Annotated in this window: 119 protein-coding genes (2 of these 119 only partly in view); 25 read left to right on the top strand and 94 right to left on the bottom strand. The window is 70.3% G+C overall.

Annotation, left to right across the window (positions count from 1 at the left end):
• Both groL and groES read right to left on the bottom strand, forming a co-directional pair.
• On the bottom strand, positions 1–837 hold the 5' portion of the coding sequence (gene groL / locus ACWEVP_RS11095) for a chaperonin GroEL (protein ID WP_452062387.1). The gene continues 777 nt to the left of window position 1, outside the view; only the first 837 of its 1,614 coding nucleotides appear in the window; its start codon is at positions 835–837; the stop codon falls past the left edge of the window.
• 89 nt (positions 838–926) lie between these two features.
• Positions 927–1,220: a co-chaperone GroES gene (groES, locus tag ACWEVP_RS11090; RefSeq protein WP_007031106.1), complete on the bottom strand. Its 294-nt coding sequence runs from the start codon at positions 1,218–1,220 to the stop codon at positions 927–929.
• Between the two features lie 281 nt (positions 1,221–1,501).
• Between groES and ACWEVP_RS11085 the strand changes: the two genes are divergently transcribed.
• Genes ACWEVP_RS11085 through ACWEVP_RS11075 form a run of 3 tightly spaced genes read left to right on the top strand, consistent with a single transcriptional unit; the run spans position 1,502 to position 4,362 of the window.
• Positions 1,502–1,642 (top strand): hypothetical protein, encoded by a 141-nt coding sequence (locus tag ACWEVP_RS11085; protein ID WP_452062386.1) that lies wholly within the window; start codon positions 1,502–1,504, stop codon positions 1,640–1,642.
• A 9-nt stretch (positions 1,643–1,651) separates the two neighbouring features.
• Complete coding sequence (locus ACWEVP_RS11080) at positions 1,652–2,440, top strand: DUF6338 family protein (RefSeq protein WP_452062385.1); 789 nt, start codon at positions 1,652–1,654, stop codon at positions 2,438–2,440.
• Positions 2,441–2,487: 47 nt separating this feature from the next.
• Positions 2,488–4,362: an N-acetylmuramoyl-L-alanine amidase gene (locus ACWEVP_RS11075; protein WP_452062384.1), complete on the top strand. Its 1,875-nt coding sequence runs from the start codon at positions 2,488–2,490 to the stop codon at positions 4,360–4,362.
• Positions 4,363–4,384: 22 nt separating this feature from the next.
• Here ACWEVP_RS11075 and ACWEVP_RS11070 read toward each other — a convergent pair whose 3' ends face one another.
• Complete coding sequence (locus ACWEVP_RS11070) at positions 4,385–5,761, bottom strand: glycosyltransferase (protein ID WP_452062383.1); 1,377 nt, start codon at positions 5,759–5,761, stop codon at positions 4,385–4,387.
• Entirely contained in the window at positions 5,758–6,267 is a 510-nt protein-coding gene (xrtP, locus tag ACWEVP_RS11065) for an exosortase P (RefSeq protein WP_452062382.1), read from the bottom strand. The genes ACWEVP_RS11070 and xrtP overlap by 4 nt, the downstream gene beginning before the upstream one ends.
• Positions 6,268–6,629: 362 nt before the next feature.
• On the opposite strand from xrtP, the gene ACWEVP_RS11060 reads away from it, so the two are divergent.
• From ACWEVP_RS11060 to wecB, 3 genes are all read left to right on the top strand, one after another.
• Complete coding sequence (locus ACWEVP_RS11060) at positions 6,630–7,397, top strand: choice-of-anchor P family protein (RefSeq protein ID WP_452062381.1); 768 nt, start codon at positions 6,630–6,632, stop codon at positions 7,395–7,397.
• Between the two features lie 12 nt (positions 7,398–7,409).
• A complete protein-coding gene (locus tag ACWEVP_RS11055) occupies positions 7,410–7,589 on the top strand; it encodes an LPXTG cell wall anchor domain-containing protein (protein ID WP_247015003.1) in 180 nt (59 codons plus the stop codon).
• Between the two features lie 96 nt (positions 7,590–7,685).
• The gene (gene wecB / locus ACWEVP_RS11050) at positions 7,686–8,837 is read left to right on the top strand and encodes a non-hydrolyzing UDP-N-acetylglucosamine 2-epimerase (RefSeq protein ID WP_452062480.1); all 1,152 of its coding nucleotides are present in this window, start codon (positions 7,686–7,688) and stop codon (positions 8,835–8,837) included.
• Between the two features lie 185 nt (positions 8,838–9,022).
• Here wecB and tsaD read toward each other — a convergent pair whose 3' ends face one another.
• Genes tsaD through tsaB form a run of 3 tightly spaced genes read right to left on the bottom strand, consistent with a single transcriptional unit; the run spans position 9,023 to position 11,210 of the window.
• Positions 9,023–10,069, bottom strand: a complete 1,047-nt coding sequence (tsaD, locus tag ACWEVP_RS11045; protein WP_452062380.1) for a tRNA (adenosine(37)-N6)-threonylcarbamoyltransferase complex transferase subunit TsaD — start codon at positions 10,067–10,069, stop codon at positions 9,023–9,025.
• Positions 10,069–10,548, bottom strand: a complete 480-nt coding sequence (gene rimI, locus ACWEVP_RS11040; RefSeq protein WP_452062379.1) for a ribosomal protein S18-alanine N-acetyltransferase — start codon at positions 10,546–10,548, stop codon at positions 10,069–10,071. The genes tsaD and rimI overlap by 1 nt, the downstream gene beginning before the upstream one ends.
• Positions 10,545–11,210 (bottom strand): tRNA (adenosine(37)-N6)-threonylcarbamoyltransferase complex dimerization subunit type 1 TsaB, encoded by a 666-nt coding sequence (gene tsaB / locus ACWEVP_RS11035; protein ID WP_452062378.1) that lies wholly within the window; start codon positions 11,208–11,210, stop codon positions 10,545–10,547. The genes rimI and tsaB overlap by 4 nt, the downstream gene beginning before the upstream one ends.
• A 99-nt stretch (positions 11,211–11,309) precedes the next feature.
• Between tsaB and ACWEVP_RS11030 the strand changes: the two genes are divergently transcribed.
• The 3 genes from ACWEVP_RS11030 to ACWEVP_RS11020 all read left to right on the top strand — a co-directional run bounded on the left by ACWEVP_RS11030 (position 11,310) and on the right by ACWEVP_RS11020 (position 15,088).
• Positions 11,310–12,734, top strand: a complete 1,425-nt coding sequence (locus ACWEVP_RS11030; protein WP_452062377.1) for an acyl-CoA synthetase — start codon at positions 11,310–11,312, stop codon at positions 12,732–12,734.
• A complete protein-coding gene (locus ACWEVP_RS11025) occupies positions 12,727–14,058 on the top strand; it encodes a carboxyl transferase domain-containing protein (RefSeq protein WP_452062376.1) in 1,332 nt (443 codons plus the stop codon). Before ACWEVP_RS11030 ends, ACWEVP_RS11025 begins: the two co-directional genes overlap by 8 nt.
• A gap of 67 nt (positions 14,059–14,125) precedes the next feature.
• The gene (locus ACWEVP_RS11020) at positions 14,126–15,088 is read left to right on the top strand and encodes a serine hydrolase (protein ID WP_452062375.1); all 963 of its coding nucleotides are present in this window, start codon (positions 14,126–14,128) and stop codon (positions 15,086–15,088) included.
• 31 nt (positions 15,089–15,119) lie between these two features.
• Here the strand turns inward: ACWEVP_RS11020 and tsaE are convergent, their stop codons facing one another.
• Genes tsaE through glmS form a run of 8 tightly spaced genes read right to left on the bottom strand, consistent with a single transcriptional unit; the run spans position 15,120 to position 24,533 of the window.
• Positions 15,120–15,581 (bottom strand): tRNA (adenosine(37)-N6)-threonylcarbamoyltransferase complex ATPase subunit type 1 TsaE, encoded by a 462-nt coding sequence (gene tsaE / locus ACWEVP_RS11015; protein WP_452062374.1) that lies wholly within the window; start codon positions 15,579–15,581, stop codon positions 15,120–15,122.
• A complete protein-coding gene (locus tag ACWEVP_RS11010) occupies positions 15,578–16,675 on the bottom strand; it encodes an alpha/beta fold hydrolase (RefSeq protein ID WP_452062373.1) in 1,098 nt (365 codons plus the stop codon). The genes tsaE and ACWEVP_RS11010 overlap by 4 nt, the downstream gene beginning before the upstream one ends.
• Entirely contained in the window at positions 16,672–17,787 is a 1,116-nt protein-coding gene (gene alr / locus ACWEVP_RS11005; protein WP_452062372.1) for an alanine racemase, read from the bottom strand. The genes ACWEVP_RS11010 and alr overlap by 4 nt, the downstream gene beginning before the upstream one ends.
• A 29-nt stretch (positions 17,788–17,816) precedes the next feature.
• A complete protein-coding gene (locus tag ACWEVP_RS11000; RefSeq protein WP_452062371.1) occupies positions 17,817–18,905 on the bottom strand; it encodes an ABC transporter ATP-binding protein in 1,089 nt (362 codons plus the stop codon).
• A gap of 3 nt (positions 18,906–18,908) precedes the next feature.
• Positions 18,909–20,339, bottom strand: coding sequence for a xylulokinase (gene xylB / locus ACWEVP_RS10995; protein ID WP_452062370.1), 1,431 nt, complete (start codon positions 20,337–20,339; stop codon positions 18,909–18,911).
• Entirely contained in the window at positions 20,329–21,162 is an 834-nt protein-coding gene (locus tag ACWEVP_RS10990; protein ID WP_452062369.1) for a DeoR/GlpR family DNA-binding transcription regulator, read from the bottom strand. The genes xylB and ACWEVP_RS10990 overlap by 11 nt, the downstream gene beginning before the upstream one ends.
• Positions 21,163–21,218: 56 nt before the next feature.
• Positions 21,219–22,658 (bottom strand): NAD(P)H-hydrate dehydratase, encoded by a 1,440-nt coding sequence (locus tag ACWEVP_RS10985; RefSeq protein WP_452062368.1) that lies wholly within the window; start codon positions 22,656–22,658, stop codon positions 21,219–21,221.
• A 15-nt stretch (positions 22,659–22,673) separates the two neighbouring features.
• Positions 22,674–24,533: a glutamine--fructose-6-phosphate transaminase (isomerizing) gene (gene glmS / locus ACWEVP_RS10980; protein ID WP_452062367.1), complete on the bottom strand. Its 1,860-nt coding sequence runs from the start codon at positions 24,531–24,533 to the stop codon at positions 22,674–22,676.
• Positions 24,534–25,022: 489 nt separating this feature from the next.
• Here glmS and ACWEVP_RS10975 point away from each other — a divergent pair, with 489 nt between their 5' ends.
• Positions 25,023–25,847, top strand: coding sequence for a dienelactone hydrolase family protein (locus tag ACWEVP_RS10975; RefSeq protein WP_452062366.1), 825 nt, complete (start codon positions 25,023–25,025; stop codon positions 25,845–25,847).
• Positions 25,848–25,857: 10 nt separating this feature from the next.
• Here ACWEVP_RS10975 and ACWEVP_RS10970 read toward each other — a convergent pair whose 3' ends face one another.
• The 5 genes from ACWEVP_RS10970 to ACWEVP_RS10950 all read right to left on the bottom strand — a co-directional run bounded on the left by ACWEVP_RS10970 (position 25,858) and on the right by ACWEVP_RS10950 (position 31,141).
• Positions 25,858–26,319 carry a hypothetical protein gene (locus tag ACWEVP_RS10970; RefSeq protein ID WP_452062365.1) on the bottom strand — a complete coding sequence of 154 codons (462 nt, stop codon included), beginning with the start codon at positions 26,317–26,319 and terminating at the stop codon, positions 25,858–25,860.
• Positions 26,320–26,338: 19 nt separating this feature from the next.
• Positions 26,339–28,888, bottom strand: coding sequence for a WXG100 family type VII secretion target (locus ACWEVP_RS10965; protein ID WP_452062364.1), 2,550 nt, complete (start codon positions 28,886–28,888; stop codon positions 26,339–26,341).
• Complete coding sequence (locus ACWEVP_RS10960; RefSeq protein ID WP_452062363.1) at positions 28,888–29,199, bottom strand: hypothetical protein; 312 nt, start codon at positions 29,197–29,199, stop codon at positions 28,888–28,890. Before ACWEVP_RS10960 ends, ACWEVP_RS10965 begins: the two co-directional genes overlap by 1 nt.
• Positions 29,200–29,340: 141 nt before the next feature.
• Positions 29,341–29,601, bottom strand: a complete 261-nt coding sequence (locus ACWEVP_RS10955) for an acyl carrier protein (protein ID WP_452062362.1) — start codon at positions 29,599–29,601, stop codon at positions 29,341–29,343.
• Positions 29,594–31,141, bottom strand: coding sequence for a fatty acyl-AMP ligase (locus tag ACWEVP_RS10950; RefSeq protein ID WP_452062361.1), 1,548 nt, complete (start codon positions 31,139–31,141; stop codon positions 29,594–29,596). Before ACWEVP_RS10950 ends, ACWEVP_RS10955 begins: the two co-directional genes overlap by 8 nt.
• A gap of 30 nt (positions 31,142–31,171) precedes the next feature.
• Here ACWEVP_RS10950 and ACWEVP_RS10945 point away from each other — a divergent pair, with 30 nt between their 5' ends.
• Positions 31,172–32,053, top strand: a complete 882-nt coding sequence (locus tag ACWEVP_RS10945) for a cytochrome P450 (RefSeq protein WP_452062360.1) — start codon at positions 31,172–31,174, stop codon at positions 32,051–32,053.
• Here the strand turns inward: ACWEVP_RS10945 and glmM are convergent.
• The 3 genes from glmM to rplM form a co-directional block, all read right to left on the bottom strand.
• Positions 32,039–33,373: a phosphoglucosamine mutase gene (gene glmM / locus ACWEVP_RS10940; protein WP_452062359.1), complete on the bottom strand. Its 1,335-nt coding sequence runs from the start codon at positions 33,371–33,373 to the stop codon at positions 32,039–32,041. The two genes, ACWEVP_RS10945 and glmM, sit on opposite strands and share 15 nt — an antisense overlap.
• Before the next feature lie 182 nt (positions 33,374–33,555).
• On the bottom strand, positions 33,556–34,056 hold the full coding sequence (rpsI, locus tag ACWEVP_RS10935) for a 30S ribosomal protein S9 (protein ID WP_004560139.1): 501 nt from the start codon (positions 34,054–34,056) through the stop codon (positions 33,556–33,558).
• Positions 34,057–34,070: 14 nt separating this feature from the next.
• Positions 34,071–34,523: a 50S ribosomal protein L13 gene (gene rplM / locus ACWEVP_RS10930; protein WP_400864327.1), complete on the bottom strand. Its 453-nt coding sequence runs from the start codon at positions 34,521–34,523 to the stop codon at positions 34,071–34,073.
• Positions 34,524–34,785: 262 nt separating this feature from the next.
• Here rplM and ACWEVP_RS10925 point away from each other — a divergent pair, with 262 nt between their 5' ends.
• Complete coding sequence (locus ACWEVP_RS10925; RefSeq protein WP_452062358.1) at positions 34,786–35,679, top strand: hypothetical protein; 894 nt, start codon at positions 34,786–34,788, stop codon at positions 35,677–35,679.
• A 29-nt stretch (positions 35,680–35,708) separates the two neighbouring features.
• Positions 35,709–36,431 carry a DUF4333 domain-containing protein gene (locus tag ACWEVP_RS10920; RefSeq protein WP_452062357.1) on the top strand — a complete coding sequence of 241 codons (723 nt, stop codon included), beginning with the start codon at positions 35,709–35,711 and terminating at the stop codon, positions 36,429–36,431.
• A gap of 78 nt (positions 36,432–36,509) precedes the next feature.
• Here ACWEVP_RS10920 and ACWEVP_RS10915 read toward each other — a convergent pair whose 3' ends face one another.
• The 5 genes from ACWEVP_RS10915 to eccCa form a co-directional block, all read right to left on the bottom strand.
• Complete coding sequence (locus ACWEVP_RS10915) at positions 36,510–36,803, bottom strand: WXG100 family type VII secretion target (RefSeq protein ID WP_452062356.1); 294 nt, start codon at positions 36,801–36,803, stop codon at positions 36,510–36,512.
• Positions 36,804–36,864: 61 nt separating this feature from the next.
• Entirely contained in the window at positions 36,865–37,188 is a 324-nt protein-coding gene (locus ACWEVP_RS10910; RefSeq protein ID WP_452062355.1) for a WXG100 family type VII secretion target, read from the bottom strand.
• A gap of 250 nt (positions 37,189–37,438) precedes the next feature.
• A complete protein-coding gene (locus ACWEVP_RS10905) occupies positions 37,439–37,795 on the bottom strand; it encodes a hypothetical protein (protein ID WP_452062354.1) in 357 nt (118 codons plus the stop codon).
• 19 nt (positions 37,796–37,814) lie between these two features.
• Entirely contained in the window at positions 37,815–39,839 is a 2,025-nt protein-coding gene (locus ACWEVP_RS10900; protein ID WP_452062353.1) for a type VII secretion-associated protein, read from the bottom strand.
• Between the two features lie 106 nt (positions 39,840–39,945).
• Positions 39,946–43,959, bottom strand: a complete 4,014-nt coding sequence (gene eccCa, locus ACWEVP_RS10895; RefSeq protein WP_452062352.1) for a type VII secretion protein EccCa — start codon at positions 43,957–43,959, stop codon at positions 39,946–39,948.
• A 306-nt stretch (positions 43,960–44,265) separates the two neighbouring features.
• Between eccCa and eccD the strand changes: the two genes are divergently transcribed.
• Entirely contained in the window at positions 44,266–45,630 is a 1,365-nt protein-coding gene (eccD, locus tag ACWEVP_RS10890; protein ID WP_452062351.1) for a type VII secretion integral membrane protein EccD, read from the top strand.
• Positions 45,631–45,650: 20 nt separating this feature from the next.
• Positions 45,651–47,282 carry a S8 family serine peptidase gene (locus ACWEVP_RS10885; RefSeq protein WP_452062350.1) on the top strand — a complete coding sequence of 544 codons (1,632 nt, stop codon included), beginning with the start codon at positions 45,651–45,653 and terminating at the stop codon, positions 47,280–47,282.
• A 42-nt stretch (positions 47,283–47,324) separates the two neighbouring features.
• Here the strand turns inward: ACWEVP_RS10885 and ACWEVP_RS10880 are convergent, their stop codons facing one another.
• From ACWEVP_RS10880 to eccB, 3 genes are all read right to left on the bottom strand, one after another.
• Entirely contained in the window at positions 47,325–48,446 is a 1,122-nt protein-coding gene (locus ACWEVP_RS10880) for a WXG100 family type VII secretion target (RefSeq protein ID WP_452062479.1), read from the bottom strand.
• On the bottom strand, positions 48,446–48,763 hold the full coding sequence (locus ACWEVP_RS10875) for a hypothetical protein (RefSeq protein WP_452062349.1): 318 nt from the start codon (positions 48,761–48,763) through the stop codon (positions 48,446–48,448). Before ACWEVP_RS10875 ends, ACWEVP_RS10880 begins: the two co-directional genes overlap by 1 nt.
• A gap of 65 nt (positions 48,764–48,828) precedes the next feature.
• Complete coding sequence (eccB, locus tag ACWEVP_RS10870; RefSeq protein WP_452062348.1) at positions 48,829–50,475, bottom strand: type VII secretion protein EccB; 1,647 nt, start codon at positions 50,473–50,475, stop codon at positions 48,829–48,831.
• A 250-nt stretch (positions 50,476–50,725) separates the two neighbouring features.
• Between eccB and ACWEVP_RS10865 the strand changes: the two genes are divergently transcribed.
• The 3 genes from ACWEVP_RS10865 to ACWEVP_RS10855 are packed head-to-tail and all read left to right on the top strand — an operon-like array spanning position 50,726 to position 53,033.
• Positions 50,726–51,118 (top strand): hypothetical protein, encoded by a 393-nt coding sequence (locus ACWEVP_RS10865; protein WP_452062347.1) that lies wholly within the window; start codon positions 50,726–50,728, stop codon positions 51,116–51,118.
• The gene (gene eccE / locus ACWEVP_RS10860; protein WP_452062346.1) at positions 51,082–52,317 is read left to right on the top strand and encodes a type VII secretion protein EccE; all 1,236 of its coding nucleotides are present in this window, start codon (positions 51,082–51,084) and stop codon (positions 52,315–52,317) included. Before ACWEVP_RS10865 ends, eccE begins: the two co-directional genes overlap by 37 nt.
• Complete coding sequence (locus ACWEVP_RS10855; RefSeq protein WP_364462209.1) at positions 52,314–53,033, top strand: hypothetical protein; 720 nt, start codon at positions 52,314–52,316, stop codon at positions 53,031–53,033. The genes eccE and ACWEVP_RS10855 overlap by 4 nt, the downstream gene beginning before the upstream one ends.
• Positions 53,034–53,089: 56 nt before the next feature.
• Here ACWEVP_RS10855 and ACWEVP_RS10850 read toward each other — a convergent pair whose 3' ends face one another.
• From ACWEVP_RS10850 to ACWEVP_RS10645, 42 genes are all read right to left on the bottom strand, one after another.
• On the bottom strand, positions 53,090–53,434 hold the full coding sequence (locus ACWEVP_RS10850; RefSeq protein ID WP_452062345.1) for a DUF6355 family natural product biosynthesis protein: 345 nt from the start codon (positions 53,432–53,434) through the stop codon (positions 53,090–53,092).
• Between the two features lie 71 nt (positions 53,435–53,505).
• Complete coding sequence (truA, locus tag ACWEVP_RS10845; protein WP_452062478.1) at positions 53,506–54,339, bottom strand: tRNA pseudouridine(38-40) synthase TruA; 834 nt, start codon at positions 54,337–54,339, stop codon at positions 53,506–53,508.
• Positions 54,340–54,412: 73 nt separating this feature from the next.
• A complete protein-coding gene (gene rplQ / locus ACWEVP_RS10840) occupies positions 54,413–54,961 on the bottom strand; it encodes a 50S ribosomal protein L17 (RefSeq protein WP_452062344.1) in 549 nt (182 codons plus the stop codon).
• Between the two features lie 41 nt (positions 54,962–55,002).
• Positions 55,003–56,073: a DNA-directed RNA polymerase subunit alpha gene (locus ACWEVP_RS10835; RefSeq protein ID WP_004558887.1), complete on the bottom strand. Its 1,071-nt coding sequence runs from the start codon at positions 56,071–56,073 to the stop codon at positions 55,003–55,005.
• A 103-nt stretch (positions 56,074–56,176) separates the two neighbouring features.
• A complete protein-coding gene (rpsD, locus tag ACWEVP_RS10830; RefSeq protein ID WP_043781959.1) occupies positions 56,177–56,782 on the bottom strand; it encodes a 30S ribosomal protein S4 in 606 nt (201 codons plus the stop codon).
• 23 nt (positions 56,783–56,805) lie between these two features.
• Positions 56,806–57,213, bottom strand: a complete 408-nt coding sequence (rpsK, locus tag ACWEVP_RS10825) for a 30S ribosomal protein S11 (protein WP_004558885.1) — start codon at positions 57,211–57,213, stop codon at positions 56,806–56,808.
• An 18-nt stretch (positions 57,214–57,231) separates the two neighbouring features.
• Positions 57,232–57,417, bottom strand: a complete 186-nt coding sequence (locus ACWEVP_RS10820) for a hypothetical protein (protein ID WP_004558884.1) — start codon at positions 57,415–57,417, stop codon at positions 57,232–57,234.
• Positions 57,414–57,794 carry a 30S ribosomal protein S13 gene (rpsM, locus tag ACWEVP_RS10815; RefSeq protein WP_004558883.1) on the bottom strand — a complete coding sequence of 127 codons (381 nt, stop codon included), beginning with the start codon at positions 57,792–57,794 and terminating at the stop codon, positions 57,414–57,416. Before rpsM ends, ACWEVP_RS10820 begins: the two co-directional genes overlap by 4 nt.
• A gap of 206 nt (positions 57,795–58,000) precedes the next feature.
• On the bottom strand, positions 58,001–58,114 hold the full coding sequence (rpmJ, locus tag ACWEVP_RS10810) for a 50S ribosomal protein L36 (RefSeq protein WP_004558882.1): 114 nt from the start codon (positions 58,112–58,114) through the stop codon (positions 58,001–58,003).
• A 33-nt stretch (positions 58,115–58,147) separates the two neighbouring features.
• Entirely contained in the window at positions 58,148–58,369 is a 222-nt protein-coding gene (gene infA / locus ACWEVP_RS10805; protein ID WP_004558881.1) for a translation initiation factor IF-1, read from the bottom strand.
• A 264-nt stretch (positions 58,370–58,633) separates the two neighbouring features.
• On the bottom strand, positions 58,634–59,410 hold the full coding sequence (map, locus tag ACWEVP_RS10800; RefSeq protein ID WP_452062343.1) for a type I methionyl aminopeptidase: 777 nt from the start codon (positions 59,408–59,410) through the stop codon (positions 58,634–58,636).
• Positions 59,411–59,454: 44 nt separating this feature from the next.
• Positions 59,455–60,009 (bottom strand): adenylate kinase, encoded by a 555-nt coding sequence (locus ACWEVP_RS10795; protein ID WP_086681357.1) that lies wholly within the window; start codon positions 60,007–60,009, stop codon positions 59,455–59,457.
• A complete protein-coding gene (secY, locus tag ACWEVP_RS10790) occupies positions 60,006–61,313 on the bottom strand; it encodes a preprotein translocase subunit SecY (RefSeq protein WP_364462560.1) in 1,308 nt (435 codons plus the stop codon). The genes ACWEVP_RS10795 and secY overlap by 4 nt, the downstream gene beginning before the upstream one ends.
• Before the next feature lie 256 nt (positions 61,314–61,569).
• Positions 61,570–62,193 (bottom strand): LysE family translocator, encoded by a 624-nt coding sequence (locus ACWEVP_RS10785; protein WP_452062342.1) that lies wholly within the window; start codon positions 62,191–62,193, stop codon positions 61,570–61,572.
• Positions 62,194–62,215: 22 nt separating this feature from the next.
• Complete coding sequence (locus tag ACWEVP_RS10780) at positions 62,216–63,241, bottom strand: hypothetical protein (RefSeq protein WP_452062341.1); 1,026 nt, start codon at positions 63,239–63,241, stop codon at positions 62,216–62,218.
• 49 nt (positions 63,242–63,290) lie between these two features.
• Positions 63,291–63,845, bottom strand: a complete 555-nt coding sequence (locus ACWEVP_RS10775; RefSeq protein WP_452062340.1) for a hypothetical protein — start codon at positions 63,843–63,845, stop codon at positions 63,291–63,293.
• Positions 63,846–63,912: 67 nt separating this feature from the next.
• The gene (rplO, locus tag ACWEVP_RS10770) at positions 63,913–64,359 is read right to left on the bottom strand and encodes a 50S ribosomal protein L15 (RefSeq protein ID WP_452062339.1); all 447 of its coding nucleotides are present in this window, start codon (positions 64,357–64,359) and stop codon (positions 63,913–63,915) included.
• Entirely contained in the window at positions 64,356–64,541 is a 186-nt protein-coding gene (gene rpmD, locus ACWEVP_RS10765; RefSeq protein ID WP_004558875.1) for a 50S ribosomal protein L30, read from the bottom strand. The genes rplO and rpmD overlap by 4 nt, the downstream gene beginning before the upstream one ends.
• A 1-nt stretch (position 64,542) precedes the next feature.
• Complete coding sequence (gene rpsE, locus ACWEVP_RS10760; protein ID WP_004558874.1) at positions 64,543–65,187, bottom strand: 30S ribosomal protein S5; 645 nt, start codon at positions 65,185–65,187, stop codon at positions 64,543–64,545.
• Between the two features lie 34 nt (positions 65,188–65,221).
• Positions 65,222–65,620 (bottom strand): 50S ribosomal protein L18, encoded by a 399-nt coding sequence (gene rplR / locus ACWEVP_RS10755; RefSeq protein WP_348954110.1) that lies wholly within the window; start codon positions 65,618–65,620, stop codon positions 65,222–65,224.
• A 2-nt stretch (positions 65,621–65,622) separates the two neighbouring features.
• Positions 65,623–66,162, bottom strand: a complete 540-nt coding sequence (gene rplF / locus ACWEVP_RS10750) for a 50S ribosomal protein L6 (protein ID WP_364462188.1) — start codon at positions 66,160–66,162, stop codon at positions 65,623–65,625.
• 16 nt (positions 66,163–66,178) lie between these two features.
• Positions 66,179–66,577, bottom strand: a complete 399-nt coding sequence (gene rpsH / locus ACWEVP_RS10745) for a 30S ribosomal protein S8 (RefSeq protein ID WP_004558871.1) — start codon at positions 66,575–66,577, stop codon at positions 66,179–66,181.
• Positions 66,578–66,665: 88 nt separating this feature from the next.
• Entirely contained in the window at positions 66,666–66,851 is a 186-nt protein-coding gene (locus ACWEVP_RS10740) for a type Z 30S ribosomal protein S14 (protein ID WP_004558870.1), read from the bottom strand.
• Between the two features lie 4 nt (positions 66,852–66,855).
• Positions 66,856–67,419: a 50S ribosomal protein L5 gene (rplE, locus tag ACWEVP_RS10735; RefSeq protein WP_125306115.1), complete on the bottom strand. Its 564-nt coding sequence runs from the start codon at positions 67,417–67,419 to the stop codon at positions 66,856–66,858.
• On the bottom strand, positions 67,419–67,733 hold the full coding sequence (gene rplX / locus ACWEVP_RS10730) for a 50S ribosomal protein L24 (RefSeq protein WP_086675498.1): 315 nt from the start codon (positions 67,731–67,733) through the stop codon (positions 67,419–67,421). The genes rplE and rplX overlap by 1 nt, the downstream gene beginning before the upstream one ends.
• On the bottom strand, positions 67,733–68,101 hold the full coding sequence (rplN, locus tag ACWEVP_RS10725) for a 50S ribosomal protein L14 (RefSeq protein ID WP_004558867.1): 369 nt from the start codon (positions 68,099–68,101) through the stop codon (positions 67,733–67,735). The genes rplX and rplN overlap by 1 nt, the downstream gene beginning before the upstream one ends.
• Positions 68,102–68,192: 91 nt before the next feature.
• On the bottom strand, positions 68,193–68,471 hold the full coding sequence (gene rpsQ / locus ACWEVP_RS10720) for a 30S ribosomal protein S17 (RefSeq protein WP_285456195.1): 279 nt from the start codon (positions 68,469–68,471) through the stop codon (positions 68,193–68,195).
• Positions 68,468–68,713, bottom strand: coding sequence for a 50S ribosomal protein L29 (gene rpmC / locus ACWEVP_RS10715; RefSeq protein WP_125306113.1), 246 nt, complete (start codon positions 68,711–68,713; stop codon positions 68,468–68,470). The genes rpsQ and rpmC overlap by 4 nt, the downstream gene beginning before the upstream one ends.
• A complete protein-coding gene (rplP, locus tag ACWEVP_RS10710) occupies positions 68,713–69,132 on the bottom strand; it encodes a 50S ribosomal protein L16 (protein WP_004558864.1) in 420 nt (139 codons plus the stop codon). Before rplP ends, rpmC begins: the two co-directional genes overlap by 1 nt.
• A gap of 3 nt (positions 69,133–69,135) precedes the next feature.
• Positions 69,136–69,969: a 30S ribosomal protein S3 gene (gene rpsC, locus ACWEVP_RS10705; protein WP_452062338.1), complete on the bottom strand. Its 834-nt coding sequence runs from the start codon at positions 69,967–69,969 to the stop codon at positions 69,136–69,138.
• Positions 69,969–70,385 (bottom strand): 50S ribosomal protein L22, encoded by a 417-nt coding sequence (rplV, locus tag ACWEVP_RS10700; RefSeq protein ID WP_125306112.1) that lies wholly within the window; start codon positions 70,383–70,385, stop codon positions 69,969–69,971. The genes rpsC and rplV overlap by 1 nt, the downstream gene beginning before the upstream one ends.
• A gap of 31 nt (positions 70,386–70,416) precedes the next feature.
• Positions 70,417–70,698: a 30S ribosomal protein S19 gene (gene rpsS / locus ACWEVP_RS10695; protein WP_003102083.1), complete on the bottom strand. Its 282-nt coding sequence runs from the start codon at positions 70,696–70,698 to the stop codon at positions 70,417–70,419.
• Positions 70,699–70,716: 18 nt separating this feature from the next.
• On the bottom strand, positions 70,717–71,550 hold the full coding sequence (rplB, locus tag ACWEVP_RS10690; protein ID WP_257921854.1) for a 50S ribosomal protein L2: 834 nt from the start codon (positions 71,548–71,550) through the stop codon (positions 70,717–70,719).
• Between the two features lie 15 nt (positions 71,551–71,565).
• Positions 71,566–71,877 (bottom strand): 50S ribosomal protein L23, encoded by a 312-nt coding sequence (gene rplW / locus ACWEVP_RS10685; protein ID WP_003102087.1) that lies wholly within the window; start codon positions 71,875–71,877, stop codon positions 71,566–71,568.
• Positions 71,874–72,560, bottom strand: coding sequence for a 50S ribosomal protein L4 (gene rplD / locus ACWEVP_RS10680; protein WP_452062337.1), 687 nt, complete (start codon positions 72,558–72,560; stop codon positions 71,874–71,876). The genes rplW and rplD overlap by 4 nt, the downstream gene beginning before the upstream one ends.
• Entirely contained in the window at positions 72,557–73,213 is a 657-nt protein-coding gene (rplC, locus tag ACWEVP_RS10675) for a 50S ribosomal protein L3 (protein WP_452062336.1), read from the bottom strand. The genes rplD and rplC overlap by 4 nt, the downstream gene beginning before the upstream one ends.
• Positions 73,214–73,244: 31 nt before the next feature.
• Positions 73,245–73,550, bottom strand: coding sequence for a 30S ribosomal protein S10 (gene rpsJ / locus ACWEVP_RS10670; RefSeq protein ID WP_003102098.1), 306 nt, complete (start codon positions 73,548–73,550; stop codon positions 73,245–73,247).
• A 393-nt stretch (positions 73,551–73,943) separates the two neighbouring features.
• Positions 73,944–75,137 carry an elongation factor Tu gene (tuf, locus tag ACWEVP_RS10665; RefSeq protein ID WP_364462174.1) on the bottom strand — a complete coding sequence of 398 codons (1,194 nt, stop codon included), beginning with the start codon at positions 75,135–75,137 and terminating at the stop codon, positions 73,944–73,946.
• A 131-nt stretch (positions 75,138–75,268) separates the two neighbouring features.
• Positions 75,269–77,368 carry an elongation factor G gene (gene fusA, locus ACWEVP_RS10660; protein ID WP_452062335.1) on the bottom strand — a complete coding sequence of 700 codons (2,100 nt, stop codon included), beginning with the start codon at positions 77,366–77,368 and terminating at the stop codon, positions 75,269–75,271.
• Positions 77,369–77,431: 63 nt separating this feature from the next.
• Positions 77,432–77,902: a 30S ribosomal protein S7 gene (gene rpsG / locus ACWEVP_RS10655; protein WP_003102106.1), complete on the bottom strand. Its 471-nt coding sequence runs from the start codon at positions 77,900–77,902 to the stop codon at positions 77,432–77,434.
• Positions 77,902–78,276, bottom strand: coding sequence for a 30S ribosomal protein S12 (gene rpsL, locus ACWEVP_RS10650; RefSeq protein WP_003102113.1), 375 nt, complete (start codon positions 78,274–78,276; stop codon positions 77,902–77,904). The genes rpsG and rpsL overlap by 1 nt, the downstream gene beginning before the upstream one ends.
• A gap of 560 nt (positions 78,277–78,836) precedes the next feature.
• On the bottom strand, positions 78,837–78,992 hold the full coding sequence (locus ACWEVP_RS10645) for a hypothetical protein (RefSeq protein WP_452062334.1): 156 nt from the start codon (positions 78,990–78,992) through the stop codon (positions 78,837–78,839).
• Between the two features lie 165 nt (positions 78,993–79,157).
• Between ACWEVP_RS10645 and ACWEVP_RS10640 the strand changes: the two genes are divergently transcribed.
• Genes ACWEVP_RS10640 through ACWEVP_RS10625 form a run of 4 tightly spaced genes read left to right on the top strand, consistent with a single transcriptional unit; the run spans position 79,158 to position 81,845 of the window.
• Entirely contained in the window at positions 79,158–79,703 is a 546-nt protein-coding gene (locus ACWEVP_RS10640; protein ID WP_452062333.1) for a YbaB/EbfC family nucleoid-associated protein, read from the top strand.
• The gene (locus ACWEVP_RS10635; RefSeq protein ID WP_452062332.1) at positions 79,703–80,035 is read left to right on the top strand and encodes an ESX-1 secretion-associated protein; all 333 of its coding nucleotides are present in this window, start codon (positions 79,703–79,705) and stop codon (positions 80,033–80,035) included. The genes ACWEVP_RS10640 and ACWEVP_RS10635 overlap by 1 nt, the downstream gene beginning before the upstream one ends.
• Before the next feature lie 11 nt (positions 80,036–80,046).
• Positions 80,047–81,237 carry a hypothetical protein gene (locus ACWEVP_RS10630; RefSeq protein WP_452062331.1) on the top strand — a complete coding sequence of 397 codons (1,191 nt, stop codon included), beginning with the start codon at positions 80,047–80,049 and terminating at the stop codon, positions 81,235–81,237.
• Entirely contained in the window at positions 81,237–81,845 is a 609-nt protein-coding gene (locus ACWEVP_RS10625; protein WP_452062330.1) for a hypothetical protein, read from the top strand. The genes ACWEVP_RS10630 and ACWEVP_RS10625 overlap by 1 nt, the downstream gene beginning before the upstream one ends.
• Here ACWEVP_RS10625 and ACWEVP_RS10620 read toward each other — a convergent pair.
• On the bottom strand, positions 81,829–82,050 hold the full coding sequence (locus ACWEVP_RS10620) for a hypothetical protein (protein WP_452062329.1): 222 nt from the start codon (positions 82,048–82,050) through the stop codon (positions 81,829–81,831). The two genes, ACWEVP_RS10625 and ACWEVP_RS10620, sit on opposite strands and share 17 nt — an antisense overlap.
• A 58-nt stretch (positions 82,051–82,108) precedes the next feature.
• Here ACWEVP_RS10620 and ACWEVP_RS10615 point away from each other — a divergent pair, with 58 nt between their 5' ends.
• Entirely contained in the window at positions 82,109–82,588 is a 480-nt protein-coding gene (locus tag ACWEVP_RS10615) for a GNAT family N-acetyltransferase (protein WP_452062328.1), read from the top strand.
• A gap of 85 nt (positions 82,589–82,673) precedes the next feature.
• On the opposite strand, the gene ACWEVP_RS10610 is transcribed toward ACWEVP_RS10615, so the two are convergent.
• From ACWEVP_RS10610 to ACWEVP_RS10585, 6 genes are all read right to left on the bottom strand, one after another.
• On the bottom strand, positions 82,674–82,892 hold the full coding sequence (locus ACWEVP_RS10610; protein ID WP_452062327.1) for a hypothetical protein: 219 nt from the start codon (positions 82,890–82,892) through the stop codon (positions 82,674–82,676).
• A gap of 14 nt (positions 82,893–82,906) precedes the next feature.
• Complete coding sequence (locus ACWEVP_RS10605) at positions 82,907–83,113, bottom strand: hypothetical protein (protein ID WP_452062326.1); 207 nt, start codon at positions 83,111–83,113, stop codon at positions 82,907–82,909.
• Positions 83,114–83,139: 26 nt separating this feature from the next.
• Complete coding sequence (locus ACWEVP_RS10600; RefSeq protein WP_452062325.1) at positions 83,140–84,819, bottom strand: hypothetical protein; 1,680 nt, start codon at positions 84,817–84,819, stop codon at positions 83,140–83,142.
• Positions 84,820–84,845: 26 nt separating this feature from the next.
• Positions 84,846–86,693: a hypothetical protein gene (locus ACWEVP_RS10595; RefSeq protein WP_452062324.1), complete on the bottom strand. Its 1,848-nt coding sequence runs from the start codon at positions 86,691–86,693 to the stop codon at positions 84,846–84,848.
• A gap of 338 nt (positions 86,694–87,031) precedes the next feature.
• Positions 87,032–87,673, bottom strand: coding sequence for a zinc ribbon domain-containing protein (locus ACWEVP_RS10590; protein WP_372671256.1), 642 nt, complete (start codon positions 87,671–87,673; stop codon positions 87,032–87,034).
• A gap of 61 nt (positions 87,674–87,734) precedes the next feature.
• Positions 87,735–88,907: an MFS transporter gene (locus tag ACWEVP_RS10585; RefSeq protein WP_452062323.1), complete on the bottom strand. Its 1,173-nt coding sequence runs from the start codon at positions 88,905–88,907 to the stop codon at positions 87,735–87,737.
• A 95-nt stretch (positions 88,908–89,002) separates the two neighbouring features.
• Here ACWEVP_RS10585 and ACWEVP_RS10580 point away from each other — a divergent pair, with 95 nt between their 5' ends.
• Positions 89,003–89,503 carry an Lrp/AsnC family transcriptional regulator gene (locus ACWEVP_RS10580; protein WP_452062322.1) on the top strand — a complete coding sequence of 167 codons (501 nt, stop codon included), beginning with the start codon at positions 89,003–89,005 and terminating at the stop codon, positions 89,501–89,503.
• Between the two features lie 58 nt (positions 89,504–89,561).
• Positions 89,562–90,335, top strand: coding sequence for a M15 family metallopeptidase (locus ACWEVP_RS10575; protein ID WP_452062321.1), 774 nt, complete (start codon positions 89,562–89,564; stop codon positions 90,333–90,335).
• A gap of 51 nt (positions 90,336–90,386) precedes the next feature.
• Here the strand turns inward: ACWEVP_RS10575 and ACWEVP_RS10570 are convergent, their stop codons facing one another.
• From ACWEVP_RS10570 to ACWEVP_RS10505, 14 genes are all read right to left on the bottom strand, one after another.
• Positions 90,387–92,132: a hypothetical protein gene (locus tag ACWEVP_RS10570; RefSeq protein WP_452062320.1), complete on the bottom strand. Its 1,746-nt coding sequence runs from the start codon at positions 92,130–92,132 to the stop codon at positions 90,387–90,389.
• A gap of 159 nt (positions 92,133–92,291) precedes the next feature.
• On the bottom strand, positions 92,292–96,203 hold the full coding sequence (locus ACWEVP_RS10565) for a DNA-directed RNA polymerase subunit beta' (protein WP_452062319.1): 3,912 nt from the start codon (positions 96,201–96,203) through the stop codon (positions 92,292–92,294).
• 93 nt (positions 96,204–96,296) lie between these two features.
• Positions 96,297–99,797: a DNA-directed RNA polymerase subunit beta gene (gene rpoB / locus ACWEVP_RS10560; RefSeq protein WP_452062318.1), complete on the bottom strand. Its 3,501-nt coding sequence runs from the start codon at positions 99,795–99,797 to the stop codon at positions 96,297–96,299.
• 667 nt (positions 99,798–100,464) lie between these two features.
• Entirely contained in the window at positions 100,465–101,433 is a 969-nt protein-coding gene (locus tag ACWEVP_RS10555; RefSeq protein ID WP_452062477.1) for a hypothetical protein, read from the bottom strand.
• 86 nt (positions 101,434–101,519) lie between these two features.
• Positions 101,520–102,101 (bottom strand): hypothetical protein, encoded by a 582-nt coding sequence (locus tag ACWEVP_RS10550; protein WP_452062317.1) that lies wholly within the window; start codon positions 102,099–102,101, stop codon positions 101,520–101,522.
• A gap of 36 nt (positions 102,102–102,137) precedes the next feature.
• Entirely contained in the window at positions 102,138–103,403 is a 1,266-nt protein-coding gene (locus ACWEVP_RS10545; RefSeq protein WP_452062316.1) for an MCE family protein, read from the bottom strand.
• Positions 103,403–104,581 (bottom strand): MCE family protein, encoded by a 1,179-nt coding sequence (locus tag ACWEVP_RS10540; RefSeq protein ID WP_452062315.1) that lies wholly within the window; start codon positions 104,579–104,581, stop codon positions 103,403–103,405. Before ACWEVP_RS10540 ends, ACWEVP_RS10545 begins: the two co-directional genes overlap by 1 nt.
• Positions 104,578–105,762 (bottom strand): MCE family protein, encoded by a 1,185-nt coding sequence (locus ACWEVP_RS10535; protein WP_452062314.1) that lies wholly within the window; start codon positions 105,760–105,762, stop codon positions 104,578–104,580. The genes ACWEVP_RS10540 and ACWEVP_RS10535 overlap by 4 nt, the downstream gene beginning before the upstream one ends.
• The gene (locus tag ACWEVP_RS10530; RefSeq protein ID WP_452062313.1) at positions 105,759–106,745 is read right to left on the bottom strand and encodes an MCE family protein; all 987 of its coding nucleotides are present in this window, start codon (positions 106,743–106,745) and stop codon (positions 105,759–105,761) included. Before ACWEVP_RS10530 ends, ACWEVP_RS10535 begins: the two co-directional genes overlap by 4 nt.
• Positions 106,742–107,770: an MCE family protein gene (locus tag ACWEVP_RS10525; protein ID WP_452062312.1), complete on the bottom strand. Its 1,029-nt coding sequence runs from the start codon at positions 107,768–107,770 to the stop codon at positions 106,742–106,744. Before ACWEVP_RS10525 ends, ACWEVP_RS10530 begins: the two co-directional genes overlap by 4 nt.
• Positions 107,767–109,092, bottom strand: a complete 1,326-nt coding sequence (locus ACWEVP_RS10520) for an MCE family protein (protein WP_452062311.1) — start codon at positions 109,090–109,092, stop codon at positions 107,767–107,769. Before ACWEVP_RS10520 ends, ACWEVP_RS10525 begins: the two co-directional genes overlap by 4 nt.
• Positions 109,089–109,925, bottom strand: a complete 837-nt coding sequence (locus ACWEVP_RS10515) for an MlaE family ABC transporter permease (protein WP_003060266.1) — start codon at positions 109,923–109,925, stop codon at positions 109,089–109,091. The genes ACWEVP_RS10520 and ACWEVP_RS10515 overlap by 4 nt, the downstream gene beginning before the upstream one ends.
• 4 nt (positions 109,926–109,929) lie before the next feature.
• Positions 109,930–110,682 carry an MlaE family ABC transporter permease gene (locus tag ACWEVP_RS10510; RefSeq protein WP_086675527.1) on the bottom strand — a complete coding sequence of 251 codons (753 nt, stop codon included), beginning with the start codon at positions 110,680–110,682 and terminating at the stop codon, positions 109,930–109,932.
• Between the two features lie 38 nt (positions 110,683–110,720).
• Positions 110,721–110,743 carry the 3' end of an ABC transporter ATP-binding protein gene (locus tag ACWEVP_RS10505; RefSeq protein ID WP_452062310.1) on the bottom strand. It continues 1,171 nt past the right edge of the window, so 23 of the gene's 1,194 nt are visible here — the last part of the coding sequence; its start codon lies off the right edge, out of view — the gene reads right to left on this strand; it ends in the stop codon at positions 110,721–110,723.

Raw genomic sequence — 110,743 nt, 5'->3', positions numbered from 1 at the left:
GAAGAACGGCGCCTTGACCGCGACGGCGGTGATCGTCTTGCGCAGCGAGTTCACCACGAGGGTGGACAGCGCTTCGCCGTCGACGTCCTCGGCGATGATCAGCAGCGGCTTCTTGGCCTCGACGACCTTCTCCAGCACCGGGAGCAGGTCGGCCAGCGCCGAGATCTTCTCGCGGTGCAGCAGGACGTAGGCGTCCTCGAGGATCGCCTTCTGCTCCTCCGGGTTGGTCGCGAAGTGCGCCGAGAGGAAGCCCTTGTCGAACTGGACGCCCTCGGTGATCACCAGCTCGGTCGCCAGGGTCGACGACTCCTCGATGGTGATGACGCCGTCCTCGCCGACCTTCTCGACGGCTTCGCCGAGCAGGGCGCCGATGTTGGCGTCACGGGAGGTCACGGTGCCGACCTGGGCGATGTTCTCGCGGCCCTTGACCGGGGTGGCCTTGGCCTTGAGGACCTCGATGACCTTCTCCGCGGCGGCCTCGATGCCACGGCCGATCGAGGTCGGGTTGGCGCCGGCCGCGACGTTGCGCAGGCCGACCTTCACCAGCGACTGCGCGAGCACGGTCGCGGTGGTGGTGCCGTCCCCGGCGACGTCGTTGGTCTTGGTGGCGACGCTCTTGGCGAGCTGCGCGCCGAGGTTCTCGAACGGGTCGTCGAGGTCGACCTCACGGGCGACGGTCACGCCGTCGAGGGTGATGGTCGGGCCGCCGAACTTCTTGTCGAGCACGACGTGGCGACCACGCGGGCCGAGGGTGACCTTGACGGCGTCGGCGAGCTTGTTCACCCCGCGCTCCAGCGCGCGACGAGCGTCCTCGTCGAAACTGATCTGCTTGGGCATAGCGTGTTCCGCTTACCTTTCTCTGAACGCAAGAACGCCCCGCTCCCCGGTGTTGCGGGGCCCGGGGCGTCATGCGCTGCGAGCGGACGTCAGTTGATGACGGCCAGCACGTCGCGGGCGGACAGGATGAGGTAGTCCTCACCGTTGTACTTGACCTCGGTGCCGCCGTACTTCGAGTAGATGACGACGTCGCCGACGCTCACGTCCAGCGGGACGCGGTTGCCCTTGTCGTCGATCCGGCCCGGGCCCACGGCCAGAACCTTGCCCTCCTGGGGCTTCTCCTTGGCGGTGTCGGGGATGACGAGGCCGGAAGCGGTCGTCTCCTCGGCCTCGCTCGTCTGGACAACGATCTTGTCCTCGAGCGGCTTGATGTTCACGCTCACCGGGTTGACCTCCACGGTCGTCGAAAGCGTTGGCAGGATGTGGTTACGGCTCTACCACCCCCGCCGTCGCGGGTGCCGGGGCTGTCGGGCCGTGCGATTAGCACTCTAGCCACGTGAGTGCCAGTCGTGCAAGGAGGGTGGTCACGGGCGTGGAGAATGCACCCGGAAGCGCTCTGACCGGCGGCTTCACGGCGGATGCCGTAACGCCCGCTCCCCCTGCGACGTCTTCGACGGCAGACCGGGCCGCTGGGCCCGGTCTGCCCTCCCGTGAGGAGCCGGAGATGACAGACCCGAATGCGGCCGCCGGGGCGGCCCAGCAGTCCGACCGCCAGACCCAGCAAGACCAGACTGGGGACGGGACCCGCAACCAAGGGGACAAGAACAGCAACTCGCCTTCGACCAAGCAAGGGCCGACCGACTGACCCGGCGGAGTGTTTCCGCAAACGCTCGGCGCGGTCATCGCCTTCCTCGGTCTAGTCGCGCCGGGCCTGACCTTCGAGCTGAGCCGGGAGCGCAAACGCGCACCGCGCCAGGAGTCGGCCTTCCGGGAGGCCGCGCGAGTCGGGTTGGCGAGCTTCGGCCTGACCGCCGTCTCATGCGTCGCGATCTATCTCGGCTGGCGGACCGCACCGTCGGCTGCGATCGACTTCCCCGCGTGGCTCCAGAGCGGTAATCCGTTCTTCCAGCGACACCTGTTGCTGATACTCGCCACCGGCTTGGCAGAAGTCGCACTCGCCTGCGCCCTCGGTGTCCTGGTCGCGCTGGCCATGGCGGTGTTCGGCAGGAACAGATCTTCGATCACACACCTGACCGGGTGGCAGGAAGCCTTTCGCCAAGACCTCCCCAGGAAGACCAACGCGTGGCTCCACGTCCAGCTCAAGGACAAGCAAGCGTTCCTCGGCTACCTCGAGTGGTACACGGTAGGCGAGAAACCCGAGGACCGGGAACTCGTGCTCGAAGGCAGGGCCTTGACCCAGGCGACTCTGGACGACCGGGGCTCGTTGACGAACGTCCGGCGGATCGGCGACAACTGGGAGAAGGTCGTCATCGCCGCGACGGAGATCTCCTACATCCGGGTCGTCTACAACGACCCGCAGGGCAACCGGCGCGAGTCGGCGAGACGCCGCCGAGAGGTGGTGCCCGCGGACGAGCCGCAACAAGAGACGCTCCCTCTGGCGATCGGCGAACCCGCCGACGGAGAGCTCTTACCCCCAGCCTGAGTTTCTGGTTAGGTTCTCACCGTCTGGCACCTGAACCCTGGGGGTTTATGCCCATGCCCACCCGTCCCCTCCCGAGAACGGCGGCGCTGGTCGCCGCCGCGACCCTCCTCACCGGCCTGGCCACCGCGCCGGCCCACGCCGCCGCTCAAGACCAGCGGCAACGGGACTTCGCCGCCGCCGCGAAGGAGTTCGGCGTTCCCGAGAACGTCCTTCTCGGCGTCTCCTACCTCGAGTCCCGGTGGGACACCAACGGCGGCACGCCCAGCACCTCCGCCGGCTACGGGCCGATGCACCTCACCGACCTGCGCGAGGCCGGGGTGGCCACCAGCCACCACGACGAAGGCACCGAAGACCCGCGCGGTGACGACGCCCGCCCCGCCCTGCGCCCGCAGGCCGGGCCCGCCACCCCGCCGCAGGGGCTCCAGACCGTCGACGAAGCCGCGCAGCTCACCGGCCAGAAAGCGGAGACCCTCCGCACCGACGCCACCCAGAACATCCGCGGCGGCGCCGCCCTGCTCGCGAAGTACCACGCCGGCCGGAACGACTGGTACGACGCCGTCGCGAAGTACAGCGGGTCCACCGGAGACGCCGCCCAGGCCTTCGCCGACGAGGTCTTCGACACCATCAAGACCGGCGTCGCCCGGATCACCGACGACGGCCAGCAGGTCACCCTCGCCGCGGCTCCGGACACGACGGCACCGCGGCACGCCGGGAACCCCTCGGACGTCGAATGCCCGCGGACCGTCGCGTGCGAGTCCGTCCCGGCGCCCTACCAGGAGCTGCCGAACGACGACTACGGCAACCACGACCTCGCCGACCGGCCGAGCAGCCAGAAGATCGACCACATCGTCATCCACGACACCGAGGGCTACTGGGACAGCGTCCTGAAGCTCGCCCAGGACCCGACGTACGTCAGCTGGCACTACACGATCCGCTCCACCGACGGCCTGATCGCGCAGCACGTGCCGACCAAGGACGTCGCGTGGCACGCCGGCAACTGGTACGTCAACGCCAAGTCCATCGGCATCGAGCACGAGGGCTTCGCCGCGAAGGGCACCTGGTACACCGAGGCGATGTACCGCTCGAGCGCGAAGCTCGTCGGCTACCTCGCGCGCAAGTACGGCATCCCGCTCGACCGGGCGCACATCATCGGCCACGACAACGTGCCGGGCACGGTCCCGTCGACCATCAAGGGCATGCACTGGGACCCGGGCCCGTACTGGGACTGGTCGCACTACTTCGACCTGCTGGGCGCGCCGCTCGGCGGGTTCGGGCTGCCCGGGTCGTCGCTGGTCACCATCGACCCGGACTTCGCGAAGAACCAGCCCGCGTTCACCGGCTGCGACAGCCCCGGGACGCCGTGCGCGCCGCGCGGCTCGGAGGCCGTGGTGCTGCACTCGGAGCCGAGTGAATCCTCGCCGCTGCTGAAGGACATCGGCCTGCACACCGACGGCTCGGCGTCCACAATGGACGTTTCGGACGTCGGCAGCCGGGTCGCGACCGGGCAGCAGTACGCCGTCGCCGGGGTCAGCGGCGACTGGACGGCGATCTGGTACCTCGGGCAGAAGGGCTGGTTCCACAACCCGCGCGGCGCCAAGGTCGCGAAGCCGGCGATCGGCTGGGTCGTGACGCCGAAGCCGGGGCTCGCGACGGTGCCGGTCTACGGCCGCGCGTACCCCGAACCGGAGGCCTACCCGGCGAACGTGCCGGTGCAGACCATCACGCCGCTGCCGTACACGCTGTCGGCGGGCCAGAAGTACTCGTCCGCGGGCACGGTCGGGTCGGAGTACTACTACGCGGTGACGTTCGACCTCGCCGACCACGTCGTGGTCAAGGGCAAGCTCAAGTACGTGCAGATCCAGTTCGGGCACCGGATCGCGTTCGTCAAGGCGGACGACGTCCGGATCCTCCCGGCGTTCTAGCGCGGATCGGCGGAGGTCGCGCTCACGCGTCGAGCGCGACCTTCGCCCCCGCCGCCTGCTCGGTGTTGCGGCGCGTCTTCGCCCAGCCGTTGCGGCCGCGGACCAGCCGGAACAGCGCGCGCCACGAAGTCACGTAGAACGTGTAGATGTACGCCGCGTACGCGAAGCCCAGGCCGATGCCGCGCAGGATGTTCCCGCTGCGCAGGCACTTCAGCTGGTAGATCGGGCCCCACACGAGGAACGGCAGCAGCCCGAACGAGCCGTAGATGGCGAACAGGATCCACGCGCCGCCGGTGAACCACGTCCACATCTGCGCCGGGTCGCCCGCGGTGCTCACCACCAGCAGGACGAACGGGATCGGGTACAGCAGCGAGCCGAGCAGCTGCAGCCACGGCTGAGCGAGGTAGTACATCATCTCCGCCGCGCCGAGCGTGCTGACGTGCGGTGAGTCCCAGATCCGGCGCAGGTAGCGGGCGCACTGCATGGTGCCCTGGCCCCACCGCGTGCGCTGCACCAGGAACCGGCGCAGGCTGTACAGGCCTTCCTGCGCCACGTGGGAGTCCGGGGTGAAGCCGGTGCGCCAGCCGGCCGTCAGCAGGTGGACGCCCAGTTCGAAGTCCTCCAGCAGCGAGCCGCGCCACGGCTCTTCGCTGTCACCCGCGATCGAATCGAGCGCGGTGAGCCGGGTGAACTGGCCGTTGCCGCCCATGGAGATCGTGCCGGTGAAGCCGCGGGACGTCTGGATCGCCGCGATCGCCGTGCGGAACTCCAGGTCCTGCAGCTGGGCGAGCTTCAGCCCGAACCAGCGGCCGACCGGGTTGCGCGACGGCGGCGGCGTCCCGACGTTGCTCATCCACACGTCCAGCTGGACCGCGCCGATCTCCGGGTCGCCGAAGAGGTGGTCCGCCGCGCAGACCTCCAGGCAGTTCGGGGCGGGGCGGCCGTCGGCGTCGACGACCACCACGACGACGTCGTCTCGCGAGGCGTCCGGGCCCATCCAGTCGTTCAGGGCCCGGTAGGCGGCGTTGAGCGCGTCACCCTTGCCCGTCCGGGCTTCCGGCCGCACGCGCGGCACCAGGTGCAGGTACGGGTCGTAGCCGCCGTGGCGGCGCCAGAGCATCCGGACGACGCGGGCGGTGCGGTCCTCGGAGTCGTCGTCGACGACCCAGACGTGCGCCTTGCGGAACGTCGTGCGCAGGTAGCGGATCGTCTCGCGGATCACCGTCTGCTCGTCGCGGCACGGCACGAAGAAGTGCCACGTGAAGTCGGCCGGGTCACCGACCGGGGCCGGCTTGCGGCGCAGGTAGGGCACCACGATGACCACGACGTACACCAGGAACGCCACGCTCATCGTGAGCGCGAACGCCTGCGTGATCGCCAGCAGGACCTTGACGCTCATGCCTTCTTCTTCCGGGTGGCCAGCCAGACGAACAGGACGATCGAGACGGCACCGCCGAACACGCTCACCATCGAGCCCAGCAGCGTGTGACCCCAGTAGTAGCCCTCGTCGGTGCCGAACCCGTGGACCAGCCCGACGATCGTGAGAATGCGCAGCTGGTTCACCAGCACTACGACGAGCGCGGAAATGCCCAGAGAAAAGAAGAGCCGCTTCGCATTCGACGGCCGGAAATACAACATGACCATGGTCACAACGAGCAGCGGCAGCAAAAGAAACGCCGAAGAGCATTCCGGAGTCATTCTCAACCCGAATGGAGCAGCACTGCTCAACCCAAAGTAAACGGACTCACGATCGGGGGCGACATAAACACCCGATGTAGTGATGACGTCGAGGATCGCGCCCGCCAGCCGCACTTCCAGTTCGCGGTAGAACCGCTCGGCCAGCACGACCGCGACTCCCGCGGCCGCCAGCGCACCCAGCGCGATGACCAGCGGGAACCTTGCCATGCCAGAGTTCGGAGCGCTCGCTACGGCCACGACGGTCCTCTCGAAGTCGGTTTTTCGTTCCAGCTGCGGACCCCGGGCGAGCGTAGAACACAAGTGCCGCACCGCTCCACTCGGAGGTGTGGTTTGGGATCGCCATTCGGCAGTTTTCGCCGCGAACTTGCTAGGCCGACCGGGTGATCCCACGACGACCAGCACAAACGGCGCCGCGGAATACCCGATCCGGTGATTCGGGAAATTTTGTGTGCTATTCGAGCCGGTCTTCGCGATAGTCGATTCGCGTGCCGAGTCGAGGCAAGCCGGTTCGATCCGCGCCGCCGTCACGCGAACTTCAGGGAAACCCAGCGAATTCGGAGGACCAGTTGATGAAGAGCTCCCTCGCGCGCCGCGGTGGCCTGCTCGCCGCGGTCGTGGCGAGCTTCGTGCTCGCCGGCGCGGCGCCCGCTTCGGCCGCGCCCGGTGACGGGTCGGCGTACGGCGTGAAGGTCGACGTGACGCTGCTCGGCCAGCCCGCGGTGCACGTCGGGCCGCTCGCGGCCGCGAACACCGCCGGCCCGACGACGAGCACGCTGGCGAGCGCCGCCGTGCCCGGCGTCCTGACCGCCGGCGTGATCGCGACCGAGGCCAAGCGCGACGACAACTCCGGCGCGGTGACCGCGAAGGCGACCACCGCCAACGTCGGCCTGCCGCTGCTCAAGGCCGCGCTCGGCGACGTCGGCATCAAGACCGTCGAGGCCGTGTGCACCGCGACCCAGGCGGGCGTCAAGGGCAGCAGCACGCTGGCCGACGCGAAGCTCGGGAGCATCGGCACCGTCGACGCCAGCCCCGCGCCGAACACCCAGGTCAAGGTCGGGATCGCCGGTATCAACATCGCGACGATCATCCTCAACGAGCAGATCAAGAACCCCGACGGCAGCCTCACGGTCAACGCCATCCACGTGAAGCTGCTCGGCGGGGTGGTCGGTTCGCTCGGCTCGGGCGACGTGATCGTGTCGTCGGCGACCTGCGGCCCGGCCGCGCCGCCGATGCCGCTGGCGTCCGGCGCCGGTCTGTGGATCGGGCTCGGCCTGCTCGGCGCCGTGGCGGTGCCGGTCGGCACGCGCATCTACCGCCGGCGCTCCGCGCAGGCCTGAGCGAGGCCCGCGATGTACAAGATGCCGGGCGCGGGCGTCGGCGTGGCCGGGGGTGGCGTGGGCACCCTCGCCGCCACCGGCGCCGACATCGGGTGGTGGCTGGCCGTCGGCGTGCTCCTGGTCCTGCTCGGGACCGTCGCGCTGATCGCCGTCCACCGCCGCAACCGCCGTCTCTCCCAGGCGCGGGATTGAGAAAGGGGGCCGTCGGCGTGCGCCCCTCGCACGCCGGCGGCCCCGCGGTGGAAGTTTTGCTGGACACTGGACTATGTGGAGAAGGGGCACCGCGGGGTGGACGTGATGTTGCTGGCCGGGACGCGGCCGGAAGCGCTCAAGCTCGCACCGCTGGCGCTCGCGCTGGACGAGCACCCGGCCCTGCGGCCGGTCCTGGTCCACAGCGGGCAGCACGCGGGCATGGTCGAGCAGGCGCTGACGCCGTTCGGCCTGGTCGTCGACGCCTGGCTGGACGTGCCGCCGCGCGTGACCGGCGGCCAGGCGGAGCTCGTCGCGGGCCTGCTGCCCGCACTCGACGACGTCCTGCGCCGGCACGCGCCGGCCGCGCTCGTCGTCCAGGGCGACACGACGACGACGCTCGCGGGCGCGCTCGCCGCGTTCTGGCTGGGCATCCCGGTGGTGCACCTGGAGGCCGGGCTGCGCACGCACGACCTCACCGCGCCGTTCCCGGAGGAGGGCGCGCGGCAGATGGTGTCCCGGCTCGCGGCGCTGCACCTGGCGCCGACCCTCGGCGCGGCGGCCGAGCTGCGGGCGGAAGGCGTTGCGCGGCAACGGATCGCGGTCACGGGCAACACGGTCGTCGACGCGGTGCTGGAGATCGCGGCGCGCGACCTCCCGGCGCGCGACACGGCGCTGGCGTTGCTGGAGATGGAGATCGCGGAGGCGGCCGAGCGGCTGGTGCTCGTGACGTCCCACCGGCGCGAGTCGTGGGGCGAGCCGCTGGAGCGGACCCTGGCGGCGGTGCAGCTGATCGTGGCCGAGCACCCGGACGTGCAGGTGCTGTTCCCGGCCCACCCGAACCCGCAGGTCCGCGCCCAGGTGGAGGCGGCTCTGGGTGGCCTGCCGCGGGTGACGGTCACGGACCCGCTGGAGTACCCGGACCTGGTCCGCGCGCTGCGGCTGGCATCGCTGGTGCTGACGGACTCCGGCGGAATCCAGGAGGAGGCCCCGACGTTCGGGACGCCGGTGCTGGTCCTGCGGGACGTCACCGAGCGGACGGAAGTGGTGGACGCGGGCTGCGCCTGGCTGGTCGGCACGGAAACGTCACGCATAGCGGACACGGCGGCCCGACTGCTGAGCGGGGAACTGCGGCCGGCGCAGGTCGGAAACCCCTACGGCGAAGGCAATGCGGCGGCACTGGCGGTCGCGGCGATCGAGGAACTCCTGGGCGTAGGTGCCCCGGCGCACAAGCACGCAGCGGCTTCCTGACGGACGAGACGCGACGCGCCGGGACACGCACCCCCCACCACCACGGAACCCAGACCCCCCGCAACCCCGATCCGAAGCCAGAACACGGCCGGCGGCGCCGGGTCAAGGCACGCTTTCCCGCCTTGACGCGGTGCTGCCGGCCGTAGTCACAATGGGCGAGCGGGGTGGCGGCAGCCTCCGAACGCCTAGAGCGACACCACATTCACCGGCAAGGCCGGATTCGCACTGAAGTCCAGCGGAGCAGTCGGCCGCTTGGCCGCAACAACATGCGCCCCCAAGGCGGCGATCATCGCCCCGTTGTCGGTGCACAGCCGCGGCCGCGGGACCCGCAGCTCGATCCCCGCCGCGGCACAGCGCTCGGCCGCCAACGAAGACAACCGAGAGTTCGCCGCCACACCACCGGAAATCACGATGGTGCCGATCCCCTGCTCCTTCGCCGCACGAACCGCCTTCATCGTCAGCACGTCCGCGACCGCCTCCTGGAACGACGCAGCGACGTCGTCCACCGGAATCTCCTCACCCCGGCGAGAAGCGCCTTCGACCCAGCGGGCGACCGAAGTCTTCAACCCTGAGAAGGAAAAGTCGTTCTTGGCGTCCCGCGGACCAGTCATGCCGCGCGGGAACGCGATCGCCGCCGGATCGCCGTTCTTCGCCGCCTTGTCGATCGGCGGGCCGCCCGGGTACGGCAGGCCGAGCACGCGCGCCACCTTGTCGTACGCCTCGCCCGCCGCGTCGTCCACAGTGGACCCCAGCTCGACGATCTCCGACGCGATGTCGTCGACGCGCAGCAGCTGCGTGTGCCCACCGGAAACCAGCAGCGCCAGGCAAGGCGTCGGCAACGGCCCGTGCTGCAACGTGTCCACCGCGATGTGCCCGGCCAGGTGGTTGACGCCGTAGAGCGGCACGTCCAGCGCCGTCGCGTACGCCTTCGCCGCCGAGACGCCGACGAGCAGCGCGCCCGCCAGGCCCGGCCCGGCCGTCACCGCGATCGCGTCCACATCGGACAGTGCGAGCCCGGCCTTCTCGAAGGCACGGGTGGTCGTGGGCACCATCGCTTCCAGGTGCGCGCGGCTCGCGACCTCGGGCACCACGCCGCCGAAGCGGGCGTGCTGCTCGACGCTGGAGGCGACCTCGTCGGCGAGCAGCTCCACCGTGCCGTCGTCGTGCAGGCGGACCAGGCCGACGCCGGTCTCGTCGCACGAGCTCTCGATGCCCATGATGATGCGTGACATCAGCCCGCTACCTCGTCTCGGGTCCGCGCCGGGCGGACCATCGTGTACGCGTCGGCGCCGGAGGGCTGGTAGTAGCGCTTCCGGATGCCGAGCCGTTCGAAGCCGTGGCTCTCGTACAGCCCGAGAGCCGTCTCGTTGTCCGTGCGGACCTCGAGGAACACCGGCGCCTCGAACTCGTCGGCCCGCTCCAGCAGCGCCCGCAGCAGCGCCTTGCCGATGCCCTGGCCTTGGTACTCGGGCGCGACACCGATGGTGTGCACGGTCGCCTCGTACTCGCCGCGGCGCCGCCCGACGACGGCCAGGCCGGCGTAGCCGAGCAGCTCGTCGCCCTCGTCCGGGCGCGCGGCCAGGTAGAAGTTGCCCGCGTCCAGCTCGGAGTGGAACGCGCGCGAGCTCCACGGGTCGTCGCCGGGGAAGAGGATCTGCTCGATCTCGACGCACCGGGCGATGTCCCGGCGGCGCAGCGGCTCGAGTCTCACGGCGCGGTCACCCGTTTCGGCGCCGCGGGCTCGGCGGCGTCGGGACGGCGCAGGTACAGGGGCGTCAGCGGCGCCGGCGTTTCCTTCGCGAGCAACGCGGCGCGGGCGGCCTTCACCAGCCCGGCGGGCGACGGGAAGCGCGGCTCGACCGGCCGGACGTCGAGCGCGTCGGCGTACAGCACGGCGCCGTCACCCGCCGCGACCTTGACGTCGGTCCCGAGGTCGGCCGGGCGCTGGACGTGCGGGCCGTCGGTGCGGGTCCCGGCGGCGTCGTAGGCCGCCCAGTAGACCTCGCGGCGGCGCGCGTCGGTGAGCACGAGGAAAGCGCTGTCGCCCGGGGCGACGTCGGCGGCGAGCGCGTCGAGGCTGCAGACCGGGTACACCGGCAGGCCGAGCGCGTGTCCGAGGGCGGCGGCGGTGGCCATCCCGGCGCGCAGGCCGGTGAAGGGCCCGGGGCCGACGCCGACGACGATCGCGTCGAGGTCCTTGAGGGTCACCCCGGCCGCTTCGGCGGCCGCCAGGGCGTGCGGCATGATCAGTTCGCCGTGGGCGCGGGGATCGACCGTGACGCGGTCTCCGCGCGTCTCGACCCCGCTGTCGTCCACCGCGACGACGCCCGCGGTCACCGCCGGGGTCGAGGTATCGATCGCCAGTACCAACACGGTGAGCAAGCGTACGACCAGGGTCTTCGACACCTCGCTGCAGGGGATCGAACCGCACGGTAACGTGCGGATGGAGTCCGACTCTGGGAGGTCCCCGCGGTGCCCGCCCCGTTGTTCCCCACCCTCGCCGACGGTTCCGCCAAAGAGGCCCTGCGCTTCGGCGACCACGTGCTCACCTACGACAACCTCGCCGCCGTCGCCGGGGGACTCGCCGCCGAGCTGCCGCGCGGCCGCGTCGCCGTCTGGGCGACCCCGACCGTCCACACCAGCGTCGCGGTCGTCGCCGCGCTGCTGGCCGGCGTCCCGGCCGTGCCGCTGAACCCGAAGATCGGGGAGCGCGAGCTCGCGCACATCCTCGCCGACAGCGAGCCCCAGCTGGTGCTCGCGGAACCCGGCGTCGAGCTGCCCGCGGGCCTGGCCGGCCTGCCGCGGCGAGACATCCCGCTGACCGGCGAGAAGACACCCATCGCGGACGAGCCGGACCCCGAGACACCCGCGCTGGTCGTCTACACGTCGGGGACGACCGGGCCGCCGAAGGGCGTCGTCCTCCCCCGCCGCGCGCTCGCGACCACGCTCGACGCCCTCGAAGACGCCTGGGGCTGGACCGACGGCGACGTCCTCGTGCACGCGCTTCCCCTGTTCCACGTGCACGGCCTGATCCTCGGCATCCTCGGCCCGCTGCGCCGCGGCGGTTCGGTTCGCCACCTCGGCCGGTTTTCGACCGAAGGCGTCGCCCGCGAACTGGCGAACGGCGCGACCATGCTGTTCGGCGTCCCGACCATGTACCACCGGATCGCCGGCGAGGTCGGTTCCGACGCCGCGCTGGCCGACGCGCTCAAGAGCGCGCGGCTCCTGGTGTCCGGGTCCGCGGCGCTGCCGGTGCACGACCACCAGCGGATCACCGCGGCGACCGGCCAGCAGGTCGTCGAGCGCTACGGCATGACCGAGACGTTGATGAACACCAGCGTCCGCGCCGACGGCGAGCGCAAGCCCGGCACGGTCGGCGTCCCGCTGCGAGGTGTCGAGCTGCGGCTGGTCGGCGAAGCCGGTGAAGTGGTCGAGGACGTCGAGACCGTCGGCGAGATCCAGGTGCGCGGCCCGAACCTGTTCACCGAGTACCTGAACCGGCCGGACGCGACCGAAGCCGCGTTCGACGGCGGCTGGTTCCGCACCGGCGACATGGCCACCCTCGACACCGATGGGTACGTGAAGATCGTCGGGCGCAAGGCGACCGACCTGATCAAGAGCGGCGGCTACAAGATCGGCGCGGGCGAAATCGAAAACGCGCTGCTCGAACACCCCGGCGTCGCCGAGGCCGCCGTCACCGGCGAGCCGGACGACGACCTCGGCGAGCGGATCGTCGCGTGGATCGTGCCCTCCGGCGAGCCGCCGGCCGCCGACGAGCTGGCCGACCACGTCGCGAAGCTGCTCGCGCCGCACAAGCGCCCGCGGGTCGTCCGGTACCTGGAGGCGTTGCCGCGCAACGACATGTGCAAGGTCATGAAGCGGGCGCTCGGTGTCTAGGCAGCCGGCGCGCGAGGTCGTCGGCGCGATCGCGAACGGGTTCACGGAGTTCCCGACGCCGCTGCGGGACGAGCCGGCTGACGGGCCGATCCACTGGCCGGGCTACCGCGCCGCGCGCGCGGCCGCGGAGGAGCGCACCGGCGAAAAGGAGTCGGTCGTCTGCGGGACGGCGAAGATCGGCGACGTCGAAGCCGTGCTGATCGCGTTCGAGTTCGGCTTCCTCGGCGGCTCGCTCGGGCAGCGCACCGGCGACCGGATCGAGGCGGCCTTCGCGCACGCGCGTGACGCGCGGCTCCCGGTGGTGTCGCTGATTTCGACCGGCGGCAGCCGCATGCAGCAGGGCATGCGCGCGTTGCTGCAGCTCCAGCGGGTGGCGCGGGCGGCGGCGTTGACGCGGTCGATGGGCATCCCGCAGATCTCGGTGCTGCGCGACCCGACGACCGGCGGCGGCTGGGCGACGCTCGGCGCGGGCGCCGACGTCATCCTCGCGCTGCCGGACGCGCAGGTCGGCTTCGCGGGCTCGCGGGTGCGTCCGGCCGGTTCGCCGGAGGCCTACACGGCCGAAGCGAAGTACGAGTGGGGCCAGGTCGACGCCCTGGTGGCGCCGGAGCAGCTCGGCGAGGTGCTGGAGCGGTGGCTGCGGCTGCTGACGGCCCGCTCGTCGGCGGCGGCTCCCCCGCCCACCGCGCTGCGGCCGGCCGCCGTGCCGTCGACGGGCTGGGAAGCGGTTCAGGCGGCGCGTTCCCCTCGGCGGGCCCGGGCGGCCGAGTACCTCGACGCGTACTTCGACTGGCGCGAAGACGTCAGCGGCGATCGGGCCGGCGGCGTCGACCCCGGGGTGGCGTGCGGCTTCGGCTGGCGCGACGGCCGGACGATCGCGTACGCGGCGCAGTGCGGCACACCGACGTCACCGGCGGGTTTCCGCACGGCGGCGCGGGTGGTGCAACTGGCCTCCCGGCTGGGAATCCCGGTGCTGACCCTGGTCGACACCCCGGGCGCGGCGAACGACGCGGCGGCCGAGCAGGCGGGTGCGGGCGGCGCGATCGCGGCGATGTTCGAAGCGGTCGCGACGGCGTCGACCCCGGTGACGACGCTGGTGATCGGCGAAGGCGGCTCGGGCGGGGCGCTGGCGTTCGCGGCGCTGGGCTCGACGTGGGTGGCCCCGGACGCGTACTTCTCGGTGACGTCCCCCGAGGCCGCGGCGGCGATCCTCAAGCGGCCGGCTTCGGAGGTCCCGGACATCGCGAACCAGCTCCACCTGCGTCCCCAGGACCTCGTGGACCTGGGCGTCGCGCGGGCGATCGTGAGTGTCGAAGGGGGTTAGCACCCGCGTCCATCCGTGGTTGGATCTTGCGATGGGGAATCAACTCAACAGACGAGCGGCGTTCGGTGTGGGGACCGCTGTCGTCGCTGGAAGCGTTCTGACCGGCTCTCCCGCGTTCGCGCAGGAAGCGGACATCGAGGCCAGCCCGGCCACACCGGACCGGGCCACGCAGAAGGTGAAGCGCGTCTACGACGCCGCCGCCGCTGAGGCCGGCGGCATCTGGAACTCCTACATCAGCGTGGCCGACCAGGTGGCCGTCGATGTGGCATCCGACGAGGTCGTCGAGGCGTACAGCGTCAACAAGGTGGCCGTCGCGGTCACCTTGCTGGACAAGATCGACCGTGGCCTGCTCACGCTGGACCAGCAGGTCCAGGTGCCGGAGAGCATCGTCGTGCCGGGCGGCGACGGCATCATCATCCTGGACAAGGCGTACCCGAGCGCGTTCACGCTGGGCCACGTCCTGTCGCTGTTCCTCACGGTTTCGGACGACACGTGCGTCCGGCTGGTGGGGCTCGTGGTTCCGGCGGCCGAGATCAACCAGATCCTGGTCAGCAAGGGCTTTCCCAAGACCCAGGTCACGCCGGTGGCCAACCCGAACCGCTACTTCCTCGGCCAGACCACTCCGCGCGAGACCCACGACCTGCTGAAGGCGCTGGTCGCGGGCACGTTGCTGAGCCCGGCGTCGACGGAGTACCTGCTGTCCATCCTGCGGTCGCCGGTGGCGTTCACCGACGGGATCCGCCGGGAGATGTCGTCCGTCGACCGGGCGCGGATCGCCACGAAGGCGGGCTGGCTGAACGACGGCCGCAACGAGGCCGGGATCATGTTCGACGGCGCGGGCAAGCCGGTGGTGATCTACTCGATGTTCGCGCACGGCCAGGCGAACCCGGAGGACTTCGGAGCCACGCACCCGGTCCGGCAGGCCGCCGCGAAGATGGGGCCGAAGTTCCTGCGCGCGGTCGACAAGATCGCGGGCGCCGGCACCAGGGCCTTCCGGGCGCCGGCCTACCAGCAGTACAACGGCGGCTGAGCGGCCAGGGAGTCTCGGAGCTGGTGCGGACTCAGGCCCGCACCAGCTCCGGCACCCGGTCCGCCCAGGAGCCGTGCGGTTCGAGCGTCACTTCGCGGACGTCGTCCTCACGGCGGTCCAGCCGCACGACGAGGTAGTCCTCCGACAGCCGTTCCGCGGACCCCTCGCCCCACTCGACCACGATCGCCGAGCGCTCCAGGTCCGTGTCCAGGTCCAGGTCGTCCAGCTGGGACAGGTCTCCGCCCAGCCGGTAGGCGTCCACGTGCACCAGCGGCACCCCGGAAGCGCCCGCCGGGTGGACGCGGGCCAGGACGAACGTCGGGGAACTGACGCGGCCGCCGACGCCGAGGCCGTCCGCGATGCCGCGGGTCAGCGTCGTCTTGCCCGCGCCGAGCGGCCCGGCCAGCAGCACCAGGTCACCCGCGCGCAGCGCGCGGCCGAGCACGCGCCCGAAGTCCATGGTCTCTTCGGGCGTGGGAAAAACGAAACTCAACGCTGCCACCACCAGGTTCGCCGGGACGAGGATTCGCCGTCCGCACCGGAACAGCGTTGCAGGAGATCGATCAGATGGCTGTTGACCAGCTCGGGCTGCTCGAGCTGGACCATGTGGCCGGCGCCGCGGACGCGGACCAGCTCCGCGTCGGGCAGCTCGGCCGCGATCCGCTCGGCGTGCGAGAACGGCGTGAACCGGTCCGAATCACCGCCGATGACCAGCACTTCCGCGTGCTTCAAGCCGGCCAGCGCGGCGTAGCGGTTGTGGCTGCCGAGCGTGTCGACGAAGTTCACGAGCCCGCGCACCGGCGTCACTTCCAGCATTTCGAGCATGAAGTCGACGAGGCGCGGCGCGACGTCGCGGCTGCCGAACGCCAGCCGTCGCACCGCTTGGCGCGTCAGCTGCCCGCCCGCGGCGCGGACGAACTCGACCAGCCCCGGCTGCCAGCCCGCCAGACCGCCGGCCGCGCGCGTCAGCGGGTTGTACTTCGAGAGCAGCGAACGCGGCAGCCCGCGTGCACCGACTTCGCCCGCCGCCGTCGCGATGAACGCGACCCCGCAGACGCGGTCTTCGAACAGCTCGGGGAACTCCGCGGCCAGCTCCATGATGACCATGCCGCCCATCGAATGCCCCATCAGCACGATGGGCCCCTCCGGCACCACCGACCGCAGCACGCAGTCGAGGTCCCGGGCGAGCTGTTCGATCGTCGACGTCTCCGCGGACGCCGCGCCGGACAGGCCGTGGCCGCGGTGGTCGTAGTACACCTGGCGCACGCGCGGCAGGCTGAGCTTCGCGAGGTCGCGACGCTGGAAGTGCCAGCAGCGCCGCGAAAGCGCGAAGCCGTGCACGCCCACGACAGTCAGTTCCGGTTCGCCGCCGTCCTCCGGGTCGATCTCCTCGACCGAAAGCGGCGTGCCGTCCTCGGCCGCGACCGTGGAGGCACGGTCCGGCTTCAGCTCCCCCAGCGGCTCGTCCACGTACGGATCCTCACTGTGCCGCCGCTGCTGCGCGGCGACGATTGCGGCGGCGGCGGTCCCCGTGGCGAGGGCCCCGACCCCGCCGGCGATGGCCAGCAGTCGTCGTGAAGGTGTCACGAGCGGTCCCCCAGATACCGGCGCCGCACCCGCGGGCGGTACATCGAAGTCACGATCTCGTAGTCGATGGTGCCCAGCTTGTCGGCCCATTCCCGGGCCGTCGGCTCGCCGTGCGCGCCGGCACCGAACAGGACGACCTCATCGCCGACGGCGGGTTCGAAGTCCCCGCAGTCGACCACCAGCTGGTCCATGCAGACCCGCCCGGCGACCGGCCGGCGCCGTCCGCCGAGCCACACGTCCATCCGGCCGGACAGCGACCGCGGGACGCCGTCGGCGTACCCGGCCGGGACGAGCGCCAGGTTCGTGTCGCGCGGAGCCGTCCAGGTGTGCCCGTAGGACACCGATTCGCCGGCTTCGACCCGCTTGACCAGCGCGACCGCGGACCGGAACGTCATGGCCGGGCGCAGGTTTTCGGCCTGCGGCACGGGGTTCAGCCCGTACATCGCGATCCCCGGGCGCACGATGTCGAACTGCAGGTCGGGCCGGGTGAGCAGGGCCGCGGAGTTCGCCAGGTGCCGCTTCGGGTCGAGTCCGGCGGCGCGGGCGACGTCGTAAGCCTCGGCGAAGCGCTTGGCCTGCAGGTCGGTCGCCGGGTGGTCCGGCTCGTCCGCGCACGCGAGGTGGGACCAGATGGCGACGACCTCGACGCGCGGTTCGGCGGCCGCCGCTTCGACCAGCTCGGCCCAGGCGGACGGCGGGCAGCCGTTGCGCGAGAGCCCGGTGTCGATTTTGAGGTGCACACGCGCCCGGGTACCCGGCTTCGCGGCTTCGGCGATGCGGCGTAGCTCACCCAGCGAGCTGGCCGCCAGGTCGACACCGGCTTCGATGCCCGGCGCGAAGTCGACGTCCGGGGTGTCCAGCCAGCTGAACAGCCGGGTCGTGATGCCGGCTTCGCGCAGGGCGAGGGCTTCGCCGAGCGAGCAGGTGCCGAGCCAGCTCGCCCCGGCCTCGACCGCGGCGCGCGCCACCGGCAGCGCGCCGTGGCCGTAGGCGTCGGCCTTCACCACGGCCATCACCTCGGCGCCGGGCGCGCGAGCGCCCAGCAGGGTGAGGTTGTGGCGGATCGCGTCGAGGTCGATGTCGACCTGGGCACGCGGGAAACTGGGAGTCATGGCGACTCCCAGTTTCCCATGACCCGAGGTCAGGGCAGGCGCAGCCCGGACGTGGCCGAGAACACGTGCAGCTCGTCGGGGCGGATCCGCAGGTTGAGCGTGTCGCCCATGGCGGGCGGCGTGCGCGGGTCGACCCGGGCGACGACGTTGGACTTGTTGTCGGCCGCGTCGGTCTCGGCGAGCTTGCCGTAGACGTAGGCGTCCGAGCCGAGCTCCTCGACCAGCTCCACCTTGATCGGCAGGGTGCCTTCGCCGGTGGCGACCTCGAGGGCCTCCGGCCGGAAGCCGAGGGTCACGGTGTCGCCGTCGGCCGCCGCGATGATCTCGCGGGTCAGCGGCACGCGCGCGCCACCGACCTCGGCGCCGTCGGCCGTCAGCTTCGCGGTGACCAGGTTCATGGCGGGCGAGCCGATGAACCCGGCGACGAAAGCGTTTGCGGGCTTGTCGTACAGCGCGCGCGGGGTGTCGCACTGCATGAGCAGGCCGTCCGAGAGCACCGCGACGCGGTCACCCATCGTCATGGCCTCGACCTGGTCGTGCGTGACGTACACGGTCGTGACGCCGAGGCGGCGCTGCAGCGCGGCGATCTGCGTACGCGTCGAGACACGCAGCTTCGCGTCGAGGTTCGACAGCGGCTCGTCCATCAGGAAGACCTGCGGCTCGCGGACGATCGCGCGGCCCATCGCGACGCGCTGGCGCTGACCACCGGAGAGCGCCTTCGGCTTGCGGTCGAGGTACTGCTCGATGTCGAGCAGCTTCGCGGCCTCGAGGACCTTCTGCTTGATCTCGGACGCGGGGCGGCCGGCGATCTTCAGCGCGAAGCCCATGTTCTGGGCGACCGTCATGTGCGGGTACAGCGCGTAGTTCTGGAACACCATCGCGATGTCGCGCGAGCGCGGCGGCAGCTGGGTGACGTCGCGGTCGCCGATCCAGACGGCGCCGTCGTCGATGTCCTCGAGGCCGGCGAGCATGCGCAGGCTGGTCGACTTGCCGCAGCCGGACGGGCCGACCAGCACCAGGAACTCGCCGTCGGCGATCTCCAGGTCCAGCGCGTCGACCGCGGGGCGCTCGGCGCCGGGGTAGCGCCGGGTCGCCTTGTCGTAGGTGATGGAAGCCATCGGTCAGTCCTCTCCGAGATTCCGCCGGACCCCGTAAGCCGCTTCGCGGGCTTCGAGGTGGCGCTGCTGGATCCGGTGGCCCTCGGCGCGCTGCGCCTCGGTCGGCTCGTCCAGCTCGAGCCGGAGCTTCTGGTTCTTCTGCCAGGACGGGGGTTCCGCGCTGGACGCCAACGCCCACGCCGCCTGGCGCGCCGCCCCGATGGCGACGTACTCGGCGACTTCGGGCAGCTGCACGGGCACCCCGAACACCAGCGGCGCGACCGCGCGGACGGCGGCCGACTGCGCGCCCCCGCCGATCAGCAGCACGCGCTCGACGTCGAGGCCGTGCGCGCGCACCGCGTCGAGCCCGGCGGCGAGGCCGCAGAGCATGCCTTCGACGGCACTGCGCGCGAGGTTCTGCGGGGTCATGTTGTCCCTGGTCAACCCGCTCAGCGAGCCGGTCGCGCCGGGGAGGTTCGGGGTGCGCTCGCCGTCCAGGTAGGGCAGGAAGGTCAGGCCGCCGGAACCCGGCTCCGCGGTCAGCGCGAGACGGTCGAACTCGCTCAGCGTCGCGCCGATCATCGACGCCGTCGCGGTGAGGACGCGGGCGGCGTTGAGCGTGCAGGCCAGCGGGAGGAAGCGGCCGGTGGCGTCGGCGAACCCGGCGACCTCGCCGGACGCGTCGGCCGCGCCCTTCTCGGCGACGCCGAACACGGTGCCGCTGGTGCCGAGCGAGACGACGACGTCGCCGGGCTTGAGTTCCAGCCCGAGCGCGGCGGCCATGTTGTCGCCGGTGCCCGCCGAGACGAGCACTCCGTCCGCGGTGTGGCCGGCGGCGTCGGCCGGGCCGAGCACGGTGGGCAGCTCCGGCGTCCGGCCGCCGAAGGCGTGGCTCAGGACGTCGAGGCGGTAGGCGTTGTCGGACGGCGAGAAGTAGCCGGTGCCGGAGGCGTCACCGCGGTCGGTGACCGGGTCGCCGCCGGTGAGCTTCCAGGTCAGCCAGTCGTGCGGGAGCAGGACGCGCGCGACGCGGTCGGCGAGCTCGGGCTCGTTGTCGGCCAGCCAGCGCAGCTTCGTGACGGTGAAGCTGGCGACCGGCACCGAGCCGACGGACTTGGCCCAGACCGACGGCCCGCCGAGCTCGTCGACGAGGTCGAGGGCCGCGCGCGCGGAGCGGGTGTCGTTCCACAGCAGCGCGGGCCGGACGACCTCGCCGTCCTCGTCGAGGGTGACCATGCCGTGCTGCTGCCCGCCGACGCCGATGGCCTTGACGTCGTCGAGCAGGCCCTTCGTCGCCTCACCGAAGGCGTCCCACCAGGCGGCGGGGTCGACCTCGGTGCCCTCGGGGTGCGGCGCGCGGCCGGTGCGGACGATTTCGCCGGTTTCGGCGTCGCACACGACGACCTTGGTCGACTGTGTGGACGAGTCGATGCCGGCGACCAGTTCAGCTGTCATAGGGCTGCCCCTCTGCGACGTGTTCGACGATCTCGATCGCGGTGCCCGCGTTGAGCGCGGCCTCGATCTCCTCGGTGGGCGTGGCTTCGCCGGTGATCAGCAGGTCGTAGTCGCCGACGTCGCCGTGCGCGTAGGTGGCGGTCCGGCCGAACTTCGAGTGGTCGACGACCAGGACGTTCTGGTTCGCGACCTTGAGCGCGGCCTTCTTGAGCTCGGCGTAGTCGCGGTCGGGGTGGAAGAGCCGCCCGACGGCGACGGCGGTGACCGAGACGAACGAGACGTCGGCGCGGATGGAGTCCAGCAGGTTGAGGACCTCGGGGCCGGCGCAGGAGTCGTACTCGGGCGAGTACCGGCCGCCGGCCAGCACGACGTCGTTCTTCGGGCCCAGCAGGCGCGCGGCGTGCAGCGAGTTGGTGACGACGGTGAGAGCGTCGATCTCGGCCAGGCGCTTGACCAGCGGGAGGAGGGTCGTCGAGTCGTCGACGAAGACGGTTTGCCCTGGCTGGACGTGCTTCGCGGCGGCCTCGCCGAGAGCGTCCTTCTCGTCGTGGTGGAGGGTGTCGCGGAAGCGGGCGGCGGTCTCGATGGTCAGCGCCGGGTACGCCTCGACCTTGCCGCGCAGCTTGCGCAGGAGGCGGCGCTCGGCGAGGTCGTCGAGGTCGCGGTGCATGGTCATCAGGCTGACCTTGAACCGGCTGGTCAGGTCGTCGATGCGAGCTTCGCCGTGCTCGATGACGTGGTCGAGGATGTCCTGCCGCCGCTGTTCGACGACGGCGTCGGACGGCCGGGTCTTCCGGTCTCCGGGTGCTGTGCCGCCGCTCACACGGCATTCTTACCAGATTTATCGTCCGGAGTTAACAGAGAACTCGATAACTCTTCTCAGGAGGTTAGCGAGCGGATCAACCGGATGGCCTCCGGGATCGCGTGGACCAGGCCCGATGCCGACGTCGGGGCGTTCTGGGCCGCGATCGCCCCCGCCAGCGAGTGGACGTGAGCCGCGGCGGCCGCCGCCAGCCACGGGTCCAGGCCTGCTGCCAGCAGTGACCCGACCAGCCCGGAGAGGACGTCGCCCGAGCCCGCCGTCGCCAGCCAGGCGCCGCGGGGCGTGTTCACCGCGACCCGGCCGTCCGGGGCCGCGATCACCGTGACATGCCCCTTCAGCAGCACCACCGCGTCGTACTTCTTCGCCGCGTCGCGCGCCGCCGTCACGCGGTCCGCGCCCGGCTTCCGGCCCATCAGGCGCTCGTACTCGCCCGCGTGCGGGGTCAGGACCAGCGGGGTGTCCGGGTCACGTGCGTCCAGGACCTCCGGGGACTTCGCGATGATCGTCGTCGCGTCGGCGTCCGCGCAGACCGGGACGCCCTGGCCCAGGACGTGCCGCAGCACGTCACGGACTTCCGAGCCGGTGCCGATGCCCGGCCCGACCGCCCACGCCTGGACGCGGCCCGCGTCCGCGACCGTGCCCGTCGCGATGATCTCCGGCCACTGCGCCCGGACGACGTCGGCCGCGTGGCCGGCGTAGCGGACCATGCCCGCCGTCGCGCGGACCGCCGAGCCCGCCGCCAGCACCGCCGCGCCCGGGTACGTCGCCGAGCCCGCCGCGATCCCGACCACGCCCTGGCTGTACTTGTCGTCCTCCGGGCCGGGGATCGGCCAGGCCGCGGCGACGTCGACGATGTCGAGGCGCCGCAGGTCCGGGTCGGTGAGTTCGAGACCGATGTCGACCAGCACGACTTCGCCGCAGTGGGCGGGCGCGAGCGCGTGCACCGGCTTGAGCGCGCCGAACGTGACGGTCTTGGCCGCCTTGACCGCCGGGCCGTCGACCGCGCCGGTGTCCGGGTCGACGCCGCTGGGCAGGTCGACCGCGACGATCGGCGCCTCGACCAGCTCGACGAGCCGCGCGGCGTCCGGCCGCAGCGAGCCCTGGGCGGAGATGCCGACGATGCCATCGACCACGACATCCGCCCGTTCGATCCACTGTGGACCCTCTTCGGCGGGCACCGCACGGCCTCCGGCCCGCTTCAGCGCGTTGAGTCCCTTGGCGTGGGCTTTCCCGGGCTTCAGCAGGATCGCCGTGACGGCCACGCCGCGACGGCGCAGGAACGCACCGGCCCAGAGCGCGTCGCCGCCGTTGTCGCCCGAGCCGACGAGCAGCACGACCCGGCGGCCGGACACGCCACCGGTGTGGTCGTCGAGGAAGTCCGCGATGTGCACCGCGAGCCCGAAGGACGCCCGCCGCATCAGCTCGCCTTCCGGCGTGACGGCGAACGCCCGCCCCTCCGCCTCGCGAATCCGTTCCGTGGTCCAGATTCCCTGCACGGCGGGGCCTCCCGCTTACTCGACGGTGACGGACTTCGCCAGGTTACGCGGCTTGTCGACGTCGTACCCGCGGGCGCGGGCGATCTCCGCGGCCAGCACCTGCAGCGGCACCGTGGAGACGAGCGGCTGCAGCAGCGTCGGCACCGCGGGGACCTCGATGAGCTCGTCGGCGAACGGCCGGACGGTCTCGTCGCCCTCTTCGGCGATCACGATCGTGCGGGCGCCGCGCGCCTGGATCTCGCTGATGTTCGACACGAGCTTCGAGTGCAGCACCGCGCGGCCCTTGGGCGACGGCATCACGACGACGACCGGCAGGCCCTCTTCGATCAGCGCGATCGGGCCGTGCTTGAGCTCGCCGGCCGCGAAGCCCTCGGCGTGCATGTACGCGAGTTCCTTGAGCTTCAGCGCGCCTTCGAGGGCGACCGGGAAGCCGACGTGGCGGCCGAGGAACAACACCGCGCGCGAGTCCGCGATGCGGCGGCCGAGGTCACGGGTCTGCTCCACAGTGGACAGTACCTTTTGGACGGCCGCGGGCATGGCCTCCAGCTCGGCGAACTCGCGGGCGACCTCGTCCGGGTACTTCGTGCCGCGCGCCTGCGCCAGCGCCAGGCCGACCAGGTAGTTGGCCGCGATCTGGGCGAGGAACGCCTTGGTCGAGGCGACGCCGATCTCGGGGCCGGCGTGGGTGTAGAGGACGGCGTCGGACTCACGCGGGATCTGCGCGCCGTTGGTGTTGCAGACAGCCAGGACGCGCGCCTTCTGCTCGCGCGCGTGCCGGACGGCTTCGAGCGTGTCCGCCGTCTCGCCGGACTGGCTCACCGCGACGACCAGCGTGTCGCGGTCCAGCACCGGGTCCCGGTAGCGGAACTCGGACGCCAGCTCGACCTCGACCGGCAGCCGCGTCCAGTGCTCGATGGCGTACTTCGCGACCAGGCCGGAGTGGTACGCCGACCCGCAGGCGACGACGAAGACCTTGTCCACGTCGCGCAGGTCCTGGTCGGAGATGCGCTGCTCGTCGAGGATGATCCGGCCGGACTCGAAGTGGCCGCGCAGCGTGTTGGCCAGCGCCTCCGGCTGCTCCTCGATCTCCTTAAGCATGAAGTACTCGTGACCGCCCTTTTCGGCGGCGGAGAGGTCCCAGTCGACGGTGAACGGCTTGGCCTGGGCGGCGTCGCCGTGGAAGTCGGTGACCTCGTAGCCCTCGCGCGTGATGACGACGAGCTGGTCCTGGCCCAGTTCGACGGCCTCGCGGGTGTGCTCGATGAAGGCGGCGACGTCCGAGGCGACGAAGTGCTCCCCCTCGCCGACGCCGACGACCAGCGGCGACGACCGGCGCGCGGCCACGATGGTGTCCGGCTGGTCGGCGTGCGTCACGACGAGGGTGAAGGCGCCTTCGAGCCGCCGGCAGACGGCGGCGACGCTGGCGGCGAGGTCACCCTTGGTGTCGCCTTCGGCGTAGGCGCGGGCGACGAGGTGCGCGGCGGTCTCGCTGTCGGTGTCGCTGGCCATCTCGACGCCGTCGGCCTCCAGCTCGGCGCGGAGGGTGGCGAAGTTCTCGATGATGCCGTTGTGCACGACGGCGACGCGCTGGGTGGTGTCGCGGTGCGGGTGCGAGTTGCGGTCGATCGGCGCGCCGTGGGTGGCCCAGCGGGTGTGGCCCATCCCGGCGGTGCCGCTCATGGTCTCCCGGCCGACCTTGTCGAGCTCGGCTTCCAGGTTGGCGAGGCGGCCGGCCTTGCGTTCGACGGTCAGTTTGCCGCCGTCCAGCACGGCGATGCCGGCCGAGTCGTAACCGCGGTACTCCATGCGCCGGAGCCCGCCGAGGACGACGTCCAGAGCCGGGCGGTGCCCGACATATCCCACGATTCCACACACGCGCACCAGCCTAACGAGGGATATTCGGCGGGTTGACGGGGTCTGGAAAGGGGCTTTCACCTGGGGGTATCGCTGTCGCGGTGGTCCGGACCAATGCTTTGTAACCCACACGTGTGGGTCTTGGGCCCGCCACCCCGCTCGCCCATTGTGACTACGGACGGCAACGCCGCGTCAAGGCGGGAAAGCGTGCCTTGACCCGGCGCTGCCGTCCGTGTTCTGGCTTCGGATCGGGGTTGCGGGAGGCCTGGGTGGCTGGGGGGTGCTGTCTGCTCTCCGGCCGCCGGTCTTCTGGTTCCTGGCTCCGTGCCCGCCGGAGCGGGCGATGGCGACCAATCCGGGAACCCGTGACGCGGCCGGCGCCGCAGCCGGGCGCGGCGGTGCTGGCGGCAGGCGCGGCCCACCAGCCGGCGGGCGCCCGTCTCCGGTGCGCCGGCCGGCCGTCGGTGCGGCGGGCGCGCCCCATCAGCGGTCGGGCGCTAGGGTTCCGCCATGGCCAGCAAGCCCAAGCAGCTGCTCGCGGAGTTGACGCACCCGGGTCCGCACGAGGTCCTGCGGGGCAATCTCGCGCTGGTCGGGCTGCCCGGTGTCGTCTACACACCCCGCTCCGGGCTCGGGTTGCCCGCCCTTGCCTTCGGGCACGGGTGGCTGCAGCCGCCCGATCGGTACCGGCAGCTGCTGCACCACCTCGCCAGCTGGGGCATCGTCGCCGCCGCGCCGGCCACGCAAAAAGGGCCGCTGCCCTCGCACCGGTTGCTCGCCGCCGACCTGCTGACCACCCTCGACGTCGTCACCACCGTGCGGCTCGGACCCGACGGCATCAGCGTCGACCCCGCCAAGCTCGGCCTCGCCGGGCACTCCACCGGTGGTGGCTCCGCCGTCCTCGCCGCGGCTCAGGACGCCCAGGCCGAAAACCCGCGGATCAAAGCCGTCGCGACCATCACCGCCGCCCAGACGATGCCGCCCGCCACCGAGGCCGCCAAGGCCATCACCGTTCCCGGCCTGCACCTCGCCGCCGAAGAAGACCTCGTCGCCCCCAAGGTCGGGCACGCCGAGGCCATCACCGACGCCTGGGGCGGCGAAGACGTCCAGCTGCGCACCCTCGGCAAGGCGACCCACCTGGGCGTCACCGAGGGCAAGCACTGGTCGCAGCTGATCATGCACGGCAAGCCGCACCGCAAGACCCAGCAGCTCACGCGCGCCCTGTTCACGGCGTTCTTCCTCACGCACCTGACCGGCACCGACAAGTACCGGCCCCTCCTCGAAGCGGACGTCAAGCGCGCCCCCATCGAGCGCGAGGAAGAACCCGCGCACTGACCCTCGCGGGTCAGACCAGCCAGCTGGTGCTGGAGAAGTCGTCCTCGTCGTCGGGCTGACGCGCGTGGCGACCCCGCTTCGGCGGCTCCGGCGCCGGCGGCGCGGGAGGCTCCGGTGCGGGCGGCGCCGCCGCGGCCGGGACCGGAGTCCCGTAGCTCGGCGTCGGGTAGGCCGTGTAGCCGGTGTCGGCTTCCTCGTCCTGGACGCCGAACTCCATCAGGGACTCGCGGCCCTTGTCGGCCAGCGTCTTCTCCGTCGCCCAGCCGCCCGCGCTCTGCTTGCGCTTGTTGAGCTCGTCCATGTGCTCGGCGTACTTCTGCGCGGCGGCCAGCTCGTTCTTCAGCCCCTCTCGGGCCTGCGTCTCGGCTTCGGCGACACGGCGTTCGCGCAGCCCACGCTGCTCGTCCTGCTCGCGCGCCGCGGCGTCCATCGTCGAGATCGCCGCGCGGTACCGGTCTTCGGCGCTGGTCATCGGCCCTCCCTGGCCCTCATCACCGGTCGTACCGGATCGAACGGTCACCCTCGTCGTCGAGCGAGCCGCTGATCCGGCCCTTGGCGCCGCTCGTCTCGAAGACGCCGCCCTCGATGCGGTACTGGCTGGGCCCGCGCTGCTGGTCGCCACCGCCACCACCCGGCGCGCCGCCCATGCCGCCCATCATGCCCATGCCCCCCATGCCGGACATCCCGCTCATGCTGCCCGACGAGCTCGCGGCCGCGGCGTGCGCGCCCGGGTCGACCGGGGTCGCGCCGAGCCCGCCGCCGTCGGACATCGGGAGCGACGCGTCGCTGCCGGACTGCGCGCCCGGGTCGAGCGACACCGCGCCGGCGAAGTCCGCGGACCCGCCACCGGTAACGGCCGACCCGAAATCGCTCGCCCCCGCCGTGGTCGTCGCGTCGCCGCCACCGCCTGCCATCGCGGTGTCCCCGCCGCCGGCACCCGCGTCGGCCGTGGCCATCGCCGGCTCCGCGCCGACGCTGCCGCCGAAGTCACCGGAGAAGTCCTGCCCGCCCGGCGCGACGAACCCGCCTTCGCTGGACGCGCCCCGCGTGAAGCCCGGGTCGGGGTTGTCCGGCGAAGGGTCCTTCGTCAGCGCCGACTCCGCGCCCGGGTCGTGCTTGATGTCCGCGCCGACGGGCTTGCCGGTGTCGGACGCCGCGTCCTTCGCCGGGTCGGTCTTGAGGTCGCCCGCCTTGGGGTCGTCCTTCTCGTCGAGCGTGTACGTCGTCGGCTCGCCCTTGCCGTCGTCGACGGTCACGATCGTCGGGCCGTCCGGCCCCTCCGGCCGCTCGGCCGTGATCTTGAGGTTGCCGTCCTGGATGTGGATCTTGCCGTCCGGGCCCGGCTTGTAGCTGCCGTCGGCCGAGGGCTGCCCCTCCTTGACCGCCTGCGACCCCTGCGGGCCGAAGCTGCCGTCCTTGGCGCCGTCCTTGCCATCCTTGGCGTCGTCCTTGCCCGCTTCGGCCTTGTCGTCGTCACCCCAGTCGAGGTGGTAGTCCTTCTTGTGGCCGTGGCCGTCGTCCACGGAGATGTCCTGCTTGCCCTCCTTGTCGGGCTCGGACATCTCGATCGTGTTGTCGCCCTTCTTGACCGACACCGTGTCGGTGTCGTCCATGTCCTTGATGGCTTCGCCGGTCGTCGGGTCGATCGGGTACGGCTTGCCGGTCTCCGGGTCCATCTCGAGCGGCTTGCCCGTGATCGGGTTCTTGCCGTCCTCGGGCTTGGCCGGGTCGTCGGTCTTGGGCGGCTCGGTCGCCGACGGCGTCGTGCTGCCCCCGCCGCCCGTGCTGCCGCCGCCACCCGTGGACCCGCCACCGCCGGTGGAGCCGCCGCCCCCGGTGTCGCCGCCGCCGGTGTTGCCGCGGTGCGTGTCACCGCCGCCGGTGTCGTCACCGCCCTTGCCGGGGTCGCCCTTGGCCTCGGTGAGCTGGTTTCGGTAGCCGTCCAGGTACCTGGCCAGCGCGCCCCACTGCTGGTCGATCGTGTCCTTGGCCGACTTGCACGAGCCGTTGAACGCGGTGATCAGGCTCTGGTACTCGGTCGTGAACGCGCCGTCGCGCCAGTAGCGGCAGACGTTGCGGCCGTACTCCTTGTTCTCGTCGTTGAAGCCGCAGTCGTCGTTCTGCAGCCGCTCGGCGAGGTTGGTCTGGTTGCCGTTCTTGGCGTTGACGGCGTCGACCCAGCCGGCGACCTTCATGAAGTCGTCGAACTCCTCGGTCTCGCCGTTGGCGATCTTGAGGACGTCACGCGCCATGTTGATGTCGGCCTGGGCGATGGTCGTGCGGTGCAGCTGCAGGACCTCGTCGACCTTCTTCTTGACGGCGTCGAAGACGTGCGTCACGGTCTGCGGGATCAGCTTCGCGGCGCCGTCGATCTGCTTCGACAGCTCCTGGGCGTGCGGCTTGACCGTCTCGTCGTACTTGATCTCCGCGGCGTTCGCGCCCTTGCCCTTCCACTCCCCGAAGAGGGTCTGGAGCTCGGTGTCGCTCTTGCCCAGTGTGTCTTCGACGACCTTGTGGGCCTTGCTCAGGTCGTCGGCCTCGGTGAGGAACTTCTGGAACTGGATGCCGCGGTTCTCGTCGAACTTGTCCCGCAGGTCCTTCTGCGAGTCGATGTGACCGGACCCGCCCTTGATCTTGTTCCAGATCTCGTCGGTCCACAGGGCCAGGAAGTCGACCGTGATCTTGCCCTGGTCGAGCAGTTCGTCCGACGTCTTCGCGCCGACACCCAGGGTGGGGGTCGCCACTCCGTCGAGGTTCTTCTTCGCCTGGTTCTTGCGGTCGGTCTGGGCCTGCTGTTCCTTGCCCTTGGCCGCCGATTCCTGCTTCGCGCGCGCGAGGATTTCGTCGGTGTCGTCGTTTTCGAAGACCCGGTAGTCACCGCCGTCGTCGGAGTAGTTCTCGATGTACTCCTTGGCGTACTTCTCTTCTTCTTCGTTGAAGTTGAAGGTGTTGCGGTCGTACTCCTCCATGAGCTCCGTTTTGGTCTCCATGGAGACGTTCGGGTCATCGAGGACCTTCTTGATTTCCGCCCAGTCGGCCATTACCTGCTCCCCGCCGCGTTCGCCCGCGCGCCGGCGTCCTGCTCCTGCGCGCTGTACTTGGAGCCCGCGGTGCCGATCCCGGAGCTGAGGTTCATCAGCGCGTTCGAAAGCCCGGTCATGCCGGCGCCGATCTGGTCGATCCCGGACTTGTACTTGCCGAAGCTCTCCTGGTGCACGCGGCCGAAGTCCCCGGCCACGATCTCGGTCGGCGCGACCTTCGATGCCTCGGTCGCCGGGTCGTCCGCGGCGTCCGCCAAGCGCACCTGCGCCCGCGTCATCGCCTCCGAACTCGCTTCATAACCGTTTGGCATGGTCGCAGCCCCCTTCGATCCCACAGTCCTCGCTCGGTGTTCGAGACTGTGACGCGCCCGGCCGCCGTTCGGTGCCGTCGCAGATGCACACAGAGTCTAGCGTTCGGGCGAGCGGCCTACCTGGGCTTCGCCGAAGTGCACTCAGCCGCGTGCCCGCTGCGCGGCGACCGCCTCGGAGATCACCTCGGCGACGCCGCGGACGTCCACTAGCCGGTCGAGCTCGTCCAGGTCCACCGACACGCCGTAGCGCACCTCGGCCCGGGCGAGCAGCTGGACGCGCTGCCGGGACGTCATGCCGATGTCGTCGAACGGGGTCGTGTCGCCGAGCCGCTCCGGCGGGATCTCCAGCGCGGTGCAGACGATCTTGCGGATCTCGTCGGCGTAGGCGCCCGCGTCATCCATGGCGCCCATTCTCGCCCCACCACCGGTCGCGGGCCGCGGCGCGGGACACCTTGCCGCTGGAGGTCCGCGGCACCGCGCCCGGCGGCACCAGCCACAGGGCGCGCAGCGGCAGGTCGTGGCCCGCGGACACGGCCCGCCGCACGGCCGTCTCGACGTCGTCGCCGGGCGCCGTGCAGCCGGCCACCACCGCGACGCCCTCGCCACCGCCGTCCCGCACGGCGAACGCGGCCACGCGCGCCGGCCGGATGGCGGGGTGGGCGGCCTCGACGGTGGCCTCGATGTCCTGCGGGTGGTGGTTGCGGCCGTCGACGATGATCAGGTCCTTCCGCCGGCCGGTGACGTAGAGCTGTCCTTCGTGGACGAACCCGAGGTCCCCGGTGCGGAGCCAGCCGTCCGCGGTGAAGGTGTCACCGCGGTCCGGGCGGCCCCAGTAGCCGTCGGCGACGTTCGGACCGGCGACCTGGATCTCTTTGTCGACAATGCGGATCCGCTGGCCGTACGGCCGCCCCACCGACACCCGCGGCTCGCCGCCGTCGAACGTCGTGACGGTCGGGCCTTCGTCGCCCGCGCTGGCGACGAACACCGTCGCTTCGGCCAGGCCGTAGCACGGCTTGAGCGCGGTGCGCGGCAGCCCGAACCGGGCGAAGGCGTCGTGGAACGCGTCGAGGCTGGCCGCGCGGATCGGTTCGCTGCCGTTGAGCACGGAGTTGACGTGCGAAAGGTCGACGTCCTCGAGTTCACCCGCTGCTTCCGCGGCCAGGTCGAAGGCGAAGTTCGGCGCGGCGGTGATCGCGCCGGGGTGTTCGGCGAGCAGCCGGATCCAGCGCAGCGGGTCGCGCACGAACTCCATCGGCGTGCAGAAGACCGAATGCGCGCCCAAGAAAACCGGCGTGCCGATGAGCAGGACCAGGCCCATGTCGTGGAAGAACGGCACCCAGCCGGCCAGGTGGGTCGAGGCGTCCGCGTGGTAGCACTCGGTCGTCTGCCAGCAGGCGGCCACCAGAGCGCGGTGCGAGATCACCGCGCCGGCCGGGCGGCTCGTCGAGCCCGACGTGTACTGCAGGTACGCCGGATCGGTCATCGCCACGGCGGCGGGCGGTTCGACGTCGTCGGGTTCGATGTCCTCGACGACCAGTGCGGCGACCGGTGGGAGCTTGTCCAGGAGATCCTTCGAGGTCAGGCAGGCTGCGGGAGTGGCGTCGGCGAAGGCCGATTCGATCCGGGCGCGGCCGGTGCGGCCGGCCGGGACGGACAGCGGCACCGCGATCCGCCCCGCGTAGAGCGTGCCGAGGAACGCGACGACGTAGCCGAGGTCCTGCCGGGCGACGATCGCCACCCGGTCGCCCGGCCGGGTGCGGCGCCGCAGCTCCCGCGCGACGCCGCGGACGCGCGCGAGCACCCGGGGCCAGGTCAGGGTGTGGTCGGCGGGGCCGGGAAAGGTCCGGCACGTGAACGCGGGCCGGTCCGCGGCCGCGTTGCGAAGCAGGTAGTCCGTGAACGGGGTGGTCAGGACCTCTTCCGGGACGTCTGCGGGCGGCACGCGCTCATCCTGCCCTACCGTGTCGAAGCGATGGACGACTTCGAGCGGCACGGGATCGGCGTGGTCTCCGGCCGCGACGCGTGCGCGCGGGCCCTGCGCTCCCCCGCGCTGACGTCGGATCCCGGCGGCGGCTCACCGAGTGTGCTGCTGCGCGACGGCGACGGCCACACGCGGGTCCGCGGGGTGCTGCGGGAGATCATCGCCGGGCTGGAGCCCCTGCCGGCGCCGGTGGCCGGCGGGATCGAGGCCGTGGCGGCGGGGCTGGGGTCGTCGTTCGACCTGGTGCGGGACTTCGCGCGGCCGGTGGCGGGGCTGGTGACGTCGGCGGTGCTCGGGGTGGACCTGGACGACGCCTTCCTGGACCGCTTGGAGGCGACGACGGCCAACCTGGACGTCTTCGGCGGCGCGGACCGGGCGGGCCAGGCGGCGGCGTTCCGGCTCGCGGTGCAGCTGAGCCGGACCCCGGCCGGGCCGGGCGGGTTGACGGCGTTGCGGGAGGCCCATGCGGCCGGACGGCTCGACGAAGACGAGCTGGCGCTCAACGCCGTCGTGCTGGCCCACGCGGCGTACGAGAACTCGCTGAACTTCCTCGCCTGCGCCGGGCTGGAACTCGCGGCTTCGGGGCCGCGGAGTGTGCGTGACCTGGTGACCGCGGTCTGCCCGGCCCGGTACGTGCTGCGGTTCGGGCCGGAGGGGCCGGTGGCGGTGTCCCTGGCCGAGGGGCTGCCGTTCGGGCTCGGGCGCCACGCCTGCCCGGGGTCGGGAGTCGCGCTGGCCGAAGGTGAGGTCGCACTCGCCGCCCTCGCCCGGAGGCTGGGCGAGGGCTGCGAGGTGCGAGACGTCGTGTGGAAGAGCCACCCGGTGTTCCACGGCCTGGCGAAGGCCGTGGTCACCCGGTCAGGAAACCGCTGAAACCACGCCGGCCAGGCGGTCGGCCGCGGCCTGGGCCGTCGACTGCGCCGGGGCCTCGACCATCACGCGGACCAGCTGCTCGGTGCCGGACGGGCGCAGCAGCACCCGGCCCTCCTCGCCCAGCTCGGCCTCGACCGCGCCGACCGCGTCGCGGACCTCGGTGGAGTCGGCGACCGCCGCCTTGTCCGCGACCGGGACGTTCACCAGGACCTGCGGCAGCCGGTTCATCACCGCGGCCAGGTCGGCCAGGGACTTGCCCGTCTCGGCGATGCGGCTCATCAGGCGCAGGGCCGTCAGCAGGCCGTCACCCGTGGTCGCGTGGGCCGGCAGCACGACGTGGCCGGACTGCTCGCCGCCGAGGGCGTAGCCGCTCGCGCGCAGCTCCTCGAGGACGTACCGGTCGCCCACCGCCGTCGTGACGACGTTCACGCCGTGGGCCTTCATCGCCAGGTGCAGGCCGAGGTTGCTCATCACGGTCGCGACCAGCGTGTCCTTCACCAGCTCGCCGGACTCGGCCAGCGCGAGGGCCAGCACGGCCATGATCTGGTCGCCGTCCACGAGCTCGCCGGCGGAGTCGACGGCCACGCAGCGGTCGGCGTCGCCGTCGTGGGCGATGCCCAGGTCGGCGCCGTGCGCGACGACCGCCTCGCGCAGCTTCTCGGGGTGGTTCGAGCCGCAGTGGTCGTTGATGTTGATGCCGTCGGGCTCCGCGTGCAGCGCGACGACCTCGGCGCCGGCGCGGCGGTACACCTCGGGGGCGGCGGCCGACGACGCGCCGTTCGCGCAGTCGACGACGACCTTCAGCCCGGCGAGCGAGTGCGGCGTCGCGCCGAGCAGGTGGGTGGCGTAGCGGTCGAGGGCGTCGTCGACGTCGTGGACGCGGCCGACGCCGGCCCCGGTCGGGCGGACCTTGCCGTCCGCGAGGCCGGCCTCGATCTCGTCCTCGATGCCGTCGGGCAGCTTGTGCCCGCCCGCGGCGAAGAGCTTGATGCCGTTGTCGGGCATCGGGTTGTGCGACGCGGAGATCATCACGCCCAGGTCGGCCTCGAGCGAGCCGACCAGGTAGGCGACGGCGGGGGTCGGCAGGACGCCGACGCGCAGGACGTCGGCCCCGGCGGACGTGAGGCCCGCGACGACCGCGGCCTCGAGCATCTCGCCGCTGGCGCGCGGGTCGCGGCCGACGACCGCGACCGGCCGGTGCGAGCGGTCGTGCGCGGCGAGCACGCGGGCGGCGCTGGCCGCCAGCGCCAGCGCGAGCTCCGGCGTCAGCTCGGCGTTGGCCAGGCCACGTACCCCGTCGGTACCGAACAGGCGTGCCATCGATGGACCTCCTCAGTGCGGTCACCAGTGAACCGCCACGACAACCTAGCGACCCTGACGGACCGCGGTGTTCCACCCCCGAGTGTCGCTCCCGGCCGCGGAAACGACACACCCCAGAAAAACACTGGAGCGCCCATCCGATGGACGGATGGGCGCTCCGGTGGGTTGCGCCAGGGGCGCGATCAGCGCTTGCTGTACTGCGGGGCCTTGCGGGCCTTCTTGAGGCCGTACTTCTTCCGCTCCGTGGCGCGCGCGTCACGGGTCAGGAAGCCGGCCTTCTTGAGGGCCGGGCGGTCGTCCGCGTCGACCTCGACGAGCGCGCGGGCGATCGCCAGGCGCAGCGCACCGGCCTGGCCGGAGACGCCGCCGCCCTTGAGGTTGGCGAAGATGTCGAAGGAGTCCGGCTTCTCGACCGTGACCAGCGGCTCGCGGATGAGCTGCTGGTGCACCTTGTTCGGGAAGTACTCCTCGAGGGTGCGGCCGTTGAGCTTGAACTCACCGGTACCCGGGACGACCCGCACGCGGACGACGGCCTCCTTGCGGCGGCCGACGGTCTGCGCGTTGCCGCCGGCGGCACGCGACGGACGCGGCGCGGCGGGGGTCTCGCTGGTCGCGACGGCGCCGGTCTCGGTCGCCTCGGTGGCCTCGACGACCTCGGGGGTCTCGGTCTCGGTGCTGGTCACAGACTGTTCCTCACTCACTGCGCGACCTGCGCGATCTTGGTGATCTCGCGCGCCTGCGGCTGCTGCGCGGCGTGCGGGTGCTCAGCGCCGGCGTAGACCTTCAGCTTCTTCGCCTGGGCGCGGCCGAGCTTGTTCTTCGGCAGCATGCCCTTGACGACCTTCTCGACGAGGTGCTCGGGCTTGGTGTCGAGCAGCTCGCCGAAGGAGCGCTTGCGCAGACCGCCGGGGTAACCGCTGTGCCGGTAGGCGAACTTCTGCTCGCGCTTGTTACCGGTGAGCGCGACCTTCTCGGCGTTGACGATGATGACGAAGTCACCGGTGTCCACGTGCGGGGCGTAGGTCGGCTTGTGCTTGCCGCGCAGCAGCGTGGCGACCTCGGTCGCCAGCCTTCCGAGCACGACATCCTCGGCGTCGATCACGTGCCAGGCACGAGTGAGATCGCCGGGCTTGGGGCTGTACGTGGGCAAGGGTCTACCTCGTCGTCAACATTGCGTGTGGGTTCTGTGCGGGCCTAGCGCTTACGCGCCGCAGCGCACAACGACATGTAAAGATACCCGCACGCCCACCGCACCTGTGCATCGGGGGTGGGTTGAAGGGCCCATACTAGGCTCCGACCGGCCCGGGCGCAGCCGGACTCTACCCGGTTTTCCCGTCGAAGTGCCTGCACGCGTCGCCCCGACACGCGAGGATGAGACGATCCGGGCGGCACCATTCGAGCAGGGGACGCGCATGAGCAGACGACCGACGGCGATCTTCGTCCTGGGCGCCATCCTGGCCCTGGTCAGCGCCTGCGGCACGGCCAAGGCGGGCACCGCGCTGCCGAAGGGCGACGACGCGGCGGACTACGTCGGCGCGAAGTTCGAGCAGATCATCGGCAAGCTGTCCGACGCCATCACCGACACGCGCGACGTCACCAACTCGCTGGACGCCTACTTCAAGTTCGACGACAAGTGGATCCACAGCACCGTGACGTCGGCGCGCGCCGGCAGCCCGGAGAGCCGGGCGGTGCGGCACCGGTCGCAGAAGAACCCGGACGAGATCATCGACACGTACACGCCCGCCGACGGCGCGGTCGAGTACACCTACCTCGGCCCGTTCTACGTCCAGAAGGGCGTCTCGCCGACGGCGTGGGTGTCGATGCCGAAGCCGGAGGCCGGCCTGGTCCAGCCGTGCGTCTGGGGCGGGGTGCTGACCCCGTGCCGGATGGCGGACTCGACCGTGGACGCCTACAAGGCGGACAAGCGCGCGGTCCGCGGGGCGAAGAGCCTCGGCGACGGGAAGACCGCGCTGACCGTCAACGTGCCGTTCGAGATCTTCGTCAAGAACAAGGTCGAGATCCTGCCGCCCAGCATCACGAACCAGATCGGGCCGGAGCTGAAGAAGGCCATGGTGCCGACCACGATCACGCTGAACCCGGACGGCAGCCTGGTCTCGTTCGGGATGGACGCCAAGTTCTCCGGCGACGGCCACAACCTGGAGCTCAAGTACGACTTCCGGTTCACCGGCAAGGCGAGCCAGCAGGACATGCCGAGGGTGCCGGACGCGTCGCAGATCACGGTGCTGCCCGACCGGGCGGCGATGAACGACTTCTACCGCCGGCTCGGCGAAGCCCAGGGCAGCTGACGCGTGACCACGACCCGAGGTGATCTCCGATGACCCAGCCGCCCGGCCCCCAGCAGCAACCGCAGTGGTGGCAGCCCCCGCAGAACCCGCAGAACCCGGCCGGCACGCCCGCGGGGTGGCAGGAGCAGCAGGCGACCGGCCCGCACGCCGGGCAGTGGCAGCAGAACGCCGACCCGGGCGCGGTTTCCGGGTCCTACACCGGCCAGTGGAACCCCGCGCAGCAGGGTTCCGGGTCGTTCTCGGGGCCGTGGCAGCCGGGGCAGCAGAGCGGCCCGTGGCAGCCGCCGTCCCAGCCGACGCCGCAGCAGCCGGGCACGCCGGGTGGTGGCCAGCCGGCCCAGTTCCCGCCGCCCGCTCCGCAGCAGCAGTACGGCGGCGGGTTCCAGCCGGCGCAGTACGGCGGCCTGGGCGCGTTCGCCGCGGAGCCGGAGAAGAAGCCGAAGTCGAAGAAGCCGCTGCTGATCGCCGGCGCGGCGATCCTGGTGCTCGCCGTCGGCGGCGTGACGGCGTGGCTGCTGGGCGCGTTCCGCGGCGACGTCCTGGAGCAACAGTCCCTTGAGGACGGCGTGGTCAAGGTCCTCAACGAGAGCTACGGCGAGCCGGACGTGACGAACGCGCAGTGCCCGGCGAACGAAGCCGCCCGGAACGGCACGACGTTCGACTGCACGGTGAAGATCGGCGGCCAGGACAAGAAAGTCACCGTGCGGGTGCTCAACGACCGGCCCGAGTACGAGGTCGGCGCGCCGCACTGAGTTTTTCGTTGCCGCGAAACGGAAAACGGCGGGCCCCGCACCGGAGTGCGGGCCCGCCGTGGTTCCGGGGTCAGCGGCTCAGAACAGGCCCTCGACCGCGTTGTCCGTCGACTGGTAGCCGTTCGCGATCTCCGGCAGGGCGGCGGCGATCTGCGCCAGAACCTGCTTGAGGTCCTCGAACTTCTGGTCCCAGGTGCGCTGGGCCGCGTCGTACTGCTCCTTGGCCGAACCGCTCCAGGTGGTGATCAGCGGCTTGAGGTCGTCCTTCAGGCGGTCGAACGCCTGCTGCAGCTCGCCACCGGTGGCGTTGCAGTCCTCGGCGGCCGCGTGGATGGTGGCGTAATTGACGACAATGCCGGCGCCATCGGGCATGGTGCGCTCCTTTTGTGCTGGAAAAGTTTTGGTGTGGAGAAAAGAGGTTCAGGGGTGGAACTCAGCCGAGTGCGTCGAAGCCCTTGTTGACGGCCGACAGGATCTCCTGCTGCTGCTGCTCGGAACGCTCGTACTTCGAACCGGCCTCGCGGAGCAGCTCCGCGATGCGCTGCAGCGCCTGGTTCATCTGGCGGGCGTCGTCGTCGAAGCGGCGCATGACGTTGTCGAACGCCTTCTGCGCTTCACCCTGCCAGCCGGCGCGGGTGGCCTCGATGCGGTCGCGCAGGGTCACCAGGTTGGCGTCCATGCCGGCGCGCACCTCGGTGACGCGGCCTTCGGCTTCGGTGAACTGCTGAACTGTCCCTGTGAACCCGGATCCAGCCATGCTGGGACCCCCTTCTCAAGAGTGATTGTCCGTACCAAGCTTGTTCGTTGTACGGCCCTACGACGCAGACCCTGCCACGTCCGGTTCCCCCTTGTCGTGGTTTGCCCGCAAGTAGTTGCTTGCGTGAACGCTCATCTGAGGAACCGATCGCGACGGGTATTGCGGGAACCACCCGACTCGGCGACGGCTCACTCGGAAAAGCGTTCTCCACCAGCGGAGTTAGCACACGCACAGCAATCGCCGACGCGCGTCAGCCGTCGCGTTTCATGATTCGCATCTGGGAAAAGTCTTCGTCCTCGTCACCCGTTCGAGGGGCACGAGCGGTGGATTGCGAACGCGAAGGAACCGAATCGGCCGGATCGGGAACCACCGGGACGGACAACCCGCGGGCGCGGCGGAACCGTTCGGCGGCGGCGCGCAGCGTGCCGGGCGTCGGGTCGCCGGACTTCGCGCCGCGGCCGTGGCGCTTCAGCAGTTCGGCGTTTTCGCTGTGGTGCCGGTAGGTGCGCGCCTTCGCGGTCCCGGAGACGCGGCGAGCGTGCGTCACCGCGTCTTCGCCGGTGCGCCGGAAGGCGGCCGCGGCACTGTCGAACTCTTCGGACGGCACCGGGTGCCCTCCTTTCTCCTCAGCCGAGGATCTCGACCGTGCGCACGGCCTGCGTGCACGCGGCGGAGACCCGGTCGCGCAGCTGCGCCGTGGCGTACTGGCAGCCGACGTGGACGCGGATCCGCCCCTTCGCGACGACGTACCAGTCGACCTGGAGGTCGGGCCGGTCCGGCTTGATCTCGTGGTAGCCGATGACGGTCTTGCCCGCGTACGACAGGCTCGGGTTGAACGAGCCGTACTGATCGGGCTTGGACTCCGCGCCGCTCTTGAGGTAGTCCACCAGCTTCTGCGGGTCCGCCGTCGCGTCGTAGTCCATCACGAACTCCTGCGCGACCAGCAGGTCGTTGCCGTCGCGGGACTCCTGCGGGTGGATGACGACCTGCTTCTGGGCGACCCGGTCGTCGGTCTGGACCCAGTCTTCGGGCGAGACGAACTTGAAGTCGTACTGCGCGAGCGTCCGGCCGGTCTCGGCGTCGCCGCCGGAGCCGCGGAACACGAAGATCCCGGTGACGACGAGCGCGGCCACGACGGCCACGGCGACGCCGGCGATCCCCCACAGCTTCTTGCGGCTCTTCTTCTCCGGCTGCGCGGGGGCGACGGCGGGCCGGTGGCCGGGCGGCGGGCCCTGGGCGGGCTGGCCGGCGGCCGGGGTCCACGGCCGGGCCGCCGGCTGCCCGTGGGGCGGCGACGGCGGGGCCGCGCGGTTCGGGAACGCGGCGGGCCCGGGCGGGACCGGCGCGGCGGCCGGCGTGCGCGGCGGCGCCGGGCGCTGGTCCGCGGGGCGCGGGGCGACGTCGCCCGGGCGGACGACCTCCGTGCGCTGCGCGGCGGGGCCGAGGGCACCGCCGGGCACCGCACCGAGGCGCGCCATGGCTTCGCCGGGCAGCGCGCCCGTGCGGTCCGGATCCACCAGCACCGCCCGCAGCGCGCCGCGGGCGACGACCGTCTCGGGCTGGTCGAGGCTCGTCGGCACGACGCCGGTGCGTTCGTGCACCAGCCGGGAGATCATCGGGATCCGGCTCGACCCGCCGACCAGGAAGATCGCCGTGAGCTGCTTCGGCCGCAGGCCGGCGTCGGCGATGGCCGCGACCGTCAGCTCCACCGCGCGGCCCAGCGGCGCCGCGATCAGCCGCTCCAGGTCTTCGCGCGTGACGTGCGCGTCGGCGAACGGCGGCGGCATCGGCACGTCGGTGTAGGCGTGCCGCGACAGCGTTTCCTTGGCGCCCCGCACGTCCTGGCGCAGGACGCGGCGGCGGCGCCGGTCCACCATTTCGCGGCCCTCGACGAGCTGCCGCCACGCGTCCTGGTCCGCACCGGCCACCAGCGAGCCGACGTGCTCCAGCAGCGCCTGGTCGATGTCCGCGCCGCCGAACGCGGGGTCGCCGCGGGTGGCGAGCACCTGGAAGCCGCCGCGCTGCGGACGGCCGGCCCGGTCGCGCGCGGCGTCCGGCGGCAGCCGCCGCACCACGCTGACGTCGACCGTGCCGCCGCCGAGGTCCAGCACCGCGAGCGCGTCGCCGGGGCGGCCGCTGAACTCGACGGTGCGGTCGTTCGTCACGTCCTGCGGCGCGAACGTCGCCGCGTGGTAGACCGCCGCCGCGACCGGCTCGGGCACCAGCGCGACCTCGCGCGCCAGCCCGCCGGCGGCCTGGCGCAGCAGCCGGGTGCGGATGGCACCCCAGTCCGCGGGGTGGGTCAGCACCAGCAGGTCGACCTCGGCCTCGCCGGCCAGCCGGCGCGCCTCGGCGACCGCGCGGCCCAGCACGGCGTGCACGACGTCGGTGACGCGCAGGACGCTGTCGCCGAGCAGCAGCTCGCCTTCGTCGATCCGCCGCTTCGGGTTCGGCTCGTACCTCGCCGGGTCGACGGCCGCCTGCCGCTCGGCCTCCTGGCCGACGAACAGCGTGCCGTCCGCCGCCGCGAACACCGCCGAGGACATCAGCGGCTGGCCGTCGATCACGACGACCTGCGGATCGCGCCCGTTCACCGAGGCGACGACGCAGGTGCTCGACGTCCCGAAGTCCACCGCAACCCGGACCGTCACCAGCAGCTCCCGCAGTACTTGTCGCGTTCCCCCGCGTCCCGCCGGCGGGACGCACCCTCGGGGAGGAACCTACCCACCCCGCCGAGAGCGCGTCCGGCCGCCGTCGTCAGTCGGGGTTGATCCACGACACCTGGATCAGCTGCTTGCCCGCCTTGCGGGTCAGCAGGTTGCCCCGGCCCGGTGGCATCGCGGACGGCTTGATGTTGCCGACCAGCGCGCCTTCGTCGCGGGAACCGTTCATCACCATGCCCGGCGCCGCGATCTCCTTGAGCTTGCCGATGATCGGGTCGTACATCGCCTTGCTCGCACCACCGGTGCGCCGCACGACCACCAGGTGCAGGCCGACGTCCTTGGCCTGGGGCAGGAAGTCGGAGATCTTCCGCAGCGGGTTGTTCGTCGAGGTCGCGACCAGGTCGTAGTCGTCGACCAGGATGAACAGCTCCGGCCCCTTCCACCACGACCGCGTCTTCAGCTGCTCCTGCGTGACGTCCGGGCCCGGCAGGCGCCGCGTCATCGAGTTGAAGACGTCGCCGACCATGCTTTCCAGCTGCGCCGCCGACACCGCGTACCCGAGCAGCGAGTCGCCCTGGATGAACCCGAGCATCGTGCGCCGGTAGTCGACCAGCAGGATCAGCGCTTCCTTGGCGGTGAACCGCTCGGAGATGCCCCGGGCGATCTGGCGCAGCAGGTTCGTCTTGCCCGACTCGCCGTCGGCGAAGGCGTAGAAGTGCGGCTCGGCGTTGAAGTCCAGGTAGATCGGCTGCAGGTCCTCCTCGTTGACCCCGATCGGGATCAGCTTGGAATCGCGGTGGGCGTCGAGCTTGAGCACCTCTTCGTAGGTGATCATCTCCGGCAGCAGGCGGACCTGCGGGGCCACCCGGCCGCGCCAGGCACCCTTGATCTTCGCCACCGCGTCGGCCACGCCGGCCGCGATCGTCTCCGGGTCGCTCGAGCCGTCGATCCGCGGGAGGCCGCCCAGCATGTGCAGCTTCTCCCGCGTCAGGCCGCGGCCGGGGCGTCCGGTCGGGATGTTGACCGCGACGCGGCGGTCGATGTCGGACTCGGTCGGGTCACCGAGGCGCAGCTCGAACCGGGTGCCGATCATGTCCTTGATCGCCGGGCGGATGTCGGCCCACCGGTTGGCGGCGATGACGACGTGCACGCCGTAGGACAGACCCTGCGTGGCGAGCCGGGTGATCGTGGTTTCCAGCTCTTCGAAGTCATCCCGCAGGGCACGCCAGTTGTCGACGATGAGGAACGCGTCGCCGAACGGGTCCTGGTCCGCCCGGATCTCGCCGCGGCGCTTGCGGTTGCGGAACTCGGTCATCGAGTCGATGCCCATCGCCCCGAACCGGCCTTCCCGCTCGGTGAGCAGGGTGGTCAGCTCGGCCACGATCCGGCGGGCCTTGTCCGGCTCGCGCCGGGCGACCGCGACGCCACCGACGTGCGGCAGGTCGACCAGACCGGCCAGCGTGCCACCACCGAGGTCGAGGCAGTAGAACTGCGCCTCTTCCGGCGTGTGCGTCAGCGCCATCGACATGATCAGCGTCCGCAGCATCGTCGACTTGCCCGACTGCGGCCCGCCGACGATCACACCGTGGCCCGCCGCACCGGAGAAGTCCGCCCAGAGCGGGTCGCGCCGCTGCTCGTACGGCCGGTCGATGATGCCCAGCGGCACCTGCAGCCGCCCGTTGCCGAAGAAGCCGACCGGGGAGAGGCCGCGGTCGTCGGTCGGGTTCAGGTTCGGCAGCAGCGTGTCCAGGGAGTTCGGGTCCTTGAGCGGCGGCAGCCACACCTCGTGCGCCGGCGGGCCCTGCCCGATCAGCCGCGAGACGATGACGTCCAGCTCCGAGGGCTCGACCGCCTCTTCCGACTGCGGCTGCTGCTGGACCGGGGCCGCCTCGATCTGCTGCGGCTCCGGTTCCTTGGGCAGCTCGACGAAGTCCGGGACGAACAGCTGCGGCCGCTTGTCCGCGCGGACCACGGTCGCCGCCGGGCCCGCCGCCTGGATGCCGGCAGGCCGGTACGGGCCCGAGACGTAGGACGCCTTGAACCGCACCAGTGTCGAGGTGTCGTACTTGAGGTAGCCGCCACCGGGGACCGAGGGCAGCTCGAACGCGTCCGGCACGCCGATCGCCGCGCGGGATTCCGCCGCGGAGAACGTCTTCAGGCCGATCCGGTAGGACAGGTGCGAGTCGAGGCCGCGCAGCTTGCCCTCTTCCAGGCGCTGCGAGGCGAGCAGCATGTGCATCTGCAGCGACCGGCCCAGCCGGCCGATCGCGACGAACAGGTCGATGAAGTCCGGCTTCGCGGCGAGGAGCTCGGAGAACTCGTCGCAGACGATGAACAGCGCGGGCAGCGGGTCGAGGTCGGCGCCGTTCTCGCGGGCCTTCTCGTACTCCCAGACGTTCTTGAAGTTACCGCCGTTCTTCAGCGCTTCCTGCCGCCGGTTCATCTCGCCGGCCAGCGCGTCCTTCATGCGGTCGACCAGCGTGACCTCGTCCGCGAGGTTGGTGATGACCGCCGAGACGTGCGGGGCCTTGTCCAGCCCCAGGAACGTCGCGCCACCCTTGAAGTCGACCAGGACGAAGTTCAACGTCGACGAGGAGTGCGTGGCCAGCATGCCCAGCACCAGCGTCCGCAGGAACTCCGACTTACCGGAACCGGTCGCGCCGATGCACAGGCCGTGCGGGCCCATGCCCTCGGCCGCGGCTTCCTTGATGTCCAGCTCGACCGGCTGCCCGTACTCGCCGACGCCGAACGGGACGCGGTAGCGGTCGCGGATCGGCCGGGGCCGCCACGCCTGCTGGACGTCGAACGTCATCGGGTCGCCGGGGATGCCCAGCAGCTCCAGCAGCGACGGGTTGGACAGCAGCGGCTCTTCGTCGCCGACGTCCTGGCCGGCCGCGCCGCCGACGCGGTAGGGCGAGATCAGCCGCGCGAGCGACTCGGTCTCGACCACCGACAGGGTGTCCGGGCGGCCGAACCACTCGACGCCGCCGGCGCTGCGCGCGCCGAGGCGGTCGGGTTCGACGACCAGGCGCAGGCCGCGGCGGGCGGCGAGGTTGCCGATGGAGTCGGACAGGTCGACCAGCGTGACGCCGACCAGGCCCTCCTCGAGGATGATCTGCTCTTCGCGGGTGACCTCGGCGTCGTCGACGATGATCACGACGTGCGGCTGGTCCGGCGCGGGGGTGGCGTTGCGGGAGAACCGCTGGCGGTCACGCAGTTCTTCGTCGAGCCAGTTTTCGATCTGGGCCAGCGAACCGGCCATCATGCGGAGCTGGCCGATGCCGTCCGACAGCGTGGGGTGCTGGACGTGGGGCAGCCACTTCGCCCACTCCCACTCCTCCTTCGCGCGGCCCGCGGTGGCGATCGCGATCAGCACGTCGTCGGGGCTGTGGAAGGTGACCAGCTGCGCGAGCATCGCGCGGGTGAGGCCGCGGGTCAGGGCGCGATCTCCCTGCATGCTGACCGCGGCGAACCCGCGCAGCGTGATCTGGGTCGGCAGGTCCGGCACGATCGAGTGCGCGCGCACGAACCGGCGCAGCGCGAGGGTGGCGATCGGCTCCAGCTCGTCGACCGGCCCGGTCTGCGGCGGGACCAGCCGCGTCGCGAGGCGGTGCGAGCTGCGCCCGACGCGCAGGTGCAGGAAGTCCTGGTCGTTCTGGCGGCGTTCCCACATGCGGCGGCTGGCGGCCAGCGACCAGAGGGACTGGGGGTCGGGGTGCACCCACTCCAGCGCGGCGCGCTGGTCGACCATCGCCTCGCGGGCGCGGTCGCGCATCTGGCCCAGGTAGCGCAGGTAGTCCTTGCGGTCTTCGTCCATCTCGGCGCGCTTGGCGCCGCCGCCCTTGCCCCCGCCGCCGGCCATCATCCCGAGCGTGCCGACGACCATCATGCCGCCCATGGCCATCATCATCGGGTTCCGGTTGCTGGCCTGGAACATGAAGACCATCATCCCGAGCGACGCGACGATCATGACGACCGGAAGCGCCTTCATGACGATGTTGCCGGGGATGACGCGCGGCACCTCGGGCGGCGGCTCGAGGTGCACCTCACCGCCCGGCGGGCGCGGTGCCGCCAGCCGCGGCGACTTCTTGAACTGCAGCGTGCTCATCGAAGGACCCCTCATTCAAAACTCGACGATGGCGGCCACCGCAAGGTGTGGGAACAACCTATCGAACGCCCCGGAGTAATTCCGGCGGATGCCGGAACCGCTCGCCGACGCCGGCTCGCCCTCGTCAGGCGAGTGTACGGCCCGGCACCGGCAGTAATGCCCGGTTCCGGGACCTGACCTGCCGCTGCCGGTGATTTTCGGACGTTCGGTGATGCCCGCACCGGGGTTCGGTATAAGTTCCCCCGGGAGCAGTCTCGACCGAGCGGGGGCAGTGCAGTGGCTACGGGCACGACAGTTTTCAGCAGGGTGACGGTCGTCGCACCGTCCACCCGGATCGACGTGGCGTTGCCCGCCGACGTCGCGGTGGCCGATCTCCTGCCGATGCTGCTGGACATGGCCAAGGAGTCCTCGCCCGACGGCGGGGCGCGGCACGGCGGCTGGGCGCTCGCCAAGCTCGGCGACGCCCCGCTCGACCCGAGCCGCACGCTCGCCTCGCTCGGCGTCGTCGACGGTGAGCTGCTGCAGCTGCGCAAGCGCAACGAGAACCCGCCGCCGCCGCTGTACGACGACGTCGTCGACGCCATCGCCGAGTCCTCGCCCGACAGCTTCCGGCCGTGGACCAAGGAGACGGCGAACCGCTTCGGCCACGTCGCGGGCGGGCTGGCGCTGGTCGCCGCCGCCATCGCGCTGTTCATGAGCGGCTCGCTCTACGGCGGCAGCGCGCTCGGCGCCGCCATCGCCGGCGGCATCGGCGCCATCGCCTGCGTCGCGGTCGGTGCCACCCTCGCCAAGGCCTACGGCGCGGAAGCCACCGGCGTCCTGATCGCCGCGGCCGGCGGGCTGCCGCTGGCGTTCGTCAGCGGCTTCTACATCGTGCCCGGTCTCTCGATGCGGGCGAACCTGCTGCTCGGCGCCGTGCTCGTGATCATCGTCGCGTCGGTCTGCATCATGGTCATCGGCGCCGGCATCACGACGTTCATCGCCGCCGCGACCGCGGGCACCTTCGGCGCGCTGGCCTTCCTCTTCGGCACGCTCGTCGCGCACCCGGCGGCCGGCATCGCGGCCGGCACGGTCGCGGTCGCCCTCGCCTGCATCTCGATCCTGCCGCGGGCCACGATCTGGCTGGCGAAGCTGCCGCTGCCGCACGTCCCGAGCAACGCCGAAGAGCTGAAGGAAGACTCCGGCTTCCCGGACTACCGCGCGATCGAGCGCCGCACGGCGGTCGCGCACAACTACATGACCGGCCTGATGATCGGCTGCGGCGCCACGGTCGCGGTGTCCGCGATCATCGCCGCCACCGCGCCCGGCGCGTTCGGGATCATCCTCGGCGTCGTCGCGACGCTCGTGCTGCTCCTGCGCGCCCGCGCGTACGCCAACGGCAGCCAGGCGATCGCCCTGCTCACCAACGGCCTGGTCGCGGCGACCGGCATCGGGATCGGCTGGCTGATCACGGCGAGCGCGCAGAACCGCCTGCTCTACGTCTTCGGCGCGCTGGTGCTGCTGGCCGCGGGCGCGCTCGTGGTCGGTGTGATCTTCCCGAACCAGCGCTTCTCGCCGCCGCTGCGGCGCACGGTGGAGATCATCGAAGCGATCTGCATCGCCTCGGTGCTCCCGCTCGCCCTCGGGGTGATGGACCTGTACACCACCCTGCGGCACCTGAACTTCAAGTGACCGGATCGGGTGAATCTCGGATGGCACCAGGACGCCGTTTCGGCGCAACCCGGCGAACCACCACGGCCCTGATCGCCGGCACGCTCGGCGTGCTGGTCCCGGTCGGCGCGACGGTCCCGGCGTGGGGCCAGGCGGCGCCGTCCGACGGCTACTTCGCGACACCGCCGCCGGTGGACATGACCAAGCTCATCCCCGATTCCCGGCAGCCGGACAAGAAGTACAAGCAGTCGAAGGGCTGCGTCCAGCGCAGCACGCTCGGCCAGAACATCGTGCTGAAGAACCGGCCGTGGGGCCAGGAGTACCTGCAGATCGCCAAGGCGCAGGAGATCGTCCGGGCCGCCACGAACGGCGGCGCCGGCCTGGGCGTCAAGGTCGCCGTGGTCGACACGGGCGTGACCAAGCACCCCTGGCTGCAGGACCGCCTCCAGTCCGGCGGCGAGTACGTCGCGAAGCCGAACGGGAAGCCCGACGGCCTCGAGGACTGCGACGGCCACGGCACCGAGGTCGCCGGCATCATCGCGGCCCGGCCGGACAACCCGGAGGTCGGGTTCGTCGGCGTCGCCCCGGACGCCACGATCGTGTCCTACCGGCAGCTGAGCGAGAACTACGAGCCGGACACGTCGACGTCGACGCCGAACCCGCCCGCCAGCTCGAGCGGGACGCCGTCGTCGGGCACCAACCCGCCCGCCGGCTCGCAGTCTTCGCTGCCGCCGAGCACCGAGGGCGGTGGCGGCGGCTCCGGTGAAGGCGACGGGACGTCCCCCGGGCAGTCGAACGGCGGGCGCCAGCTGGAGAAGGCCGGCACGGCGGGTACGCTGAAGACGCTGGCCGAGATCATCCGCGGCATCGCCGACCGGCACGAGGCCGACATCATCAACATGTCGGTCGACAACTGCCGCCCCGCCGACGGGCGCATCACCGACGGCGAGCAGCAGGTCCAGGCCGCCGTCCACTTCGCCGCGTCGCAGGGCATCGTGATCATCGCCGCCGCGGGCAACGCGACGGACACGTGCCCGCAGAACGACCAGCCGGACGCGCGGCGGCCGAAGACGATCGTGACGCCGCCGTGGTTCGCCGACGACGTGCTGTCGGTGGGCGCGATCGACGAGACCGGCGGCGTGGCCCCGTTCAGCGTGCACGGTCCGTGGGTCGGCGTCGCGGCGCCGGGGACGCAGATCATCTCGCTCGACCCCGCCGAAGGCTCCGACGGCCTGGCGAACCTGACGTTCGAAAGCGGCGACAAGGCCAGCGCGATCCAGGGAACGAGCTTCGCGGCACCGTACGTGTCGGGCCTCGCGGCCCTGGTCAAGGCCAAGTACCAGAACCTGGACGCCAAGGGCATCATCAACCGGATCAAGGAGACCGCGCAGCACCCGGCGGCGCCGGGCGGGCGTGACAACTTCGTCGGCTACGGGGTCATCGACCCGGTGGCCGCGCTGACCCAGAGCCTCCCGTCCGAGGTGGGCAACCAGGCGCCGATCCCGGCCCCGCAGGTGGCTCAGCTCCCCCCGGCGAACGACGACAACTCGACGCCGATGATCGTGGCGCTGGCCGGCACCGGCGGCGGTCTGGTGGCGTTGCTGATCACGCTGTTCGTGATGCGCACGATCCGCCGCAACCGCCCGGCCGAACCGGCCGCCACCCGCCGCTGAACGAAGCCCGGCCCGCGGTTCGCACCGCGGGCCGGGTTCAGGTCACTTCGCCGGTGGCGCCGGCGGTTTCTTCTTCTGCTGCTGCGCGTCCTCGTCCTCGCCGATCACCGGCGGGGCCACCAGACCGGGCTCCCCCAGCAGCTCCGACGGTGACGTCGTCGGGCGCGTCTTCGACTGGCGGCGGCCACCGCCGCCGCCTCCGCCGAACGCGCCGAAGCCCATCATCGGCATCATCGGCATGCCCGACGTGCCGTGGTTGGCCGAGCTGTCCTGGGCCGGCGCCGGCTGTGGTGCCGCGTCGGCGGGCTGGGCCGCGTCCGGGGTGCCCACGCCCGTGTGCTTCGGCTCGGCCGGGTCCCCGCTCGCCGACGACGGCGTCATGACCTCGTCGGCACCGGCCTCGGCAGCACCGGCGGGAGCGGTCGGACCGGCGCCGGCGGCGGATTCCGGTTCGTGCAGCCGGAAACGCTCCTCCGGGTACCGGTGGGCGATCTCGATGCTGCGCGTGGCCGCGTCGGGGTCGTCGACGCCGTCGCAGAGCCGGTCGAACGCCTCCAGGACGTCCCGTGCCGTCTCGTACAGCGCCTTCGCCGAATCCTGCGTCTCCCGCAGCTGCGCCCGCGCCCGCTTGGTGCCGCCGCCGGGCAGCATCATCGTCTCGGAGATCAGGTCCGCGGCGTCGACCAGGACCTCGGCGAGGTCGACGACGACGTGGCGCAGCGTCGTCACCAGCTCGTCGAGCGCGCCCGCGAGGACCGTGAGCGCCTCCTGGAGGTCACCGCCCGCGGCGCCGATCTCCCGCATGTACCCGACGAACGCGTCGGCGTCCCGGCCCGCCCAGCCGGCGTCGAGCCGCCCGAGGCGGTCGTCGAGCCGCGCGGACACCTCGGCCGCCGCGGCCGCCGCCGAGCGCAGCCGCCCGGCTTCGGCGCCGAGGTCGCCCCAGCGGCCGATCAGCGGCCGGAAGTACGTCTCGACGGGGTCGATCACCCCGAGCTGCCGGGCAACGTCGGTGAGGTAGGCCAGGTACGGCTCGGCGGTGGCGGCGATGTCGCCGCCCTCGGCGTCCGGGGCGAACGCGACCGCGGCGGCCACCGGCGCGGCCGCCCGCTTCGCCAGCGGGTGCGGGATCGAGTCCGTGGAAGCCTCCGGCTCGGCGAACATCATTCCGTCCTGCCCGCGCGCTTGATGAGCTCCGCGGCCTCGGCGTCCTGCCCGCTGTGGCGGACCGTGACGTGCCGCAGCGCCTCCGCTGCCGACTTCAGCGCCTCGGCGCCGTCGATCAGCTGACGCCGCAACGCACCCGCCGCGCGGCCGTACGACTCGCCGAGGCCGATCTGCGTCCCCAGCGCGCCGTAGGACTCGCCGGAAACGCCTTCGCCTCCCACCTCCGCCGCGGCCGCGTGGAGGTCGTCAGCGGCCTCCTCGGCGGTCCGGGCGTACTCGGCGACGACCACGCCGTCCATCCTCAAGCCGGCCATGGCACCTCTCCGCTCACCGGAAGAACCTTCGGGCGTGTGACGGCCGCCGCCGCCCGCTGGTTCCCTCAGCCGCCGGTCTGCTGCGTCTGGGTCGGGAACGAGCCGGCGTTCGGGTCGATCGGCACCGAGTCGAACTGCTTGAGCACGTCCTGGGTGTTCAGCGAAGCGCCGGTCGGCAGCAGGCCGATGATCGACTCGGGCGCGGGCTGCCGGTTGTTCAGCCCGATCGCGTCCGCGGTCGCGGCGTCCGGGACGCTGTAGCGGACCCCGCGGTCGGAGATCAGCTGGATCGCGCCCTTGCCGAAGCTGGCCTTGCCGGTGGCGGACTGCACCACCGCGGCGAAACCCGGCTGGAGGTAGAAGCCGGTGATCGGCACGCGGTTCGGGCCCGGCGTGGTGACCTTGGTCGTGGCGAACTTGGGGCCGTGGCTGTTCTGGCCCGGCAGCTGGGTGTCGATGTACACCGAGGTGTGGCCGTCGCGGTTGTCGCCGTCGCCGACCACCGACCAGCCGAGGCAGGCGACCGCGGAGTTCTTCGTCGCGTCGAGGACCGTCGGCACCGAGCGCGGGAAGTCGTCGACCGGGATGTAGCCGGGGTCGCCGAGCCGCAGCACCCGGACGCCCGACAGCTTGTCGAGGCCGAGGATCCGCGGCCGGCTCGCACTACCGTGCTTCGCGACGCGCATCACGTCGGCGACCGCCTGCGACACCTCCTGGATGCCGGTCGTGGTGATGGCCCAGTACTGCGCCTGCGCACCGGTGGGCTGGGTCGAGAAGACGTCGCCGGGGGCCAGCCCGTCGAGGTCGGCCGGGGGCGCGCCGTCCGGGATCACCGGCGGCGTCAGGCGCGGGACCTCGGGGATCGCGTTCAGCAGGCCCTGCGTGATCTTCCGCGGCTTCTGGTTCAGCAGCTGCAGCGCCGTGGAGACCGCGTTGTGCGAGTCGCTGGTGTCGATCTCGGCGCGGACCGTGTTGGCGTTCGGGCGGTTCTGCGTGCTCGGCAGCCGGTAGATCAGGTAGGTCTTGCCGTTGTCCGCCGCCGCCAGCAGCGCTTCCTTTTCGCCCAGCTCGGTGCCGAGGCCGCTCGGGGCGACGCCGCCGAAGACGTAGGTGTCGGTCTTGCCGATGTCCGGGTTCGGCCGCGTCGTGTCGAGCAGAACCTGGTCGCACACGGCCCAGTTGGGGGAAATGCGCTGGGCGTCCGACGGCATCAGCTGCGGTCCGTCCGGAATTCCGGTCAGTTTCCCGCGCGGAATGTTCTTCAGCTGCTCGTCGGAAACGACCGTGGGATTCTTCACAGCCGCGGTGCTCGCCGACGCCGGGGCGGGCGCCGCCGTCGCGCCGCCGGCGCCACCCGCGTTCGACTGCTGCTTCTGCTGGGCCAGCAGGAGAAGCCGGGCCGACGCCAGGTTGAACGTCGGGACAAGGGTTTTCGGGTTGCCGCCCATCACCACGTAGACCGTGCCGGACTGCTCGCCGATCACGATGTTCCCCGCATCGGGCACCGACGGCGCCGGGCTGAGCAGCCCCCAGACGACGAACACGATCATGCCGAGCGCGCCCAGCACGACGCCCACGATGGTGGCCCTCGTGTGGGTGCGCATCGGGTCGTGCAGCATCACGGCGTCCCGCCGGACCAGCGCCGACTGCATCCGCCGTAGGACGAACTGATACGCCTGAACCTGAGACTTAGTCGTGGGTGTTGATGGCATTCTCGACCTACAGCTCTCCCCGTCGCGGTACGGTTCCGCAGGATAGCCGTACGGGGACCGTCTGGTGTGGGGTTTCTACCAACTCAAGCTAGTGTCGGACACCCCGGGACCCGGCTTCCGGGTACGCAGCAAGCACGAGGGGAAGAGAAAGCGCGGATGTCCGTCACCAACCCTCCACGTCCGCCTGGCCCGCCCGGGCCCCCGCCGCCCGGCCGCCAGCCGGGCCCCCCGCTCCGTCCGGTGAGACCCGGTGGCCCCGGCGGTCCCGGAGGCGTCCCGGGTGGTCCTGGTGGCCCCGGCGGACCCGGAGGCGGTCCCGGCATGCCCCCGCGCGGCCCCGGCGGCCCCGGACCCGGACCCGGCGGCCCGGGTGGACGCCCCGGCGGACCTGGTGGTCCCGGTGGCGGTGCTCCCGGCGGACCTGGTGGTCCCGGTGGCGGTGGCCCCGGCGGACCTGGTGGGCCTGGTGGCCCGGGTGGCGGCGGTCCCGGTGGCCCGGGCGGCCCCGGCGGTGGCGGTCCCGGTGGTCCCGGCGGTGGCGGTCCCAGCGGCCCCCAGGGCCCCGACGACAGCGGCCCGTCCACTCCCCCGCCCAGTCCCGTGCGGATGGCCCCGCCCTCGCGGCGGCGCTCCTCGGGCGTGAACCTCGGCCCGCTGCCGGTCGCGAACCTCGTCGTGCTCGAGGTCGGCCTCGCGGTCGGGCTCGTGCTGCTCGCGATCGACATGTCGCTCAAGTGGGTCGGCGTCGGCATCGCCGGCTTCGCCCTCATCGTCGCGCTGCTGCGCTGGCGCGGCCGCTGGTTCACCCAGTGGATCGGCCTGACGCTGCGCTACTCCTTCCGGTCCCACGACCGCGTCGCCGAACCGCTGCCGCCGAGCACCGTCGAGGAGCTGGCCGCCGAGGAGACCACGGTGACCGGCCCGGACGACGCCCGCGTCAACCTGCTGCGCGTCGCCGTCCCGGACCTCGTGGTGGCGCACGGCGTCGACCACGAGCGCCAGCAGGTCGGCCTCGCGTGGAACGACGGCACCTGGACGGCGGTGCTGCTCGTCGAGCCGACGCCGGCGCTGATCACCCAGGCCGGCGGCGCGCCGAGCCTGCCGCTGTCGGCGCTCGCGCCCTGCCTCGAAGACCGCGGCGTGGTCCTCGACTCGATCCAGATGATCTGGCACTGCTACCCGGGCAGCGCGGCGCTGCCCGCGGACTCGCCCGCGCTCAGCTCCTACATGGAGGTGCTCGGCCCGCTGCCCGCGGCGGCGCGGCGCACGACGTGGGTCGCGATCCGGCTCGACCCGCGGCGCTGCCCGGCGGCGATCCGGGAGCGCGGCGGCGGCGTCGTCGGCGCCCACCGCGCGCTGATCGGTGCGCTTTCGCGAGTGCGCAACGCGCTGGAGTCCCAGGGCGTGCCGACCCGGCCGCTCGACCCGGACGAGCTGCTGCGCGCGAGCATTTCGGCCGCGGAGCTCACCTCCGTCGCCGGTTCGCCGACCAAGGTGACGCTGCAGGAGCGCTGGTCCGGCGTGACGGCGGCGGGCATCGGGCACGCGAGCTACGCGATCACCGGCTGGCCGAAGGGCAAGATCACCGGCAGCCTGAACGCACTGACGAGCGTCCGCGCGCTGTCGGCGACGCTGGCGATGTCGATCTCCCCGGCGTCCGACGAAGGCAAGATCGGGCTGCGCGGCGTGGTCCGGCTGAGCGCGCGCAACCCGCGTGAGCTCGAAGCCGCCGACCAGCGGCTGAACGGGCTGTCCGAGCGGCTGGGCATCGACCTGACGCCGCTGCGCGGGCTGCAGGTCTCGGCGTTCGCCGCGACGCTGCCGATCGGAGGGACAGCATGAGCTCCCGAATGCGTGACGCCGGGCAGAACCTCGGGGTGGCCCCGGAGTTCACCGTCGACCCGGCGATGCTCGACGCGATCAGCCCGTCGGGTGACCGCGGCGGCATCGTGCTCGGCTCGGGCCTCAAGGGCGAGCCGCTGACGATCTCGGCGCTGCGCTCGACGCCGACGCGCATCGTGCTGGTGGGCGGGCTGTACCTGGCCCGCCAGGTGGCGATGCGCGCGATGGCGGTCGGCGCGTGGGTCGTGGTGGCGACGGGCCGCCCGACGGAGTGGCAGGTGCTGTCCCGCGCGGCCGGCACCCGCGACGGACGGCCGTCGCCGCTGGTCCAGATCCGCCGGTTGTCCCCGGTCGAGCTGCCGCGGCCGTCGGAGGACGCGCCGCTGCTGGTCGTCACCGACGGCGGGCCGACCCCGCAGGACCTGTTCCCGCCGCGGTCCCCCTGGCAGACGACGGTCTACGTGCTGCCGTACCTGCACCCGCAGGCGGGCGCGACGGCGAACGCGGCGGACCTGGTGCTGATGCAGCGGCTCCCGGCGGGCCAGGCCGAGCTGGCGGCGCGGATCTGGCGGCTCCCGCCGCAGATGATGCGCCAGCTGACGACGTTGCAGGACGACCAGGTGGTGGCACTGGGCCGCAACCTGTGGCGGCCGCTGCGGCTGGTGACGACGGGCAAGGAGCAGCAGCTGCTCGGCCCGGTCCGCCGCGGCGACTGAGCTTCCCCCGCCGTGAAGGCCGCATCGAGGGCTCCCTCGATGCGGCCTTCACCGCTTCAGGCGTCCGGCTGGGACGCGCTGCAGATCCAGTTTCCGGAGGAGTTCTTCAGCAACCGCGGCGGCGTGTTCACGAAGTAGGCGTTGACCTGGCGGTGCGGACCGTCGTGCCAGAGCGTTTGCTCGTCCCAGGGGCCGTAGCAGTCGGTGTAGTGGCTGCCCGTGTCCCAGTCGACGTGGATCAGCGCGAACGTGTTGGCGCAGTGCCGGTAGTGCGCGTCCATGCCTTGCGAGCTGTACCCGCACGGGAACGGCACCGGCGCGGCCGACGCGCTCGCGGGGGCGGCCACCAGCGCGCCCAGTGCGGCGAAACCCGCGGCGGCACGGAGCAGACTTGTCGACATGAACCCGTTCCTCCCGTGACCCGTCAAGATCATTCGAGAGTTGCCCAGGTTCGGCGGCGGCGCATCAGCTTTCACTCGATCGAGCTGCGGACGTTCCTCGTCTGCTCGGCCCGCTTGGCCAGCTCGTCGTCCGGCGGGTAGTCCACGCCGAGCAAGGTCAAACCGTGGGCCGGGGCCACCGCGCTGTCGCGGATCCCGCTCTCCAGCACCTTCGCCGGCCAGCCGTCGCTGCGGCGGCCGTCGCCGACCAGCAGCAGCACCCCCACCAGGCTGCGGACCATCGAATGGCAGAACGCGTCGGCCGAGACGCGGACCTCCAGCAGGTGCTCGTCCACCCGAGCCCACTCCAGGCGCTGCAGCTCGCGGATCGTCGTGCCCGTGTCGCGCTGCTTGCAGTACGCCGCGAAGTCGTGCAGGCCCAGCAGTTCCGCGGCCGCCGCGTTCATCGCGTCCGTCGAAAGTGGACGGTTCCACGCCAGTGTGTCGTGGCGGCGCAACGGGTCGGCACCCCACGGCGCGTCCGAGACGCGGTAGCGGTAGTGCCGGCGGATCGCCGAGAACCGGGCGTCGAAACCCTCGGGGGCCACCCGGGCGCCCAGCACCCGGACGTCCCCGGGCAGCAGGCGGTTCCACCGGCCCGTCATGCGCGTCAGGTCCGGGATGCCTTCCGGGGACACCGGAATCCGGCCTTCGGCGGCCGGGGAGAGCGGGACGACGTCGACGTGCACCACCTGGCCCGTCGCGTGCACCCCGGCGTCCGTGCGGCCCGCCACGACCACGGACTTGGGCACCGAAGCCCCGGGCGGCTGCCGCCGCAGCGCCTCCTCCAGGAGCCCCTGGACCGTCCGGCGGCCCGGCTGGCGGGCCCAGCCCGAGAAGTCCGTGCCGTCGTAGGAGACGTCCAGGCGCAGACGAACGAGCCCGCCCTCCCCGGAGGGAGTGGCGGGCTCGTCCGGTGTCGAATCGGCCGTCAGGACGTCAGTCCTTCTTGGCGTCGGCGTCGGTCTCCTCCGAGGCCGGAGCCTCGGTGGTCTCCTCGGCCTTGGCCTCCTCGGCGGCCGGAGCCTCCTCGGCGGCGGGCGCCTCGGTGGTCTCCTCGACCGGGGTGGCCGGCTTCTCGTCCTTCGCGAACTTCGTCTTGCGAGCGCGCTCGGCTTCCGAAGTCACCGTCTTCTCGGCCACCAGCTCGATGACCGCCATCTTGGCGTTGTCACCCTTGCGCGGCAGCGTCTTGGTGATCCGGGTGTAGCCACCGTCGCGCTCGGCGAAGTGCGGGCCGATCTCCGCGAACAGCTTGTGGACGACGTCCTTGTCACGGACGACGCGCTGCACCTGACGGCGGTTGTGCAGGTCGCCCCGCTTCGCCTTGGTGATCAGCTTCTCGGCCAGCGGACGGACCCGCTTCGCCTTCGCCTCGGTGGTGGTGATCTTGCCGTGCTCGAACAGCTGCGTGGCCAAGTTGGCCAGGATCAGCCGCTCGTGCGCGGACGACCCGCCGAGCCGGGCTCCCTTGGTAGGGGTGGGCATTGGTTCTCCTAGTTCAGCTCACAGCGTCCAGGCACACGGCCTCAGAGCTGCTCGGTCTCTGCGTAGTCCTGGCCATCGTCGTGGCCGTCCGAAATCCCGTCGGCGATGCCGCCGACACCCTCCGACCAGCCTTCACCGTCGTAGCTGGCGGCCGCCGCGGTCGGGTCGAACCCGGGCGGGCTGTCCTTCAGCGCGAGGCCGAGGCCGACGAGCTTGAGCTTGACCTCGTCGATCGACTTGGCGCCGAAGTTGCGGATGTCGAGCAGGTCCGCCTCGCTGCGCGAGACGAGCTCGCCCACCGTGTGGATGCCCTCGCGCTTGAGGCAGTTGTACGACCGGACGGTGAGGTCCAGGTCCTCGATCGGCATCGCGTAGGCGGCGATGGTGTCCGCCTCCTGCGGCGACGGGCCGATCTCGATGCCCTCGGCGTCGACGTTCAGCTCGCGGGCGAGACCGAACAGCTCCACCAGCGTCTTGCCAGCCGACGCGACCGCGTCGCGCGGCGTGATCGACGGCTTGGTCTCGACGTCCAGGATCAGCTTGTCGAAGTCGGTGCGCTGCTCGACACGGGTGGCCTCGACCTTGTAGGTCACCTTCAGCACCGGCGAGTAGATCGAGTCGACCGGGATCCGGCCGATCTCCGCGCCCGCCTGCTTGTTCTGCAGGGCCGGAACGTACCCGCGGCCGCGCTCGACGACGAGCTCGATCTCGAGCTTGCCCTTGCCGTTCAGCGACGCGATGTGCAGATCCGGGTTGTGCACGGTGACACCCGCCGGCGGCACGATGTCGGCCGCCGTGACCTCACCCGGGCCCTGCTTGCGCAGGTACATGGTGACCGGCTCGTCCTCTTCCGAGGACACCACGAGCTCCTTGAGGTTCAGGATGATGTCGGTGACGTCTTCCTTCACCCCCGGAACGGTGGTGAACTCGTGCAGCACGCCGTCGATGCGGATGCTCGTCACGGCCGCGCCCGGGATGGACGACAGCAGCGTGCGACGCAGCGAGTTGCCGAGCGTGTAGCCGAAGCCGGGCTCCAGCGGTTCGATGGTGAACCGGGAGCGGGTCTCGTTGACCGTCTCTTCGCCGAGAGCCGGCCGCTGGGAAATCAGCATTCCTTGTTTTCCTTTCCAGACGACGCCCGCCATATGACGTCGAAGGGATGGCGCGGCGGCGGCGCACTCCGGGCGCCGCCGCCCTGCGTCCGACGGTGCCGGACTACTTCGAGTAGAGCTCGACGATCAGCTGTTCCTGAACCGGAACATCGATCTGCGCACGCTCCGGGAGCTGGTGGACCAGCACGCGGAGGTTGGACTGGACGACCTGCAGCCACGCCGGGATCGGGCGGTCGCCGAAGGACTCCTTCGCCGCCACGAACGGCAGCATGCCCATGGACTTCGGCCGCACGTCGATGATGTCCCACTTGGTGACCTGGAACGACGGGACGTTCACCTTCTGGCCGTTGACCAGGAAGTGGCCGTGGCTCACCAGCTGGCGCGCCTGGCGGCGCGTGCGGGCGATGCCGGCGCGGTAGATCACGTTGTCCAGGCGGGACTCGAGGATCTGCAGCAGGTTCTCACCGGTCTTGCCGGGACGCCGGACGGCTTCCTTGTAGTACCGGACGAACTGACGCTCGAGAACGCCGTAGGTGTAGCGAGCCTTCTGCTTCTCCTGCGACTGCAGGAGGTACTCGGACTCCTTGATGCGCCCGCGGCCGTGCTGGCCCGGCGGGTAGGGGCGACGCTCGAAAGCCTGGTCGCCGCCGATGAGGTCAACCTTGAGGCGACGCGAAATACGCGTCGCGGGGCCGGTGTAACGAGCCATTTCTTCTTACTCCTCCCCGTTCCTCAGACCCGGCGCCGCTTGGGCGGGCGGCAGCCGTTGTGAGGCTGCGGGGTCACGTCCTGGATGGTGCCGACCTCGAGGCCGGCCGCCTGCAGCGAGCGGATCGCCGTCTCGCGGCCCGAACCCGGGCCCTTCACGAAGACGTCGACCTTCTTCATGCCGTGCTCGGCGGCCTTGCGGGCAGCGTTCTCGGCGGCCATCTGCGCGGCGAACGGGGTGGACTTGCGGGAGCCCTTGAAGCCCACGTGACCACTCGACGCCCACGCGATCACGGCACCGGTCGGGTCCGTGATCGAGACGATGGTGTTGTTGAAGGTGCTCTTGATGTGCGCGTGACCGTGCGCGACATTCTTCTTTTCCTTGCGGCGGACCTTCTTGGCCCCGGCCGCAGTACGAGACTTCGGTGGCATGTTCTGAGGGTTCTCCTGTTAGCGCGCGTTCTCTTGGTGAGCGGCGACCGCCTCGGCCTGGCCGCGCCGGATGATCGAACCGGCGTCGGTGTACAGGTTGCGGAGCGCCATCGGGCGGGCGTAGAGCGCCTTGGGCGAGACACAAGCCGAGCCGCGGCGGTGAACGCCACCCATCTGCACGACCTTCTTGCCCTGGACGCTCACTTCTTGCCAGCCTTCTTCTTGCCGGCGACCGTCTTCTTCGGACCCTTGCGGGTACGGGCGTTGGTCTTCGTGCGCTGACCACGGACGGGAAGTCCGCGGCGCCAGCGAAGGCCCTCGTAGCACCCGATCTCGATCTTCCGACGGATGTCGGCGTTCACCTCGCGGCGAAGGTCACCCTCGACCTTGAAGTTCTCTTCGATGTACGTACGCAGCTTGGCGAGGTCGTCATCGCTGAGGTCTTTGACGCGGGTGTCCGCGTTCAGCTCGGCAGCCTTGATGAGCTGCTTCGAGCGGGTACGGCCGATGCCGTAGATGTACGTAAGCGCGATCTCCAACCGCTTCTCGCGGGGGAGGTCTACGCCAGCGAGTCGTGCCATTGGCGCTGATGCTCCTTCATTGAATTCATCTTCAGGTCTGCTCCCCGTCCGGTTCCGGGACCGACTCGCCTGTCGTGCCCTCGGCTTGCGCCTCGGCTGTCCCAGCCCCGGCCTGAAGTCCGGGGGTGAACCGGTTCACTCACGTGAGCCGGCAGGTGCGGGGAGGTTGTGTAGCCGTCAATCCACTCTGCTCGAGTGCTTGGCGATCAGCCCTGCCGCTGCTTGTGCCGCAGGTTCTCGCAGATCACCATGATCCGGCCGTGACGGCGGATCACCTTGCACTTGTCGCAGATCTTCTTGACGCTCGGCTGGACCTTCACGTCTTCTGCTCTCCTGTTAGCCGCTCTTCGTGATCACTTGTAGCGGTAGACGATGCGACCACGAGAGAGGTCGTAGGGCGAAAGCTCCACGACAACCCTGTCCTCCGGCAGGATGCGGATGTAGTGCTGCCGCATCTTGCCGCTGATGTGAGCCAGGACCTTGTGACCGTTCTCCAACTCGACGCGGAACATCGCGTTGGGGAGCGGCTCGACTACGCGGCCTTCGACCTCGATGGCCCCGTCTTTCTTCGCCATGTCCTCCGCATTTCCCTGTCGGTATCGTCTGTCGCCACACCATGATCGACTCGAGCACTAGTGCTGGGTCGGGTGTTGCGTGGCACACTGGTGCCCGGCTCCCAAGACCGTGAATTCACGAGCGCGCAGGATCCGGGCGCGATAAGTGCGCCGACTTGACAGTGTACGCATGTCGTGTCGCGACCCCCAAACCGGGGGTGACCATGCTAAAGGCGTGTGCAGGTGGACGTGATGGCGATCACCACGAGTGGGTGAATGCCCAGGTCACGCGTCCTCGGGCGCCGTGAGCACCCAGGGGCCTTCTTCGGTGATGGCGACGGTGTGCTCCCAGTGCGCCGCGCGGGAGCCGTCGGCCGTGACGACCGTCCAGCCGTCGTCCAGCTCGCGGGTCTCGCCGCCACCGCCGGTCAGCATCGGCTCGATCGCCAGGGCCATGCCCGGCTTCAGCCGCGGGCCCTTGCCGGGCTTGCCGACGTTCGGCAGGAACGGGTCCATGTGCATCTGGCGGCCGATGCCGTGGCCGCCGTACTCGACGATCATCCCGTACTCGACGCCGTCGTCGCGGCCCGCGCGTTCGGCGGCCGACTGGACGGCGTAGGAGATGTCGGTCAACCGGCCGCCGGCGCTGACCGCCTCGATGCCGGCCCACATCGCCGCTTCGGTCGCCGCGGACAGCGCCAGGTCGGCGTCGGAGACGCTGCCGATGGCCAGCGTGACGGCGGAGTCGCCGTGCCAGCCGTCCAGGATCGCGCCGCAGTCCACCGAGATGATGTCGCCGTCGGCCAGCACCTGGGTCTTCGCCGGGATGCCGTGGACGATCTGCTCGTTCACCGACGCGCAGATCGACGCCGGGAAGCCGTGGTAGCCCTTGAACGAAGGCACCGCGCCGGCGTCCCGGATCGTCTGCTCGGCCAGCTCGTCGAGCTCGGCCGTGCTGACACCCGGTTTCGCGATGGCGCGGACCGCCGCGAGCGTGCGGGCGACGACGAGCCCCGCGGCCCGCATCGCCTGCAGCTCGTCCGGGGTCTTGACCTCGATCATGCGCCCACGGCGGAGCACTTGCAGAACACGCAATCCTCCGAGGTTCACGTGCGGTCGCGCAGCGCTTTCAGCACCCGGCCGGAGATCTCCTCGACGCTGCCGACGCCGTCGACAGTCACCAGGATGTCGGCGTAGTACTCCAGCAGCGGCGCGGTGTCCGACACGTAGATCTGCTGGCGGCGGCGGATGACCTCTTCGGTGTCGTCCGCGCGGCCGCGGGACATGAGCCGCCCGACGACGACGTCCTCGGGCACCTGCAGCTGGATCACGGCGTCGAGCGAGACGTCGGCGTCGCCCAGGATCTCCCCGAGCACCTCGGCCTGCTTGGTGTTGCGGGGGAAGCCGTCGAGCAGGAAGCCGGCCTTCGCGTCCGGCTCCGCCAGGCGCTCGCGGACCATTTCGTTGGTCACCGAGTCGGGCACGAGCTCACCGGAGTCCAGGTAGCGCTTGGCTTCCTGGCCCAGCGGGGTCTCCTGGCCGACGTGCGCGCGGAACAGCTCGCCCGTGGAGATGTGCGGGATGCGCAGCTGCTCCGACAGAGCCACCGCCTGCGTACCTTTGCCCGCGCCGGGCGGACCCACGAGAACCAGCCGCGTCACTTCAAGAACCCTTCGTAGTTGCGCTGCATCAGCTGGCTTTCGATCTGCTTGACGGTGTCGAGCCCGACACCGACCATGATCAGCACAGCCGTGCCACCGAACGGGAAGTTCTGGTTGTTCCCGCTACCGGTCACCGACAGGAAGAAGTTCGGAAGGATCGCGATGATGCCCAGGTACAGCGAACCGGGCAGGGTGATCCGGCCCAGGACGAAGCTCAGGTACTCGGCCGTCGGGCGGCCCGGGCGGATGCCCGGGATGAACCCGCCGAACTTCTTCATCTCTTCCGCACGCTCGTCCACGTTGAACGTGATCGTGATGTAGAAGTACGTGAAGAAGATGATCAGGCCGAAGTACAGCGCGATGTGCACCCAGCTGGACTGGTTCACGATGTAGTTCTTGATGAAGACCTGCCAGCCGGAGTTGCTGTTCTGGTCGCCGACGAGGCGGCTGATCAGGTCCGGCAGGTACAGCAGGGACGACGCGAAGATGACCGGGATGACGCCGGCCTGGTTCACCTTGATCGGCAGGTAGGTCGACGTGCCGCCGTACATCCGGCGGCCGATCATGCGCTTGGCGTACTGCACCGGGATCCGGCGCTGGCCCTGCTCGACGAAGATGACGCTCGCGATGATCACGAGCCCGAAGATGCAGATCATCGTCAGCGCGATGCCACCGCCGTTGGACAGGATGTTCCCGCCCTCGACCGGGATGCGCGCGGCGATGTTCAGGAAGATGAGGACGGACATGCCGTTGCCGACGCCGCGCTCGGTGATGAGCTCGCCCAGCCACATCATGACGGCGGTGCCCGCGGTCATGGTGATGACGATGATCGCCAGCGAGTAGACGCTGTTGTCCGGGATGATCGGCTGGTCGCAGTCGGGGAAGAGCTGCTTGCGGTCCGCGAGCGCGACCACGCCGGTGGCCTGCAGGATCGCCAGCGCGACCGTCAGGTACCGGGTGTACTGGGTCAGCTTGCCCTGGCCGGACTGGCCTTCCTTCTTCAGCTCCTCGAACCGCGGGATGACCACGGTGAGCAGCTGGATGATGATGCTCGCCGTGATGTACGGCATGATGCCGGTCGAGAAGAGCGACAGCTGCAGCAGCGCACCGCCGCTGAACAGGTTCAGCAGCTGGTAGACGCCTTCCTGCTGCGCCTGGGAGCTACAGGCCTGTACCGCCCCGTAGGAGATCCCGGGTGCCGGAATGGTCGCACCGATTCGGTAGACCGCGACGATGGCTAGCGTGAACAGGATCTTCTTGCGTAGATCCGGCGTCGCGAGAGCCGAGCGGAAGGCGCTGAACACGCGGGGGACCTCCTCGGCGTCGTCGGCCGTCCTCAACCGACGATCGGCTTGGCCGGCACGGGGGCCGGCGGGAACACACAGCACTACTGGCAGGCAAGCCAGGAACGCTTCGGGGCACACTCGTCCCGAAGCGTGTCGCCGACTCTAACAGCTTCACAGGGCGTGTCCGCAGTCCGTGTGCGTTTTCCGTACCAAGGTTGCTCCGGCGGGTTGATCCACATCGCCGTCTTGGCCGTATTCCTTGACAGATTGTGGATCAAGCGTTCGAGGTCGCGAGCACGCCGGCGAGGCCGACCAGGACCACTCCGGTCCCCCGGTCCACGTTGCGCCGGGCCCGCCGGGTCAGCTTGATCGACTTCAGGCCGGCGCCGGCGCCGACGTAGACCGAGCCGGCCAGGAACTCGGCGAGCAGGTAGACCGCGCCGAGCAGCGCAATCTGCGCCGAAAACGGGCCGTGACCTGCGTCGATGAACTGCGGGACGAACGCCGTGAAGATCAGGATCGCCTTGGGGTTGGTGATCGCGACGCCGAACTCCTTGCGCGTCACCCGCCAGGCGGAAGCCGGGTGCGTGTCCGGTTCGGGGACGTCCGTTTTGCCCCGGAAAGTCGACCACAGCAGGCGCACGCCGAGGTAGAGCAGGTAGGCGGCACCGGCCCACTTGATGATCGTCAAGGCCGTCTCGGAAGCGGCCAGCAGTTGCCCCAGCCCGGCCGCGACGGCAGTGATCAACAGGGTGAACGCGGCCAGCCGGCCGGCCAGCCCGGCGAGGCCGCGGCGGACACCGTGCGTCATCCCGTGGTGGAGGCCGAGCAGGTTGTTCGCGCCGGGCGTAAGCGCGATGAGGACGGACGCCCCGAAGAAGACCAGCAGCCACGACACGTCTTCACGGTAACCGCCGGGGTCAACCGGGTTCTTCGGGCGGGAGCACGGTGATGGCGACCCCGGTGGGCGGGGTCGGGGTGTCGGCGTAGGCGAGGGCGGGGTCGGCCCAGTTCCTGGACGGCAGCGCGGCGACGACCGCCGCGGCGGCGGCCACGGCGGTGGCCGCGATCAGCAGCCACATGCCGGCGGCGGTGGTGACCTCGAAGTCCAGGCCGTCGGCCATGGCGGACAACCCGGGCCCGTCCATCCCGATGGTGAGGACGACACCGCCGGTGAAGAAGGCCCCGGCGCCGATGAGCCACCGGCCGTGGCGAGGCCGCGCGAAGGCGGTGAAAGCGGCGACGACGAGCAGGATGACGGCGAGGAGGACGGGAATGCCGATCGGCGAGGCGGCCTGCTCGGCGGCTTCCTGACCGGGGACCTCGAGCCGGCTGCCCCAGGCGGTTTCGGTGACGGTGAGCTGGGTGTCGAAGGCCCCCCGCCGGACGCTGACGTGCTGCTGGAGGCGGAAGAGGGGCAGGAAGAGGCCACCGGTGGCCAGGAGGGCCGCCGCGACGGTGAGGGCCGGCGGGAGGAAGCGCAGGAGCCCGGGGGCGCGGGAGTGCGGGGTGGGCTCCGGCCGGGGTCCGGCTGCCGGGACGGGCGGCGGCGGCGATGCGGGGACGGTGCCGGGCAGCTGCGCGACCGGGAACGGCAGCGGCGTGGCGGGCGGAGGTGGGGCCGGAACGGGCGCCACCCCCGGCGAGGATGAAGCCGGGAAGGCGAGCGGATCAACCGGCGCGCTGCTCTCCGGCGCCGGCGCGGCTTCGGCCGGGAAGGCGAGCGGATCCACCGGCGCACCGGACTCCGGCGCGACTTCAGCCGGGAACGCAAGCGGATCCACCGGGGCGCCGACCTCCGGCGCCGTCTCGGGCGGGAACGCGAGCGGTGAACCGCCCGGTGGCGACCCCGCACCCGGTTCCACGCCCGCGACCTTCGGCGCCTCCACCGGGAAGCTCAGCGGCGACCCGGAAGGCTCGGGCGGCTCCTGCGACGCTCTGTCCACCCCTCCGATCCTCCGTCCGGACCCGCACCGCGGCAAGGAACCTGTCCGGTCAGTCGTCCTCGGGTGGGAGCACCGTGATCACCACGCCCGACGGCGGCGTCGGCGTGTCCGCGTACGCCGCCTCCGGATCCGCCCAGCGCGGGGTGCCCGAGTGGCTCAGCACAGCCGCTCCCGCGGCCACCGCCACCGCCACCAGCAGCACCCACGTGCCGGCCAGGGTCGTGGTCTCCGTCTGGACCCGGCCGTCCTCGCCGAGGCCGCGCAAGCCGTGTACCGCGACCGTGCACACCGCCCCGGCCAGGAACGCCGCGCCCACCAGCGTCGTCCGTCGCGCGGGCCGGCGCCGCACCACGGCGAGGACCGCCGCCGCCAGCAGGACCGCGGCCGCCAGCAGCAGCGGGGCGCCCAGTGGTGCCGAGGACGAGCTGATCTCGCCTTGCCCCGGGAACGAGTAGTCGATCCGCCAAGCCCGCAGCGTCGTCTGCGCGATCCCGGACGGTTCCAGCCCCACCCGCTGCTCCGTCCGGAAGAACGGCAGGAACGTCCCCACGACGGTCAACGCAGTCGCGCCCACGACGAGCACCGGCGCCACGAAAGCCCGCACGACAACCCCCTCGAAAACGCTGAAGGCCCGCCTGGCGAACCAGACGGGCCTTCGGCCTGAAACTCACTCAGTTGGTGGTGGCGGAGCCACCGGCCGCTTCGAGCTTCTCCTTGGCGGAGCCGGAGAACGCGTCGGCGGTGACGTTCAGCTTGACGCCGTTCACGTCGCCGTTGCCGAGGACCTTCACCAGCTTGCCCTTGCGAACCAGACCGCCCTTGACCAGCTCGTCGGCACCGATGGTGCCGCCGTCCGGGAAGACGCGGGCGATGTCGCCCACGTTCACCGGCTGGTACTCGGTGCGGAAGCGGTTCTTGAAGCCACGCAGCTTCGGCAGCCGCATGTGGATGGGCATCTGCCCACCCTCGAACCCGGCGGGCACGTTCTTCCGGGCCTTGGTGCCCTTCGTACCGCGACCGGCCGTCTTGCCCTTCGAACCCTCACCACGGCCCACGCGGATCTTGTCGCGCTTGGCGCCCGGAGCCGGACGCAGGTGGTGGATCTTGATGGCCGTCATGCCTGGACCTCCTCGACCTCCACCAGGTGGCGGACGGTGTGGATCAGGCCGCGCACCTGGGGGGTGTCTTCACGCACGACGCTCTGGCGGATCTTGCGCAGCCCGAGGGTGCGCAGCGACTCGCGGTGAGCGTGCTTCGTGCCGATCTTGCTCTTGACCTGGGTGACCTTGAGCTGAGCCATGTCAGACCCCCTGGCCCGCGCGCTGGCGCAGCATCCGGGCCGGCGCAACGTCCTCGAGCGGGAGACCGCGGCGGGCCGCGACCTCTTCGGGACGCTGCAAGCCCTTCAGGGCCGCCACGGTCGCGTGCACGATGTTGATCGCGTTGTCGGAGCCGAGCGACTTCGACAGCACGTCGTGGACGCCCGCGCACTCCAGCACCGCGCGCACCGGGCCACCGGCGATGACGCCGGTACCGGCGGACGCCGGACGGAGCAGCACGACACCGGCGGCCTCCTCACCCTGGATCGGGTGCGGGATGGTGCCGCCGACGCGGGGGACGCGGAAGAAGTTCTTCTTCGCTTCCTCGACGCCCTTGGCGATGGCCGCGGGAACTTCCTTGGCCTTGCCGTAGCCGACGCCGACCTGACCGTCGCCGTCGCCGACGACCACCAGGGCGGTGAAGCTGAAGCGACGACCACCCTTGACGACCTTGGCGACGCGGTTGATCGTCACGACCTTCTCGAGGTGCGGGGTCTTGTCCTGGGCCGCCCCGCCACGGCCGCTGTCGCGCCGGTCCCGGCGGTCGCGACGGTCACCGCGGTCGTTGCCGCCCTGCCCGCCGGGTCCACCCTGGCCGCCGCCGAATTGCCGTGTACGTCCCGGCATCAGGCTTTCCTTCCATTCACGAACTGCTGCATCGTCAGAACTCCAACCCCGCCTCACGGGCGGCGTCGGCGAGCGCGGCGATGCGGCCGTGGTAGGCGTTGCCGCCACGGTCGAACACCACGGCCGAGATCCCGGCGTTCTTGGCACGCGCGGCGACGAGCTCCCCGACCTTGGCGGCCTTGGCCTTCTTGTCGCCTTCGAGCGCCCGGACGTCCGCCTCGAGGGTGGACGCCGACGCCAGCGTGTGGCCGGCCAGGTCGTCGATGACCTGCACGGCGATGTGCCGCGAGGACCGCTTGACGACCAGGCGCGGACGCTGGTCCGTGCCCGAGACCTTCTTGCGGAGGCGGAAGTGCCGACGGGCCTTCGCGACGCGGCGGCGGGTCGAGATGTCCTTGCCCACCGGCTTGCGCTTCGTAGTCGTGTCGCTCATGATCACTTACCCGTCTTTCCGACCTTGCGGCGGATCTTCTCGCCCTCGTACCGCAGGCCCTTGCCCTTGTACGGGTCCGGGCGCCGCAGCCGGCGGATGACCGCCGAGATCTGGCCGACCTTCTGCTTGTCGATGCCGGAGACCGAGAACCGGGTCGGGCTCTCCACCTTGAAGGTGATGCCTTCCGGGGCCTCGATCTTCACCGGGTGCGAGTAGCCGAGGGCGAACTCGAGGTCCGAGCCCTTGGCCTGCACGCGGTAACCGACACCGTGGATCTCGAGCTTCTTCTCGTAGCCCGAGGTCACACCCACGACCAGGTTGTTCACCAGGGTGCGGGTGAGGCCGTGCAGAGCCTTGCTGGTGCGCTCGTCGTCCGGGCGCTTGACCAGCAGGGTGCCGTCGTCGTCGCGCTCGACCGTGATCGGCTCGGCGACGGTGTGCTCCAGGGTCCCCTTGGGGCCCTTGACGCTGATGTGCTGACCGTTGATGGTCACCTCGACCCCGGAGGGGACGGCGACCGGCAGCTTTCCGATGCGTGACATGTCTGTGCCCCCTTCCTTACCAGACGTAGGCGAGGACTTCGCCGCCCACGCTGTTGCGCTTGGCCTGCCGGTCCGTCTGCAGGCCACCGGACGTCGAGATGATCGCGATGCCCAGCCCGCCGAGAACGGACGGCAGTTCGGTCGATTTTGCGTAGACCCGCAGACCGGGCTTGGAGACGCGCCGCAGGCCGGCGATGCTCCGCTCACGGTTGGGGCCGTACTTGAGCTCGACGACCAGGTTCTTGTGCTTCTCGCCCGGCTCGTCGTGGTAACCCGCGATGTAGCCCTCGCGCTTGAGGATCTCGGCGATGTTCGCCTTGAGCTTCGAGTGCGGGAGCTTGACCTCGTCGTGGTACGCCGAGTTCGCGTTGCGCAGACGCGTCAAGAAGTCTGCGATGGGGTCGGTCATCGTCATGGTGACCTGTCAACCTTTCTCGCCCTGGTTCCCCGCCCGCCGGAGCGGGCGGGGCCTGTGGCGAAGTGGAGTTTTAGAAAAGAAGCTCTTACCAGCTGGACTTGCGGACGCCGGGCAGCTCGCCCGCGTGCGCCATCTCGCGAAGGCAGATCCGGCAGAGCCCGAACTTGCGGAACACGGCGTGCGGGCGGCCGCACCGCTGGCAGCGGGTGTAGGCGCGCACGGCGAACTTCGGCTTCTTCGCGGCCTTGTGGACCAGTGCTTTCTTGGCCATCGGCTCAGTTCTCCTTGAACGGGAAGCCGAGCTTGCGCAGCAGCGCCCGGCCCTCGTCGTCGTTCGTAGCGGTCGTGACGACGGTGACGTCCATGCCGCGCGGGCGGTCGATGGAGTCGGGGTCGATCTCGTGGAACATCGACTGCTCGTTGAGACCGAACGTGTAGTTGCCGTGGCCGTCGAACTGCTTCGGCGAAAGCCCGCGGAAGTCGCGGATACGCGGCAGCGCGATGGTCAGCAGCCGGTCGAGGAACTCCCACATGCGGTCGCCGCGCAGCGTGACGCGCGCGCCGATCGGCTGGCCCTCGCGCAGCTTGAACTGCGCGATGGACTTGCGGGCCTTGCGGACCTCGGGCTTCTGACCGGTGATCAGGGCGAGGTCCTTGACCGCGCCCTCGATCAGCTTGCTGTCACGGGCGGCGTCGCCGACACCCATGTTCACGACGACCTTCACCACGCCCGGGATCTGGTGGACGTTGGCGAAGGAGAACTCCGCCTGCAGCTGGCCCTTGATCTCGTCGCGGTAGCGCACCTTGAGGCGCGGCGCGACCTTCTCTGCGGTGGTCATCAGATGTCCTTACCGTTCCGGCGCGAGATCCGGACCTTCTTGCCGTCCTCGCCGATGCGGTAACCCACCCGGGACGGCTTGCCGTCCGAGTCGACGACCATCACGTTCGAGACGTGGATGGGCGCCTCCTGCGTGACGATGCCACCGGACTGCGCGCCGCGCTGGGTCTGGGTGATCCGCGTGTGCTTCTTGATCCGGTTCACGCCTTCGACCAGCACGCGGTCGCGCTCCGGGTAAGCCTGGATGACCTTGCCCTTGGCGCCCTTGTCCTTGCCGGCGATGACGACGACCGTGTCGCCCTTCTTCACCTTCATCACAGCACCTCCGGCGCGAGCGAAATGATCTTCATGAACTTTCGGTCGCGCAGCTCGCGGCCCACCGGGCCGAAGATGCGGGTGCCCCGGGGCTCGTTGTCGTTCTTGATGAGCACGGCGGCGTTCTCGTCGAACCGGATGTAGGAACCGTCCGGACGACGACGCTCCTTGACCGTGCGGACGATGACGGCCTTGACGACGTCGCCCTTCTTCACCCCGGCGGCCGGGATGGCGTCCTTCACGGTGGCGACGATGATGTCGCCGATGCCGGCGTAGCGCCGCCCGGAACCACCGAGAACGCGGATGCAGAGGATTTCCTTCGCACCCGTGTTGTCGGCTACCCGAAGCCGCGACTCCTGCTGGATCACGTCAACTCCTGTATGTCGCGCCGGTTCTCGCCCGCTTGTGAGATTTCACGTTGGCGAGCCTTGCGGAACTAAGAACTCCGAAGAGCCCTGCTTACTTGGCCTTCTCCACGATCTGCACCAGGCGCCACCGCTTCGTCGCCGACAGCGGGCGGGTCTCCATCAGGGTGACCCGGTCGCCCACGCCAGCCTCGTTGTTCTCGTCGTGCACCTTCACCTTGGAGGTGGTGCGGACGACCTTCGAGTAGCGGGGGTGCTTCTTGCGGTCCTCGAGCTCGACCACGATCGTCTTGTTCATCTTGTCCGAGACGACGTAGCCCTCGCGGACCTTGCGGTCGTTCCGGGCCGGCGTCTCGGTGGTGGGCTCGCTCATGCGGCACCTTCACTCTCGGCGTCGGGGGCAACGGACAGGCCGAGTTCGCGCTCGCGCATGACCGTGTAGATCCGCGCGATGTCCGTGCGGACGGTGCGCAGACGGCGGTTGTTGTCGAGCTGCCCGGTCGCCATCTGGAAGCGGAGGTTGAAGAGCTCCTCCTTGTATTCCTTCAGACGCAGGACGAGCTCTTCCGCGGTGAGCTCACGCAGCTCCGATGCCAGGGCACCTGCCTTCGCCATCAGAACTCACCACCTTCACGGGTCACGATGCGGCACTTCATGGGCAGCTTGTGGATCGCGCGGCGCAGCGCCTCGCGGGCCGTCTCCTCGTTCGGGAACGAGATCTCGAACATCACGCGGCCCGGCTTCACGTTGGCGATCCACCACTCGGGCGAACCCTTACCGGAACCCATCCGGGTTTCGGCCGGCTTCTTGGTCAGCGGGCGGTCCGGGTAGATGGTCGTCCACACCTTGCCACCACGCTTGATGTGACGGGTCATGGCGATACGAGCGGACTCGATCTGCCGGTTCGTCACGTAGCTGTGCTCAAGCGCCTGGATGCCGTACTCGCCGAAGCTGACCTTCGTGCCACCCTTGGCGGCGCCGTGGCGCTTCGGGGAGTGCTGCTTCCGGTGCTTGACCCTGCGCGGGATGAGCACGTCTCAGCCCTCCGTCTTTTCTGCGGTCTCGGTGGCCGGAGCCGCCGGGGCCTCGGTCGTGGCGGCAGCGGCCGCGCGACCGGCTTCGGTCGAGGTGGCGGTCGTGCCCGACGCGCCGGAACGACGCGGGCGGGACGGCCGGTCGCTGCGGTCGCGACCACTGCGCGGCGCACGCTCGGCGGCGTCGCGAGCCTCGCGGGCCTTCAGGCCACCGACGAGCTCACCCTTGTAGATCCACACCTTGACGCCGATGCGACCGAACGTCGTCTTGGCCTCGAAGAAGCCGTAGTCGATGTCGGCGCGCAGCGTGTGCAGCGGGACGCGGCCATCGCGGTAGTGCTCGGAACGGGACATCTCGGCACCGCCGAGACGACCGCCGCACTGCACGCGGATGCCCTTGACCTGCGGCGAGCGCATGGAGGTCTGGATCGCCTTCCGCATCGCGCGGCGGAACGCCACGCGGTTGGAGAGCTGCTCCGCGACCGCCTGGGCGACCAGCTGGGCGTCGGCCTCGGGGTTCTTGACCTCGAGGATGTTCAGCTGGACCTGCTTCTTGGTCAGCTTCTCCAGCGCGCCGCGGATCCGGTCGGCCTCCGCACCGCGGCGGCCGATGACGATGCCCGGCCGGGCGGTGTGGATGTCGACGCGGACGCGGTCACGCGTGCGCTCGATCTCGACCTTGGAGATGCCCGCGCGCTCCATGCCGGTGGCGAGGAGCTTGCGGATCTTGACGTCCTCGGCCACGTACTCGGCGTACTGCTTGTCGGCGTACCAGCGCGACTTCCAGTCCGTGGTGATACCCAGGCGGAAACCGTGCGGGTTGATCTTCTGGCCCACTACCGGCCACCTGCCTTCTTCTTGCTCTGAGCCTTCTGCGCGACGGCCGGACGCGACTCCACCTCGACGGTGATGTGGCTGGTCCGCTTGCGGATCCGGTACGCGCGGCCCTGGGCCCGCGGGCGGATGCGCTTGAGGGTGGGGCCCTCGTCGGCGTACGCGTTCTTGACCCAGAGCGTCTCCGGGTCCAGCTGAAGGTTGTTCTCGGCGTTGGCCACGGCGCTGGCGAGCACCTTCGCGACCGGCTCGCTGGCCGCCTGCGGGGCGAACCGGAGCACGGCCAAGGCGTCGGCGGCGCTACGTCCCTTGATGAGCTCGATCACCCGGCGCACCTTGGTCGGCGAGTCCCGGACGAAGCGAGCCCGCGCGTAAGCCGTAGGCAAGGCCTCGACCGTCGCGTCGTTCTGGGCGTTCATCGCTACTTCCCTTGTCTTTTCTCGTGCCCGCTCAGCGGCGGCGCGACTTGCGGTCGTCCTTGATGTGGCCCTTGAAGGTCCGCGTCGGGGCGAACTCGCCCAGCTTGTGACCCACCATGGCCTCGGTGACGAACACCGGGACGTGCTTGCGGCCGTCGTGCACGGCGATCGTGTGACCCAGGAAGTCCGGGATGATCGTCGAGCGGCGCGACCAGGTCTTGATGACCGTCTTCTTGCCCGATTCGTTCAGCGCGTCCACCTTCTTGAGCAGGTGGTCGTCCACGAACGGGCCCTTCTTAAGGCTGCGTGGCATGTGCTTCTACCTCCCTGCTCAGCGCTTCTTGCCGGTACGCCGGCGGCGGACGATGAGGGCGTCGCTCGGCTTGCGCCGGCGCGTACGGCCCTCGGGCTTACCGTTCGGGTTGACCGGGTGGCGACCACCGGAGGTCTTGCCCTCACCACCACCGTGCGGGTGGTCGACCGGGTTCATGACGACACCGCGGACCGTGGGGCGCTTGCCGCGCCAGCGGTTGCGGCCGGCCTTGCCCCAGTTGATGTTGGCGTGCTCGGAGTTGCCGACCTCGCCGACCGTGGCGCGGTTGCGCACGTCCACGTTGCGGATCTCGCCCGAGGGGAGACGCAGCTGGGCGTACGGACCGTCCTTGGCGACGAGCTGCACCTTCGCGCCCGCGGACCGCGCCATCTTCGCGCCGCCGCCGGGGCGGAGCTCGATCGCGTGGATCACGGTGCCGACCGGGATGTTGCGCAGCGGCAGGTTGTTGCCCGGCTTGATGTCGGCCCGGGGGCCGTTCTCGACGGTGTCGCCCTGCTTCAGCTTCTCCGGCGCGATGATGTAGCGCTTCTCGCCGTCGGCGTAGTGCAGCAGCGCGATGCGAGCGGACCGGTTGGGGTCGTACTCGATGTGCGCGACCTTGGCGGGGATGCCGTCCTTGTCATTGCGACGGAAGTCGATGACGCGGTAGGCGCGCTTGTGGCCGCCACCCTTGTGCCGGGTGGTGATCTTGCCGGACGAGTTGCGACCGCCCGAACCGCTCAGCGGACGAAGCAGCGACTTCTCCGGGGTGGAGCGGGTGATCTCGGCGAAGTCCGAGACGCTCGAACCGCGACGACCCGGGGTCGTCGGCTTGTACTTGCGGATGCCCATTGTCAGCTCAGTCCTTTACGCGGTGGGTCCGCCGAAGATCTCGATCGCCTTGCTCTCGGGCGAAAGAGTCACGATGGCGCGCTTGGTGTCCTTGCGCTTGCCGAAGCCCGCGCGAGTCCGCTTCCGCTTGCCCTGGCGGTTGGCCGTGTTGACGCTGACCACCTTGACGCCGAACACCTTCTCGACCGCGATCTTGATCTGGGTCTTGTTGGCGTCCGGGCGGACGATGAACGTGTACTTGTGGTCCTCGAGCAGCCCGTAGGACTTCTCGGAGATGACCGGCGCGAGCAGGATGTCGCGGGGGTCCGGAATGGCGACCGAACTCACTTCTCGTCACTCCCTTCCGTGACCTCGCCCGACCGCGCGGAGGCCTTGGCCTTGCCGCGGGCGGGGCCGGCGACGAACACGTCGTACGCGGCCTTGGTGAACACGACGTCGTCGTTGACCAGGACGTCGTAGGTGTTGAGCTGGTCGGCCCAGAGGAGGTGCACCTCGGGCAGGTTCCGCAGGGAAACCCAGCTCAGCTCGTCGGCCCGGTCCAGCACCACGAGCACGCGCTTCGCGGCCGTGACGGCGGCGAGGACGGTCTTGGCGGCCTTGGTCGACGGCTTCTCACCGGTCACCAGCTCGGTGACGACGTGCAGCTGGCCGGCGCGCGCCCGGTCGGAGAGGGCGCCACGCAGAGCGGCGGCCTTCATCTTCTTCGGGGTGCGCTGCGAGTAGTCACGCGGCGTGGGGCCGTGGACGACGCCACCGCCGGCGAACTGCGGCGCGCGGGTCGAACCCTGGCGGGCACGGCCGGTGCCCTTCTGCCGGTACGGCTTCTTGCCGCCACCGGAGACCTCACCACGGGTCTTCGTGTCGTGCGTGCCCTGGCGCGCGGCGGCCTGCTGGGCCACCACCACCTGGTGCATCAGCGCGACATTGGCCTGCACGTCGAAGATCTCCGCGGGGAGATCGACCGTGCCGTCGGCTTTACCGGCCGGGGTCTTCAGCTCGACGCTTGTCATTCGGAGTTACCACCCTTCGCGGCGCTGCGCACGAACAGCAGGCCGCCCTTGGGACCGGGCACGGCGCCCTTGATCAGCAGCAGGCCGTCCTCGGCACGCACGGCGTGCACGGTCAGGTTCTGCGTGGTGACCCGGTCGTTGCCCATCCGGCCCGCCATGCGCAGGCCCTTGAAGACGCGGCCGGGGGTGGCGCAGCCACCGATCGAACCCGGCTTGCGGTGCACGGCCTGGGCACCGTGGCTCGCGCCCTGGCCCTTGAAGCCGTGGCGCTTCATGACACCCGCGTAGCCCTTGCCCTTGCTGGTACCGGTCACGTCGACCTCGGTGCCGGCGGCGAACACCTCGAGGGTGATCTCCTGGCCGACCTCGTAGGTCTCGGCGTCGGTGGTGCGCAGCTCGGCGAGGTACCGGCGCGGCGTCACGCCCGCCTTGTCGTAGTGGCCGGTGCGCGGCTTGTTCACCTTGCGCGGGTCGACCGCGCCGAACGCCAGCTGCACGGCCTTGTAGCCGTCCTTCTCCTGGGTCCGAACCTGGGTGACCACGTTCGGACCGGCCTTCACGACGGTGACCGGGACAACCCGGTTCTGCTCGTCGAAGACCTGGGTCATGCCGAGCTTGGTGCCCAGGATGCCCTTCATCTGCCTGTCAGACATGAGTCTCTTATCTCCGCCGCTCGCCCAACGCTTACTGGATGTTGACGTCGACGCTCGCCGGCAGGTCGATGCGCATGAGCGCGTCGACCGTCTTCGGCGTCGGGTCGAGGATGTCGATCAGACGCTTGTGCGTGCGCATCTCGAAGTGCTCGCGCGAGTCCTTGTACTTGTGCGGCGAGCGGATGACGCAGTAAACGTTCTTCTCGGTGGGCAGCGGCACCGGCCCGACGACCCGGGCGCCGGTGCGCGTGACCGTCTCCACGATCTTGCGCGCCGAGGTGTCGATCGCCTCGTGGTCGTAGGCCTTGAGCCGGATGCGGATCTTCTGTCCCGCCATGGTGGCTGCTCGTTCCTTGTCGTCTCGTGCCGCTATCTCACAAACCCCGCCGGGTGTTTCCACCCTGAGCCTGGGTTTCCGCAGTTCAACGGCCCTGTCCCCGGTCCACGCGGTCGGGCGTGTCGCGCCCGACGCACAGACGGATCCCGCGGGATCGTCGTCTTGCCTGGTCTTCCTCAACGTGAGGAGGCTATGAGCCGGCTGACCGTCTCACTGCCTTTGCCCGCTCGCCTGCAACCCGAAGGAAGAGCTCGGCGGACCGTGGCCACTCGCACCAGGGCGGCCGGACCCCAAAGGAGTCGGCCGCCCCAGGACGAGCAACCTGAATAGTGTCGCACACGTGATTTGACGCCCCTGACCCGGGGGTGTATTACCCCCGGGCGGGGCGCCGAATCACTTGATGATCTTGGTGACCTGACCCGCACCGACGGTGCGGCCGCCCTCGCGGATCGCGAAGCGCAGGTTCTCGTCCATGGCGACCGGCTGGATCAGCTGCACCGAGATGTCGGTGTTGTCGCCCGGCATGACCATCTCGGTGCCCTCGGGGAGGGTCACGACGCCGGTCACGTCGGTGGTGCGGAAGTAGAACTGCGGGCGGTAGTTGTTGAAGAACGGGGTGTGACGGCCACCCTCGTCCTTCGACAGGATGTAGACCCGGCCCTCGAAGTCGGTGTGCGGGGTGGTGGTACCCGGCTTCACGACGACCTGGCCGCGCTCGACGTCCTCGCGCTTGATGCCGCGGAGCAGGAGGCCGACGTTGTCGCCCGCCTGGCCCGAGTCGAGCAGCTTGCGGAACATCTCGACACCGGTGACAGTCGTCTTCTGCGACTTCTCCTTGATGCCGACGATCTCGACCTCTTCGTTCACGTTGACCACGCCACGCTCGACGCGGCCGGTGACGACGGTGCCGCGACCGGTGATGGTGAAGACGTCCTCGATCGGCATGAGGAACGGCTTGTCGAGCTCACGCACCGGGTCCGGCACGTTGTCGTCGACGGCGGTCATCAGCTCGAGGACGGCCTCGGCCCACTTCTCGTCGCCCTCGAGGGCCTTCAGGCCCGAGACGCGCACGACCGGGGCGTCGTCGCCCGGGAACTCCTGCGAGGACAGCAGCTCGCGGACCTCCAGCTCGACGAGCTCGAGGATCTCCTCGTCGTCGACCATGTCGGCCTTGTTCAGCGCGACCACGATGTAGGGCACGCCGACCTGACGGGCGAGCAGCACGTGCTCACGGGTCTGCGGCATCGGGCCGTCGGTGGCGGCCACGACCAGGATCGCGCCGTCCATCTGGGCGGCACCGGTGATCATGTTCTTGATGTAGTCCGCGTGACCCGGGGCGTCGACGTGCGCGTAGTGACGCTTCTCGGTCTGGTACTCGACGTGCGAGATGTTGATCGTGATACCGCGCTGGCGCTCTTCGGGCGCGTTGTCGATCTGGTCGAACGCACGCGACTCGTTGAGCTCGGGGTACTTGTCGTGCAGAACCTTGGTGATCGCCGCGGTCAGCGTGGTCTTGCCGTGGTCGACGTGACCGATGGTCCCGATGTTGACGTGCGGCTTGCTCCGCTCGAACTTCGCCTTCGCCACTGGAATGTCCTCCTGGACTGGTTTCGCTTTGTGCTCGGAGGGCAGCGTGGCTGCTGCCCTCCGAATGTTCCTTCGTCGGTGCTAGCGGACGTTCAGGAGAGTCCCTTAATGCCCGCGCGCGGTGGGGGGTGTTACTCCCCCGTCGCCTTCGCGATGATTTCCTTCGCGACGTTCGCGGGAACCTCGGCGTAGGAGTCGAACACCATGGAGTAGTTCGCCCGGCCCTGCGTGCGGGACCGGAGGTCACCGACGTAGCCGAACATCTCCGACAGCGGGACCAGCGCCTTCACGACGCGGGTGCCCGACCGCTCCTCCATGGCCTGGATCTGACCACGGCGGGAGTTGAGGTCACCGATGACGTCACCCATGTAGTCCTCGGGCGTGGTCACCTCGACCGCCATCATCGGCTCCAGGATCACCGGGCCGGCCTTCTTCGCGGCTTCCTTCATCGCCATGGAACCGGCGATCTTGAACGCCATCTCCGAAGAGTCGACCTCGTGGTAAGCACCGTCCAACAGGGTGAACTTCAACCCGACGAGCGGGTAGCCGGCCAGGACGCCGTACTGCATCGCGTCCTGCGCGCCCGCGTCGACCGACGGGATGTACTCCCGCGGCACGCGACCACCGGTCACCTTGTTGTCGAACTCGTAGAGCGCGCCGTCGGTGCGCTCGAGCGGCTCCAGCTTCACGATGACCTTCGCGAACTGGCCGGAACCACCGGTCTGCTTCTTGTGGACGTAGTCGAGCTTGTCGACCGTCTTCTTGATCGTCTCGCGGTAGGCGACCTGCGGCTTGCCGATGTTCGCCTCGACCTTGTAGTCGGACTTCATGCGGTTCACCAGCACCTCGAGGTGCAGCTCGCCCATGCCCGCGATGATCGTCTGGCCGGTGTCCTCGTCCAGCTTGACCTGGAACGTCGGGTCCTCTTCGGCCAGCTTCTGGATCGCCAGGGACAGCTTCTCCTGGTCGGCCTTCGTCTTCGGCTCGATCGCGACCCGGATGACCGGCTCGGGGAACGTCATCGACTCCAGCACGATCGGGTTCTGCGGGTCCGCCAGGGTGTCACCCGTGGTGGTGTCCTTGAGCCCGATGACCGCGTAGATGTGGCCGACCTGGGCGTCGTCGACCGGGTTCTCCTTGTTGGAGTGCATCTGGAAGATCTTCCCGATGCGCTCCTTGCGCTCCTTGGTCGCGTTGATGACCTGCGCGCCGGAGGCGACCTTGCCCGAGTACACCCGGATGTAGGTCAGCTTGCCGAAGAACGGGTGCGCCGCGATCTTGAACGCGAGAGCCGCGAACGGCTCGTCGACCGAGGCCTTCCGGGTCGCCGGGGTCTCACCGTCGGGGAGCAGGCCCTCGACGGCCGGGACGTCCAGCGGCGACGGCAGGTAGTCGATCACCGCGTCGAGCATGGGCTGCACGCCCTTGTTCTTGAACGCGGAGCCGGCCAGGACCGGGAACGCCGAGCGGGTGATGACGATCTTGCGGATGCCCGCCTTGATCTCCGCCTCGGTCAGCTCCTCGCCCTCGAGGAACTTCTCCATCAGGGCGTCGTCGGTCTCGGCGACGGTCTCGACCAGCTTCTCGCGGTACTCCGCGGCACGGTCGGCCAGGTCGGCCGGGATGTCCTCGACGGTGTAGTCCTCGCCCTTCTGGACCTCGCCGCGCCAGACCAGGGCCTTCATGCGGACCAGGTCGACGACGCCTTCGAAGTCGTTCTCGGCGCCGATCGGCAGCTGGATGGCCAGCGGCTTGACGCCCAGGCGCTCCTCGATGGTGCGCAGGGTGTAGTAGAAGTCCGCACCCAGCTTGTCCATCTTGTTGACGAAGCAGATGCGCGGGACGTCGTACTTGTCCGCCTGCCGCCAGACCTGCTCGGACTGCGGCTCGACGCCCTCCTTGCCGTCGAAGACGGCGACCGCGCCGTCGAGCACCCGCAGGTTGCGCTCCACCTCGACGGTGAAGTCGACGTGCCCGGGGGTGTCGATCAGGTTGATCTGGTGGTCGTCCCAGAAGGTGGTGGTGGCAGCCGAGGTGATGGTGATACCCCGCTTCTGCTCCTCCTCCATCCAGTCCATGGTGGCGGCGCCGTCGTGGACTTCACCGATCTTGTAGTTGACCCCGGTGTAGAACAGGATCCGCTCGGTGGTGGTGGTCTTGCCGGCGTCGATGTGCGCCATGATGCCGATGTTGCGGACCTTGTTGAGGTCGGTCAGCACTTCACGTGCCACGAGAATGTTCCCCTGTCTCAAGCGTGGGGCCCGGCATGGCTTGCATCTGATGCCGGGCGGAAATCACCAGCGGTAGTGCGCGAAGGCCCGGTTGGACTCGGCCATCTTGTGCGTGTCTTCGCGACGCTTCACGGAGGCACCGAGGCCGTTGGAAGCGTCCAGCAGTTCGTTCTGCAGGCGCTCGATCATCGTCTTCTCGCGGCGGGCCTGCGAGAAGGAGACCAGCCAGCGCAGCGCCAGCGTGGTGGAGCGGCCCGGCTTGACCTCGATCGGCACCTGGTAGGTGGCGCCACCGACGCGGCGGCTCTTCACCTCGATGGTGGGCTTCACGTTGTCGAGGGCGCGCTTCAGCGTGACGACCGGGTCGGTGCCCGTCTTCTCGCGAGCGCCTTCGAGCGCGCCGTACACGATGCGCTCGGCCAGGGACCGCTTCCCGTCCTTCAGCACCTTGTTCACCAGCTGGGTGACCAGCGGGGAGGCGTAGACGGGGTCGGAGATCAGCGGCCGCTTCGGGGCCGGACCCTTGCGGGGCATTAGCTCTTCTCCTTCTTCGCGCCGTACCGGCTGCGCGCCTGCTTGCGGTTCTTGACACCCTGCGTGTCGAGCGAACCGCGGATGATCTTGTAACGGACACCCGGAAGGTCCTTCACACGACCACCACGCACGAGCACCATCGAGTGCTCCTGCAGGTTGTGGCCCTCACCGGGGATGTAGGCGGTGACCTCGATGCCGCTGGTCAGCTTCACACGCGCGACCTTGCGCAGCGCCGAGTTCGGCTTCTTGGGGGTCGTGGTGTACACGCGGGTGCACACGCCACGCCGCTGCGGGCTCCCCTTGAGGGCCGCGGTCTTCTGCTTGGCAGCCTTGTCCTGGCGGCCCTTGCGGACCAGCTGCTGGATCGTGGGCAATGGACCAGCTTCCTGTCGTGATCTGCTTCTTCGTGTCTTCACCGGCCCCCGCGGTCGGGCGTGTCGGCCCGCGTCACGGTCTTTCGACCGGTAACTTCCCGGAGGGATTTTCCGTCGGAACCCCGACCTGCCGAAGCCGGTGACCGGGTGCCTGAGCACCCCGCCCATGCGCACGGCACGCGGAGCGGCCCGACGCCTGCCGGGCACGGTCTCCAAAGATACCCGCCCGGGTCCGGACGGAACGCGGCGGGGGGTCTGAAGGTCGGCGAACCTCCAGCCTACCTCTCGGCACCGCCCGGCCGGGGGATGTTCCGGAGTCCGGTCACCGCGGTGTCCCGGTTTCCCGGGCTCAGAGGAGCTCGAGGCTCCCCGGCACCGAGTTCAACACCGCGGGCCTCGGGAATGTTCCGCGGCCGGGGTGGCGCCGGGCGGGCCCCCGTTCCGGCCCGACGAGACGTCGGACCCGGCGAGCGGGCGGGCCCGGTGGCCCTGCCCCGGCGCGGGTCGGCTCGGTCCGGCCCCGGGCCGGCTCCCGCGGCTCGAGGTCGGACCGGGCCGGCTCAGTCGTCTTCGGGCTTCGCGTGGTCCGGCTTGCCCGGGTTCGGGTCACGCGACAAGTCGATCAGCGGGTGCACCCCGGCCCCCTCGGGCGCCGCGTGGCTGCCCGTCGACTTCGGTTCTTCGTCGGGCCGGCCGGCCCCTTCGCTGCTGCTCATCACGCACTCCTAGCGCTGTTCCCCTGCTTCCCCTTGCGGCCGCAACCTACCCATTACCCGACCGGGTGATGCAGTGGGATCGGATCCGGCGTTCCGTGCGTCACACCGTCGCCGAAGGGCCACGATGAGTGGTGAGCAGCACGCGAACGGGAGGGGACGAAGGGGATGGCGGCCGAGTTCGACCAGCTGGTGGCCGAGTTCGAACGGTTCCAGTCGGGCATCCGGAACGTCGACGACCGGTTCGCCGGCCTCGGCGCGATGCGGCAGGAGCTGACCGAGCTGCGGGCGAGCGCGTCCTCTGCGGACGGTGGCGTGACGGTCGTCACCGGGCCCGGCGGAGCGGTCCTCGACGTCAAGTTCACCGACGCCGCGCTCGCGAAGGGCCCGCAGGCCCTTTCCGCGGTCCTCATGACGACGCTCCGGGAAGCGGTCGGCGAGGCCGCGCGGCGGCAGGTGGTGCTCGTCCAGGAGCACCTGGGCGACGAGCTGGGCCTGGTCGACCAGGTCCTGGAGACCCAGGCCGAAGCGTTCGGAACCACTGTCGAGGAGCTGCGGTCGAAGCTCACGCGGGAAGAGGAAGAGGCGGCCCAGCCGGAGGACTTCTCCGAACAGCGGGTCCTGCGCCAGGCGGACGCACCCCAGCCGCCGCCGGCGAGCGGCGGGTCCGCGGGCGACACCTTCCTGCGGAACCTGTTCGACGAGGAGGACTGATGGCGGACGGCTACCGGGTGGAGGTCGACGCGCTGCGCAGGTACGTCGGCGACCTCGGCAGGTACAAGGACCAGGGCGCGAAGTTCACCGAGAAGGTCGGCCAGTCCGACGTCGGCGACAAGTCGTGGGGCGTGGTCGGCCTGTTCACCAAGCACGGGTACGACGAGACGCTGCACGAGCTGCGCGACCTGCTGGCGTCGATGGCCGAGGGCCTGACGTCGGCGCAGGCGAAGTTCACCGACGCGGCCGACGTCTACCAAGGCACCGAAGACGACCACAAGGCGTTCTTCGGCCAGGTCGAGGTCCTGCTCGACGGCCCGAAGAAGCCGTAGGGGGCACGACCATGGCGGAGTTCCAGGACGTCGCGAGCGGCGTCGGCGTCAAGAGCGACGACCCCACGACCGTGCTCGGCGTGAACGTCGGCAACGCGGTCAAGGCGACGCCGTTCGCCGGCGGCGCGGTGACCGTCGGCAAGGACGTCGTCTCGGTGGTCAAGGCCGCCGGCGCGCCACACCCGGACGGTGTCGACATCGCGCTCGGGCTCGGCACGATCGCGACCGACACGACCGGCTTCATCCAGTCGAGCGCGAGCACGATCACCGACATCGCCACCGACCCGCTCGGCTGGCTGGTCGGGCAGGGGCTGAACTTCCTGATCAGCGCGGTCCAGCCGATCCAGGACGCGATCCACTTCGTCAGCGGCGACGGCCCGGCGCTCGGCATCGCGGCCGACAACTTCCACGCCATCGCCACCGGGCTCGACCAGCTGGCGAAGAACTTCGCCGAGGTCGCCGACACCTCCCTGGCCGGCTGGCAGGGCAACGCCGGCGACGCGGCGCGCCGGTCGCTCGGCGAGTTCGCCCACGGCATCGGCGGTGTCTCGGCGAAGTCCGGGGACCTGGCGCAGATGCTGCAGCTGAGCAGCATGCTGATGAGCTTCGTCGAGGACCTGGTCAAGGCGATCCTCACCGAGCTGATCACCTGGCTGATCATGATCTGGATCCCGGCGCTGGCGGCCGCGGTGCCCACCTGCGGGGCGTCGGTCGCCACCGCGGGCACGGCGTCGGAGGTCAAGCTCGGCACGACCGCGGCGAAGACGACGCAGAAGGTGTCGAAGGTCCGCGAGCTGCTGCAGAAGATCCTCGACTGGCTGCAGAAGCTGAAGGCCAAGCTGGCCGCGACGAAGCTGGGCAAGGTGTTCGCCGACGGCAAGACGGCGAAGAAGCTGGGCGAGATCGCCGAGCGGGACGCGGGCAAGAGCCTGGCCGGCAAGCTCACGGGCGCCGAAGGGATGATCGGCAAGCGGGCCGGGAAGAACGCGCTGGCCGAGATGGCGAAGAAGGGTGGCGAGGCCGCGGCGAAGGGCGTCTTCGGGTTCAACCCGGCCAAGCCCGGCGACAACCCGGCCAAGACGCTCAACGACCACCTCGGCAAGCTCGGCAGCCACGTCAAGAACGCCAAGAAGGCGAGCGACTACGGCGAACCCGGCCGGCACCAGCCGGACGAAGAGACGCGCGAGGACCTGGACTTCTGATGCTCGTGGTGGTGGTGATCGTCCTGATCGCGGCGGTGTTCGCGGGCGCGGGGGCGATCTGGTGGCGGTCGCACGCGAAGTTCGTCGAAAGCCGCAAGGAGCACTGGTTCAAGGCGTTCGCGGCCGAGCGCGGCGGCACCTTCGACAGCGGGGTGCCCAGTGACACGCACGCGGTGCCGACCTTCGGGGTCAGCCACCCGAGCGGCCGCCCGCTGGCCGGGAGCCACACCACGTGGGTCGAGTTCCGCGAAAAGGACCGCCCGGTGATCGCCGTCGACGCCCAGGAGCCGTACCGGCACTTCGACGACCACACCTACTTCCGCGACATCCACGTCACGCAGGTCCAGGTGCCGCCGAGCCCCGAACTGCGGATCACCGCGGGGAAGGTGTCGATGCCCACGGACCCCCGCCTCGAAGGCGAGCTGGCCCGGTGGCTGGCGGCGCACCCGCGCTTCGGGCAGCGTGACTTGGTCGTCGAGCACGGCTCGGCGCGGATCTGGGGGCCGGGCTGCGCGACGCGGCAGAACATCGTCGCCGAGGCCGGCTACCTCGCCGACCTGGCGGACCAGCTGCCCGCGGCGCTGTGGAGCGTCAGCGGCGGCGCGTAGTGAGGTGCGTCAGGCCCGCCGACAACGCGAACACCAGGCCCAAGCCGACGATGTAAGGCCCCGCCAGCAGCGCGAAGCCGGCGCCGATGTTGGCGTCGGCCTGCTCGTCCGACCGGAAGCCGATCGCCCCCACCGACAGCAGGATCGCGCCCACCGTGATCAGCAGGACGGCCACCACCGTCAGGCGCTTCGTGACAGTCGTCATGTCCTCATGGTGCCCGGGGCCCGGCGAATTCGCTGGACAGCGACCCCAGGATGAGAACGTGAACTGGAAGATCACCCAGATCGACGTCGCCCACCCGGACGCCGTGGCGGTCATGCGCGACTACATGGACGAAGTCGCTTCGCGCTACTTCGGGCGTCCCGTCAGCGAAGCGGAGCTCACGCATTACGTGGCCGAAGAACCGGGCACCGACCTGGTGCCGCCCACGGGTGCCTTCTTCGTCGGGTACCTCGACGGAGCGGTCGCGGGCTGCGCCGGGACCCGCGTGGTCGCGCCGGGGATCAGCGAGCTGACCAAGGTCTTCGTCAAGCCGGCCCACCGGGGCACGGGCGGCGCGCCCGCGCTGGTGGCGGCCGCCGAGCAAGCCGCCCGGCGGCTCGGTTCGGCGCTCATGCGGCTCGACACCCGCCACGACCTCGTCGAGGCCCGCGCGCTGTACGCGAAGGTCGGTTACGAGGAAGTCGAACCCTTCAACGACGAGCAGTTCGCCGAACACTGGTTCGCCAAGGCCCTCAGCTGACGCGGGCGGCGACCACCAGTTGCCGGTTCACGGTCACTCCCAAGGGGAAGCGGGCGGCCCCTCGGGGCGAGGGGCCGCCGTCGGGTCAGAAAGAGGGCAGGAGCTTGCCCGGCACGCCGTTGACCGACTGGATCAGGCCGAGCACCGGGACGCCGAGCGGCGCGAACGTCCAGATGTTGTTCAGGCCGCTGGTGTCCGGCTCGTCGACCACGACGACTCCGGGGGCGTCGGCGGCCGGCGCCGGCGCCGCCGCGCCGAACAGGGCCGCACCGGTGAGGACCGCGACAGCGAGGGTCTTCTTCATGGGTTGCCTGCCTTTCAGGAAACAGCGGTGATCAGGTCGAAGACGGGGGCGAGCAGGTCGACGGGCCGGCCGACCGGGCCGAGCACGCTGCCGAGGTCGACGCCGGGCACGAGCCAGACGGAACCGTCGGTCGGGTCGGCGGACGCCACACCGGCGGCCAGACCGGTGAACGCCGTCGCCGCGACGAGCGGCAGCACCACCCGGGCGAGTGCGTGTTTCATGGATTTTCCTTTCGCAACAAGGGTTTTCAGCGGAGAACCGACGTGATCGGCACGATGGTTCCGTCGGGGACCCACTGGCCCGCGTAGTCGCGGTCCAGCACCATTCCGGTGGCGTGGGGTTCGGAGGGGTACATCGGCATGGCGTTGACCTGGGCGACGGCGAAGATCTGCACGTCACCCGCCGGCCGGCCGGCGCCCAGCCAGCCGCGGAAGCCGCCGAGCGTCGGGCTTTCGCCGCCGAAGCGGTCGCCGACCGCCACGGCGTACCCGACCGCGGTCGCCTCCCGCGGGTCGAACCGCAGGGGCAGCGACGCGCTCGCGACGGCGTTGACGATCGGCCCGTTCAGCAGCCACGGAGCCAGGTAGAGCCCGTACTGGTGGGTGGGTTCGAGGCGCTGCAGTCCGGCTGCCCGCGTCATCGCGGTGTACCCGGCGCTCCAGCCGGAAACGACGACGAGCGCGGTGTCGGGCCCGGCGTCCGGCCGCACGGCCAGTCCGGTCCTCGCCGCGGTCTCGCGCACCAGCTTCGCCGCCGCGATACCGCGCGGCGAGTCGTCTTCGACCAGCGTGAGCGCGGACGGCTTCCGCCCGGCGAGGAACTCGACGAGCTTGACCAGCGCGCCGCTGTCCTCCGGCGTCAGCGCGTCGGACGGGCACGCCGTCAGCACGTCGGCGCGGCCGGCGACCAGGCCGCCGATCGCCGCCGACGCGCATTCCGGCGCGTCCGCCTCGGTGATCGCCGGGCCGGGCGCGGTCCCGGCGTCGACCTCCACGACCGTCGTCGTGTCGCCGCGGCGGATTTCCAGGTCGCTCCGGCCGGGTGGCAGGTCGACATCGGCCCACGTGCCCTCGGCCCCTGGCCGCGCGCCGGCCTTGGTGACCAGCCCGCCGGCGCCGACGGACAGGTCGTCGCCCGCGCTCGCCGGGAAGTGGACGACGTTGCGACCCGGCCGCTGCGGGCTGACCAGCACCGGGAAGCCCGGAGCGTCGGCCAGCAGCGGCACGCCGGGCACGGGCAGCGGTGGCGGCGCGGGGATCGCACCCAGTGCGCTCCACGCGAGGAACCCGAGCGCGACGGCGGCCGCGCCGAACCGGTAGGCGCGGTCCTTGCAGACCGCCGCGAGCACGCTGGCCACGACCGGCAGCACCACGACGGCCATCACCGCGAGCCCGAAGAGCGTCGTGTGGAGCCGCCGGTCGAAGCCGAGGCCGGACAGCCCGAGCCGCACCGCGCCGGCGAGCACCAGGAGCCCGCCGAGGGTGAGGGCCAGCGGCCCGGGCCGGATGACCGTCGTCGCCGCCGAACCGAGCAGCGCGAACCCGAACCACACGGCCGCCCCGGCGACGAACACCGTGTCGATCGCGAACTCGACGCCGGTGCCGCCGAGCGAGGTTTCCAGCACGACGAGCAGCAGCAGCGCGGCCGACGTCCAGCGCGTGGCGCGTGGCAGGACCGGCACCGCCACCGCGAGCACGACGTGGATCGCCAGCGCCACGACGTTGACGTCGACGGTGAACGCCGAGACCACGGCCAGCAGCGCGGAAACCCCGCCGAGGACGTACAGCGCGCGCGGCCGCCGCCCCGGCTCCCGCAGCAGGCCGCCGCCGGCGAGGAACGCCGTGGACAGCAGCAACGCGAGCCGCAGCACCAGCGCCAGGACGTCCACAGTGGACGAACCGGTCGGCGCGGGGTGGTCGTGTTCCATCGAGACTCCTCGGGTGCGGGTTCTCGCTACTTGACGTTCGCGTCGGCGACCACGAACAGCTCGGCGTGCGGCTTGGCGTTGCCGAAGTCCCCGTGCGGCCACGACTTGCGGTTGAAGTTGATGCCGACCTGGCCGGTGAACTCGTCCCGGAAGTTCGAGTCGACCGACACCTTCCCGTCCGGCCCGAGGTTCAGCAGGTTGACCTTGTGGTCACCGTCCAAACCGGACCGCGCGACGAAGTAGTTCGACACCGCGAGGTGCTGCGGCGACGTGGTTTCGTGGTAGAAGCCGTCGTCGCCGAGCACGAAGTTGTCGTAGGCGCCCCAGTGCGGGCCCGCACCCGGCGTGCCGGGGTTGATCGGGGCCGCGCCGACGACGGTCGGCAGGTCGCCGCCCCCGCCCTGCTGCGCCTTCGCCAAGGTGTCGACCCGGCCCTGGATGTCCTCGATCCGGTCGCCGGCGTTCACCAGCTTCTGGATGTCGAGGACGTAGACACCGCCGGTGGTGCCGGGGTCGTCCGCCGAGAGGGTGCCCTTCTGCCGCCCGACGATCGCGCGGTAGAGGTACTTGTCGTCCGGGCTCGTCTGGATCCAGCCGCCGTTGGAGCTGGCGCCGTTCGAGTCGTTGTTCGCGTGGATGGACTTGTTCGCGGCGCCGTCGTCGAACACCTCGATCCAGTGCGGCTCGGCCGCGGTGATGTCCGGCGTGTAGAACACCGCGCCGCCCTGCATGGTCTGGGCGAACGCGCCCTTGTGGCCCGGCAGGTTCGTCACCGTCGTCTCCATGACCGCGCGGCTCTCGGCGTGCAGCGGGTCGGCGGGATCGGCACGCGGGCCGTCCCGCAGGTAGGACACCGACTTCAGCTTCGGGTGGTTGCGGTCGGAGATGTCCCAGGTCCGCACGGTCGGCCGGCGCAGGTACGGCGACGGCTGCTTCACCGGGTCGAGGATGATGTTGCGCGGCTCGGCGTAGTCGCTCGTGACGAGCGTGTTCAGGTCCTCGCGGGCCTGGACGCCGTGCGGGTTGGCGCAGGTCGGCTTGCCCAGCTGCGGCAGGTTGTCGCAGAGCTTCCGGTTGTCGCCCTGCGGGGTCGCCGCCGGGGACTCCGAGAGCACCTGCGCGTTCTGTCCGAAGTGGACGACTTCGCCGGGGCTGCCCGCGAAGCCGTTGCCGACCTGGGTGGAGCCGTCGGCGTACGCGTGCGGGCCGGGCACGACCGGCCCGCCCATGTACGTGCCGTAGGCGGTGCCGTCCTTGAGCACCCAGTAGGCGTCCGGGACGCTGCCGCCGAGGGTGCTGGTCGGCAGGCTGACGCCCTTGAGCTTCAGCTGCGGCAGCGCGCTGACGTCGAAGGCGTACGTCGCCGCGGCGAACAGCGCGCCCGCGTAGATCGTGTCGCCCTTGTGCCACACGTACTGCATGTGGTGCGGCTCGTTCTCGACCAGCGGGCCGACGGTGGCGGTGTTGACGACCTTGCCGTACGTCGGCGAACCCTGCGTCGCGTCGATGACGGCGAGGAAGTCCGGGCCGGGTAGCGCGTTCTTGATCTTGTTGAGCCCGCCGCCGAGGGTGCCCGGCAGGTTCTTGACGTCCTTGACGAGCGTGTCGGCGATGTTCTCGTCACCGGCCCAGACCAGCAGCCACTTCTTCGGCGTCCCGCTCTCCGACCGCGCGAGATCCTTGGACACCAGGTGGTTCCGCACCCAGTACTGCTTGCCGTCGGACGCGGTCTTCGCGTCGGTGATCGTCTGGACGTCGGCGTAGGCGCCGGTGGCGGAACCGGTGTACGTGACCGCGCCGGCCGCGAGGGCGAGTGCCGCGGCGCCGGTCACCACCTTTCGCCACCGGCCCGGTCGCGACGGAGTTGCTCGCATGGTTCTCCTTTGCGGGAAAAGGGCGCGTTGCATTACCGGTTCACCGGGGAACCGTTGGGGTACAACGGAAAGCGCGGTCCACCGACGCTCGGCGGACCCGGCGGAATGTTCGCGCCGCGCGGGCGGATCGTCCAGCCGTGATCAAAGAATGAGACCCGGCCCGATTGGGTGAATCTCCCACGAAGTGGGCCGAGTTGACCGCGCGCACTGCTCCGAACGAGTGGGCAGCACTGCTGGACCAACCGGCGGCGTCACAGCTGGTCACAATGGCGCAGCCCCGGCGCCTGAACGCCGGGGCTGCTCGTTATGGTTTCGTTATGAAGTGCCGGGAACTCCGGTCAGAGTTTGGTGCCGCAGTCCGAGCAGAACAACGCTCCCGGCTTGTTGGCTTCGCTCCCGCACCCGCCGCAGGCGACCTTGAGCGCCAACGACGTCCCGCAGGACGAACAGAACTTCCCGCCGTCGGCCTTCAGGCCGCAGCCCGGGCAGGTGACCTTGGCGCGGGTGTCGATGTCGAGACCGCTGGTCCAGTCCTTCTCGCGGGCCTTGTCCCAGATCTGGTCGCGCTGCGCCGATGCCTGCGCGCGCGAGATCTCCTCGGCGACGCTCGGCGAGCAGCGCAGACACTGCCCGATCTCCTCGTTCCAGCACTGGTCCTGGCACATCCAGTCGCCGCAGCCGCGGCACTGGCGGAAGCTCGGGGTGATCTCCTTGACCGCCGCGGCCAGGGCTTTGTCCTTGGCGGGCGAGTTGGTGGCGCGGTCGTAGCGCCACTGGTCGGCCGAGTTGCTCAGGTCCCGCAGCGTCCCGCCGAAGAACGACCCGACGGCGCGGAGCACGCTACGCCCGGTCTCGACGTTGTCGCGCTGGAAGGCGGATCGATAGCCGTTGCCGCAGCGTTCGCACCGGAACTCGAACTGGTACCCCTGCGTGTTGGAGAGGTCCGAGAAGTTGTCCGTGAAGGGCACAGAGTCAGCCACGGCCCATCTTCGCCAGCGGCCCGCGCCCCCGGCGACGAGAGATTTGCCGACAACGACCCGGCTACCGGCCGTCACGAGGAACGAGCAGCACCAGCGGGAGCAGGGCCAGCACCCCGCCGACGACCGCGACGAGCGCGTACCCGCCGCCGGCGAAGAGCTGCCCGGAGCCCAGCCCGGCGAGCGCGGACGCCGACCAGACGACCGCGTCCACGGTGCCCTGCACCCGGCTGCGCGTCGCCGGCGCGAGGTCGCGGGTCAGCTGCGCGCTGCCGCCGACGAACACCAGGTTCCAGCCGTACCCCAGCAGGAACAACGCCACCGGCAGGCCGGACGCGTGCGAGGTCGGTGCCGCGAGCGCGGTCGCCGACGCGAGGGCGAGCACGCCCAGGCCCGCGTTGACGGTGACGCGCGGGCCCCAGCGGTCGGCGATCCGGCCGGACAGCGGCGCCAGCGCGAACATGCCGAACAGGTGCGCGCTCAGCACCCAGCCGACGACGTCGAGCCCGTGCCCCTGGTGCTGCAGCTGCAACGGCGTCATGGTCATGACGGCGACCATCGTGAGCTGCGCGGCGACCATCGCGACCAGCGGCCGCGCGACGCCGGTCGCCCGCACCGGGGCACTCACCGGCTCTTCGGCCCGGAGCGGGACGTGCCGCGGCAGGAACGCGGCCGCGAGCGCCGCGCCGGCCGTGGCGAGGACCGCGACGGCGACCGGCCCGGACAGCGCCGGCCAGCCGAAGCCGGTCGCGACGTCCGCCGCCGGGGCCATCAGCGCGGGCCCGGCGAGCGCGCCGACGGTCCCCGCCCAGACGACGTTCGAGAGCGCGCGGCCCCGGCGTTCCTCGGGGTAGAGGTCCGCGGCCAGGTAGCGCGACAGCTGCGCGCCGCCGTTGCCGAGGCCGACCAGCAGGATGCCCAGCAGGAGCGGCACGAGCGACGTCGTCAGCGCGCCGGCGAACGCGACCAGTGCCCCCGCCGCGGCGACGCCGTACCCGGCGGCCAGCACGCGGCGGCGGCCGTGCCCCGGCAGCAGCAGGCCCGCGCCGAGCGCCCCGGCGGCCGTCCCGAGCACGTTCGCGACGCTCGGCAGGCCGCTCCACCCCGGCCCGCTGCCCGCCGCGACGATCAGCGTCGCCGCCGTGCTCAGCCCGACCGTCGCCGTGTTGAGCAGCGCGACGCCGGCGAACAGCGCTCCCATGGACCGGGCCCGGCCGGTCACCGTCAATGTCCCCATGACCAGCAACTTTAGGAACTTGCGGCGATCTTTCGAAGGGCTGTTCGACGGCAAATCCGTGGCCGCGGCCGCGGTTCGGAAGGAGAATGGGGCCCATGACCTTCCGTTCGGAAAAGCCGCTGGACGACGTCGACTGGCGGCTGCTGGACCTGCTGCAGGCCGACGGGCGGCTGTCGTTCAAGGAGCTGGGCCGCCGGATCAACCTGTCGGCCCCGGCGGTGGCCGAGCGCGTGCGGCGGCTGGAGGAGACCGGGGTGATCACCGGCTACCGGGCGCAGGTCGACGCGCGGCGCGCGGGCCAGCCGCTGCAGGCGTTCGTCGAGATGCGCTGCGCGCTGAGCAGCTGCCTGCTGAAGACGTCGAAGTCCGAGGACTACCCGGAGGTCGTGGAGATCCACCGCCTGTCCGGCGACCACTGCACGATGCTGAAGATCCGGGCGGCCTCGCTCGAACACTTCGAAGGTCTGCTGGAGCGGCTGGGCAAGCACGGCGAGCTGCGGTCGTCGGTGGTGCTGTCGACGCAGTTCGAGGGCCGGCCGGTGCGGCCGCCGTCCGACGACTTCCTCCGCGCGACGACGCCTGAAGGCTGGTCCTGACCCGAAGGCTGCCCGGAAGGCGGCTGATCGCCCGGCGCTCAGCTGGTAGACGAAAGGGATGCCGATCTTCCGCGTCTTCGCCGTCGCCCTCGCCGCCTTGGCCGGTGTCGCCGTCCCCGCTCCCGCCCAGGCCGCCCCGGCTTCGGAGTTCGTCGCGCTGTCCGACGTCGCACCGTCGATCCTGCAGGACATCCGCTACGCCACCCGGCACAACTTCGTCGGGCAGCGGATCGACGGGTACCTCGAGCCCACCTGCATCCTGACCCGCCAGGCCGCTTCGGCGTTGCGGCAGGCCCAGGCGCGGGTGCTCCGGCAGGGCTACACGTTGAAGGTGTACGACTGCTACCGCCCGCAGCGCGCGGTCGACCACTTCGTGCGGTGGGCGAAGGACCTCGCCGACGAGAAGATGAAGGCCGAGTTCTACCCGAACGTCGAGAAGGACCGGCTGTTCGAAGAGGGGTACATCGCCGAGAAGTCCGGGCACAGCCGCGGCAGCACGATGGACCTGACGCTGGTGAAGCTCCCGCCGCGGCACCAGCGGCCGTACCGTCCCGGCGAGCCGCTGCAGCCGTGCTTCGCGCCGCAGGACCAGCGGTTCCCGGACAACACGGTCGACATGGGCACCGGTTACGACTGCTTCGACCCGTTGGCGCACACGGACAACCCGGCGATCACGGGCGTGGCGCGGACGAACCGCGACGTACTGCGGAACGCGATGACGGCGGCGGGATTCCGGAACCTGCCCGAGGAGTGGTGGCACTACACGCTGAAAGGCGAGCCGTTCCCCGACACGTACTTCGACTTCCCGGTGGCGCACTGCGGCTTGCGCTGAGCCGCGAAGCGCCCGCCGGTCCACTGTGGACCGGCGGGCGCTTCGCGTTCGTCAGGCCGCGGTGTTCCGGCGCCGGCGGGCGCCGAGCACCAGGCCACCACCGAGGGCCAGGGCGATCAGCGCGAGCGCGCCGAGCCCGAGCGCGTCGACGCCGGTGCTGGCGAGGCCACCGCCACTGCTTTCGCCGCCTCCGGTGCCGCCGGCCGCGCCGGTGGTCGAGGTCGGGTTGGCGGCGGTGCAGTCCGCGGGGTTGACCGGCACGGCCGGCGCCGGGGCTTCACCCTGCTCGGCGTCCACCCGCCACACGCGGTGGTTCTCCGGCGGGCCCCAGACATCGATCGACATCGGGTTGTACTGGATCTTCCAGCCCTTCGGCGTCAGGAAGAACAGCTCGTACGCCGGCCCGGGCGCGATATCGCGGAACTCGAAGTGGCCCTTCGCGTCGGTGATCCGCTCGCCGGTGACCGGGCAGTGCTGATCGGACACCAGCACGACCTTGACCCCGGCGAGGCCCTGCTTCACCTGGCCCTGGTCGTCGTACACACCGACATTGCCTTCGACGATCGCCTTCGCTCCCGGAACCGCGGCCTGCGCGCGGGCATTCGCGTGGTTCTCGGTGTCGACTTCCTCGTAGCCGAAGTCGCAGGCCGCGACCACGATGCCGCGGTTGAAGGCGGCAGCGGGCACGGCCTCGGTCACGTCGAAGGTGCGCGTCTCACCGGGGGCGATCGTCACGCCGTCGGCGGCGAGGGCGCCCCAGCCGGGGCCGCGTCCGCTCAGGATGTAGGGGTCACCGATGCGGTTGCAGGCAGCGGTGATGCCGGTGAGCGGGATCGGGCCGGAGTTCGCCAGCGTCACGGTGACGTGGGCGAGCTCGCCGACCTGATAGCTGCTCTTCGTGAAGGCCATCGACGCCTTGAGCGCACCGTTCAGCGGCGGCGCGCCCCGGACGTCCAGGTGGGTGTCCGCGCCGATCCGGACGACCCGGAACGGGATCAGCCAGCCGTCGACGACCTCACCACCGATGAAGTACTCCGCGCCCGGGACGTCGAAGACGATCTTCCCATCGGGGCCGCTCGTGGCGGTCCGGGTGCCGCTGCCGTTGACGTACCGCAGGGTGAGCTTGGCGCCGGCCAGCTCCTCGCCGGCGTCGCGCTTGCCGTTGCCGTTCTTGTCCCCGTAGACGACGCCTTCGGCGTGGCCGGGCGCCGGGACGACCTTCGCGTCCGCCGAGAACTCGCCGACACCGAAGTGGGTCGCGTCGAACACGACGCCCCGCAGGACGGTGGCGGTCTGGTCGACCTCGCGGACCTTCCCGGTGCCGTGGAGCTCGAAGGACTTGCCGGGCTCGAGATCGAGACCGGGGCCGCCGGTCGTGAGCGGACCCCAGCCCGGGTCGTACGGGACGACCAGGTCGGTCGGCTCGATGATGTGCTGGGAGACCCAGAGGCCCTTCGCGGTGGTCGAGCCGGTGTTCGTCACCTTGAACGTGAAGCGGATGTCCTCATCGGTTCGGTAGGTGTCCTTGTCGAGCGCGACCGAGATTTCGACCTGGGCGCGTTCCACCTGCGCGGCCTGTTTCGCCGGCGGCTTGCTTTCCGGCGGGCTGGAACTCGGCACGCCGGCCGTCGGCTCGGCGGAACTGCTCGGCGCCTCGGACGTGGCCGGCGCCGTGGTGGTCGGCGTCGGCTCCTCTTCCGCCCCGGCCGGGACGGCGAACCCGCCGGTCAGGAGGGCCGCGGCGGCGAGCGCGGCGAAAGTGCGCGCGATCGGTCTCGCGCTTCTGGATTTGTTCACGAACAGTCACCCCTCAGTACCCGTTGAAACGCGCAAAGCCCCCGAACCGCGTGAACCGGCTCACTCTAGCGACATTCCGGGCTGGTGGAGGTGACATTTCCAAAACGGGAAAGGCCCCCGCCGGGAAACCCGGCAGGGGCCTTTCTCAATGACTCAGCTTCAGCGGAAGTCGCGGCCGAAGTCGTAGTCGTCCAGCGGAACCGCGGCACCGGTACCCGTACCGAACACGTCCGGGGTGTAGTAGCCGTCGTCGTAGGACGGGATCGCGTACGCCGCGACCCGGGCCTCCTCGGTCGGCTGCACCTGGATGTTGCGGTACTTGTTGATGCCCGTACCGGCCGGGATCAGCTTACCGATGATCACGTTCTCCTTGAGGCCGACGAGCTTGTCCGAGCGGCCGTTGATCGCCGCGTCGGTCAGGACTCGCGTGGTCTCCTGGAACGACGCCGCCGACAGCCACGAGTCCGTGGTGAGCGACGCCTTCGTGATGCCCATCAGCACCGGACGACCCGAAGCCGGCTCGCCGCCCTCGGCGACCGCGGCCCGGTTCGTCGCCTCGAACTTGGTCCGCTCGGGCAGCTCGCCCGGCAGGAAGTCCGTGGCACCGGAGTCGATGATCGTCACCCGGCGCAGCATCTGCCGGACGATGACCTCGATGTGCTTGTCGTGGATCGACACACCCTGCGCCCGGTACACCTTCTGGACCTCGTCCGTCAGGTGCATCTGCGCCTCGCGCGGCCCCATGACCCGCAGGACCTCGTGCGGGTCCGGCGTGCCCTCGAGCAGCTGCTGACCGACGTTGACGTGGTCGCCGTCGCCCAGCGGGCCGTTCGGGGTGTTCGCGAGCCGCTGACGCTTGGACAGCTTGTCGAAGACGATCTCTTCGCCGCCGTCGTCCGGGATCAGCGTGATCTTCCAGAACCGCTCGCTCTCCTCGATGCGCACGCGGCCATCGACGTCGGCGATCGGCGCCTTGCCCTTCGGGACCCGAGCCTCGAAGAGCTCCTGGACACGGGGCAGACCGGTCGTGATGTCGTCACCGGCGACACCACCCTGGTGGAACGTACGCATCGTCAGCTGCGTACCGGGCTCACCGATCGACTGGGCCGCGACGATACCCACGGCCTCGCCGACGTCGACCAGCTGACCGGTCGCCATCGAGCGGCCGTAGCAGGTCGCGCAGATGCCGACGGCCGACTCGCAGGTCAGCACCGAGCGGACCTTGACCTTCGAGATGCCGCTGGAGAGCAGCTTCTCGATGGCCGGGTCGCCGATGTCGTCGCCCGCGTTCAGCACGACGTTGCCCTTGGCGTCCACCGCGTCCGTCGCGAGGTTCCGCGCGTAGACCGAGGTCTCGACGTGCTGGTCGCGCAGGACCTTGCCGTCGCCGATGTCCTCGCCGATCGGCATCATGATGCCGCGGGTGGTGCCGCAGTCGATCTCGCGGACGATGACGTCCTGCGAGACGTCCACCAGACGCCGGGTCAGGTAACCCGAGTCGGCGGTCCGGAGCGCCGTGTCCGCCAGGCCCTTCCGGGCACCGTGCGTCGCGATGAAGTACTCCGCCACCGACAGGCCTTCACGGAAGTTGGCCTTGATCGGACGCGGAATGTACTCACCCTTCGGGTTCGACACCAGGCCACGCATGCCGGCCAGCGACCGGACCTGCGTCATGTTGCCCGCCGCGCCCGACTTCACGATCATGGCGATCGGGTTGTCGTCCGGCAGCGCCGTCTCCATGATCTTGTGGACCTCTTCGGTGGCCTGCGTCCACACCTTGACGAGCTCGTTGTTGCGCTCGGTGTGCGACAGCTGACCACGCTGGTAGCGCTTCTCCACCTGGGAGGCCTTGCCCTCGTACTCGTCGAGGATGGCGGCCTTGCCCACCGGGGTGAGCACGTCCGAGATGGCGACGGTGACGCCCGAGCGGGTCGCCCAGTAGAACCCGGCGTCCTTCAGGCGGTCCAGGGTCTGCGCGACCTGGGTCATCGAGTACCGCTCGGCGAGGTCGTTCACGATCGCGGCCTGACGCTTCTTCGGCATCGGCTCGTTGATGAACGGGTAGTCCGCCGGCAGCAGCTCGTTGAACAGCACGCGGCCCAGGGTCGTCTCGGCCAGCCACGCCTTGCCCGGCTCCCAGCCCTTCTCCGCCAGCGCCGCTTCGTCGGCCTTCGCCGGCTGACGGTCGGTGATGCGGATCTTGATCGGGGCGTGCAGGCCCAGCGCCTTGCGGTCGAAGGCCATGATGGCCTCGGCCGGCGACGAGTACGCGTTGCCCGCGCCCTCGGCCTCCTCGTTCAGCCGGGTCAGGTGGAACAGACCCGTGACCATGTCCAGCCGCGGCATGGCGAGCGGACGGCCCGACGCCGGCGACAGGATGTTGTTCGCCGACAGCATCAGGATCCGGGCCTCGGCCTGCGCCTCGGCCGACAGCGGCAGGTGCACCGCCATCTGGTCACCGTCGAAGTCCGCGTTGAACGCCTCGCAGACCAGCGGGTGCAGCTGGATGGCCTTGCCCTCGACCAGCTGCGGCTCGAAGGCCTGGATGCCGAGGCGGTGCAGCGTCGGCGCGCGGTTCAGCATCACCGGGTGGCCGGTGATGACCTCTTCCAGCACGTCCCACACCTGCGGCCGCGAGCGCTCCACCATCCGCTTGGCGGACTTGATGTTCTGCGCGTGGTTCAGGTCGACCAGCCGCTTCATGACGAACGGCTTGAACAGCTCGAGCGCCATGTCCTTCGGCAGACCGCACTGGTGCAGCTTCAGCTGCGGGCCCACGATGATGACCGAACGGCCCGAGTAGTCGACGCGCTTGCCGAGCAGGTTCTGGCGGAACCGGCCCTGCTTGCCCTTGAGGAGGTCGGACAGCGACTTCAGCGGCCGGTTGCCCGGGCCGGTGACCGGACGCCCGCGGCGGCCGTTGTCGAACAGCGCGTCGACGGCCTCCTGCAGCATCCGCTTCTCGTTGTTGACGATGATCTCGGGCGCGCCGAGGTCGATCAGCCGCTTGAGGCGGTTGTTCCGGTTGATCACCCGGCGGTACAGGTCGTTCAGGTCGGAGGTCGCGAAGCGGCCACCGTCCAGCTGCACCATCGGGCGCAGGTCCGGCGGGATGACCGGGACGGCGTCGAGCACCATGCCGCGCGGGTCGTTGCCGGTGGCCTGGAACGCCGCGACGACCTTCAGCCGCTTCAGCGCGCGGAGCTTCTTCTGCCCCTTGCCGTTGCGGATGGTGTCGCGCAGGCTCTCGGCCTCCGCGGCGACGTCGAACTCGGTGGCCAGCTTCTGGATGGCCTCCGCGCCCATGCCGCCGGTGAAGTACTCGCCGTAGCGGTCGACGAGCTCGCGGTAGAGCAGCTCGTCGGCGATCAGCTGGCGGGTGTCGAGCTTCGTGAAGGTCGTCCAGACCTCCTCGAGGCGGTCCAGCTCGCGACCGGCGCGGTCACGCAGCTGGCGCATCTCGCGCTCGCCGCCCTCCTTGACCTTGCGGCGGACGTCGGACTTGGCGCCCTCCGCCTCCAGCTCGGCCAGGTCGGCTTCCAGCTTCTGCGCGCGGGCCTCGATGTCCGCGTCACGCTTGGTCTCGAGGTTCTTGCGCTCGACGCCGATCTCGTTCTCGAGGGTCGGCAGGTCGTTGTGGCGCAGCTCCGTGTTCACGCCGGTGATGACGTAAGCAGCGAAGTAGATGATCTTCTCGAGGTCCTTCGGCGCCAGGTCCAGCAGGTAGCCGAGGCGCGAGGGAACACCCTTGAAGTACCAGATGTGGGTGACGGGGGCGGCCAGCTCGATGTGGCCCATCCGCTCGCGGCGCACCTTGGCGCGGGTCACCTCGACGCCGCAGCGCTCACAGATGATGCCCTTGAAGCGGACGCGCTTGTACTTGCCGCAGTAGCACTCCCAGTCCCGGGTCGGGCCGAAGATCTTCTCGCAGAAGAGGCCGTCCTTCTCGGGCTTGAGCGTCCGGTAGTTGATGGTCTCCGGCTTCTTGACCTCGCCGTACGACCACTGACGGATGTCGTCGGCCGTGGCGAGACCAATGCGGAGCTCATCGAAGAAGTTGACGTCCAGCACGTCTAGATCCCCTTGGGGTTGTTTCGGCTAGAAGAGGGGGCGGGCGGGCGAGCGAGGGGCCTGCGGGAGGCCGGCCCCTCGCTCAGCTCGCGATCAGTGCACGACGTCGTCCACCGAGGGCGACTCGTTGCGGGACAGGTTGATGCCGAGGTTGGCCGCGGCGCGCTCGAGGTCCTCGTCGTCGGAGTCGCGCATCTCGATCGCCGCGCCGTCGCTGGAGAGCACCTCGACGTTGAGGCACAGCGACTGGAGCTCCTTGAGGAGCACCTTGAACGACTCCGGGATGCCCGGCTCGGGGATGTTCTCCCCCTTGACGATGGCCTCGTACACCTTGACGCGGCCGACCACGTCGTCCGACTTGATCGTCAGCAGCTCCTGCAGCGTGTAGGCGGCGCCGTACGCCTGCATCGCCCAGCACTCCATCTCACCGAAGCGCTGGCCACCGAACTGCGCCTTACCACCCAGCGGCTGCTGCGTGATCATCGAGTACGGACCGGTGGAGCGGGCGTGGATCTTGTCGTCGACCAGGTGGTGCAGCTTCAGGATGTACATGTAGCCGACCGACACCGGGTACGGGTACGGCTCGCCGGAGCGGCCGTCGAACAGCGTGGCCTTGCCGTTCTCCTTGACCATGCGCTCGCCGTCGCGGTTCGGCTTGGTCGCCCCGAGCAGCCCGGTGAGTTCCTCTTCCTTCGCGCCGTCGAACACCGGGGTGGCGGTGTTCGTGCCGGGCGCGACGTCGTAGAGCTCCTCGGACAGGTTCTTCGCCCAGTCCGGGTTGCCTTCGATCGTCCAGCCCTGCGACGCCAGCCAGCCCAGGTGCAGCTCGAGGATCTGGCCGATGTTCATCCGTCGCGGCACACCGTGGGTGTTCAGGATGATGTCGACGGGCGTGCCGTCCTCCATGAACGGCATGTCCTCGACCGGCAGGATCTTGCCGATGACACCCTTGTTCCCGTGCCGGCCGGCGAGCTTGTCGCCCGGCTGGATCTTCCGCTTCTGGGCCACGTAGACGCGGACCAGCTCGTTGACGCCCGGGGGCAGCTCGTCGTCGTCCTCGCGCGAGAACACGCGGATGCCGATGACCTTGCCGGTCTCGCCGTGCGGCACCTTCAGCGAGGTGTCGCGGACCTCACGGGCCTTCTCGCCGAAGATCGCGCGGAGCAGGCGCTCCTCCGGGGTCAGCTCGGTCTCGCCCTTCGGCGTGACCTTGCCGACCAGGATGTCGCCGTCGCGGACCTCGGCACCGATCCGGATGATGCCGCGCTCGTCGAGGTCGGCCAGGACCTCCTCGGAGACGTTCGGGATGTCCCGGGTGATCTCCTCGGCGCCCAGCTTGGTGTCGCGGGCGTCGATCTCGTGCTCCTCGATGTGGATCGACGTCAGCACGTCGTCCTGCACCAGGCGCTCGGAGAGGATGATCGCGTCCTCGTAGTTGTGGCCCTCCCACGGCATGACCGCGACGAGCAGGTTCTTGCCGAGCGCCATCTCACCGTTCTCGGTGGACGGGCCGTCGGCGATGACCTGACCCTGCTCGACCCGGTCGCCCTCGTTGACGATCGGGCGGTGGTTGAAGCAGGTGCCGTGGTTCGAGCGGCGGAACTTGTACAGCCCGTAGCTCTTCCGCGTGCCGTCGTCGTGCATGATCGTGATCAGGTCCGCCGAGAGCTCCTCGACGATGCCGGCCTGCTCGGCGACGAGCACGTCACCGGCGTCGACCGCGGCGCGCAGCTCCACACCCGTGCCCACGTACGGGGCCTGGTTGCGCAGCAGCGGCACGGCCTGGCGCTGCATGTTCGCACCCATCAGGGCGCGGTTCGCGTCGTCGTGCTCGAGGAACGGGATCATCGCCGTCGCGACCGAGACCATCTGCCGCGGCGAGACGTCCATGTAGTCGATGTCGAGCGGGTCGATCAGCTCGACCTCGCCACCCTTGCGGCGGGCCATGACCCGGTCTTCGAGGAAGGTGCCGTCGTCGGAGATCGGCGCGTTGGCCTGGGCCTTGACGTACCGGTCCTCTTCGTCCGCGGTCAGGTAGTCGACCTGGTCGGTGACCCGGCCCTCGACGACCTTGCGGTACGGCGTCTCGATGAAGCCGAACGGGTTGACCCGCGCGTAGGAGCAGAGCGAGCCGATCAGGCCGATGTTCGGGCCTTCCGGCGTCTCGATCGGGCACATCCGGCCGTAGTGCGACGGGTGGACGTCCCGGACCTCCATGCCGGCGCGCTCACGGGACAGACCACCCGGGCCGAGGGCCGACAGACGACGCTTGTGCGTCAGGCCCGACAGCGGGTTGTTCTGGTCCATGAACTGCGACAGCTGCGAGGTGCCGAAGAACTCCTTGATCGCCGCGCCGATCGGGCGGATGTTGATCAGGGTCTGCGGCGTGATCGCCTCGACGTCCTGCGTCGTCATGCGCTCGCGCACGACGCGCTCGGTGCGGGAGAGGCCGACCCGGATCTGGTTCTGGATCAGCTCGCCGACCGTGCGCAGGCGCCGGTTGCCGAAGTGGTCGATGTCGTCGGTCTCGACCGGCACCTCGAGCTCGCCCTCGCCCATCTTGTCCTCGCCGGCGTGCAGCCGGACCAGGTACTCGATGGTCGTGACGATGTCCTCTTCGGTCAGCGTCCCGGTGTCGTACGGCGTGGTCAGGCCGAGCTTCTTGTTCAGCTTGTACCGGCCGACCTTCGCCAGGTCGTAGCGCTTCGCCTTGAAGAACAGGTTCTCCAGCAGGGTCTGCGCGCTCTCCTTCGTGGGCGGCTCGCCCGGGCGCAGCTTGCGGTAGATGTCGAGCAGCGCCTCGTCGGTGCCGGCGGTGTGGTCCTTCTCGAGGGTGGCCAGCAGCGTCTCCGAGAAGGAGAAGCGCTCGCGGATCGCCTCGGTGGTCCAGCCCAGCGCCTTCAGCAGCACGGTGACCGGCTGGCGGCGCTTGCGGTCGATGCGCACGCCGACGGTGTCGCGCTTGTCGACGTCGAACTCGAGCCAGGCACCCCGGCTCGGGATCACGCGGACGCTGAAGACGTCCTTGTCGGTCGTCTTGTCGACGTCCTTCGAGTAGTAGACGCCCGGCGAGCGGACCAGCTGGGACACGACGACACGCTCGGTGCCGTTGATGATGAACGTGCCCTTGTCGGTCATGACCGGGAAGTCGCCCAGGAAGACCGTCTGGCTCTTGATCTCGCCCGTGTTGTTGTTGACGAACTCGGCCGTCACGAACAGCGGGGCGGCGTAGGTCATGTCCTTGTCCTTGCACTCCTCGATCGAGGCCTTGACCTCGTCGAAGCGCGGAGCGGAGAAGGACAGGGACATCGAACCGGAGAAGTCCTCGATCGGGGAGATCTCGTTGAGGACCTCTTCGAGGCCGCCGACCGGGTTTTCTTCACCTTCTTCGACACGGCGTTCGAACCACGCTTCGTCCCCGGTGAACCACTGGAACGACTGGATCTGGACGTCGAGCAGGTTGGGGGTGCTGAGGGGTTCGCGAATCTTTGCGAAGGAAACCCGCTTGGGCGCGCCGGGGATTCCCGTGGACTCCGAGCGAGATTCAGCCGAGGTGGTCGCAGCAGTGGCCTGGTTCGCGGGAGAGACTGCCAAGATGCGTCCTTCCGGGGACAATGAGCGGTGGCAGCCGCCATAGCAACAGCTATGAGTGACTGTCAAGGGTGCCGTGTGCCCACTATCCTAACTACCGGCTCCGGGCAGCCTGAAAGAGGGCAGCGCAAAGAGGCAGTCTAGCCCGAACGGCGCGGTCTGTCCAGGGGGCGCTCCCGATGGGGCCCAGCCTGCCTCGCGACGTCTTCAGGTATGCCTCCAGGCGAGCCGGTTGTCCCTCCCGCAAGGGCCGCCGGTTTCGCCGTCGGGAGTAAGCGTGAACCCACCGGGCCCGAGAGTCAAGATGCCACACGGGGGTCCCGCCGGTTGGCGCAGCGTTGGAGAAGGTCAGCGGAGCGTGAGCGGCCGAATAGTCTTCCAGTTACCCGCCGGTAGCGCCAGTAATAGGGGTTGGACCTGGGCGTTTCCCGCGTTTCAGGGTCGAGTCCGGGTGTGTTTCAGGCCACTTCGGACGGGACCGGTTCCGCCGTTGGCGGCGTGTCGCGCGGGTTTTCGGTAACCGGTCGGGCGGTGCCCCGGTGGCCTCAGGTGCCCCAGCCGCCCCACGGCTCGTGAGGCCGCCGGAACGGCTCTCCGGGCGCCCGTGGTCCGGTGGGCGCCGCCGGTCGCCGAGCCGCGCGAAGAGGCCCGGATACGACGACGGCCCGCGCTACTTCGTCGGCGAGGGGGACGCCGGAGCCGAGGACGGCGCCTGGGTGGCCGCCGGGACCTTGGGCGCGTTGTAGGTGTCCATGTCCGTGATCTTCCACTTGTCCCCCTGCAGCTGGGCGTTCAAGTGGAGCTGGGCGGTCCCCGCCGTCGTCTTCTTCGTGTCCGTGCGGGTCGAGGTCTGGTCGACGAAGACCATCACCTTCGCCAGGTCGCCGTTGAGCATGATCACCGCCGCGCGCGTCACCTTGCACGTCACGATCATCTTCTGGGCCGGCGCCAGCCGCTTCACCTCGCCCATCAGCGAGTTGTACTTGTTCTTGACGTCGTCGTTGGCGAGCAGGTCGTTCGCCGCGTCCTCGGTCTTCTTGATGTTGTTGAAGTCGTAGGAGAACAGCGCCTCGGCCGCCTTGGACACCGCGTCCTTGACCTGGGCCGTCTTCGCGACGTCGAGCAGGGCCGTGTTGCTGGTCGCGTCGGCGACCTTGACCTCCTCGGACTTGAACCAGAACGCCAGCCCGCCCAGGATCAGCGCCACCAGCACCAGCGCGCCCGCGACCACGTACGGCTTCTGGACCCGCGAAGCCGTCGCGGGCTCGGCCGGTTCGTCGGAGGCGACCGGGACCTCGGACTCCTCCGTCGGCTTCGCGATGCCCGTGTCGCGCTTCTTCCGCCGCGGCGCCGGCTTGGCCGGGGCCTCCTCATCGGCCTGCTCGGCTTCCGGCTCGCCGGTGAGCGCGTCGACCTGCGGCTCCTCCTCGGTGCCGACCGCCGCGAACACCTGCGTGTCCTCGGCCGACGCCGTCTCGAGCTGCCCGCTGTCGGCCTCGAACGGCTCGGCGGGCTTGGCGGCCGGCCGCGGCGCCGGACGGGGTGCCGGGCGCGGCCGCGGCTTGGCCGGGACCGCGGGGAGCTGGCCGGTCCGCTCGGCGGCGGACTCGTCCGTCGACGGCTTGCGCAGACCGGCCACGCGCGGCCGGCGCGACGGCGGGGTGCTGCTGCTGCGAGGCGGCTGGCGGCGGGAGGGGGGCACTACAAGCTCCTTAAGAGGTGACGCTACTGGCCGGCCGCGACGAGCGGGACGCTGTCGATGCCGGACAGCTTCCACTCGTCGCCGACGCGGGTCATCGACACCTCGAGGCGCAGCGGCTTCGCGCTGCTCTTGTCGCCCTGGGTGACGGTCGTGGCGATGGCGGCGAGGAAGCTGGCCTTGCCTTCGTGGTCGTCCAGCTCCTCGACGGCGATGTCCTGGACGTCGGTGACGACCTTCGTCTTGGCGTCGGCGAGCGCCTTGCGGAACGTCGGCGCCGACTGGTCGATCTGCTGCGACATCTTGTCGTCCGAAACCGACTTCTGCCGGGCGAAGAACCCGTCGAGGTCCTGGTAGTCGACCTCGGTGTAGGCCTTCAGCGCGTTGGTGCCCGCCTTGACCACGGCCTCGCGCGACGCCGCCAGGCCGGCGTTGTCGTCGTTCGCGGCCACCCACCACTGGACGCCGAAGATCGCCGCCGCGATCAGCGCGGCCAGCGCCAGCGCCGCGGCGCCGAGCACCAGGATCCGCGAGGACGGCTCCTGGGCCGCCGGAGCACCGGCGGGCTCCTCGTCCACCGCCACGGCGGCCGGCTCGTCCGAACTCATAGCACTCCAGGGTAGGTAACGGTCATCAAATCCACGTCAGGCGAGCCCGAGCAGCGAACCCAGGCTGTTCAGGCTGACGCCGGGGCTGCCGACGATGCCCGGCACGCCCCGCGTGTCGCGCTCGTTCGCCAGTTCCTCCGCCGGCCGGTTCGCGTTGGCCGCGACGTCGGCGTCGGACGGGGCGACCGGCACTCCGCCGTACGGCGCGTTCTGCGCGCCGCGGACGTTGATCGGGCTGCCCTTCGGCTCGGCACAGTACGCGTCTTCCTTCGCCGGCTTCGCCGAGAGGTCGTTGCCGGTGCGGTACTGCGAGTACGGCAGGTAGCCCTTGGTGCACGACGGCGGGTTGAACAGGTTGAGCACCAGGCCGAGGTGCGCGGTGCCGTCGCCGGGCGCCACGCTGCTCGCCGCGCCGGCCAGCGCCGGGTAGGTGACCAGGCCCTGCTCGATGCCGTCGAGCCGGGTCACGGTCAGGTTGGCCGTGGTCAGCAGGTTCGCCGTCAGGGCGCCCAGGCCCGGGCCGGACTCCTGCAGCACCTGGCTGATCTGCGTCGCCACCTGCGGCGTGATGCCGATGAGCTTGCGCAGGTCGCCGTCGGAGTTCTTCAGGGTGCCGGTCAGCTCGTTGAGGCTCTTGCTGAACGACGCGAAGTTCGCCGCCTGGTCGTTCTGCGTGTCCAGGACCTTGCCGCCCTGGTCGAGCAGCTGGATCGTCTGCGGCAGGTACTCCTGCGCGGTCGTGGTGAAGCTGCGCGCGGTGTCCAGCAGTTTCTGCAGGTCTCCGCCGGTGCCGCGGAAGGCGTCGTAGGACTCGTCGACGACCGTGCGCAGCGAGTCGACCGGGACCGACGCCGCGAGCGAGTCGAGGTCGCCGATCAGCCGCTCGGTGCTCACCGGGGTGGTCGCCTTGCTCGCCGGGATGACCGAGCCGCCCGCCAGGTACGGGCCCTTGTCGGCCTTGGGCCGCAGGTCGACGTACTGCTCGCCGACCGCCGAGCGGTTGGCGACGACGGCGTCGAGGTCGGCGGGCACCTGCGGCGCCGACGGGTCGATGTTCAGGTCGGCCTCGAGCCCGGTCGGGGTCAGCCGCATCTCCCCGACCCGGCCGATGTTGTAGCCGCGGTAGGTGACTTCGGCGTTGGTGAAGATGCCGCCCGATTCGTTGAGCTGCAGCTTGACCGTGTAGCCGTCGTTGCCGAAGACGCTGCCGAGCCCGGCGAACCGGATCAGCGCGTACACGATCGCGACGATCGAAATGACCGCGAAGGCGATCAGCTGGATCTTCGTCCGGCGGATCAGCATCAGCCAGCACCTCCCGACAGCAGCCCGAAGAGATTGCCGAGGCCCGGCTGCGCCTGCCCGGACTGCGCGGACCCGCTCTCCCCCGGGATCGGCAGCGGCGGGTTGCCCGAGGCACCCTCGGTCCCGCCCGTCAGGCCCTGCAGCGGGAGCACGCCGGAAAGGGCGTTCTGGCGGCTGTTGCCCAGGTTCTCGACGACCGTCTTCAGGTTCAGGTCCACCTTCGCGTACAGGTTGAAGTAATCGCCCTTGACGCCGTTGACGGCCTGGTCGCTGAACGGGAACGTCAGCAGGATCTGCAGCGCCCTCGGCAGGTCGTTGCCCGCCTCGCCGAGCTTCTGCAGCGTCGGCGTCAGCGCCTTGAGGTCGGCGACGAGGTCCTTCTGCGACCGGTTCACCGTGTCGGTGGCGACGCCGGAGAGGTGGTCCAGTGCCTGCAGCATCGTGACCAGCTGGCCGCGCTGCTGCTCCAGCACGCCGAGGCCGGGCCCGAGGTTGTCGACCGCGCCGACCAGCTTGTCCTTCTGGCCGTTCAGGGTCGAGGACAGCCGGTTCAGCCCGTCGATCGCCCGGGTGATGTTGCGCGACTGCTGGTCGAGGTTCGTGACCAGCTGGTTCGCGTTGTCCAGCAGCGCCTTGATGTCCGGCTCGCGGCCCGACGTGGCGTTGTTGAGCTCCTTGGTGATGGTGTTGAGCTGGTCGACCCCACCGCCGTTGAGCAGCAGCGACAGCGCGCCGAGCAGCTCTTCGACCTCGACGCTGCGGTTCGTCCTGGCCAGCGGGATGGTCGCGTTGTCGGCGAGCTTGCCCTGGGCCTGGTCGTCGCCGGGCGAGGCCAGCTCGACGTACTTCTCGCCGAGCAGGCTGGACTGCTTCACGTTGGCGATCGCGTTGGCCGGCAGCTTGATGTCGCCGTTGACCTTCAGCGTCACCAGCGCGTGCCAGCCGTCCTTGGTGAGGCCGACGTTCTCGACCCGGCCGACCGGCACCTCGTCGACCTTCACCCCGGCCTGCGGGGTCAGGTCGAGCACGTCCCGGAACTCGACGTTCACCGTGTACGGGTGGTCGCCGAGGTCGGCGCCGCCCGGCAGTGGCAGGTCGTAGATGCCCTTGAAGGCGCAGCCGGACAGCACCAGCGCGGACGCGGTGGCCAGCGCTCCGACGGTCAGCAGCTTCTTCACTGGCCACCTCCCGAGCCGTAGAGCTGCCCGGCGATGGGCAGCGGGAGCGGCGGCAGCTTGCCCGCCTGCAGCGCCTGGACGGTCTGCGCCACCGAAGGCAGCGGCACCAGCCCGTCGACGACGCCGGCGATGCCCTCGCACGCGTTGCCCAGCGCGTCCAGCGCGTCCGGGGTCTGCTTGAGCAGCCGGCAGATCATCACCAGCGGCGGCTGGGTCAGCTCGTTGAGGTTCGGCCGGGCGTCGAGCGTGCCGGACGAGCCGTTGTAGGTGTTGACCAGGTTGCTCAGGCCGACCGGCGCGACGTCCAGGATCTCGGCGAGCGAGCTGCGCTGGTCGACGAGCACCTTGGTGATCCCGGCCAGCTTGTCCACGTTGGACTTGAGCCGCTCGTGGTTCTGGTCGATGAACGACTGCACCGAGGTGAGCGTGGTGCCCAGCTGCTGCACGGTCGCGGCCAGGTTGTCCTTTTCGGACGCCAGGTAGCCGCTGACGTCGGCGAGCTGGCTCTCGAAGCCGCGGACCTGCTTGTCGGAGTCGGCCAGCGTCTGGGAGAACTTCCCGAGGTTCTCGACCGTGGAGAACAGGTCGTCCTTGTTGCCGGCCAGCGTCCCGGCCGCCTGGCCGAGCTTGGTGATCGTGTCGTGCAGCGCCTGGCCGTTGCCGTCGACGTTGGCCGCCGCGGTGTTCAGCAGGTTCGACAGCGACCCTTCCTTGTTGACGCCGTTCGGGCCGAGGGTCTCGCTGACCTTGGCCAGGCTGGCCGCCAGCTGGTCGACCTCGAGGGGCACCTCGGTGCGGTCGAGGCCGATGACCGCGCCGTCGGAGATCCGCGGGCCGCCGGTGTAGGCCGGGGCGAGCTGGACGTAGCGGTCGGACACCAGCGACGGCGCCACGATGAGCGCCTTGGCGTCGGCCGGGACGGCGACCGAGCGGTCGTACTCGAACTCGACCTTCACCTGGTTGCCCATGGGCTGGATCTTGGTGACCGTGCCCATGTCGACGCCGAGCATCCGCACGCTGTTGCCCTCGTACAGGCCGACGGCGCCGGCGAAGTACGCGGTCAGGTGGTTGCGGCCGGCGTCCTTGAGGGTCCACCAGATCCCGCCGGCGACGACGAGCGCGAGGACGATCGCGATGGTGAAGCCCCGGGTCAGGGCCTGGCCGAAGCGGGTGTCACTCATTTCGTGTAGCACCCCTCTTCGTTGATCGGGCCCATCGAGGGCAGCAGCAGACCGCAGATGTAGTTGTCGAACCAGCGCCCGTTGCCGATGGTGTTGGTGAAGACGCGGATGAACGGCGCGAACTTCTTGATCCCGTCGGCCAGGGAGTCCTGGTTGCGCTGCAGCATCGAGGTCAGCTGGTCCAGCGACGTGAGCACCGGGTCGAGCTGCTTGTCGTTGTCGTCGATCAGGCCCTGCAGCTGCGTCGCCAGCTCGCGGGAGCCGTTGAGCAGCGACGTGATCGCGTCTTCGCGCTTGGACAGCTCGTCGAGCAGCTTGTTGCCGTCGGTGAGCAGCTTCTGCACCTCGGCGTCGCGGTCGACCAGGGTCTGCGACACCTCGCGGGTGTTGGCGAGCAGGTTGGACAGCTGCTCGTCGCGCGAGGCGATCGTGTCCGACAGCTTCGAGAGGCCGGACAGCGCGCCCTTCACGTCCTGCGGCGTGTTGGCGAAGGTCTGCGAGATCGTGTCGAAGCTCTGCGCCAGCTGCTTGGTGTCGATGTTGTCGACCGTCTGCGAGAGCCCGCGGAACGCGTCGAGCACGTCGTAGGGGGCCATCGTGCGGTCGCGCGGGATCGCGGTGCCCGGGTTCAGCGAGCCCTCGCCCTGCGGATCGAGCGACAGGTACTTCTGGCCGAGCAGCGTCTTGATCTTGATCGCGGCGCTGGTGCGGTCGCCCAGCCAGGCGTCCTTGACCTTGAACGACACCTTGACCGACGCGCCGTCGAGCTCGATGTCGCTGACCTTGCCGACCTTGACGCCGGCGACCCGGACGTCGTTGTCCTTCTGCAGCCCGGAGGCCTCGCTGAACTCGGCGGAGTACGTGGTGCCGCCGCCGATGACCGGCAGGTCGTCGGAGTTCAGCGCGGCGATGAAACCGAGCGCCAGTACGGCGATGCCGACCAGCGCGATCGGGACGGGATTGCGCTTCTGGAAGGACTTCATCCCTTGCACCTCTCCCGGTTCGCCGGCAGCAGGGGCAGCGGGACGTCGTTGATCAGTGGGGGCAAGCTGACGCTCCCGGAGAACTCGCAGGCGTAGAAGTTGAACCAGGAGCCGTAGTCCGCGGTGCGGGTCAGCGTGCTCACCTTGGTCGGCAGGAACTGGATGAAGTGCTCCAGCTCCGGCTCGTTCTTGTTGAGCTGGTCCGTGAGGTTCCCGAGGGCGCTGATGTCGTTCTTCAGCGGCTCCCGGACGTCGCCCAGCAGGCCGGACGTCGTTTCGGCGAGGTTGCCGAGGCTCTCGATCGCGTCGCCGATCGGCTTGCGGTCGGCGGCGAGGCCCGAGGTCAGCTGCTGCAGCTTGACGATGAGGTCGTTCAGCTGCGGCGTGTGCGCGTTGACCGTGTCGAGCACCGAGTTGAGGTTGTCGATGACCTCGCCGATGACCTGGTCCTTGTTCGCGATCGTGGTGGCCAGCGACGCCGTGTGCGACAGCAGGCTTTCCACGGTGCCGCCCTCGCCCTGCAGGACCTGGATGACCTCGTAGGACAGCTTGTTGACGTCGTCCGGGTTGAGCGCGGTGAACAGCGGCTTGAAGCCGTTGAACAGCTCGGTCAGGTCCAGCGCGGGTGTGGTGCGGTCCAGCGGGATGGTGCCGCCGGGCTGCAGGGTCTTGCCCCCGCTGTTCTCCCCCTCGCCGAGGGAGACGTAGCGCTGGCCGACCAGGTTGCGGAACTTGATCTGCGCGGTCACCCCGGCCGGCAGCGTGCGGCCGGCGTCGACCTCGAACTCGACCTCGGCCTGGCGCTTGTCGACGATCTTGACGTCCTTGACCTGCCCGACGCGGACGCCGGCGATGCGGACGTCGTCGTTGGGCAGCAGCAGCGTCGCGTCGGTGAAGCGGGCCTTGTAGGCGTTGGTGCTGGTGGTGTTGATGTTGGCGATGCTGATCCCGAGGATCGTGGTGAACAGCACGGTGACCACCACGAAGACGCCGAGCTTGATCAGCGGCGCGAGCAGGCCTCTCACTTGACCGTCACCTCCGCGCCCCGGTACAGCGGGCCGACGAGCAGCGCGCTCCAGCTGGGGACGTCCGCCGAGTTCATGCCCAGCTGCGGGCCGAGCAGGTCCGCCAGGAAGCCCTGTTCCGCCGTCGAGTAGGCCAGGTCGCCGCCGCCCGCGCCGTTGCCGGCCGCGTCGGCCTTGAACTTGGCCGGGTTGAGGCCCTCACCGACGGTCTTCGGCGCGGCCTGGTGCTTGGTGCCGTCCTTGAACGCGCCGTCCGGCGGCTCGGACGGGAACGGCTTCGGGATGTCCTTCATGTCGTAGCACCGCGGGCCGCGCTTGTCCTCGAACCGCGGCTCCTCCTTGCCCGCTTCGTACGGCGCGCGCGGCACGATGATCTCGATCGTCGCGTGCAGGCCGGGCTGGTCGGTGCCCTTGCCGAGCGCCTGGTCGATCAGCGGCACGTTCTGGGCCATCTGGGAGATCACGCAGGGGTACTCCGGCGCGTACTTCGCCAGCAGCTCGGCCGTCGGCCGGGCGGTGTCGGCGAGGGAGATGATGTTCTCCTTGTTGTTCTGCAGGAACGTCTGCAGGTCCATCGACGCGGTCGTCAGGCTGCCGTAGAGGTTCGACAGGTTCTGCCGCTCGTCGACCACGGTCCGGGTCGTCGTGCTCAGGTTGTCGAGGCTCTGCACCAGGTCCGGCGCGGCGTCCTTGAGGTGGTCGGAGAACTCCGCGAGCGCCTTGAGGTTGTGCTGCAGCTCCGGCTCGTGCGGGTTCAGCTCGCCGATGTAGGTGCCCAGCTGCGACAGCGTGTCGCCGAGCTGGTCGCCGCGGCCGGACAGCGCCGTGGAGATCGCGGTGAGCGTCGCCGACAGCTTCTGCGGCTGCACCGCCTGCAGGACCGGCATCAGGTGGGCGAACGCCTGCTCCAGCTCGACGGCGCTCGACGTGCGGTCCTGCGGGATGACGTCACCGCTGGCGATCGTCTTCGCCGACGGGTCCTTCGGGATCTCCAGCGAGACGAACCGCTCGCCGAAGAGCGTCTTCGGCAGGAACCGCGCCGAGACGTTCTCCGGGATCAGCTTCGCCGACTCCGGCTTGAGCGCGAGCGTGAGCTCCGCGCCGTGGTCGGTGGCGACGATGTCCTGGACGGACCCGACGATCAGCCCGCGCACCTTGACGTCGGACTGCTTGATCAGCTGGTTGCCGATCTTGTCGGCCTGCAGCTTGACCGTGACGACCGGCGTGAACGCCTTGTCGTAGAGCGCGATGGACAGCGCCACCCCGCCGACCATCACGGCGATGAGCAGCAGGCCGAGCAGCCTGCGTCGGAGCGTCCTCATCCCGCGATCCTTACCGTGACGTCGGTTCCCCAGATGGCGAACCCGATGAAGAAGTTCATGATCGACACCGTGACGATGGAGAGGCGCACGGCCTTGCCGACCGCGACGCCGACGCCGGCGGGGCCGCCGGTCGCGCGGTAGCCGAAGTAGCAGTGCGACAGGATGATCAAGACGCTGAACAGCAGCACCTTGATGAACGAATACAGCACGTCCTGCGGTGGCAGGAACAGGTCGAAGTAGTGGTCGTAGGTACCGGCCGACTGGTTGTAGATGTAGATGACGACCAGCCGGGACGCGAGGTACGAGCTGAGCAGGCCGATGATGTAGAGCGGGATGACCGCGACGAACCCGGCGATGATCCGCGTCGTCACCAGGTACGGCAGGCTCGGCACGCCCATGACTTCCAGGGCGTCGATCTCCTCGGAGATCCGCATGGCGCCGAGCTGGGCGGTGAACCCGGCGCCGACCGTGGCGCTCAGGGCGAGGCCGGCGACCAGCGGCGCGATCTCGCGGGTGTTGAAGAACGCGGTCAGGAAGCCGGTGAAGGCCGACGTCCCGATCGAGTTCAGCGCCGAGTAGCCCTGGAGGCCGACGAGGACACCGGTGAACAGCGTCAGGCCGACCATCACGCCGACCGTGCCGCCGATGACCGCCAGCGAGCCGGACCCGAAGCTCACCTCGGCGAGCAGCCGGAGGACTTCCTTCGTGTAGCGGCGCAGGGTTCGCGGCGTCCACAGCAGCGCGCGGCCGTAGAACGACATCTGGTCACCGAGGGTGTCCAGCGTCTGGAGAGGACGGTTGGCGACGCGTTTCGCGCCCTGGAGGAACGTCATGGCGCTAGTCCAGCTTTCCGGGCACGATCTGCAGGTAGATCAGGGTGATCACGAAGTTCACGACGAAGAGCATGAGGAACGTGATGACCACCGACTGGTTCACCGCGTCCCCGACGCCCTTCGGGCCGCCGGAGGGGTTCAGGCCCCGGTAGGACGCGACGACGGCGGCGATGAACCCGAAGATCAGCGCCTTGAGCTCACCGACCCAGAGGTCGGGCAGCTGCGCGAGGGCGGAGAAGCTCGCCAGGTACGCACCCGGCGTCCCGCCCTGCAGCACGACGTTGAAGAAGTAGCCGCCCAGCACGCCGATGACGCTGACCATGCCGTTGAGCAGCAGCGCGACCAGCATCATCGCGAGGGTGCGCGGCACGATCAGCCGCTGCACCGCGGAGACGCCGAGCACCTCCATCGCGGCGATCTCTTCGCGGATGGTCCGGGCACCGATATCAGCACAGACGGCGGAGCCGCCCGCGCCCGCCACCAGCAGCGCGGTGACCAGCGGGCTGGCCTGCTGCACGGTGGCGAGCACGGAGCCCGCGCCGGTGTAGGACTGCGCGCCCAGCTGGCGGGCGAGCGAACCGAACTGCAGCGAGATGACCGCGCCGAACGGGATGGCCACCAGGGCCGTCGGCAGGATGGTCACGCTCGCGATGAACCACGACTGCTGGATGAACTCCCGCAGCTGGAACGGGCGCTGGAACAGGCCGCGGATGATGTCCAGGCCGAGAGCGAACAGGTTCCCGGTCTCGCGGAGCATGCCGATCCCGGGGATCTTCGCCTGTGATGCGGGAGAGCTCACCGGCCACCTGGCCCGTTGT

It is taken from the genome of Amycolatopsis sp. NPDC003865, from assembly GCF_053605345.1.
Note: the sequence above shows the minus strand (reverse complement) of the source record. Positions and strands in the feature narration are given on the sequence as shown.

Bases quoted from the DNA above. Each gene is read 5' to 3' on its own strand.
- ACWEVP_RS11085 (WP_452062386.1), top strand. From the start codon at position 1,502: ATGACAGACCCGAATGCGGCCGCCGGGGCGGCCCAGCAGTCCGACCGC.
- ACWEVP_RS11075 (WP_452062384.1), top strand. From the start codon at position 2,488: ATGCCCATGCCCACCCGTCCCCTCCCGAGAACGGCGGCGCTGGTCGCC.
- ACWEVP_RS11070 (WP_452062383.1), bottom strand. From the start codon at position 5,761: ATGAGCGTCAAGGTCCTGCTGGCGATCACGCAGGCGTTCGCGCTCACG.
- xrtP (WP_452062382.1), bottom strand. From the start codon at position 6,267: ATGGCAAGGTTCCCGCTGGTCATCGCGCTGGGTGCGCTGGCGGCCGCG.
- ACWEVP_RS11060 (WP_452062381.1), top strand. From the start codon at position 6,630: ATGAAGAGCTCCCTCGCGCGCCGCGGTGGCCTGCTCGCCGCGGTCGTG.
- ACWEVP_RS11055 (WP_247015003.1), top strand. From the start codon at position 7,410: ATGTACAAGATGCCGGGCGCGGGCGTCGGCGTGGCCGGGGGTGGCGTG.
- tsaD (WP_452062380.1), bottom strand. From the start codon at position 10,069: ATGTCACGCATCATCATGGGCATCGAGAGCTCGTGCGACGAGACCGGC.
- alr (WP_452062372.1), bottom strand. From the start codon at position 17,787: ATGACTCCCAGTTTCCCGCGTGCCCAGGTCGACATCGACCTCGACGCG.
- ACWEVP_RS11000 (WP_452062371.1), bottom strand. From the start codon at position 18,905: ATGGCTTCCATCACCTACGACAAGGCGACCCGGCGCTACCCCGGCGCC.
- xylB (WP_452062370.1), bottom strand. From the start codon at position 20,339: ATGACAGCTGAACTGGTCGCCGGCATCGACTCGTCCACACAGTCGACC.
- ACWEVP_RS10975 (WP_452062366.1), top strand. From the start codon at position 25,023: ATGGCCAGCAAGCCCAAGCAGCTGCTCGCGGAGTTGACGCACCCGGGT.
- ACWEVP_RS10970 (WP_452062365.1), bottom strand. From the start codon at position 26,319: ATGACCAGCGCCGAAGACCGGTACCGCGCGGCGATCTCGACGATGGAC.
- ACWEVP_RS10965 (WP_452062364.1), bottom strand. From the start codon at position 28,888: ATGGCCGACTGGGCGGAAATCAAGAAGGTCCTCGATGACCCGAACGTC.
- ACWEVP_RS10960 (WP_452062363.1), bottom strand. From the start codon at position 29,199: ATGCCAAACGGTTATGAAGCGAGTTCGGAGGCGATGACGCGGGCGCAG.
- ACWEVP_RS10955 (WP_452062362.1), bottom strand. From the start codon at position 29,601: ATGGATGACGCGGGCGCCTACGCCGACGAGATCCGCAAGATCGTCTGC.
- ACWEVP_RS10945 (WP_452062360.1), top strand. From the start codon at position 31,172: ATGGACGACTTCGAGCGGCACGGGATCGGCGTGGTCTCCGGCCGCGAC.
- glmM (WP_452062359.1), bottom strand. From the start codon at position 33,373: ATGGCACGCCTGTTCGGTACCGACGGGGTACGTGGCCTGGCCAACGCC.
- ACWEVP_RS10925 (WP_452062358.1), top strand. From the start codon at position 34,786: ATGAGCAGACGACCGACGGCGATCTTCGTCCTGGGCGCCATCCTGGCC.
- ACWEVP_RS10920 (WP_452062357.1), top strand. From the start codon at position 35,709: ATGACCCAGCCGCCCGGCCCCCAGCAGCAACCGCAGTGGTGGCAGCCC.
- ACWEVP_RS10915 (WP_452062356.1), bottom strand. From the start codon at position 36,803: ATGCCCGATGGCGCCGGCATTGTCGTCAATTACGCCACCATCCACGCG.
- ACWEVP_RS10910 (WP_452062355.1), bottom strand. From the start codon at position 37,188: ATGGCTGGATCCGGGTTCACAGGGACAGTTCAGCAGTTCACCGAAGCC.
- eccCa (WP_452062352.1), bottom strand. From the start codon at position 43,959: ATGAGCACGCTGCAGTTCAAGAAGTCGCCGCGGCTGGCGGCACCGCGC.
- ACWEVP_RS10885 (WP_452062350.1), top strand. From the start codon at position 45,651: ATGGCACCAGGACGCCGTTTCGGCGCAACCCGGCGAACCACCACGGCC.
- ACWEVP_RS10880 (WP_452062479.1), bottom strand. From the start codon at position 48,446: ATGTTCGCCGAGCCGGAGGCTTCCACGGACTCGATCCCGCACCCGCTG.
- ACWEVP_RS10875 (WP_452062349.1), bottom strand. From the start codon at position 48,763: ATGGCCGGCTTGAGGATGGACGGCGTGGTCGTCGCCGAGTACGCCCGG.
- eccB (WP_452062348.1), bottom strand. From the start codon at position 50,475: ATGCCATCAACACCCACGACTAAGTCTCAGGTTCAGGCGTATCAGTTC.
- eccE (WP_452062346.1), top strand. From the start codon at position 51,082: ATGGCCCCGCCCTCGCGGCGGCGCTCCTCGGGCGTGAACCTCGGCCCG.
- ACWEVP_RS10855 (WP_364462209.1), top strand. From the start codon at position 52,314: ATGAGCTCCCGAATGCGTGACGCCGGGCAGAACCTCGGGGTGGCCCCG.
- ACWEVP_RS10850 (WP_452062345.1), bottom strand. From the start codon at position 53,434: ATGTCGACAAGTCTGCTCCGTGCCGCCGCGGGTTTCGCCGCACTGGGC.
- rplQ (WP_452062344.1), bottom strand. From the start codon at position 54,961: ATGCCCACCCCTACCAAGGGAGCCCGGCTCGGCGGGTCGTCCGCGCAC.
- ACWEVP_RS10835 (WP_004558887.1), bottom strand. From the start codon at position 56,073: ATGCTGATTTCCCAGCGGCCGGCTCTCGGCGAAGAGACGGTCAACGAG.
- rpsD (WP_043781959.1), bottom strand. From the start codon at position 56,782: ATGGCTCGTTACACCGGCCCCGCGACGCGTATTTCGCGTCGCCTCAAG.
- rpsK (WP_004558885.1), bottom strand. From the start codon at position 57,213: ATGCCACCGAAGTCTCGTACTGCGGCCGGGGCCAAGAAGGTCCGCCGC.
- rpsM (WP_004558883.1), bottom strand. From the start codon at position 57,794: ATGGCACGACTCGCTGGCGTAGACCTCCCCCGCGAGAAGCGGTTGGAG.
- infA (WP_004558881.1), bottom strand. From the start codon at position 58,369: ATGGCGAAGAAAGACGGGGCCATCGAGGTCGAAGGCCGCGTAGTCGAG.
- map (WP_452062343.1), bottom strand. From the start codon at position 59,410: ATGATCGAGGTCAAGACCCCGGACGAGCTGCAGGCGATGCGGGCCGCG.
- rplO (WP_452062339.1), bottom strand. From the start codon at position 64,359: ATGACGGCCATCAAGATCCACCACCTGCGTCCGGCTCCGGGCGCCAAG.
- rpmD (WP_004558875.1), bottom strand. From the start codon at position 64,541: ATGGCTCAGCTCAAGGTCACCCAGGTCAAGAGCAAGATCGGCACGAAG.
- rpsE (WP_004558874.1), bottom strand. From the start codon at position 65,187: ATGCCGGGACGTACACGGCAATTCGGCGGCGGCCAGGGTGGACCCGGC.
- rplR (WP_348954110.1), bottom strand. From the start codon at position 65,620: ATGAGCGACACGACTACGAAGCGCAAGCCGGTGGGCAAGGACATCTCG.
- rplF (WP_364462188.1), bottom strand. From the start codon at position 66,162: ATGTCACGCATCGGAAAGCTGCCGGTCGCCGTCCCCTCCGGGGTCGAG.
- rpsH (WP_004558871.1), bottom strand. From the start codon at position 66,577: ATGACGATGACCGACCCCATCGCAGACTTCTTGACGCGTCTGCGCAAC.
- ACWEVP_RS10740 (WP_004558870.1), bottom strand. From the start codon at position 66,851: ATGGCCAAGAAAGCACTGGTCCACAAGGCCGCGAAGAAGCCGAAGTTC.
- rplE (WP_125306115.1), bottom strand. From the start codon at position 67,419: ATGACCACCGCAGAGAAGGTCGCGCCGCGCCTCAAGGTGCGCTACCGC.
- rplX (WP_086675498.1), bottom strand. From the start codon at position 67,733: ATGAAGGTGAAGAAGGGCGACACGGTCGTCGTCATCGCCGGCAAGGAC.
- rpsQ (WP_285456195.1), bottom strand. From the start codon at position 68,471: ATGAGCGAGCCCACCACCGAGACGCCGGCCCGGAACGACCGCAAGGTC.
- rpmC (WP_125306113.1), bottom strand. From the start codon at position 68,713: ATGGCGAAGGCAGGTGCCCTGGCATCGGAGCTGCGTGAGCTCACCGCG.
- rplV (WP_125306112.1), bottom strand. From the start codon at position 70,385: ATGAACGCCCAGAACGACGCGACGGTCGAGGCCTTGCCTACGGCTTAC.
- rpsS (WP_003102083.1), bottom strand. From the start codon at position 70,698: ATGCCACGCAGCCTTAAGAAGGGCCCGTTCGTGGACGACCACCTGCTC.
- rplB (WP_257921854.1), bottom strand. From the start codon at position 71,550: ATGGGCATCCGCAAGTACAAGCCGACGACCCCGGGTCGTCGCGGTTCG.
- rplD (WP_452062337.1), bottom strand. From the start codon at position 72,560: ATGACAAGCGTCGAGCTGAAGACCCCGGCCGGTAAAGCCGACGGCACG.
- rplC (WP_452062336.1), bottom strand. From the start codon at position 73,213: ATGTCTGACAGGCAGATGAAGGGCATCCTGGGCACCAAGCTCGGCATG.
- rpsJ (WP_003102098.1), bottom strand. From the start codon at position 73,550: ATGGCGGGACAGAAGATCCGCATCCGGCTCAAGGCCTACGACCACGAG.
- rpsG (WP_003102106.1), bottom strand. From the start codon at position 77,902: ATGCCCCGCAAGGGTCCGGCCCCGAAGCGGCCGCTGATCTCCGACCCC.
- ACWEVP_RS10645 (WP_452062334.1), bottom strand. From the start codon at position 78,992: ATGAGCAGCAGCGAAGGGGCCGGCCGGCCCGACGAAGAACCGAAGTCG.
- ACWEVP_RS10640 (WP_452062333.1), top strand. From the start codon at position 79,158: ATGGCGGCCGAGTTCGACCAGCTGGTGGCCGAGTTCGAACGGTTCCAG.
- ACWEVP_RS10635 (WP_452062332.1), top strand. From the start codon at position 79,703: ATGGCGGACGGCTACCGGGTGGAGGTCGACGCGCTGCGCAGGTACGTC.
- ACWEVP_RS10630 (WP_452062331.1), top strand. From the start codon at position 80,047: ATGGCGGAGTTCCAGGACGTCGCGAGCGGCGTCGGCGTCAAGAGCGAC.
- ACWEVP_RS10625 (WP_452062330.1), top strand. From the start codon at position 81,237: ATGCTCGTGGTGGTGGTGATCGTCCTGATCGCGGCGGTGTTCGCGGGC.
- ACWEVP_RS10620 (WP_452062329.1), bottom strand. From the start codon at position 82,050: ATGACGACTGTCACGAAGCGCCTGACGGTGGTGGCCGTCCTGCTGATC.
- ACWEVP_RS10610 (WP_452062327.1), bottom strand. From the start codon at position 82,892: ATGAAGAAGACCCTCGCTGTCGCGGTCCTCACCGGTGCGGCCCTGTTC.
- ACWEVP_RS10605 (WP_452062326.1), bottom strand. From the start codon at position 83,113: ATGAAACACGCACTCGCCCGGGTGGTGCTGCCGCTCGTCGCGGCGACG.
- ACWEVP_RS10600 (WP_452062325.1), bottom strand. From the start codon at position 84,819: ATGGAACACGACCACCCCGCGCCGACCGGTTCGTCCACTGTGGACGTC.
- ACWEVP_RS10595 (WP_452062324.1), bottom strand. From the start codon at position 86,693: ATGCGAGCAACTCCGTCGCGACCGGGCCGGTGGCGAAAGGTGGTGACC.
- ACWEVP_RS10585 (WP_452062323.1), bottom strand. From the start codon at position 88,907: ATGGGGACATTGACGGTGACCGGCCGGGCCCGGTCCATGGGAGCGCTG.
- ACWEVP_RS10580 (WP_452062322.1), top strand. From the start codon at position 89,003: ATGACCTTCCGTTCGGAAAAGCCGCTGGACGACGTCGACTGGCGGCTG.
- ACWEVP_RS10575 (WP_452062321.1), top strand. From the start codon at position 89,562: ATGCCGATCTTCCGCGTCTTCGCCGTCGCCCTCGCCGCCTTGGCCGGT.
- ACWEVP_RS10550 (WP_452062317.1), bottom strand. From the start codon at position 102,101: ATGAGTTCGGACGAGCCGGCCGCCGTGGCGGTGGACGAGGAGCCCGCC.
- ACWEVP_RS10545 (WP_452062316.1), bottom strand. From the start codon at position 103,403: ATGCTGATCCGCCGGACGAAGATCCAGCTGATCGCCTTCGCGGTCATT.
- ACWEVP_RS10535 (WP_452062314.1), bottom strand. From the start codon at position 105,762: ATGAGTGACACCCGCTTCGGCCAGGCCCTGACCCGGGGCTTCACCATC.
- ACWEVP_RS10530 (WP_452062313.1), bottom strand. From the start codon at position 106,745: ATGAAGTCCTTCCAGAAGCGCAATCCCGTCCCGATCGCGCTGGTCGGC.
- ACWEVP_RS10520 (WP_452062311.1), bottom strand. From the start codon at position 109,092: ATGAGGACGCTCCGACGCAGGCTGCTCGGCCTGCTGCTCATCGCCGTG.
- ACWEVP_RS10515 (WP_003060266.1), bottom strand. From the start codon at position 109,925: ATGACGTTCCTCCAGGGCGCGAAACGCGTCGCCAACCGTCCTCTCCAG.
- ACWEVP_RS10510 (WP_086675527.1), bottom strand. From the start codon at position 110,682: ATGCTCCGCGAGACCGGGAACCTGTTCGCTCTCGGCCTGGACATCATC.